111 protein-coding genes (2 of these 111 running past the window's edge) are annotated in these 113,668 nt (G+C 65.5%); 80 read left to right on the top strand and 31 right to left on the bottom strand.

Going from position 1 to position 113,668, the window contains the following annotated elements; translation table 11 throughout:
- The 5 genes from ACIP9X_RS12145 to ACIP9X_RS12165 form a co-directional block, all read left to right on the top strand.
- A protein-coding gene (locus ACIP9X_RS12145) for an NAD(P)-dependent oxidoreductase (RefSeq protein WP_400479990.1) crosses the window boundary here: on the top strand, positions 1 to 549 show its 3' portion. Its footprint begins 354 nt before the window's first position; only the last 549 of its 903 coding nucleotides appear in the window; its start codon lies off the left edge, out of view; its stop codon occupies positions 547 to 549.
- Positions 542 to 916: a hypothetical protein gene (locus ACIP9X_RS12150; RefSeq protein WP_400479991.1), complete on the top strand. Its 375-nt coding sequence runs from the start codon at positions 542 to 544 to the stop codon at positions 914 to 916. Before ACIP9X_RS12145 ends, ACIP9X_RS12150 begins: the two co-directional genes overlap by 8 nt.
- A gap of 5 nt (positions 917 to 921) precedes the next feature.
- Positions 922 to 1,800 carry an alpha/beta fold hydrolase gene (locus ACIP9X_RS12155; protein ID WP_400479992.1) on the top strand — a complete coding sequence of 293 codons (879 nt, stop codon included), beginning with the start codon at positions 922 to 924 and terminating at the stop codon, positions 1,798 to 1,800.
- 172 nt (positions 1,801 to 1,972) lie between these two features.
- Positions 1,973 to 3,352, top strand: coding sequence for an MFS transporter (locus ACIP9X_RS12160; RefSeq protein ID WP_400479993.1), 1,380 nt, complete (start codon positions 1,973 to 1,975; stop codon positions 3,350 to 3,352).
- A gap of 71 nt (positions 3,353 to 3,423) precedes the next feature.
- Positions 3,424 to 4,533 carry a zinc-binding dehydrogenase gene (locus tag ACIP9X_RS12165; RefSeq protein WP_400479994.1) on the top strand — a complete coding sequence of 370 codons (1,110 nt, stop codon included), beginning with the start codon at positions 3,424 to 3,426 and terminating at the stop codon, positions 4,531 to 4,533.
- Positions 4,534 to 5,158: 625 nt separating this feature from the next.
- Here ACIP9X_RS12165 and ACIP9X_RS12170 read toward each other — a convergent pair.
- Entirely contained in the window at positions 5,159 to 5,521 is a 363-nt protein-coding gene (locus ACIP9X_RS12170; RefSeq protein WP_400479995.1) for a UBP-type zinc finger domain-containing protein, read from the bottom strand.
- Between the two features lie 247 nt (positions 5,522 to 5,768).
- On the opposite strand from ACIP9X_RS12170, the gene ACIP9X_RS12175 reads away from it, so the two are divergent.
- The 3 genes from ACIP9X_RS12175 to ACIP9X_RS12185 all read left to right on the top strand — a co-directional run bounded on the left by ACIP9X_RS12175 (position 5,769) and on the right by ACIP9X_RS12185 (position 9,784).
- Positions 5,769 to 7,538, top strand: coding sequence for an FAD-dependent oxidoreductase (locus ACIP9X_RS12175; RefSeq protein WP_400479996.1), 1,770 nt, complete (start codon positions 5,769 to 5,771; stop codon positions 7,536 to 7,538).
- Positions 7,522 to 8,388 (top strand): hypothetical protein, encoded by an 867-nt coding sequence (locus ACIP9X_RS12180; protein ID WP_400479997.1) that lies wholly within the window; start codon positions 7,522 to 7,524, stop codon positions 8,386 to 8,388. Before ACIP9X_RS12175 ends, ACIP9X_RS12180 begins: the two co-directional genes overlap by 17 nt.
- A gap of 652 nt (positions 8,389 to 9,040) precedes the next feature.
- Entirely contained in the window at positions 9,041 to 9,784 is a 744-nt protein-coding gene (locus ACIP9X_RS12185; protein ID WP_400479998.1) for a cysteine hydrolase family protein, read from the top strand.
- 581 nt (positions 9,785 to 10,365) lie between these two features.
- Here the strand turns inward: ACIP9X_RS12185 and ACIP9X_RS12190 are convergent.
- Positions 10,366 to 10,530, bottom strand: coding sequence for a hypothetical protein (locus tag ACIP9X_RS12190; protein ID WP_400479999.1), 165 nt, complete (start codon positions 10,528 to 10,530; stop codon positions 10,366 to 10,368).
- A 1,707-nt stretch (positions 10,531 to 12,237) separates the two neighbouring features.
- Between ACIP9X_RS12190 and ACIP9X_RS12195 the strand changes: the two genes are divergently transcribed.
- The 3 genes from ACIP9X_RS12195 (at position 12,238) to ACIP9X_RS12205 (ending at position 14,500) form a co-directional block, all read left to right on the top strand.
- On the top strand, positions 12,238 to 13,050 hold the full coding sequence (locus ACIP9X_RS12195; protein ID WP_400480000.1) for an alpha/beta fold hydrolase: 813 nt from the start codon (positions 12,238 to 12,240) through the stop codon (positions 13,048 to 13,050).
- Positions 13,051 to 13,226: 176 nt separating this feature from the next.
- The gene (locus ACIP9X_RS12200; RefSeq protein WP_400480154.1) at positions 13,227 to 14,030 is read left to right on the top strand and encodes a GPP34 family phosphoprotein; all 804 of its coding nucleotides are present in this window, start codon (positions 13,227 to 13,229) and stop codon (positions 14,028 to 14,030) included.
- A gap of 44 nt (positions 14,031 to 14,074) precedes the next feature.
- Entirely contained in the window at positions 14,075 to 14,500 is a 426-nt protein-coding gene (locus ACIP9X_RS12205) for a ChaB family protein (protein WP_400480001.1), read from the top strand.
- Between the two features lie 17 nt (positions 14,501 to 14,517).
- Here ACIP9X_RS12205 and ACIP9X_RS12210 read toward each other — a convergent pair whose 3' ends face one another.
- The 3 genes from ACIP9X_RS12210 to ACIP9X_RS12220 form a co-directional block, all read right to left on the bottom strand.
- Complete coding sequence (locus ACIP9X_RS12210) at positions 14,518 to 15,042, bottom strand: DUF2087 domain-containing protein (RefSeq protein ID WP_400480002.1); 525 nt, start codon at positions 15,040 to 15,042, stop codon at positions 14,518 to 14,520.
- A gap of 389 nt (positions 15,043 to 15,431) precedes the next feature.
- Entirely contained in the window at positions 15,432 to 15,695 is a 264-nt protein-coding gene (locus ACIP9X_RS12215) for a hypothetical protein (RefSeq protein ID WP_400480003.1), read from the bottom strand.
- Between the two features lie 366 nt (positions 15,696 to 16,061).
- Positions 16,062 to 17,108: a LuxR C-terminal-related transcriptional regulator gene (locus tag ACIP9X_RS12220; protein WP_400480004.1), complete on the bottom strand. Its 1,047-nt coding sequence runs from the start codon at positions 17,106 to 17,108 to the stop codon at positions 16,062 to 16,064.
- A gap of 87 nt (positions 17,109 to 17,195) precedes the next feature.
- Between ACIP9X_RS12220 and ACIP9X_RS12225 the strand changes: the two genes are divergently transcribed.
- The 3 genes from ACIP9X_RS12225 (at position 17,196) to ACIP9X_RS12235 (ending at position 19,225) form a co-directional block, all read left to right on the top strand.
- Entirely contained in the window at positions 17,196 to 17,660 is a 465-nt protein-coding gene (locus ACIP9X_RS12225) for a cupin domain-containing protein (RefSeq protein ID WP_400480005.1), read from the top strand.
- Positions 17,657 to 18,058, top strand: a complete 402-nt coding sequence (locus tag ACIP9X_RS12230; RefSeq protein ID WP_400480006.1) for a DUF1304 domain-containing protein — start codon at positions 17,657 to 17,659, stop codon at positions 18,056 to 18,058. The genes ACIP9X_RS12225 and ACIP9X_RS12230 overlap by 4 nt, the downstream gene beginning before the upstream one ends.
- 186 nt (positions 18,059 to 18,244) lie before the next feature.
- Entirely contained in the window at positions 18,245 to 19,225 is a 981-nt protein-coding gene (locus ACIP9X_RS12235; RefSeq protein WP_400480007.1) for a dienelactone hydrolase family protein, read from the top strand.
- A gap of 43 nt (positions 19,226 to 19,268) precedes the next feature.
- On the opposite strand, the gene rlmC is transcribed toward ACIP9X_RS12235, so the two are convergent.
- Positions 19,269 to 20,393, bottom strand: a complete 1,125-nt coding sequence (gene rlmC, locus ACIP9X_RS12240) for a 23S rRNA (uracil(747)-C(5))-methyltransferase RlmC (protein WP_400480008.1) — start codon at positions 20,391 to 20,393, stop codon at positions 19,269 to 19,271.
- 54 nt (positions 20,394 to 20,447) lie between these two features.
- A complete protein-coding gene (locus tag ACIP9X_RS12245) occupies positions 20,448 to 21,359 on the bottom strand; it encodes a ribonuclease Z (RefSeq protein ID WP_400480009.1) in 912 nt (303 codons plus the stop codon).
- Between the two features lie 74 nt (positions 21,360 to 21,433).
- Here ACIP9X_RS12245 and ACIP9X_RS12250 point away from each other — a divergent pair, with 74 nt between their 5' ends.
- Positions 21,434 to 22,651, top strand: coding sequence for a pyridoxal phosphate-dependent aminotransferase (locus tag ACIP9X_RS12250; protein WP_400480010.1), 1,218 nt, complete (start codon positions 21,434 to 21,436; stop codon positions 22,649 to 22,651).
- A 55-nt stretch (positions 22,652 to 22,706) separates the two neighbouring features.
- Here ACIP9X_RS12250 and ACIP9X_RS12255 read toward each other — a convergent pair whose 3' ends face one another.
- Positions 22,707 to 22,937 carry a hypothetical protein gene (locus ACIP9X_RS12255; protein WP_400480011.1) on the bottom strand — a complete coding sequence of 77 codons (231 nt, stop codon included), beginning with the start codon at positions 22,935 to 22,937 and terminating at the stop codon, positions 22,707 to 22,709.
- 178 nt (positions 22,938 to 23,115) lie between these two features.
- Between ACIP9X_RS12255 and ACIP9X_RS12260 the strand changes: the two genes are divergently transcribed.
- The gene (locus ACIP9X_RS12260; protein WP_400480012.1) at positions 23,116 to 23,856 is read left to right on the top strand and encodes a DNA alkylation repair protein; all 741 of its coding nucleotides are present in this window, start codon (positions 23,116 to 23,118) and stop codon (positions 23,854 to 23,856) included.
- 12 nt (positions 23,857 to 23,868) lie between these two features.
- Here the strand turns inward: ACIP9X_RS12260 and ACIP9X_RS12265 are convergent, their stop codons facing one another.
- A complete protein-coding gene (locus tag ACIP9X_RS12265; RefSeq protein ID WP_400480013.1) occupies positions 23,869 to 25,245 on the bottom strand; it encodes an ammonium transporter in 1,377 nt (458 codons plus the stop codon).
- A gap of 357 nt (positions 25,246 to 25,602) precedes the next feature.
- Between ACIP9X_RS12265 and ACIP9X_RS12270 the strand changes: the two genes are divergently transcribed.
- The 3 genes from ACIP9X_RS12270 (at position 25,603) to ACIP9X_RS12280 (ending at position 26,868) form a co-directional block, all read left to right on the top strand.
- Positions 25,603 to 25,908 carry a hypothetical protein gene (locus ACIP9X_RS12270; RefSeq protein WP_400480014.1) on the top strand — a complete coding sequence of 102 codons (306 nt, stop codon included), beginning with the start codon at positions 25,603 to 25,605 and terminating at the stop codon, positions 25,906 to 25,908.
- Positions 25,909 to 25,916: 8 nt separating this feature from the next.
- Positions 25,917 to 26,363, top strand: a complete 447-nt coding sequence (locus tag ACIP9X_RS12275) for a DUF1810 domain-containing protein (protein WP_400480015.1) — start codon at positions 25,917 to 25,919, stop codon at positions 26,361 to 26,363.
- A gap of 328 nt (positions 26,364 to 26,691) precedes the next feature.
- Positions 26,692 to 26,868 (top strand): CsbD family protein, encoded by a 177-nt coding sequence (locus ACIP9X_RS12280; protein ID WP_400480016.1) that lies wholly within the window; start codon positions 26,692 to 26,694, stop codon positions 26,866 to 26,868.
- Positions 26,869 to 26,874: 6 nt separating this feature from the next.
- Here ACIP9X_RS12280 and ACIP9X_RS12285 read toward each other — a convergent pair whose 3' ends face one another.
- Positions 26,875 to 27,387 (bottom strand): metallophosphoesterase family protein, encoded by a 513-nt coding sequence (locus tag ACIP9X_RS12285; protein WP_400480017.1) that lies wholly within the window; start codon positions 27,385 to 27,387, stop codon positions 26,875 to 26,877.
- A gap of 32 nt (positions 27,388 to 27,419) precedes the next feature.
- Here ACIP9X_RS12285 and ACIP9X_RS12290 point away from each other — a divergent pair, with 32 nt between their 5' ends.
- From ACIP9X_RS12290 to ACIP9X_RS12310, 5 genes are all read left to right on the top strand, one after another.
- Positions 27,420 to 27,941, top strand: coding sequence for an NUDIX domain-containing protein (locus ACIP9X_RS12290; protein WP_400480018.1), 522 nt, complete (start codon positions 27,420 to 27,422; stop codon positions 27,939 to 27,941).
- Positions 27,938 to 28,291, top strand: a complete 354-nt coding sequence (locus ACIP9X_RS12295; RefSeq protein ID WP_400480019.1) for a TraR/DksA family transcriptional regulator — start codon at positions 27,938 to 27,940, stop codon at positions 28,289 to 28,291. Before ACIP9X_RS12290 ends, ACIP9X_RS12295 begins: the two co-directional genes overlap by 4 nt.
- A gap of 84 nt (positions 28,292 to 28,375) precedes the next feature.
- Complete coding sequence (locus ACIP9X_RS12300) at positions 28,376 to 28,564, top strand: DUF1918 domain-containing protein (RefSeq protein ID WP_400480020.1); 189 nt, start codon at positions 28,376 to 28,378, stop codon at positions 28,562 to 28,564.
- A gap of 8 nt (positions 28,565 to 28,572) precedes the next feature.
- Positions 28,573 to 29,046 carry a hypothetical protein gene (locus tag ACIP9X_RS12305; protein WP_400480021.1) on the top strand — a complete coding sequence of 158 codons (474 nt, stop codon included), beginning with the start codon at positions 28,573 to 28,575 and terminating at the stop codon, positions 29,044 to 29,046.
- An 80-nt stretch (positions 29,047 to 29,126) separates the two neighbouring features.
- Positions 29,127 to 30,752 (top strand): DUF5671 domain-containing protein, encoded by a 1,626-nt coding sequence (locus ACIP9X_RS12310; protein ID WP_400480022.1) that lies wholly within the window; start codon positions 29,127 to 29,129, stop codon positions 30,750 to 30,752.
- Here the strand turns inward: ACIP9X_RS12310 and ACIP9X_RS12315 are convergent.
- Positions 30,712 to 31,434 carry an endonuclease/exonuclease/phosphatase family protein gene (locus tag ACIP9X_RS12315; protein WP_400480023.1) on the bottom strand — a complete coding sequence of 241 codons (723 nt, stop codon included), beginning with the start codon at positions 31,432 to 31,434 and terminating at the stop codon, positions 30,712 to 30,714. The two genes, ACIP9X_RS12310 and ACIP9X_RS12315, sit on opposite strands and share 41 nt — an antisense overlap.
- Positions 31,435 to 31,746: 312 nt before the next feature.
- Here ACIP9X_RS12315 and ACIP9X_RS12320 point away from each other — a divergent pair, with 312 nt between their 5' ends.
- Positions 31,747 to 33,165: an AAA family ATPase gene (locus ACIP9X_RS12320; protein ID WP_400480024.1), complete on the top strand. Its 1,419-nt coding sequence runs from the start codon at positions 31,747 to 31,749 to the stop codon at positions 33,163 to 33,165.
- Positions 33,166 to 33,197: 32 nt separating this feature from the next.
- Positions 33,198 to 34,253 carry a DNA polymerase IV gene (locus tag ACIP9X_RS12325; protein ID WP_400480155.1) on the top strand — a complete coding sequence of 352 codons (1,056 nt, stop codon included), beginning with the start codon at positions 33,198 to 33,200 and terminating at the stop codon, positions 34,251 to 34,253.
- 33 nt (positions 34,254 to 34,286) lie between these two features.
- On the opposite strand, the gene ACIP9X_RS12330 is transcribed toward ACIP9X_RS12325, so the two are convergent.
- A complete protein-coding gene (locus ACIP9X_RS12330; protein WP_400480025.1) occupies positions 34,287 to 35,864 on the bottom strand; it encodes a flotillin family protein in 1,578 nt (525 codons plus the stop codon).
- A 370-nt stretch (positions 35,865 to 36,234) separates the two neighbouring features.
- Here ACIP9X_RS12330 and ACIP9X_RS12335 point away from each other — a divergent pair, with 370 nt between their 5' ends.
- The 5 genes from ACIP9X_RS12335 (at position 36,235) to ACIP9X_RS12355 (ending at position 39,223) form a co-directional block, all read left to right on the top strand.
- Complete coding sequence (locus ACIP9X_RS12335; protein ID WP_400480026.1) at positions 36,235 to 36,519, top strand: DUF427 domain-containing protein; 285 nt, start codon at positions 36,235 to 36,237, stop codon at positions 36,517 to 36,519.
- 71 nt (positions 36,520 to 36,590) lie between these two features.
- Positions 36,591 to 37,394: a thioesterase family protein gene (locus ACIP9X_RS12340; protein ID WP_400480027.1), complete on the top strand. Its 804-nt coding sequence runs from the start codon at positions 36,591 to 36,593 to the stop codon at positions 37,392 to 37,394.
- Positions 37,395 to 37,578: 184 nt separating this feature from the next.
- Positions 37,579 to 38,328 (top strand): biotin/lipoate A/B protein ligase family protein, encoded by a 750-nt coding sequence (locus ACIP9X_RS12345; RefSeq protein WP_400480028.1) that lies wholly within the window; start codon positions 37,579 to 37,581, stop codon positions 38,326 to 38,328.
- Positions 38,329 to 38,385: 57 nt separating this feature from the next.
- Entirely contained in the window at positions 38,386 to 38,952 is a 567-nt protein-coding gene (locus tag ACIP9X_RS12350; protein ID WP_400480029.1) for a hypothetical protein, read from the top strand.
- Positions 38,953 to 39,016: 64 nt separating this feature from the next.
- Positions 39,017 to 39,223 (top strand): hypothetical protein, encoded by a 207-nt coding sequence (locus ACIP9X_RS12355; RefSeq protein WP_400480030.1) that lies wholly within the window; start codon positions 39,017 to 39,019, stop codon positions 39,221 to 39,223.
- Positions 39,224 to 39,368: 145 nt separating this feature from the next.
- On the opposite strand, the gene ACIP9X_RS12360 is transcribed toward ACIP9X_RS12355, so the two are convergent.
- Positions 39,369 to 39,989, bottom strand: coding sequence for a LysE/ArgO family amino acid transporter (locus ACIP9X_RS12360; RefSeq protein ID WP_400480031.1), 621 nt, complete (start codon positions 39,987 to 39,989; stop codon positions 39,369 to 39,371).
- A 72-nt stretch (positions 39,990 to 40,061) separates the two neighbouring features.
- Between ACIP9X_RS12360 and ACIP9X_RS12365 the strand changes: the two genes are divergently transcribed.
- The gene (locus ACIP9X_RS12365) at positions 40,062 to 40,943 is read left to right on the top strand and encodes a LysR family transcriptional regulator ArgP (protein ID WP_400480032.1); all 882 of its coding nucleotides are present in this window, start codon (positions 40,062 to 40,064) and stop codon (positions 40,941 to 40,943) included.
- A gap of 41 nt (positions 40,944 to 40,984) precedes the next feature.
- Here the strand turns inward: ACIP9X_RS12365 and ACIP9X_RS12370 are convergent, their stop codons facing one another.
- Entirely contained in the window at positions 40,985 to 41,242 is a 258-nt protein-coding gene (locus tag ACIP9X_RS12370; RefSeq protein ID WP_400480033.1) for a mycoredoxin, read from the bottom strand.
- A 104-nt stretch (positions 41,243 to 41,346) separates the two neighbouring features.
- On the opposite strand from ACIP9X_RS12370, the gene ACIP9X_RS12375 reads away from it, so the two are divergent.
- Positions 41,347 to 42,096, top strand: coding sequence for an SOS response-associated peptidase (locus tag ACIP9X_RS12375; protein ID WP_400480034.1), 750 nt, complete (start codon positions 41,347 to 41,349; stop codon positions 42,094 to 42,096).
- Positions 42,097 to 42,130: 34 nt separating this feature from the next.
- Here the strand turns inward: ACIP9X_RS12375 and ACIP9X_RS12380 are convergent, their stop codons facing one another.
- Positions 42,131 to 42,550 carry a VOC family protein gene (locus tag ACIP9X_RS12380; protein ID WP_400480035.1) on the bottom strand — a complete coding sequence of 140 codons (420 nt, stop codon included), beginning with the start codon at positions 42,548 to 42,550 and terminating at the stop codon, positions 42,131 to 42,133.
- 14 nt (positions 42,551 to 42,564) lie between these two features.
- On the opposite strand from ACIP9X_RS12380, the gene ACIP9X_RS12385 reads away from it, so the two are divergent.
- On the top strand, positions 42,565 to 42,891 hold the full coding sequence (locus tag ACIP9X_RS12385; protein ID WP_400480036.1) for a chorismate mutase: 327 nt from the start codon (positions 42,565 to 42,567) through the stop codon (positions 42,889 to 42,891).
- 101 nt (positions 42,892 to 42,992) lie between these two features.
- Here the strand turns inward: ACIP9X_RS12385 and ACIP9X_RS12390 are convergent, their stop codons facing one another.
- Positions 42,993 to 43,379: a hypothetical protein gene (locus ACIP9X_RS12390; RefSeq protein WP_400480037.1), complete on the bottom strand. Its 387-nt coding sequence runs from the start codon at positions 43,377 to 43,379 to the stop codon at positions 42,993 to 42,995.
- Between the two features lie 143 nt (positions 43,380 to 43,522).
- Here ACIP9X_RS12390 and ACIP9X_RS12395 point away from each other — a divergent pair, with 143 nt between their 5' ends.
- From ACIP9X_RS12395 to pdxS, 6 genes are all read left to right on the top strand, one after another.
- Positions 43,523 to 43,909: a DUF6504 family protein gene (locus ACIP9X_RS12395; protein ID WP_400480038.1), complete on the top strand. Its 387-nt coding sequence runs from the start codon at positions 43,523 to 43,525 to the stop codon at positions 43,907 to 43,909.
- A complete protein-coding gene (locus ACIP9X_RS12400) occupies positions 43,906 to 47,457 on the top strand; it encodes a DNA polymerase III subunit alpha (RefSeq protein WP_400480039.1) in 3,552 nt (1,183 codons plus the stop codon). The genes ACIP9X_RS12395 and ACIP9X_RS12400 overlap by 4 nt, the downstream gene beginning before the upstream one ends.
- A 175-nt stretch (positions 47,458 to 47,632) precedes the next feature.
- Positions 47,633 to 49,597, top strand: coding sequence for a threonine--tRNA ligase (gene thrS, locus ACIP9X_RS12405; protein WP_400480156.1), 1,965 nt, complete (start codon positions 47,633 to 47,635; stop codon positions 49,595 to 49,597).
- Positions 49,598 to 49,631: 34 nt separating this feature from the next.
- Positions 49,632 to 50,219: an HIT family protein gene (locus tag ACIP9X_RS12410; RefSeq protein ID WP_400480040.1), complete on the top strand. Its 588-nt coding sequence runs from the start codon at positions 49,632 to 49,634 to the stop codon at positions 50,217 to 50,219.
- A complete protein-coding gene (gene pgsA, locus ACIP9X_RS12415; protein ID WP_400480041.1) occupies positions 50,209 to 50,829 on the top strand; it encodes a phosphatidylinositol phosphate synthase in 621 nt (206 codons plus the stop codon). Before ACIP9X_RS12410 ends, pgsA begins: the two co-directional genes overlap by 11 nt.
- Positions 50,830 to 50,991: 162 nt before the next feature.
- Positions 50,992 to 51,918, top strand: coding sequence for a pyridoxal 5'-phosphate synthase lyase subunit PdxS (gene pdxS, locus ACIP9X_RS12420; RefSeq protein WP_400480042.1), 927 nt, complete (start codon positions 50,992 to 50,994; stop codon positions 51,916 to 51,918).
- Positions 51,919 to 52,189: 271 nt separating this feature from the next.
- On the opposite strand, the gene ACIP9X_RS12425 is transcribed toward pdxS, so the two are convergent.
- Positions 52,190 to 54,202, bottom strand: a complete 2,013-nt coding sequence (locus tag ACIP9X_RS12425; protein WP_400480043.1) for a M3 family metallopeptidase — start codon at positions 54,200 to 54,202, stop codon at positions 52,190 to 52,192.
- A gap of 94 nt (positions 54,203 to 54,296) precedes the next feature.
- Positions 54,297 to 54,614, bottom strand: coding sequence for a hypothetical protein (locus ACIP9X_RS12430; protein ID WP_400480161.1), 318 nt, complete (start codon positions 54,612 to 54,614; stop codon positions 54,297 to 54,299).
- Here ACIP9X_RS12430 and ACIP9X_RS12435 point away from each other — a divergent pair.
- Entirely contained in the window at positions 54,589 to 55,620 is a 1,032-nt protein-coding gene (locus ACIP9X_RS12435) for a CapA family protein (RefSeq protein WP_400480157.1), read from the top strand. The two genes, ACIP9X_RS12430 and ACIP9X_RS12435, sit on opposite strands and share 26 nt — an antisense overlap.
- On the opposite strand, the gene ACIP9X_RS12440 is transcribed toward ACIP9X_RS12435, so the two are convergent.
- Together ACIP9X_RS12440 and ACIP9X_RS12445 are read right to left on the bottom strand one after the other, a co-directional pair.
- The gene (locus ACIP9X_RS12440; protein WP_400480044.1) at positions 55,621 to 56,361 is read right to left on the bottom strand and encodes a type 1 glutamine amidotransferase; all 741 of its coding nucleotides are present in this window, start codon (positions 56,359 to 56,361) and stop codon (positions 55,621 to 55,623) included.
- Positions 56,358 to 57,650: a MurT ligase domain-containing protein gene (locus ACIP9X_RS12445; RefSeq protein WP_400480045.1), complete on the bottom strand. Its 1,293-nt coding sequence runs from the start codon at positions 57,648 to 57,650 to the stop codon at positions 56,358 to 56,360. Before ACIP9X_RS12445 ends, ACIP9X_RS12440 begins: the two co-directional genes overlap by 4 nt.
- A gap of 90 nt (positions 57,651 to 57,740) precedes the next feature.
- Between ACIP9X_RS12445 and pdxT the strand changes: the two genes are divergently transcribed.
- From pdxT to ACIP9X_RS12490, 9 genes are all read left to right on the top strand, one after another.
- Positions 57,741 to 58,463 carry a pyridoxal 5'-phosphate synthase glutaminase subunit PdxT gene (gene pdxT / locus ACIP9X_RS12450; protein WP_400480046.1) on the top strand — a complete coding sequence of 241 codons (723 nt, stop codon included), beginning with the start codon at positions 57,741 to 57,743 and terminating at the stop codon, positions 58,461 to 58,463.
- A 4-nt stretch (positions 58,464 to 58,467) separates the two neighbouring features.
- A complete protein-coding gene (locus ACIP9X_RS12455) occupies positions 58,468 to 59,223 on the top strand; it encodes a YebC/PmpR family DNA-binding transcriptional regulator (protein WP_400480047.1) in 756 nt (251 codons plus the stop codon).
- A gap of 41 nt (positions 59,224 to 59,264) precedes the next feature.
- Positions 59,265 to 59,843 (top strand): crossover junction endodeoxyribonuclease RuvC, encoded by a 579-nt coding sequence (gene ruvC, locus ACIP9X_RS12460; protein ID WP_400480048.1) that lies wholly within the window; start codon positions 59,265 to 59,267, stop codon positions 59,841 to 59,843.
- Between the two features lie 96 nt (positions 59,844 to 59,939).
- Entirely contained in the window at positions 59,940 to 60,584 is a 645-nt protein-coding gene (ruvA, locus tag ACIP9X_RS12465; protein WP_400480049.1) for a Holliday junction branch migration protein RuvA, read from the top strand.
- Positions 60,577 to 61,665, top strand: a complete 1,089-nt coding sequence (gene ruvB, locus ACIP9X_RS12470) for a Holliday junction branch migration DNA helicase RuvB (RefSeq protein ID WP_400480050.1) — start codon at positions 60,577 to 60,579, stop codon at positions 61,663 to 61,665. The genes ruvA and ruvB overlap by 8 nt, the downstream gene beginning before the upstream one ends.
- A gap of 232 nt (positions 61,666 to 61,897) precedes the next feature.
- On the top strand, positions 61,898 to 62,281 hold the full coding sequence (gene yajC, locus ACIP9X_RS12475) for a preprotein translocase subunit YajC (RefSeq protein WP_400480158.1): 384 nt from the start codon (positions 61,898 to 61,900) through the stop codon (positions 62,279 to 62,281).
- A 109-nt stretch (positions 62,282 to 62,390) separates the two neighbouring features.
- On the top strand, positions 62,391 to 64,148 hold the full coding sequence (gene secD / locus ACIP9X_RS12480; RefSeq protein ID WP_400480051.1) for a protein translocase subunit SecD: 1,758 nt from the start codon (positions 62,391 to 62,393) through the stop codon (positions 64,146 to 64,148).
- Positions 64,148 to 65,164: a protein translocase subunit SecF gene (secF, locus tag ACIP9X_RS12485; protein WP_400480052.1), complete on the top strand. Its 1,017-nt coding sequence runs from the start codon at positions 64,148 to 64,150 to the stop codon at positions 65,162 to 65,164. Before secD ends, secF begins: the two co-directional genes overlap by 1 nt.
- 157 nt (positions 65,165 to 65,321) lie before the next feature.
- Positions 65,322 to 67,715, top strand: coding sequence for a RelA/SpoT family protein (locus ACIP9X_RS12490; protein ID WP_400480053.1), 2,394 nt, complete (start codon positions 65,322 to 65,324; stop codon positions 67,713 to 67,715).
- Positions 67,716 to 68,393: 678 nt separating this feature from the next.
- On the opposite strand, the gene ACIP9X_RS12495 is transcribed toward ACIP9X_RS12490, so the two are convergent.
- Both ACIP9X_RS12495 and ACIP9X_RS12500 read right to left on the bottom strand, forming a co-directional pair.
- Complete coding sequence (locus ACIP9X_RS12495) at positions 68,394 to 70,061, bottom strand: DUF349 domain-containing protein (RefSeq protein ID WP_400480054.1); 1,668 nt, start codon at positions 70,059 to 70,061, stop codon at positions 68,394 to 68,396.
- 70 nt (positions 70,062 to 70,131) lie between these two features.
- Complete coding sequence (locus ACIP9X_RS12500) at positions 70,132 to 70,926, bottom strand: peptidylprolyl isomerase (protein ID WP_400480055.1); 795 nt, start codon at positions 70,924 to 70,926, stop codon at positions 70,132 to 70,134.
- A gap of 259 nt (positions 70,927 to 71,185) precedes the next feature.
- Here ACIP9X_RS12500 and hisS point away from each other — a divergent pair, with 259 nt between their 5' ends.
- Complete coding sequence (hisS, locus tag ACIP9X_RS12505; protein WP_400480056.1) at positions 71,186 to 72,538, top strand: histidine--tRNA ligase; 1,353 nt, start codon at positions 71,186 to 71,188, stop codon at positions 72,536 to 72,538.
- Positions 72,539 to 72,595: 57 nt separating this feature from the next.
- Here hisS and ACIP9X_RS12510 read toward each other — a convergent pair whose 3' ends face one another.
- On the bottom strand, positions 72,596 to 73,867 hold the full coding sequence (locus ACIP9X_RS12510) for an APC family permease (protein ID WP_400480057.1): 1,272 nt from the start codon (positions 73,865 to 73,867) through the stop codon (positions 72,596 to 72,598).
- A 95-nt stretch (positions 73,868 to 73,962) separates the two neighbouring features.
- Here ACIP9X_RS12510 and aspS point away from each other — a divergent pair, with 95 nt between their 5' ends.
- Positions 73,963 to 75,750 (top strand): aspartate--tRNA ligase, encoded by a 1,788-nt coding sequence (aspS, locus tag ACIP9X_RS12515; RefSeq protein WP_400480058.1) that lies wholly within the window; start codon positions 73,963 to 73,965, stop codon positions 75,748 to 75,750.
- Positions 75,751 to 75,839: 89 nt separating this feature from the next.
- On the opposite strand, the gene ACIP9X_RS12520 is transcribed toward aspS, so the two are convergent.
- Positions 75,840 to 76,529, bottom strand: a complete 690-nt coding sequence (locus ACIP9X_RS12520) for an acVLRF1 family peptidyl-tRNA hydrolase (protein ID WP_400480059.1) — start codon at positions 76,527 to 76,529, stop codon at positions 75,840 to 75,842.
- 63 nt (positions 76,530 to 76,592) lie between these two features.
- On the opposite strand from ACIP9X_RS12520, the gene ACIP9X_RS12525 reads away from it, so the two are divergent.
- The 14 genes from ACIP9X_RS12525 to nusB all read left to right on the top strand — a co-directional run bounded on the left by ACIP9X_RS12525 (position 76,593) and on the right by nusB (position 90,291).
- A complete protein-coding gene (locus ACIP9X_RS12525; protein WP_400480060.1) occupies positions 76,593 to 78,062 on the top strand; it encodes a replication-associated recombination protein A in 1,470 nt (489 codons plus the stop codon).
- 170 nt (positions 78,063 to 78,232) lie between these two features.
- Positions 78,233 to 78,859, top strand: coding sequence for a 30S ribosomal protein S4 (rpsD, locus tag ACIP9X_RS12530; protein WP_400480061.1), 627 nt, complete (start codon positions 78,233 to 78,235; stop codon positions 78,857 to 78,859).
- 144 nt (positions 78,860 to 79,003) lie between these two features.
- Complete coding sequence (locus ACIP9X_RS12535; RefSeq protein WP_400480062.1) at positions 79,004 to 79,378, top strand: DUF948 domain-containing protein; 375 nt, start codon at positions 79,004 to 79,006, stop codon at positions 79,376 to 79,378.
- A gap of 16 nt (positions 79,379 to 79,394) precedes the next feature.
- Entirely contained in the window at positions 79,395 to 79,625 is a 231-nt protein-coding gene (locus ACIP9X_RS12540) for a DUF6167 family protein (RefSeq protein WP_400480063.1), read from the top strand.
- 122 nt (positions 79,626 to 79,747) lie between these two features.
- Positions 79,748 to 82,426, top strand: a complete 2,679-nt coding sequence (gene alaS, locus ACIP9X_RS12545) for an alanine--tRNA ligase (protein WP_400480064.1) — start codon at positions 79,748 to 79,750, stop codon at positions 82,424 to 82,426.
- A 7-nt stretch (positions 82,427 to 82,433) separates the two neighbouring features.
- Entirely contained in the window at positions 82,434 to 83,033 is a 600-nt protein-coding gene (gene ruvX / locus ACIP9X_RS12550) for a Holliday junction resolvase RuvX (RefSeq protein WP_400480065.1), read from the top strand.
- Entirely contained in the window at positions 83,030 to 84,856 is a 1,827-nt protein-coding gene (mltG, locus tag ACIP9X_RS12555; protein ID WP_400480066.1) for an endolytic transglycosylase MltG, read from the top strand. Before ruvX ends, mltG begins: the two co-directional genes overlap by 4 nt.
- Positions 84,853 to 85,713, top strand: a complete 861-nt coding sequence (locus ACIP9X_RS12560) for a shikimate dehydrogenase (RefSeq protein ID WP_400480067.1) — start codon at positions 84,853 to 84,855, stop codon at positions 85,711 to 85,713. The genes mltG and ACIP9X_RS12560 overlap by 4 nt, the downstream gene beginning before the upstream one ends.
- Positions 85,714 to 85,739: 26 nt before the next feature.
- Positions 85,740 to 86,939 (top strand): chorismate synthase, encoded by a 1,200-nt coding sequence (aroC, locus tag ACIP9X_RS12565; protein ID WP_400480068.1) that lies wholly within the window; start codon positions 85,740 to 85,742, stop codon positions 86,937 to 86,939.
- Complete coding sequence (locus tag ACIP9X_RS12570) at positions 86,939 to 87,568, top strand: shikimate kinase (RefSeq protein WP_400480069.1); 630 nt, start codon at positions 86,939 to 86,941, stop codon at positions 87,566 to 87,568. The genes aroC and ACIP9X_RS12570 overlap by 1 nt, the downstream gene beginning before the upstream one ends.
- A complete protein-coding gene (aroB, locus tag ACIP9X_RS12575) occupies positions 87,565 to 88,653 on the top strand; it encodes a 3-dehydroquinate synthase (protein ID WP_400480070.1) in 1,089 nt (362 codons plus the stop codon). Before ACIP9X_RS12570 ends, aroB begins: the two co-directional genes overlap by 4 nt.
- Complete coding sequence (locus ACIP9X_RS12580; RefSeq protein ID WP_400480071.1) at positions 88,653 to 89,159, top strand: tetratricopeptide repeat protein; 507 nt, start codon at positions 88,653 to 88,655, stop codon at positions 89,157 to 89,159. Before aroB ends, ACIP9X_RS12580 begins: the two co-directional genes overlap by 1 nt.
- Before the next feature lie 158 nt (positions 89,160 to 89,317).
- A complete protein-coding gene (gene efp / locus ACIP9X_RS12585; RefSeq protein WP_056635236.1) occupies positions 89,318 to 89,881 on the top strand; it encodes an elongation factor P in 564 nt (187 codons plus the stop codon).
- Complete coding sequence (gene nusB, locus ACIP9X_RS12590; protein WP_400480072.1) at positions 89,881 to 90,291, top strand: transcription antitermination factor NusB; 411 nt, start codon at positions 89,881 to 89,883, stop codon at positions 90,289 to 90,291. The genes efp and nusB overlap by 1 nt, the downstream gene beginning before the upstream one ends.
- 107 nt (positions 90,292 to 90,398) lie before the next feature.
- On the opposite strand, the gene ACIP9X_RS12595 is transcribed toward nusB, so the two are convergent.
- A complete protein-coding gene (locus ACIP9X_RS12595; RefSeq protein ID WP_400480073.1) occupies positions 90,399 to 91,667 on the bottom strand; it encodes a PrsW family intramembrane metalloprotease in 1,269 nt (422 codons plus the stop codon).
- 149 nt (positions 91,668 to 91,816) lie between these two features.
- Here ACIP9X_RS12595 and pyrR point away from each other — a divergent pair, with 149 nt between their 5' ends.
- The 13 genes from pyrR to ACIP9X_RS12660 all read left to right on the top strand — a co-directional run bounded on the left by pyrR (position 91,817) and on the right by ACIP9X_RS12660 (position 107,132).
- Positions 91,817 to 92,401: a bifunctional pyr operon transcriptional regulator/uracil phosphoribosyltransferase PyrR gene (pyrR, locus tag ACIP9X_RS12600; protein WP_400480074.1), complete on the top strand. Its 585-nt coding sequence runs from the start codon at positions 91,817 to 91,819 to the stop codon at positions 92,399 to 92,401.
- Positions 92,398 to 93,393, top strand: coding sequence for an aspartate carbamoyltransferase catalytic subunit (locus ACIP9X_RS12605; RefSeq protein ID WP_400480075.1), 996 nt, complete (start codon positions 92,398 to 92,400; stop codon positions 93,391 to 93,393). The genes pyrR and ACIP9X_RS12605 overlap by 4 nt, the downstream gene beginning before the upstream one ends.
- Entirely contained in the window at positions 93,393 to 94,796 is a 1,404-nt protein-coding gene (locus ACIP9X_RS12610; protein ID WP_400480076.1) for a dihydroorotase, read from the top strand. Before ACIP9X_RS12605 ends, ACIP9X_RS12610 begins: the two co-directional genes overlap by 1 nt.
- Positions 94,796 to 95,314, top strand: coding sequence for a hypothetical protein (locus ACIP9X_RS12615; protein ID WP_400480077.1), 519 nt, complete (start codon positions 94,796 to 94,798; stop codon positions 95,312 to 95,314). Before ACIP9X_RS12610 ends, ACIP9X_RS12615 begins: the two co-directional genes overlap by 1 nt.
- Positions 95,295 to 96,629 carry a glutamine-hydrolyzing carbamoyl-phosphate synthase small subunit gene (gene carA, locus ACIP9X_RS12620; protein ID WP_400480078.1) on the top strand — a complete coding sequence of 445 codons (1,335 nt, stop codon included), beginning with the start codon at positions 95,295 to 95,297 and terminating at the stop codon, positions 96,627 to 96,629. The genes ACIP9X_RS12615 and carA overlap by 20 nt, the downstream gene beginning before the upstream one ends.
- Complete coding sequence (carB, locus tag ACIP9X_RS12625) at positions 96,629 to 99,928, top strand: carbamoyl-phosphate synthase large subunit (RefSeq protein ID WP_400480079.1); 3,300 nt, start codon at positions 96,629 to 96,631, stop codon at positions 99,926 to 99,928. The genes carA and carB overlap by 1 nt, the downstream gene beginning before the upstream one ends.
- The gene (gene pyrF, locus ACIP9X_RS12630) at positions 99,921 to 100,817 is read left to right on the top strand and encodes an orotidine-5'-phosphate decarboxylase (protein ID WP_400480080.1); all 897 of its coding nucleotides are present in this window, start codon (positions 99,921 to 99,923) and stop codon (positions 100,815 to 100,817) included. The genes carB and pyrF overlap by 8 nt, the downstream gene beginning before the upstream one ends.
- A 116-nt stretch (positions 100,818 to 100,933) precedes the next feature.
- Positions 100,934 to 101,251 carry an integration host factor, actinobacterial type gene (mihF, locus tag ACIP9X_RS12635; RefSeq protein ID WP_400480081.1) on the top strand — a complete coding sequence of 106 codons (318 nt, stop codon included), beginning with the start codon at positions 100,934 to 100,936 and terminating at the stop codon, positions 101,249 to 101,251.
- 42 nt (positions 101,252 to 101,293) lie between these two features.
- A complete protein-coding gene (gmk, locus tag ACIP9X_RS12640; protein WP_400480082.1) occupies positions 101,294 to 101,866 on the top strand; it encodes a guanylate kinase in 573 nt (190 codons plus the stop codon).
- 39 nt (positions 101,867 to 101,905) lie between these two features.
- The gene (gene rpoZ / locus ACIP9X_RS12645) at positions 101,906 to 102,166 is read left to right on the top strand and encodes a DNA-directed RNA polymerase subunit omega (protein WP_400480083.1); all 261 of its coding nucleotides are present in this window, start codon (positions 101,906 to 101,908) and stop codon (positions 102,164 to 102,166) included.
- Between the two features lie 41 nt (positions 102,167 to 102,207).
- Entirely contained in the window at positions 102,208 to 103,464 is a 1,257-nt protein-coding gene (gene coaBC / locus ACIP9X_RS12650; protein ID WP_400480084.1) for a bifunctional phosphopantothenoylcysteine decarboxylase/phosphopantothenate--cysteine ligase CoaBC, read from the top strand.
- Between the two features lie 76 nt (positions 103,465 to 103,540).
- Positions 103,541 to 104,776, top strand: coding sequence for a methionine adenosyltransferase (gene metK / locus ACIP9X_RS12655; RefSeq protein WP_400480085.1), 1,236 nt, complete (start codon positions 103,541 to 103,543; stop codon positions 104,774 to 104,776).
- A 130-nt stretch (positions 104,777 to 104,906) separates the two neighbouring features.
- Positions 104,907 to 107,132 (top strand): primosomal protein N', encoded by a 2,226-nt coding sequence (locus tag ACIP9X_RS12660; protein ID WP_400480086.1) that lies wholly within the window; start codon positions 104,907 to 104,909, stop codon positions 107,130 to 107,132.
- A 36-nt stretch (positions 107,133 to 107,168) separates the two neighbouring features.
- Here the strand turns inward: ACIP9X_RS12660 and ACIP9X_RS12665 are convergent, their stop codons facing one another.
- The 6 genes from ACIP9X_RS12665 to ACIP9X_RS12690 all read right to left on the bottom strand — a co-directional run bounded on the left by ACIP9X_RS12665 (position 107,169) and on the right by ACIP9X_RS12690 (position 112,758).
- Positions 107,169 to 108,272 carry a glycosyltransferase family 4 protein gene (locus ACIP9X_RS12665; protein WP_400480087.1) on the bottom strand — a complete coding sequence of 368 codons (1,104 nt, stop codon included), beginning with the start codon at positions 108,270 to 108,272 and terminating at the stop codon, positions 107,169 to 107,171.
- Positions 108,269 to 109,198, bottom strand: a complete 930-nt coding sequence (locus ACIP9X_RS12670; RefSeq protein ID WP_400480088.1) for an alpha/beta fold hydrolase — start codon at positions 109,196 to 109,198, stop codon at positions 108,269 to 108,271. The genes ACIP9X_RS12665 and ACIP9X_RS12670 overlap by 4 nt, the downstream gene beginning before the upstream one ends.
- Before the next feature lie 12 nt (positions 109,199 to 109,210).
- Complete coding sequence (locus tag ACIP9X_RS12675) at positions 109,211 to 110,080, bottom strand: aldo/keto reductase (RefSeq protein ID WP_400480089.1); 870 nt, start codon at positions 110,078 to 110,080, stop codon at positions 109,211 to 109,213.
- A gap of 172 nt (positions 110,081 to 110,252) precedes the next feature.
- On the bottom strand, positions 110,253 to 110,732 hold the full coding sequence (locus tag ACIP9X_RS12680; protein ID WP_400480090.1) for a DUF6194 family protein: 480 nt from the start codon (positions 110,730 to 110,732) through the stop codon (positions 110,253 to 110,255).
- A 139-nt stretch (positions 110,733 to 110,871) separates the two neighbouring features.
- On the bottom strand, positions 110,872 to 111,627 hold the full coding sequence (locus tag ACIP9X_RS12685; protein WP_400480091.1) for an SDR family NAD(P)-dependent oxidoreductase: 756 nt from the start codon (positions 111,625 to 111,627) through the stop codon (positions 110,872 to 110,874).
- Positions 111,628 to 111,795: 168 nt separating this feature from the next.
- Positions 111,796 to 112,758, bottom strand: a complete 963-nt coding sequence (locus tag ACIP9X_RS12690; RefSeq protein WP_400480092.1) for a sugar-binding transcriptional regulator — start codon at positions 112,756 to 112,758, stop codon at positions 111,796 to 111,798.
- 136 nt (positions 112,759 to 112,894) lie between these two features.
- Here ACIP9X_RS12690 and ACIP9X_RS12695 point away from each other — a divergent pair, with 136 nt between their 5' ends.
- A protein-coding gene (locus tag ACIP9X_RS12695; protein WP_400480093.1) for a glycerol-3-phosphate dehydrogenase/oxidase crosses the window boundary here: on the top strand, positions 112,895 to 113,668 show its beginning. Its footprint extends 1,017 nt past the window's final position; only the first 774 of its 1,791 coding nucleotides appear in the window; its start codon is at positions 112,895 to 112,897; its stop codon lies beyond the right edge, outside the window.

Below are 113,668 nucleotides of genomic sequence, written 5' to 3' on the forward strand. Positions count from 1 at the left end.
CCCGTCTCCGGCGGCGTCCGCGGAGCACAAAACGGTCAGCTCGCCATCATGGTCGGAGGCCGCTGGCACGATCTGGACCAGGCCACCGAGCTCTTCGAAGTCCTTGGCAAATCCGTCATCCACGTCGGCCACGCCGGCTCCGGACACGCCGCCAAGGCCCTGAACAACCTGGTCTCCGCAGCCTCGGTCGCAGCCACCGTCGAAGCCCTGCGCGTCGGTGAACGCTTCGGCATCGACCCGGCCACCCTGACCCAGGTCCTGAACGCCTCCTCCGGGCGGAGCAACACCTCCGAGAACAAGGTCGCCCAGTTCATGCTTTCGGGCACATTCGGCTCTGGGTTCCCGATCGGGCTGATGACCAAGGACATCAAAATCGCCACGGCCCTCGCCGATTCCCTGGGCGTTGATGCCCGCTTCAGCCACGACTGCGAAGCCATCTGGCAGTCCGTCCTCGACGCCGGCCACGACGCCGAAGACCACACGAGGATGTATGAATACCTCGCCACCCCCACCCCTGCTTTCAACGATGAAAGGCAAATCCATGCGTGACTTCGCACAGGTGCTGCAGACCGCGACCAAGGACTTCGAGTTCAACCGCGAGATGCGCTACTACACCGGCAACCTGCACGTCGCCATCGGCGACAAGGCCTGGCTGGCCACCTACGACGACGGCAAATTCCTCTCCGTCGAACCCTCCGACACCGACCCCCAGGGCGCGGCGATCTGGATCAAGGGCACCGAGGAGCAGTGGCAGGACATGACCGCCGAGTACCCGCGGCCGTTCTTCCAGTCCCTGCAAAGCTCATCCGCCAAGCACGGCGTGCTGCTGAGCAACACCCACCAGCTCTACGCCTACCTGCCGGCCCTGAACCGGCTCATGCAAATCTTCCGCCAGCTCAACCGCGAAGGAGCGTAATAGCCATGGCAAAGTTCGAACCCATCAAAGGTGGCTACGTCTACCTCACCGTCGAAGACATCGAATACCGGGTCTACTACGAAGAAGCCGGCCAGGGCATCCCGCTGATCGTCGGGCACACCGCAGGCTCGGACGGCCGCCAGTACCGCCACCTGCTTAACGATGAAGAGGTCACCTCCCGCTACCGGGTCATCGCCTTCGACCTGCCCTTCCACGGCAAGTCACTACCCCCGCACGGGGACAAATGGTGGACCCGCGAATACAACATGACCAAATCCCGCATGATGGCCTTCCCCAACGCCCTCTCCGAAGCTCTGGAACTGGACCGCCCCGTATACATGGGCAGCTCCATGGGCGGGCACCTGGCCATCGACCTAGCCTCCAACTTCAACGACCGCTACCGCGCCACGATCTCGGTCGAAGGCGCCCTGCGCTCCGCCGCCGAATACGTGGAAGTCGGCATGGACGGCATCCGCCGTGAATTCGACAACCCCAACGTCTCACGCACCTCCACCGGTGCCGCGATGCTGCTGAACATCTCCCCGTACTCCCCAGAGGAGAACGTCCGGGAGATCCAGTGGGAGTACCAGTGCGGCGGGCCCGGAGTCTTCGCCGGAGACCTCTATTACTACTACTACGACCACAACGTCAGCCCCGAAGAAGCTGCAGCGATCGACACAAGCAAGTGCATGCTGTACTTCCTCACCGGCGAATACGACCCCAACACCTCACCGGCCGACACTAAGGAAGCCGCGAACCTGGTCAAGGGCTCAAAGTTCTGGGAAATGCCAAAGCTCGGCCACTTCCCGGTCACCGAGAACTACACCGAGTTCCGCAAGTTCCTCCTGCCGATCCTCGAAGAAATCGAAGGTAAGTCCGCCTAGGACCCACCCTCCGGCGGGCCGGCATTGACCGGCCCGCCGCACATAGCGCCCATCATCCCGGCGCAACCACCGTTTCCAGGGCCCCGCTGCCGCCAAGTCCTTAGGCAGTCACACCCAAAAACAGGTGTAATCCCCATCACATTTCATCAGTACCCATCAATGGAGCTGGATCATGTCCTCAACAAACACCACGGCTTGGCGGCCCGCTCACGTCACCAACCGGCAAATCAAATTCGCGACCGTCCTTTGCTTCCTGGCCTGGGCGTTCGCCGTCTATGACTTCATCCTCTTCGGCACGCTACTGCCCGAACTCGGCAAAGACCTCGGCCTGAACGAAGCCGAACAGGCCACCATGGTCACCTGGATGTCCGTCGGCGCCGTCGGCATGGGCCTCATCGCAGGACCCGTCGTGGACAAGTTCGGCCGTAAAGCCGGCCTCGCCTTCACCACCGCCGGAGCAGGCATCGCCTCTGCACTGACCGCCCTCGGCGGGATCGTTCCGGTCTCCGTCCTGATCGCCATCAGGTCCCTCAGCGGTTTGGGCCTGTCCGAACAGGGCGTCAACGGCGCTTACCTCAGCGAGCTCTACGGCGCCTCCGATGACCCGCGGATCAAGAAGCGCCAGGGATTCATCTACTCCCTGGTTCAGGGTGGCTGGCCGATCGGTGCCATTCTCGCCGCGGCGCTGACCGCCGTCCTGCTCCCGGTCATCGGCTGGGCCGGTTGCTTCGTCTTCGCAGCCATCCCCTCCCTAATCGTCGCCGCCCTGGCCCGCAAACTGCGTGAATCCCCTCAGTTCGAATCCATCCAGAAGATCCGCCGCCTCCAAAAGGCGGGCCACAAGGCCGACGCGGAAAACCTCTCCGCCGCACTCGGGATCGAAGAGCACGAAACCCGCAGCACCCTCGCTGACGTCTTCCGCGGCCGGAGCCTGCGCACCACCCTTGCCCTCGGATTGGGCCACATCCTGAACTACTTCCCCGTCCAGGTCTTCAGCGTGCTCGGCACCACGGTTCTGGTCAGCGTCCACAACGTGTCCTTCACCAACTCGCTGGTCATCCTCCTGATGTCCAACGTGATCGCCTACCTGGGCTACCTCACCCACGGACTCCTCGGCGACAGGTTCGGGCGTCGTAACGTCATCGCGTTCGGCTGGATCACCGGCGGCATCGTGTTCACCGCCATGATCTTTGGCCCCAGTGACTTCTGGACCGTCGTCGCTCTTTACAGCCTCGGAACGTTCTTCCTCATCGGCCCTTACTCCTGCGTGCTGTTCTTCGTCGGTGAAAGCTACGACACCCGCATCCGGGGCCGCGGAGCAACGTTCGTCGCCGCCGTCGGCCCTATCGGTGCGATCGTCTCCAGCGCCCTGGCCGCCACCCTGCTCACGGGCGGCGGCAACTGGGCCACCGCAGCGTTCCTCTTCGGAGCAATCCCCTGCGTCCTGTCCGGCCTCGCGGTCCTGTTCTCCCGTAAGCACCAGCACGTTGCGGACCCCGTACACATCCCGGCCGTCCCCGGGGCAGCCCCCGCCGACAAGACAGCCCACTAACAACCACGATCAGGCAGTTGCCGGGAGCCTACAAGCCCCCGGCAACTGCCGTCCAACGAAACGGATGCTCAATGCCTGAAATCGAGTACGGCCGCGTTGCCGTCATGACCAGCCCCCGGGAACTCGATTACGCCGAGTACCCCCTCCCCGCCCCCGAACCCGGTGCGATCCTGATGAAGGTGACCCGGGCCAACGTCTGCGGCTCCGAACTGCACATCTGGAACGGCAAACACCCCGTCAAGAGGAGTGGCGGCCTCGGCCACGAAATGGTCGGCACTGTCGCCGCCATCGGCGATGGCCGCCCCACCGACAACGCCGGCCAGCCACTCAACACAGGCGACCGCATCGTCGCCACCTACTTCCAGACCTGCGACCGCTGCGCCCGATGCCTCGGCGGACAACCCAACCTCTGCGACAACGCCTACGAATTCTTCAGCAAACAGCCAACCGAAGCACCCCACTTCCACGCCGCCTTCGGCACCCACTACTACATCCACCCCAGCCAGCACGTCTACAAAGTCCCCGACGAAATCCCCGACTCCGTCGCAGCCAGCGCCAACTGCGCCCTCTCCCAAGTAACGTTCGGCATCGACCAGATACGCCTGCAATACGGCGAAACGGTGCTCATCCAGGGAGCCGGCGGACTGGGCCTCAACGCCGTCGCAGTCGCCAAGGAACGCGGCACCACCGTCATCGTGATCGACCCCTCCAGCTCCCGACTCGAACAAGCCAGGTGCTTCGGCGCCAGCCACACCATCAACATGACAGACATCCCGGACCTGGAGGATAGGATCACCGCCATCCAGCAACTCACCGACGGCCAGGGTCCCGACGTCGCCATTGAACTGACAGGCGTTCCAAACGCCTTCGCCGAAGGGCTGCACCAGATCCGCCGCGGCGGACGCTACCTGGTCATGGGCAACCTGTCCCCCGGAAAAACGATCCCCTTCGATCCCGGCTACGTCACCCGCAAGGCCCTCACCATCAAGCACGTGGACCGCTATGAAGGCCGCTACCTACACAAGTCACTGGCCTTCCTCACCGAGCATCAGGACAAATACCCTTTCGATGCCATGGTCGACGCGACGTTCACCTTGGACGGTGTCGAAGATGCCCTCGAAAAGTCCCTGGCCCGCGAAGTCACCCGCGCTGCGATTCTCATGGGCGAGACAATTGCCTGAACACGCCACAATCCTTTGGCCCCTGCATCCTGAAAAGGAAAGCAGATGCGCACCTAAAATGTACCGGTGACCGACCAGCTGACTACATCGCCGAAGCCTACCGCCGCACCGTAGAACGTATCGCCGCCGGCGAGTTCGAGGACACCTGGGAATCGGCAACTACCTGACCTTTGAGCCTTTGCGGCGGCGGCCGACAGCCCAACAGCCGACCACCAGCAGGGCCGCTTCTACGCATGGACCTTCATGAACCTGCCTGTGAGACCCAAGCTTATTTGGCGCTTTCCGCCAAATAAGCTTGGGTCTCACATACGTTACGTACGTACTACGTCTTCTCTTGTTCCTGTGACCCTGACCTAACTGAGCAATTTGGCAGTATCTTGTGAGATGTCAACTTAGATGGCGTATGGACGAGTTAGTTGGCGTAGTGACAAGTTAGATGGCCGGTTGCCATTTGTCCGCCCCGTCATTTCGTGGGCCGATTTCGCGACCCATCGTCACAACACCGGTGAGGTGGGCACGAGAGGCCATGCCGCACCAAGCCCGCCAGTATTCAGTGCTGAGCTGTGTGTGGGCACTGATGCTCAATAAACTTCACGGATAAGTGCGGCTGGTTCTGGATCCGCGGTTACCGGTGTATGCGCTCTCGCCAGTCTGCCGGTACCTTGTCCGCCGGTGCAGGTGCCGGCTGCTCCGGTGGTCTGGACTGAGGATCCGGAAGTCGCGGGCCGCGGAAGAACTTCTTCGTGGTGTGCTCGTAGAACCAGTCTTCCCCAGGTTCAAAGGACCTCATGACGGGGTGACCGACGGTGCGCGCGTGGGCACTGGCATGCTGTGACGGTGATGAATCGCAGCATCCGATGTGGCCGCATTGGGCGCAGCGGCGAAGATGTAGCCACCATCCCGGGCCGTCACCGCTGAGGCACTCCAGACACCCTGTTCCACTGGGTGTGGCGGCCAGGCTGATTCCCGGAATAGGGCGATCCTCCATGGGGGTCCTCCATTTTCCATCGCTCCGGTTCTGCTAAGGTCTTCCCGCCTGCCCACTGTCGGGAGCTATTCTGGCAGAATCTCCGCGCCCTTGGAATGACAGAACCGAGGCGACAACCGGGTCCTGATACAACTCCGTTCCCGGTGGCGAAGGACCCTACCGGACACAGCGAGCGCCCCTTGTCCCCGATGTCCCAGCGCGAGTATCGTGAGCGCCACCGAACCATTGAACCGGAAAGACGGCGGCCATGGATCACTCGGTTCCGATCCTGCTGATTGCTACCAAGGACTCAGCCTCTCGGCGCATTCTTGAAGATGAGTTACGTCGACGCTACGGTGCCGACTACGAGGTGGTGGCCTGCGCCGACCACGCCCACGGGCGGGCGGTGCTTGAGGGACTCCGGCGCTGGAACCGCCCAGTCGCCCTCATACTCGGGTGCTACGGACCGGCTGACCGCGGTGGGCTCGATTTCCTGCGGCGTGCCTATGGCTTTCACCCGGCCGCCAAGCGTGGTGTTGTAGTGACATGGGGTGACTTCGCCAGTGCCCCCACTGTATTCCGGGCGATCGGGCAGGGATACGCCGAGTTGGTGATCATACGTCCCGAACGATCGCGCGACGAAGAATTTCATGGGGCGATTACAGACGCCCTCGACGACTGGCACCTGGCCCAGGGGCTTGGGTTCGAGGCGGTCCGGCTGATCGGGGAGATAGGCGACGAAAGGACTCATACGTTGCGCGACTCCCTGAGCCGGAACCACATCCCGGTGGGCTTCCACCCTGCCGGGTCCGAAATGGCGGAACGGACGCTGGAGAGCGTGAACCTGCGCGACCCCGTGCTGCCGGTCATGGTGCTGGAGTTCACCGCTCCACCAATTGTGCTCGAGAACCCCAGTGACGTGGAGATCGCCGAAGCGATGGGGGTGACGCGACCGCCACCGGCGGACAAGATCTTCGATGTGGTGGTCGTGGGAGCCGGTCCCTCCGGGCTCGCGACCGCCGTGTATGCCTCCTCTGAGGGCCTGTCCACCATGGTCGTGGAGGGAGAAGCTGTAGGAGGCCAAGCCGGCACCAGCTCGTTGATCCGCAACTACCCTGGCTTCTCCCGGGGTGTGAGCGGCGCCCATCTGGCCTACCGCTCATTTCACCAGGCCTGGACTTTGGGCACGGACTTCCTGTTCCTGCGGAGGGTGGAGGGGCTCGGCGTGGACGGAGCAGTGTACGCTGTGTCGATTTCCGATGGCACTGTCGTACGGTGCCGTACAGTCGTGGTGGCCACCGGCGTGGACTACCGTCGCCTCGGCATACCTCAGCTGGAGGACCTGGTCGGCAGGGGCGTCTTCTACGGGGCCACAGTCTCCGAGGCGCCGTCAATGACCGGAAAGCACGTCTGTGTCGTGGGTGGCGGCAACTCGGCCGGACAGGCGGTTCTGCACCTTGCGAAGTACGCGAAGAAGGTGACGCTGCTGGTGCGCGGACCCACTCTGTCAGTCAGTATGTCGGAGTACCTCATCTCGCAACTGGAGGCCACCAGGAACATTGCGGTCCGCTATAGCACCATGATCGTGGGGGCCCGCGACCAGGACGGATTCCTTGCCGCCGTCACGGTGGCCGCATCCGGTGCCGCCGACGCAACCCCGAGCGAGGAGATCGAAGCGGGCGGCTTGTTCGTGCTGATCGGTTCGGTGCCGCGGACGTCCTGGCTGCCCGAAACCGTAGAGCGTGACCCAGCCGGCTTTCTGCGCACGGGCGCCGGCCGGGATGTCAGTGACTCAGGGTCCGTCAGGCCGGACAGGTCGCCATTGGCGCTGGAAACCAGCATGCCCGGCATTTTCGCGATCGGCGACGTGCGGGCCGGTTCGATCAAAAGAGTGGCTACCGCAGTCGGGGACGGCGCCACCGTGGTCTCGATGCTTCACACCTACCTGGCCGAGAACCCGCTGCGTGCCTCGCCCCCTGTCCCTGGTGGGGCGGCCGCACCCGAGGAGCTGCCCGGTGATGATGTCCGCTTCAACTGAGGTCCCACCGTTGATTCCGCCGATGCGATGGCTGCTCTACGTCGCTGCATTCCTCGTGTTTCTTGCCGGGCTCGTGCTGTTCGTGTTTCCGCTCCGGACTGATGAATTCTTCGCGTGGACAGTCAATCCGCCAATGACCGCGGTCTTCCTCGGGGCGGCATACTGGTCGAGCGCCGGCCTGGAGGTGACGGGCGCCCGCTCAGCGAGTTGGGATTCAGCGAGGCTGGCAGTCTGGCCCGTGTTCGTCTTCACGACATTAACCTTCGGAGTCACCCTGCTTCATCTCGATCGCTTCCACCTGTCGCAAAGCACTGCCCCCACCGCCCAAATAGCCACCTGGGCGTGGCTGGCAATCTACGCCCTGGTGCCCGTGGCAATGCTCGTCATCAGCTGGATGCAGATCCGGTCCCGACGTCCTGCCTCAAAGTCCGTAACCGCGGGACGGCCAGTGCTACCCCCTGCGCTCCGGTTGCTCCTGGCGGTAATCGCTGGAGTACTGCTGTTATATGGCGTGGCGCTCCTGGCAGTACCCGTTCTTGCCGCAGCGTGGTGGCCGTGGCCACTGTCCGAGCTCACAGCGAGGGCGGTCGGGGCGTGGCTGGTCGGTCTGGGGTGGGCGGCCGCGCAGGGCCAGTTGAGTCGCGACCTCCGCACTGTGCGCCCCGTGGCCCTAACTTCCGTTGTCTTCGTCATTCTGCAGACGTTTGCCCTGCTGCGGTATGGCGACGCCCTCACATGGCCGAGCGCACCGGCGATCGGCTTCGTAACCGTACTACTCGCCGTTGGAGTGGCCGGCGGATGGGCACTCCAACTATCCCGTTCGCCGGTAGCCCGGGCCGGAATCACGTGAGCGGCCTTCGCGCATAGGCTTTATCCTCCGGACTGGTCGGGCCCCGACCACCCAAGACTGGCACCGAAGAACTGCTGCGCCTGCTCAACTCGGCCTTCAGCGGATCAACTCCTGTCACCTAACATTGATCCGAGACGCGAGCCCCTAGCCATTTCCTTCATCCAGGCTGTTGTGCGCAGTTGTTTCGGCAGGGGGAAGGGAGGGGGCCCTCCGGCACATCGCGAAACCCGTGTTGGTACCGGATGTACTTCCGGAAATGTTCAATTAGCTCCGTCAGCGAGTTCTGCTGCTGTAGGACAAGGAACGCCGAAAACTCACTGTTCATGCCGATGAGCAATTGCTCAGTTAGGACGGCATCTCACATTCTTCTTCTTGTATAAGGACGACGACCCACTTGGTCCTTCGGACAACCTAATTGAAGATCCTTGGACAAGATGCTTGGTCCTTTGGTGTTTCGGAGCTACTTGAGATATTTCGGAGCAAGTTGGACTAGTTCTGGATAAGGGGACTGCCTGGCCTGCGGCACCATGGATGGGTTTGGTCGGCCTGTTGCCTCACTAGGAATGCGAGTCCTAACATGCTGACATAGCGCGAACGTCTTCCCGCTCTCGCGGCGGACGCTTTGAGGCGTCCTCGTCCCAGGAGGGAGCACATGGCACGGCAGGACAAGGTGACGGTCGGGGCCCGGCCCGGGCCCTTCGGTCTCGATCTCACCCACGCGGCGGTAATCGTCGTCGACATGCAGAACGACTTCGGATCCCCGGGTGGCATGTTCGAACGGGCCGGCATCGACATCGCCCCGATCCGAGCGGCCGTCGGGCCAACCGTTCGCGTCGTGGACGCGGCGCGCGAGGCGGGGATCCCTATCGTTTATCTGAAGATGGGGTTCCGGCCCGATCTTTCCGACCTCGGGCCAGATCATGCGGCCAACCGCCAACGTCACCAGTTCATGGGCGTGGGTGAACCGGTCGTGGCGCCGGACGGCACCCCCAGTCGCGTGCTTGTCCGCGACACCTGGAACACCGACATCGTCGATGAGTTGGCGCCGGCACCGGGGGACCACATCATTTACAAGCACCGCTTCAGCGGCTTCTTCCAGACCGACCTGGAGGGGCTGCTGCGGAGTCAGGCGGTCCGGGACATCATCTTTACGGGCTGCACGACGAGCATCTGTGTCGAGTCGACGCTCAGAGACGCGATGTTCCGGGACTTCCGCTGCCTTCTGCTGGAAGACTGCACTGGGGAGCCCATCGGTGCTGCGGCTGATCGGACAAATCACGAGGCATCGTTGCTCTCTATCGAGACACTCTTCGGATGGGTGGCCACCTCGACCGCGCTGCTCCACGAGCTCACGGCGGCCGCACCGGCAGATCTTCGTCACAGCGCCACCGTCTGAGTCTCGGCCCTGGGTAACCACCGTGTCAGACCTCGTCGGGCTCGCTCGGCGGCCATGCTTCCATGAGTGCGGTTCAGGCAGCGTTGGCCGACCAACGTCGAGAAAAGGCCAACTAGGTACGAACAATGCCCTCTTCGGGTGATCGAACATTCCAAGTGAAAGGTGGGGTCAACTACGCTGGATAATCCAACTAGAGTTGGATCTCACAATTGGTCCTTCGGACAACCTAATTGATCCGTGGATAAAATGCTTGGTCCTTTGGTGTGAGTGGCGACTTAGATGGCACCAACTGACAAGTTTGTCGGTGCCGTCTATGAGATATCGACCTATTTGGAAGAAGCGCACCGTCTAGTTGGAAGTGAGTGCCCCCGGTTTGTTGACTCCTAATTCCCTGAGTCAACAAAAGCCGGGGCAGTCCCTTCCACCCAATCGGGTGCCCTACGAGATGGCTCGATCGGCCTAAGCGGAACATCCTTACGGGACGGTGAGCTTGGTAGTCCGGTGATTACTCCGGTCCACTGTAGTGGCGTGGCAACGACAGTATGGGGGTGCTTGTAGATGTCACAGTTCACGTTGCGCGGCTACCGTCGATGGTGGGTCACCGCGGCAATACTCTTTGTTGTCGTGTTCATGCCGACGATCTTCCATTTCCGTTTCAGGTCGGCGGGTCGCTTCTCCGGCATGGGCACCGGCTTGAGACCGCCGACGTCGGTGAAGGTGCTGATGGGGCCGGTGGGCTCGTCCACGCCGACGTACAGGTTCTGGAACCTGATGGTGCCGTGCTGTATGTGCGCGTAGCCCGGTTTCCACCTGCCCTGCAGCGAACCGGGGTGCGCGTCCGGGCGCCGGATCGCGCATCGATGAGCCCGCGTCCGAGGTCGTAGGATAACCGGGACCTTCTCTCCTGTCCGGACAACCAGGCGAAAATCAGGGTTCCGGACAGCGTAAGGGCAGCGCCAGCAATGACTGAGGACCGGAAGCCGTCTTCATTTCCGATGGGTGTCACAGGCAGGAGCACGAAGTTGCCGCTCAGCCAGGCCAGTCCGTCGTAGATCTTCTCCCGCCGGCTGCGCGGGGCCGGCCGTAGCGTTTCGGCTGCCATGGGTGCTTCCTGCTCGTGATCCGGTCGCGCGTTGTGTGTCCGCCGGGTCCGGAGTGCTTCAGGGGGAATGCATTCCCGGACCCGGCGTTCTGAAGCGGCGGGTTCGCGGCTCCGTCAGCTTCAGGGACACAAGAAGTTTCGGCTTCAGGCATTGGAAAACGCGTGTGCCACCTGAGAGTCCGCGACCGTTTTCACCCCTCTTTTGCGGGGTGAGGAGTGCGGGAACAAGGTCCTTCCAAGCTGTACGCCGAGGTGCTTTCTGAAGCGGTTGGCAACGTAGACCCCCCTTGGCCTGTTCCCATCCCTGGCGATGTCTTACGCTCGGCCTATGGCAGAGTCCGAGGGGATCAAGAGACTTCAGCCCCGGATGACCCGCGGCAGATCGGCCATATGCATGCGGCTATGCTCTCCTGTTTCGCTTCGGGAGTCTCCGTCCCACAGAGTTGGCCAGGCCGCACCGCTGAAGACGTCGTGTCGGCGAACTCAGGGACGACGGGGCCCGGTGCGGAGCGGTGGTGATGCACCTTACCGGTAACGTGTACCCCGCCCACTGCCCCTGTCCACGGCGTATCGCCCGGGCCGGGCAGCACCAGATGAGCGAAAAGGTACCCCTGCTGAACGGCAATAACCTGCGAAGTGGCCCCGTCGCAATCCAGCGCCAGCTCCATCGGCCGGAAGGGGGCGCCGGGATGCTCCTGTCCAACGGCGACCTTCGCACCGGAAGCACCAACGCAGGCTGCAGTGACGGTGTACAGCCCGGTTGCCGGCACCTTCGCTGTCGCGCCAAAGCCCCTGAGGGGTCCATCGAGTGGCCCCACTTCGAATAGGAGGATTGGCTCCGCCGACGCCCTAAGGAGCCGGTTCAGCTCAGCGTAGTTCTTGGCCTCCTGCTCCAGAATCTGCAGATCACTGTATGGCTCTGGGGACCCTGAATCGATCGAGGGGTCAGCGGTGGGCGCGTGTACGGGGTTGGGTGTTGGTGTGTGCACGGGCTCGGGGTAGTCATAGACGCATCCCGCAGTTCCGCTGAGCGGGATCAGCAGGCACAGGGCGAACCCGATCCGGTGCCGCCTGTTCTTCATTCCCACATATCCATGGTGGGCAAGCCAGCAGTTCGAAACAACCACCGTGCCGATCAACGTGCATCATCTGGAAGACACGCCACACTGTACCCGCAACGCAGTCGGTGCCCAGGAGGACGATAGAGTCACGTCGGAGAGTACACCGGGCTTCATTCCTGGGTGGAAGATCGGAGCCTGCAGAATCTGCGACATAGCCCGGCAGTTGATGTGATCCTGCGTCGTACCGTCTAATCTCAGTCCTACCTGAGAGGCTGTCGGAAGGCTGGGTAATGGGCGAACATGTGCGGGCCGGGACGCTGCACGTATGGACGGAACAAGTCGGGGAAGGACCGGATGTTCTGTTACTCGGAGGGCTCGGCGACACTGTCGAGTCGTGGCAGTTTCAGCTGGACGGGCTTGCTGACCGGTTCCGCCTGACAGCCTTCGACAACCGGGGCGCCGGCCGGACCGCCAGGCCCGAGGGCGCCGTGTCTGTGGAGATGCTGGCCGACGATGCAGCCGCGGTCCTCCACGCTTATGACATACCGTCAGCCCATGTGGCCGGCTTCTCCGGTGGAAGCGTCATCGCCCAGGAGATGGCCCTGCGCCACCCGGATCTGGTCCGCAGCCTGGTCCTGCAGGGAACGTGGACGGAAATGGACAACTATCTGCGGACCTGGGCGCGCTTCATGAAGTGGCTAGTCGAGGTTGCACCCAGCGAACGGGCGTTCCACGAGGGCCATTTCCTGTTCACCTACACGCCCCGGTCCTACAACGACGGGACGGTCGACAGAATTATCGACGGCGTGCTGGCCCTGCCCCACAAGCAGAGCACCGAAGACATCCATGCCTTCATCGATGCCTTCATTGACCACAAAACGACAGACCGACTCCCCAATCTCCGGGTACCCGCACTCGTGCTGGCAGGCAGCAACGACCTGATCAGCCGCCCCAATCTCTGCCGCGCGGTGGCCGAAAAGATTCCAGGAGCACTGTTCGAGGTGTTTGAAGGGGAGGCACACCAGCCTTTCCAAGAAGTTCCTGACCGCTGGAATGACCGCGTCAGTGCCTTCTGGAGGAGTGTCCAGCAGGGCGCCGCGTGATCGGGTCGTCGTGCATGAGGACGAGCATTCAGCTGGCCGAAATGGCCTGCTGGTGGGGTCCGGTCATGGGCATCACCGCCTTCGCGCCGGCCGTCGGAACCCGCACCGCTGACGTCATCGGGGGCGCGCTTGTAATCCCCATTGTGGTGGCTGGCCAACTGCGCCACGATGTTCGTATGCGCGCTGAAGCAACGAAGGCGGAACTGAACCTTCCTCAGGCTTTCCTCCTTCTGGCAACGAACGATCAAGATGGCACACCCGAACTGCCGATGTACGTACTCAGGACCACCCTGGCAGGGGCGATACTGGCGGAGCTGGACCTGATTGGTGCAATCGAGCTGCAGGGGAAGCACGTGAGGGCTACCGGCACCGCCCCGAAGACAGAGTTACAGCACGAGCTGGATCTCATCCGTGGCAAATCACGGCCTCACACTCCCAAGCGTTGGGCCTCCATGCTGGAGGGCCGCGCCGAAATGCGGCGTGTCTACGAGGGGATGGCTTCGCGGGGGCTGGTGGAACACGCCGGCGAGAAGCACCTGGGTCTGTTCCGGACCGTGCGCTATCCGGAGAGGGACCACGCCCCGGAGGCGGAGCTCCTCAAGAAGATCGAGGTAGCACTCAGCGGTGGGACCTCTGACGTCGGGACGGGTGACTCCAAGGCGTCGGATACCGGGGTGGCTGATGCTACGGCCCGTGATGCCGTGGCGCAGGGTACCGCGGACCCTGATGCCATGGCGCAGGATGCCGGGGCCCCTGATGCCACGTCGCCTGCTCCCGCTAAGCCTGATTCCAAGGCACCCGACACCAGGACCATGGCGCTGATCGCGCTGCTTCAGGCGGCCGGGTTGCTCGGCAAGCTTTTCCCGGCAGCAGATAAAAGCTGGGCGGATGAGCTGGCGAAGGACTATTGGCCCGCCCGCGCGGTTGAGGACGAACTTCTCATGATCAGACTGGCGCAGGCGGAAGCCCCAACTTTGTGATCCTGCTGGACTGATCAACCTGCTGATGAAGGAGTGTGGGTGGGATGCCCAAAACAGGCAAGAACGACCACGCCCGTAAGGAAGAGCTTCCCTCGACCCTGCAGCGGTCCGAGCAGAAGGCCCAGGATACTTTCGCTAAGACCTACGACTCAGCCCTTGAGTCGTATGACAACGATGAGAGCCGTGCCGCCCGTGCTGCCTACGCATCCCTAAAGCACAGCTACGAGAAGGTGGGCGACCACTGGGAGCCAAAGGAGAAGCGTGGCCCCTCGGACGAGCGCGCGGAGGAGGGGCTGAAATCATCTGCGCCAACTGCCGGAGGCGTGGACGCGAACGCTTCCAAGGAGCACCTTTACAAGCGCGCCAAGGAACTGAACATTGACGGCCGTTCCAAGATGGACAAGGAAGAACTTGTCCAGGCGCTGCAGAAGGCAAACGATGCCGCAACTCGGAAGGCGCGTGGGGACTGACCAGGGGTATGGGCCCCCTAGCCCTTCGTTGGCCGGGAGTAAGAGGATCCGGACGGCGTCCTCTCCAACACACCGAAATCGATCATGTAGCGGCGCAGCAACACGACGTCGTCGGTGTAGCTGAGCAGCCGTTCATTGACCTGCCGTTCGGTGAGATCTTCGCCCGGCCTGACCGCCTCGTTGGCGATCCAGGTCAGGAGCTCCCGCCGCTCCGCCTGATTGGCCGGGTACCGGTCGATCCTGCCCAGGCGCATGAAGCGGGCAACTCCGGTTTGCGCCTGGCGTTTCGGTTGTTGGGTGATGAGACCGCGGAAGATCACCTCCGACGCCTCCAGTTCATTGTCAGGAGTCCGTTCGACGAGGCCCGTCTCAAGGAGGACGGCTATGGCCCGGTCCCGCCGCCGAGCACCCAGGTCAGCAGCGACATGGGCGAGTTCGGTTCCGAGCACTATCTGCGCATAGGCGGTCCGTGCGTCATTGTTGGCGAGTGCTGCCATCACCCGCCGCCAGTGCGGCCCGCTCTGCCTGGTTCCTCTGGTCACAGCGCTTCCCCTTGCTCTGGCGACGCCGGATGGGTTCCGGTCAGCCATTGGCCGATGCAACACGAAGAATCGTAGCCCCGGGCAGGGGGCACCGAAAAGGGAAGGCGCCCTTCATGGGGCAACTGGCGCCGAGCTGACATTCTGATGTGAAATGGTCTTTGGGATAACATCCTTGAGCGGGCCTGAAACGGCGGAGAACAACCTGGGCTATTGCGCTGGCCGTGTTGGGCGCATGTCTTCCCGGAGGCATCCCGATGGTTCCGGCGGGAAGTCATACCAATGGTCCAGGTGGCCCGCTCGGTCAACTAAAGGTTCGTGCAGCATCGTCGTCCACGGCCATAGGCAGCACTGGCCCTGACCAAGGGGGCGGGTGCCCCGGCGCTGGTGCCTTAGATGAATGCATATACGGGAAAGAACTTGGGAATCAGCGCCGGTTCCGTTGTTTCGGTCCACGTATCTTGCGCGTTCTGGCCGTCCTTCGCATCCGGGTTCTCCGCGGGCAAGTACGGCCCGGAATTTTGTCCGGGGTCCGTGAAGCCGGCGCTCCGGACGCCGCCTTCAGCATTCCGGATACCGCCCGCAGCGCTGCGGTCAGCATCTTCCGGGCCAGGCCCTGCCGTGACGGTCTCCGCGATAATGGTGCTGTGCGGCATTAACTGGCCCCCTAGCCTTCAGTCGGAAACTTCGACGGTTCCAGTCACAGACTAACTCCTACTGGACGGTAAGTTGACGATTTCCTCAATTCGACAAATCATTGAGTCTTCGAGGACCGTTCTCTGGCTCGGGGGGAGCGGGATCGGTTCATGAAGGGTCTCCGGACGTCCGCGTCCGCATTGGGGGGAGGGACCGTTTTCGGGCTGTGGGGAACAACGCTTCCCGGCCCGCTGACCGGCCCCTTGAGAAGCGCCCCGGCAGCCGCCAGGGCAAAAAGGAAGCAGCTCAAGCCGCCGGGCTGCCTCCCTTTTTCGTGCCACCACCCGGTGCTTTCCAGCACGCGCGGCTTCGACCACGCGAAGCAATCACGGCGAATCAAAACTCGGCTGCAGCCGCGCAACCAGCTCTCCACGGCTTCGCACGCCCGTCTTGGCAAACACGGATTTCAGATGGTCCTGCACAGTGTTCGCAGTCACGAACAGGTGGCTGGCGATGTCCGCCGTCGGGTAGCCGGCAATCACCTGGCGGCAGACCTCCTTTTCGCGGGGCGAGAGGTCGTACGCGGCGAACAGCATGCCCACGAGTTGCTCCCCGGGCACAGGCTCGATCGAAACAGCCACCTCGCCGTCGTCATCCCCGCCCACGAGCGGGCTGGCCTGCAGTAGGACCCACTGCCCCCGGGCGTCGCGTATCCGTGCCCGGAAACCGCCGGAGGCTGCGCCTCGCGCTCCTCCGGACATGATGCGCATGACCACCGTGAACCGGTACGGTGCGATCTCGTCGAGCCGTTCCCGCCACCGCTGGGCTTCCGGGGTGGCCGAACGCAAGTTTCCTTGGGAATCCAGGACTACGATCGAAGGACGAATGGCCTGGGTGCGGCCGGAAATCTCCGAACGCACCGCTAAGCGCGTTGCTGCGGCCAGGGCCGGGGCCACCGCGGTGAAGAATTCCACTTCACGGTCCGTGAAGTCCTTGCCGGCGCGGACCAGGCCTGCAGCACCCCAGCACACACCGTTGGAAGTAAAGAGGACGCGCAGTTCCTGTTGCACGCCGAGTGGCCGCCACACGTTCCTGAATCTGGCGCTCCGGTCATGGTCTTGCAGCGGCAGGTCGGACAGCCGGCTGTATGCCTCCCTGCGCCTGGCCATCGAGGCGAAGGTATGCGGCTCCTGCGGCGAGTACTCCGCCTCAGCCAAGAGCGGCTCATACTCGTGCGGTATGCGGGGCTCGCCGCTGGTCATGGTGCTGATCACGAGGGTTTCCGGATCGATCGCGGCCCAGCACGTCAGCTCGGACTTTACGTCGTGGCCCATCAGCTCGATGGCCGCGGCGTGCAAGTCACTGACCCCCAGGCCGGAAGCAGCCAAAGCTGCGATGTCCCGGCGGGCCCGATAGGCACGTTCCTCCCACACGGCCTCAGTATGGCACTGATGTGGCTTCGAATCATTCCCTGAATTCTGGGATTTCCCGCCCGCGAAGCGGCTCCTAACGTTGGTGGCATGAGCCACCTACTCCAGTATCTGCAACCCGGCGACGGCGTTGAGCTGCGTGCTCCCGACGCCACCCTGACCGTCAAAGTGGACAGCGAACACACCGACGGTTCCTATGAGCTCTTCGAGGTCGACGCGCCCCGCGAGGCCGCAGCGCCGCTGCACCGCACCGGATGGGCGAAGACCTACTACGTGCTGCAGGGCAGGATCATCGTCCAGATCGACGACGAGGGCTTTGACCTGGGGCCCGGCTCGGCAGTCGCCATCCCTCCCGGGGCCCTGCACACCTTCACCGTGCTCACGCCCGCGGCAAAGTTCCTGGTGTTCAGTCTGACCGGCGCCATGGGGCACTTTCACGCGGACCTGGACGCCTCCGTTCTGCCCGGGCGGCCCTTCGAGGAAACGATGCAGGACATCCAAAAGGTCCTCAGCCGCCATGACGTATCCATGGACGTCGGAAAGGTTCCGCAGTGACACCGCTGGTGTGGGTCTTCGCGCTGCTCGCGGCAGGTCTGCACATCCTGGTTTTCGTTTGGGAAGCGTTGGCTTTCCAGCGCCCGGCTGTCCACCAGCGCATCTTTTTCACGCCGACGGCGGATGTCCCCGCCGTCCGGCTCTGGGCCTTCGGTGTGGGCTTCTACAACCTGTTCCTGGCGTGCGGCACCATTGCCGGGGTAGTCGCGTGGAGCGGAGGAAATGAGACAGTCGGGCGTGCCCTGGTGATCTATACCTGCCTGTTCATGGCTCTCTCGGGTCTCGTCCTCTTCATCGCGGACCGTATGGAACTGGGCCGGGCACGCGGCAAAGGCATCGGCGGCGCGCTCGCCCAGGGCGTTCCGCCCCTCATCGCCCTCCTCGCGGCTGCGCTGTGAGCTGGCACCCGCACAACAGAGCAGCACCGAGCAACTGAGCAGCGCCGCACAACAGAACGGACCGAGCAACTGAACGGGTATGTGAACCGCGCACCTGAACTGTGCGTCTTAGTCCGTAAGCGCCGCACCCCTTGCCCGCCCCAGAACTTCGGGAGAGGAGATCGGCAAGACTGAAGGAGGGCTCTCATGACTCAGCTCGGCAAATTTGAGAAGTACCTGATCGAGGAATTTTTCGACGATTACCGGGCCGGTGCCATGAGCCGCCGCACCTTCACCCGGCGTGTGGCATTCATCACCGGAAGCATGGGCGCGGCCGCCGCGGCTATGCTGCTGGTCGGCTGCTCCCCGAACGAAGTACCGCGCAGCACGGACCCCATGCCCACGCCCAATCCAACGTCAGCACCAGGAACAGGAACAGGTACCGCCACTGCAGGCGCAGTTCCCGGGGCCAAGAGCCCCCTCTCCGTTGCGGAGGGAGCAGCAGGAATGACGACGGCGACAATCCAGTTCCCCTCCGAAGGATCCGATATCAGTGGTTACCTCGCGCGCCCTGATGGAAACAGCCCCGTACCTGCCGTCCTGGTCTGCCACGAAAACCGAGGACTGACCCCGCATATCCAGGACGTGGCCCGCCGCTTCGCGAAGGAAGGGTACGCAGCCCTGGCTCTGGACCTGCTCAGCCGGGAGGGCGGTACGGCAAACCTCGACCGGGACGCCATCCCCGGGGCGCTGACCAAGGCTGGAGCCCAGCGCCATGTCGCCGATTTCAAGGCAGCCTTCGCGTACCTCAACTCCCAGGACTACGTGGACGCAGGACGGATTGCGATGACAGGCTACTGCTTCGGCGGCGGCATCACCTGGCAGGCGGCGACGGAGCTGACCGGGTTGAAGGCGACCTCAGCGTTCTACGGACCCGCGCCGGACCTGGAGAAAGTGCCGACCATTAAGCCTGCGGTGTTCGGCGTCTACGCCGAACAGGACGACCGCATTACCGGCCCGATGCCGGAGTTCCGCGATGCCCTGGCCGCTACCGAGGTGCGCCACGAGCTCAAGGTGTACCCCGGCGTCGACCATGCTTTCCACAACGACACCGGCGAGCGCTACAACGAAACGCAGGCAACAGCCGCATGGAACGACACGCTGGCCTGGTTCAAGCAGTACGTCTAAGGCGCGTCACGCAGCAGGCGCTCCACCCGGCAGAATCTGCCCGTTAGGACCGCTCGAGCTGCACCATGACTTCGTAGTGGGACGTCTGCGGGAACATGTCCAGCAGGCGTACGCGCCGTGCCGTGAAGGACGGCATCGCGGCGAGGTCGCGCGCCAGCGACTTGGCGTTGCAGCTCGAATAGATGACATGCTGCACGTCCGAGGACTCCAGCCAGGCGCAAAGCTCCCTGCCGATGCCGCGCCGCGGAGGATTGACGATCACGAGCTCCGGCGTCCGGTCTGCTGACAGGGCGAAGGCGGTGGCGTCATCGGCCTGGAAGCCCACGCGCTGCAGTCCGGCGTCCCGGCTGCTCAGCTGCGCACTGACGATGGCTTCGCGGCTGGTTTCGATGCCGAGCACCTCGCGCGAGGGATCGGCGCAGTGCAGGGCAAAGCCGCCGACGCCGCAGTACAGGTCCCAGACCGAAGCCGGCCCCACCTCGTTCACCCATGCCCGGCCCTGCCGGTACAGGGCGGCGGCCATCTCGGTATTGGTCTGGAAAAAGCTTTGCGGCCTCAGGTGCAGGTCCAGGTCGTTGATGCGCATGCGCAGGGTGGACTGCTCTGTCAGCAGAATCTCCCGCTCGCCTTCCAGCACCGCCTTGTGCTCCGGGTGCACATTGACGGACACCACCTTCAGCTGGGGCAGCGCGTCCAGCAGGGACGGGAGGTGCCGGCGGATGCGGCCGGCCAGATTTTCCGACCGCAGCACGAAGCGGAGCATCAGCTCACCATCCGGAGATTCGGTGATGATCAGATGTTTCAGTTCACCGCTGCGCCGCGGCACGTCGTAGGGCGTCAGCCTGGCCTCGGTGATGAAGGCGGCGAACACGGGCAGGCAGGCCCGCAGGCCCGGCGAGCAGACGCCGCATTCGCGCAGGTCCACGCCGCGGCCCTCCGCATCGAGTATCCCGAGGGTGGGATTCCGGACCGATCCTCCGACAACCATTTTGGCCTTGTTGCGGAATCCTGATTCGCGGCTTTCCACCGGCGGAAGCCACTGCAGCGACGTGTGGTCTGCCAGGAGCGTCCGGCAGTGCAGCTCTTTGGCCGCCACCTGTTCGGCGTACGGCTGGCCCATATGTTTGCAGGAGAGGCACCGGGCGGCATCAAAGTAGGAACATTGCATGTCCGTCCAATTCTACTTTTCCCGGGGACTGCTCTGTACGACGGCGGCAGGGACCTAAGTGCCCGGCTTTCGCGGGGAGGCCGGCAACCGACGTCTGGGGACCCTGATTCTGTCAAAATCGTTGGCCGCAATGACCGTGGCACCGCCGGCACGGGCGGCAGCCTGCTCGGCGAGCGGCCCGACGTCGCCATAGCGCGACGAGAAGTGGGTGAGAACCAGGGTGCCCGCCCGTCCGGCGGCAGCGATGTCGCCGGCCTGCCCGGCGGTGAGGTGTGCATATTGCCGCGCCAGCCCGTCGTCGTCGTCGCTAAAGGTGGACTCGGTCACCAGCAGATCCGCGCCGGCGGCGAGGGCATCGGCGCCCTCGCACGGTGCGGTGTCCATGATGAAGGCGAAGCTTTGTCCTGGCCGTTCTACGCTGACGTCCTGCAGGCGCACACCCCGCAGGCTTCCCGCGCGCTGCAGCCGCCCGACGTCGGGGCCGGTGATGCCCGCCGCTGCAAGCTCCCTGGGCAGCATGGTGCGGCCGTCCGGTTCGGTGAGCCGGTATCCGAACGTTTCTATGCGGTGGCGCAGGGGCCTGACTTCCAGCCCCGGTGCAACCTGCCCGGCTCCGCCGTGTGGCTGCAGGTGCAGGTCCAGGCCGGGGGAGGCGACCGAAACGAGTGCACGGACAACGTCCTCGCCGGAGGCGGGGTAGTGGAGGTAAACCGGGTGCGCCGCCCTGTCCAGCACCATGCGGGACAGCACGCCGGGCAGGCCGAAGCAGTGGTCGCCGTGGACGTGCGTGAGGCAGATCCGGGTGATCTGGGAAGCGGAAACCCCTGCATGGATCATTTGGCGCTGCGTCCCCTCCCCGGGGTCGAAAAGCAGCCCCTCGCCGTCCCAGCGCAGCAGGTACCCGTTGTGGTTGCGGTTCCGCGTTGGCACCTGGGAGGCGGTTCCGAGCACGACCAGTTCACGCATGGAGCGAGTTTCTCACTTCGCCACCGGCCGGGGCCATGCCGGGCATCTTCCGGCGGCGTGTGTAAAGATCAACCATGCGTCCGATGCAGCTCTCCAGCAAACTCAACAACGTCCGCTACGAACTACGGGGGCCCCTGCTTCAAACGGCGAAGCGGATGGAGGCGGAGGGACACCGGATCCTCAAGATGAATCTGGGGGACACGGCGCTGTTCGGGCTGGAGGCGCCCGAATCTGTGGTCGTTGACATGATCCATCACCTGCGGGGCGCCCAGGGCTACAGCGACTCCAAGGGCATCTTTTCGGCGCGGACGGCAATCTCGCAGTACTACCAGACCAAGGGCCTGATGCAGATAGGTGTCGAGGATATCTTCATCGGCAACGGCGTCAGCGAGCTCATTTCCATGAGTTTGCAGGCCTTCATGGAAAACGGCGACGAGATCCTCATCCCTGCTCCGGACTACCCGCTGTGGACGGCTGCTGTCGCACTGACCGGCGGTAAACCCGTGCACTACCTGTGCGACGAGAGCGAGAACTGGTGGCCTGACATGGCCGACGTCGAAGCGAAGATCACGCCCCGCACCAAAGGGATCGTGATCATCAACCCCAACAACCCCACCGGTGCGGTCTACCCCCGGCAGATTCTTGAGCAGTTCGCCGCGCTCGCCCGAAAGCACAACCTCGTTCTCTTCTCGGACGAGATCTACGAGAAGATCACCTACGAGGACGCCGAACACATCCACACCGCCTCGGTGGCGGACGATGTCTGCTGCCTGACGTTCAGCGGGCTCTCCAAGGCCTACCGCATGCCGGGCTACCGCGCCGGTTGGGTGGCCATTACCGGCCCGCATGTGGCGACGCTGGCCTACCGCGAGGGGCTCGAACTGCTGGCTTCCCTGCGCCTGTGCCCGAACGTCCCCGCCCAGCATGCAATCCAGACCTGTCTCGGCGGTTACCAGAGCATCGAGGCACTGATACGGCCCGGGGGCAGGCTTCGCGAACAGCGGGACCGGGCCCTCAAGCTCCTGACAGCAATTCCCGGCATAACGTGCGTTCCGGCTGCCGGCGCCATGTATCTGTTTCCCCGCCTCGATCCTGACGTGTATCCGGTCAAGAACGATGAGCAGCTCGTGCTGGAGCTGCTGAAGGACCAAAAGATCCTGGTCTCGCACGGCACGGCATTCAATTGGCCCGAGACGGACCACTTCCGCTTCGTCATCCTGCCCTCCGTCGAGGACATCGAGGAAGCCGTGCGCAGGATCTCGGCATTTCTGTCCGCCTACCGGAACAGCTAGGACCCCGGAACAGCTAGGACCCCAGAACAGCTGATACCGGGGGAGCGTTTGGGCGTCAGCCGACGGGATGGCCGTGGATGCAGGTGGTTTCATCCGGCAGGATCTCGTGCCCCTGAATGCATGTCACCGAGGGCGCCTGCGGCGTATCGTGCGCCAGGTAGAACAGGCTGCTCCGGCCGCGGCTGAACTGGCCGTCCTCCCGCTGCAACCAGGTAAACGGTTTTCGCAGGTGCCCGGGCGTATCTGAGCGCTCATGGTGGAAATGGATAAACGGAATCTTGACCATGGCGACCTCGACCTTTCATTTTTCGGTCGCTGCTGATGTGCAGTGGAAGGCACCCGGTAAACGGGCAGGTGCATTGAGTATAGGCTCCGCCGGCGGTGCTGGGGACTGCCAGTTGCAGCCGCACGGGCAGGCAGCGGCGCGATTAGACGGACCGGTTGTCGGTGTAAAGAATAAAGGGGTGAGTGAGGCCGGTGAGTTCATCGACGCTGCCCTGCAGCGGGAAGGGGCCTGGTATCGGGCCGACGAAATGCGCCTGCGGCACGCCGGCAGCCTTGAGATGGGCGAAACCGCAGCTGCTCATTCATGGAAGGGCCAACTTCAGTACTACGGCTCGTCGGTCGGCGCGGTAAGGGGAACAGTACGCGACGCCCTGCGCCGCCATCCGGGACTGACGCACGATGAGGTCACGGCGCTCAGCTCCGAGCTGTGGGACGTGCCGGTGTTCGAACGCCGGCTCGCCGCCGTGGTTCTCCTGCAGTCCAGGGTGGCAGTCCTGCGGAACTCTGACCTGACCCGCATAGAGGGCTTTGTCCGGACGGCCCGGTTACGCGACCTGGTGGATCCGCTCGCCGTCGACGTCGTCGGTCCCCTAATGGAGGGGCTCGACCAGCAAAGCCGGGCACGTGCTGACGCCGTGCTGGACCGCTGGGTGCGGGAACCGGACGTGTGGTTGCAACGTGCCGCCCTCCTGGCCCCGCTGCGGGCCTTCCGCCGGGGCGACGGCGACTGGGACCGGTTCTTAGCCCACGCAAGGATCGCTCTTGCGGAGCCTGCCGGCCCGGAACCCGACAGAACAGGACCCGACGGCGGGGCAGCCCGGGAGGCTGTGGCGCTCGTCCTGGACGCCGTGGCTACGAGCCGGCCGGAACTGCGGCTACCGCCAGACGTTGCAGGCCTGGGAAGGCTTTGCCAGGACTAATTCTGTGAGGGACTAGGCGCCGACCTTCTCGAGCTCGTCCTCGACGGCGGGCTCTGCCTTGACGGTGGGGCGTGCCTCTGGCCCGGGGGCTGCCTTTGCAGGGGCTGCCGCGGGAATCTGCTGCCGGAGAGGGTTGAACTGGCTGGGGCCGAGGGCGCCGAACTCGTAGGCGGTTTCGGCGTGCTCCGTGAGGTCGATGCCCCTGACCTCGTCCTCATGGCTGACGCGGAAGCCGATGGTCTTGTCGATTGCGATGCCGATGACGGCCGTCATGAGGACGGAAAGCCCCAGCGTGATGAGAACGCCAACCGTCTGGGCGATGAGCTGCTGGAAGCCGCCGCCGTAGAAGAGGCCTCCGCCCGCGCCGTCGACCGGCAGGGCAATGAAGCCCAGGGCCAGCGTGCCAACGAGCCCGGCACCCAGATGGACGCCGACAACGTCCAGCGAGTCGTCGAAACCGAACTTGTACTTCAGCTCCACGAACAGAGCGCAGGCGAATCCGGTGACCAGGCCGAGGGCCACGGCGGCGAGCGGACTGATGTTTGCGCAGGAGGGAGTGATGGCCACAAGGCCGGCAACGGCGCCGGACGCTGCGCCCAGGGACGTCGGGTGGCCGTGGCGGTGCTTCTCGGTGATGAGCCAGCTGAGCACTGCAGCGGCAGGGGCAACAAGTGTGTTGATCCAGATCAGCCCTGCCTGCTCAGCCGTGGTGGCGGCGCCGGCGTTAAAACCGAACCAGCCGAACCAGAGCAGGCCGGCGCCCAGCATGATGATCGGCACGTTGTGCGGGCGGTGCCCCGGGTCCTTGGCGAATCCATGGCGCTTGCCGACGATCAGGGCCAGGACCAGGGCGGCACTGCCGGAGCTGATTTCAACGACCATACCGCCGGCGAAGTCGATGACCTGCCCGAAGGCTGCGGTGACTGCTCCGTCCTGGCCCATGAGGCCTCCGCCCCACACCATGAAGGCGAGGGGGCAGTACACTGCGGTGATCCACAGCGGGACGAAAGCAACCCAGGCGGTGAACTTGGCCCGGTCCGCGATGGCGCCGCTGATCAGGGCAACGGTCAGCATGGCGAAGGTGCCGCTGAAACCGGCCTTGATGAGTTCGGTTCCTCCCACGTTGGACAGTCCGAAGTTGGCGAAGGGATTTCCGACGATTCCCATGACGCCCTCGCCGCCGCTCATGGAGTATCCCCAGAGCACCCAGACAACGCCGACGATGCCCGCCGAGACGAAACTCATCATGATCATGTTCAGCGCTGCCTTTGCGCGCGTCATGCCACCGTAAAAAAGGCCCAAGGCCGGGGTCATGAGCAGAACGAGTGCCCCCGACACCATTACCCAGACGTCTGCCGCAGTGAGTTCCACCAGCGTGTCCCTTCGCATCAAGTTTGCCTGCGGGCTCCTTTAGTGCCCGGCGCTTCCCCCTCATCGATACTGGTGGAGGTTTGTTTCGGGTCATGGCGGGTGAAGTTACGTCAAAGTTTCGGAAACGGCCTCTGCGTAAAGCCGGCGTGACCTTCGTGTTTCGGGCACGTTAACGGCGGCGCCCACCCGCTTTTCCTGCTGCGGCCGTCATCCCCGTCCCGTCAGGGAAAACCGCGCATTGATCCGTCGGAGAAGTGAGGACGGCTCCAGGAAGCTCATTGCGGTGCCGTGAACGGATCCTCACGGAAAGAAAGGGTGCCTGAACGTGCAGCCCGGGGGATTGACCGCCGCCATACGCCGCGGCCACGATGGGGTATGACAGATTCCGCAGTTACCGGCGAAGAGTATTTTGACGACGAGCACCAGGCGGGCACCGGTGGCGACCCGGGAAGAGCGCCCGACGGCGGCACTGGCCGGGGCGCGCAGGCTGCCGAGGGTTCGGGGGCGGAGAGCGTGGAGGACATTGCGGAAGAGGTCCGCGATGACATCCGGCTGGGCCACGTCGTGGACGACGACGTCAGCCACGTCCTCGAGGAACGCCTGGAAGGTGCCGGCATCGACATGCGCCCAGAGGACGTAGACGAGCTGGCTGAAGAGATCGAGCGGGACGCGTCAACGTAGGAGCTGCAGTGGAGGACCCTCACGACCTGGAGCGCTTCGTCGCAGCCCAGGATAATGGCGGCATTTACGACCAGGCGCTCGCCGAGCTGCAGAACGGCAGCAAGCGAAGCCACTGGATGTGGTTCATCTTTCCCCAGCTCACAGGACTGGGGCAAAGCGCCACCTCCAAGAGGTACGCAATCCGGTCCCTGGATGAGGCAACAGCGTACCTGCAGCACCCGGTGCTCGGCCCGCGGCTGATCGAATGCGCGGACACCGTCGGCACGCTCAACGACGTGACGGCGGAAGAGATCTTCGGTAGCGTCGATGCCCGAAAGCTGCATTCCTCCATGACCCTGTTCCTGCGTGCAGCGCCAGGGGAAACGGCGTTCAAGCAGGTGCTCAGCCGCTTCTTTGATGGAGAACCGGACCCGGCAACGGACGAACTGCTCAGGGCGCAGCGGCTTCACAGCTGACCTGCCGTTCACCGGAAGGTATCGCCGGGCCCGGTGCTTCGCTGGGGAAAGCGCCGGGCCCGGCAGTCCTTTATCAACGGGTCGCGGCTCCCTTGTTCTTAAGGACATGTCTACTCTCCCGGCTGAGTCTTGGGAAAAGCCCGGGCAACAGACCCGAACTGGTGGTTGCCCTGATCCCCCTGAACAGGGGGTGGTCCCAAGGTTTTCCGGGATTGCGAAGGTTTAGCAGGGAAGTCGGTGTCCTTCATTTCCAATGTCCGGCGGTCCTACACTGGAAGCACGAGCCAGCCCGCACCCAGCGGGATGCGCGGGACGGAAGGACAGAGTCATGGGTCTGGACGACAAGATCGATAACGCAGCTGAAAAACTTGGCGGCAAGGCCAAGGAAGGCGCTGGCAGGGCCAGTGACGACCCGGCCCTGGAAAGCGAAGGCAAGACCGACCAGGCCAAGGCCGACCTCAAGCAGGCCGGCGAAAAAGTCAAGGATGCATTCAAGCGCGACTGACCCGGCTTAGCGGGAAGCCCTCCCAACCTCCATGAGCTTCACGTCAAGCAAGCGCCCGCCGTCGACCGTCGCAGTCATGTAGGTGCATACAGGCTGCCGGCGGCGGTCCGTCGGCGAGCCGGGGTTCAGCAACCGCAGCCCGCCTGCGGACGTCGTATCCCAGGGAATGTGGGAGTGGCCGAAAACCAGCACATCTGTGTCCGGGAAGAGCGCCTCACAGCGCTCTTCCCGTCCTTTTGCGGCGCCTGTTTCATGGATCATGCTGAAGCGAACCCCATCCAGCGAGACGCTGGCGGTTTCCGGCAGCCGCTGGCGCAGGTCGTCGCCGTCGTTGTTGCCGTAGACTCCGATCAGGCGCCGGCAGCGCCGCTCGAACTCATCCAACAGCCCGGCCGAGACCCAGTCACCTGCATGGAACACCACATCTGCCTCGTCGACGGCGGCCCACACGTGGTCAGGCAGCGCGCGTGCGCGCTTGGGAACATGGGTGTCGGAAACAAGAAGCAACCGCAGGCTCATCAAAGCATCTTCGCATGGGGCAGACTGGGACGATGGAAAACATCGTGCCTGCCCAGCCCGGGGATCCCCGTCGTCCACTCGGCCCGCGAGACCCGGGCGACGCTTGGGTGGAGGGGGAGCGCGGGCGGTTCTGGGGCCGCTTCGGCTCCGCGGGCCTCCTTGCCCATGACTGGGAGAAGGGGGTCCTGCTGCAGCACCGCGCCGTCTGGAGCGATCACGGAGGAACCTGGGGACTGCCGGGCGGAGCGCTTCACCAGGGGGAGGACGCCGTGACCGGAGCTCTCCGCGAGGCTTTCGAGGAAGCGGCCGTTCCGGAACAAAACGTCAAGGTTCTGTTCACCTCGGTTTTCGACGTCGGCTACTGGTCCTACACGACGGTTGCGGCCCGCGTGACCGAACCCTTCGATCCGGAAATTGCGGATCCCGAAAGTATTGAACTGAAGTGGATTCCGTTTGAGGACGTCGAGGACCTCAACCTCCATCCTGCCTTCGCCGCGTCCTGGCCGGCGCTCAGCGCAAAGCTGCTCGACCATGAACGGGTGGGGCCTTCGTGACGGACTTTGAGCGGTTCCGGGTCCTCCTGGAGGAGGAACGCGCCCGGAAAATCGCCCTCCTTCCCGCGCTCCGGGCGGACATCGTCTCGGCCAACGCTGCCCGGCAAAACTCCAACGTGGACGATGAACACGATCCCGAAGGCGCCACCATCGCCTTCGAACTCTCGCAGGCATCGGCCCTGATGGACCAGAGCAGCTCGGGCCTTGCCCAGATTGAAGCAGCGCTGGACCGGATCGCAGCGGGTGCGTACGGCTCGTGTGCCATCTGCGGGGAGCGGATTGCGGAGGGACGGCTTGAAGCCAGGCCCTGGACGCCGTTCTGCATCCTGCATGCGAGAGGTAAGGCCTGAGGGGACCGAGGCCAATTCTCGGGGCCGGCTGCCTGTTCCGCAGAAGGGTCGGAAACCGTACCCTAGGGCTGGGAGGTGATTGCCATGGAGGCAGCCCAGGGAGACCGCATCATTATCCGGGGCCGTACCGTAGAGTCCTCGGACCGGCACGGCGAAATCCTGGAAGTCCGCGGCCCGAACGGAACCCCGCCGTACCACGTCCGGTTTGACGACGGCCACGAGACCATCCTGTATCCCGGCGGTGATTTCACCGTCGAGCGCCACACAACATAACTCCTCCGGTGCGCAAACCTGCGGGACAACCTGACCGGGTCCTGCTCGTCATCCTGTCCATCATCGGTGTCCTCGTGGTGGCGTCGTTGGCCGCAATATTCGTCCGCGGCCAGCCGGAGCCATTGAGTGAGGACACCCCCGCGGGCGTTGTGCAGCGCTACACCGCCGCCGTCCTTGACGGGGACGAATCCACGGCGGAAGGCTACCTTGCGGGACAGCGGGGACGGCCCGGTCTGCCTTGCGGTCCGGCGGACCGTCCTCCGGCGGAAGGCCTGCGGGTCACGCTCGTGTCGACGACGGAACGTGCCGATTCTGCCGACGTCCGCGTGGCTATTGCCATGTCGGATGGAGCCGGTCCTTTCGGGAGCCCGGTATACGAAACCGAGGACGTGTTTGACCTCATCAAGGTCGGCGATAAGTGGCTCGTGCAGACGGCTCCGTGGCAGCTCACCATCTGCCCGGCAGCAGGCGTAAAACCGTGAGCCGCGGTGATGGGCCACTGAGCACTGTTAGGCCGGAGGCGGCCCTGCCGCCGCACCCTGCGTTGACTACGGTACGCCGATTGATATTGTTTCTGCTCCTCTTTGCCCTTGTCCTGATTGGCGCGTCCGGACTGAGCGGCCTGTTGGGCAGGCTGTTTTCCAGCGGAAGTACGCTCGCCGAGCGCGACGTCGGCGGTCTGGCCAGATGGCTCGCCTTCGCCCTGGTCGGCGGCACGCTGGCGGCCATTCTGTGGTGGGCAGTGTGGCGCCGGCTGCGCGAGAGCGGGGAGCGGGATTCGCTTGCCTGGGCCCTCTATATCGCAGGCGTCTATGCGGTGGCCCTAACAACGTTCGTTACCGCACTCCTGGGACTGCTGTCGTCGGTGATACGCGGGAATTCACAATGGCAGGCAGCGACGGCCATGGGGCTGGTTTGGGCACTGGTCTGGGCTTGGCACCGGCGGGCCTGGCTTCATCCGGCCAAAGGACCCGTCCGCCTCGCCGGAGTGCCCACCGTGTTCGGTTGGGTGTTCGGGCTGCTGGTCGGCACAGGCGGCGCGCTCGCAGCGTTGGGAAACCTGTTCGACGTCGTTCTTCAGGGATTCACCGGTGCACAGTCCGTGGGGGAGCCGTGGTGGGTGCCAGTCGTGCAGCCTTTGGTCTGGGCAGCCGGTGGCGCCACGGTCTGGTGGTGGCACTGGGTCCCCGGTGGCGGACTCCACCTCAAAACGGGACTGGCCGACGTGGCCGTGGCGGTCGCCGGCATCCTGGCTGGCTGCATTCTTGCCCTGGCCGGCACAGCGGCAACGCTGTTCGTGCTGCTCCGGTTGGCCTTCGACCGGCCAGACACGGCCGCGCAGCTCCTTGATCCCCTGGGTCCGGCCCTCGCGGCAGCAGCGGTCGGATCGGTGCTCTGGCGCTACCACGCTGCGGTCGCAGGGCACCGCTCGGGCGCCCTGCGCCAGGCATCACGACTGCTGCCGGCCGGTGCCTCGCTGGTGGCTGCGGCCTCCGGCGTTGGCGTCGTGGTCAGTGCAGCGCTCGGGCTGGCCGAAACCACTCTCGCTGGAACTGGCACAAGGACGCTGTTGCTGGGCGGCCTCAGCGCTCTTGCTGTCGGCGGCCCGGTCTGGTGGCAGGTGTGGGGTCCTCTGCATCAGCGGGACGTGGCGCCACAACGGGGACAGCGTATTTACCTGGCGGTGGTGTTCGGAATCAGTGCAGTTGTGGCGCTCATTGCACTGCTGGCAATTGGTTACCAAGTGTTCGAGCACCTTCTCAACGACACAGGCAGGGGAAGCCTGTTGGGGCGTGTGCGCGCGCCGTTCGGCTGGCTTGTTGCCACAGGACTTGTGGCGGCATATCACTACAGCGTGTGGAGGCGGGAACAGGCGGCCGAGGCGGAGTCCGTTCCGCCGCGGGGGGACCGTGTTCCTTTGGGCCGAATTGGGCACGTCGTTCTGGTGACGGGCTCTGATCCCGGTCCGTTGTGCCGCGCAATCAGCGGCGCCAGCGGCGCTGCCGTCACGGTGTGGGAGAGGACCGACGCCGGTGCTGCCGCGGAAGCCGCCAAAGAACCGGAACCCAACGAGCTGGCGCGTGCCATGCACGGACTAACTTGCGAGCGCGTGCTCGTTATCGTCGGCTGGGACGGCCGGTTTGAGATTATCCCCCTGACGCCGCCTCATGCGACGGGCTTCCCTTGATCGGTGAGCGGTCCTGACCGTATTCGGCAGTGACCAGGATCGGGAGGTGATCAGACTTGCCGCGGGGCAGCGTCTCGACGCTTTCGATGTCCAGCCCCAGGGACGTGGCGAAATCGAAGTGCCCTTTGAAGACCTTGTATCGCGTGTACGTTCTGCGGTCGCTGAGCGAGAGGGCGTAACCGGAATCCCGCATGTGAGCGTGCAGGCTCTTGGTGAAGAACGGGTAATTGAAGTCGCCCACCATCAGGGTCATGAGCCCGCTGCCCATGCTCAGCAGCTCCGCGTGCGCGGCATGGATCTGCTTGCGCCGAAGGGAATTGGAGGCGGTCAGCGGTGCGGCATGAAATGAACCAATGACCAGCTCGTGGTCGGTTTCGTTATCCACCACGCGGGTGCCGATGAGGCGCTCGTGGGCTGGTGCCATGACGCGGTCGTGCATGGATTTTTTCAGCGCAAAGGTCTTCGTTTCCAGCGCGGTGAACCGCTCGGTGCGGTAATAGATCGCAAGGCCGAGCCGATTGCCCTTGGTGACGTCGGCCAGGTGCAGGGGCCCGAGGGTCTCCGGGAGATCTGCGGAATCGCATTCCTGGAGGCACAGTGCATCAATTCCGAAATTGCGGGCCAGGTTGACCAGCTCCCCGCTCGCTTTGTGCTTGCGGAGGTTGTAGCTAATTACTCGCATCAGTGGAACACCTCTTCCGAGGGCTGCTAGAAGGACCAGTCTCCGAGTCTATCCAGAACATCATATGGAGGTTGGCACATTAAGCGCGCCTCCGGCGCGGCATGGGAACCGTGCCCGAGGCGGACCGGATCAGTGACTTACCTCGACCGGGGCCTGGGTCTCAACGCCACACAGCAGGCGAACTTCGACGCCAGGTAGGCATAGCGGTCGGGTGGTCAGAACGACTCCGCCCCCGAAGAAGCCTGACTGACTGTACAGACTCCAGGGAACCGAGGCGGCCGCTTCTGCCGCCGGCGCTGGTAGGGTCTGCGCATGGATGAAAACCTGGGGAAGTTCATCGACGATTTTGCCCAACTCGTGCAGCTTGCGCAGTCCGGCCAGCACCGGATGCAGGCAGGAACGCAGCTACTGACCACGCTCACCGAACATCTTGGACTGCCCGCGGAAACACTGTCCGTTGTGGTGGAGGAGATACCCCCGCACAGGTTCGTCGATGCTGACATCCTGATGGCCGAACTTGCGGCCGAGAGCGGTGACTTCCGGCTGGTCGGCATCGGGGGCGGGGACCAGCGCCATCACCAGTCGCTGAGTGACATGCTGCAACAGTCCCAGTTCTTCCCGCAGTTCCCTCTGTCACAGCCCGATTACAGGAACCTCGCCATCGGGCCCGATGAGCAGCGCCAGGCAGTCGCCATGGGCCTGTGGCTGATCGAACACGGAGGACGTCCGCTGGCGGTGTGGCAGCGGGACGCGAACCCGCGGTTTGGACGGCCGTCAGCTTCCCTCGAGGTCCTGGCCGCTGACACCGGCAGCGCGGCGGAATTCCTCTCCGAGTTCCGGCTGCGAATGCAGCACCGAAGCGTCCTGAAGGGCCAGATAATTTCACTCGTCATGGGCGAATACGGGTCGAGCGCTGCGGGCGTCACCTTCCATGCCAGGCCTGCCTTGACGGCGTCAGAGGTCATTCTGCCCGAAGGGTTACTGCAGAAGGTGTCAGGTCATGCGCTCGGCATCGCCGAACACCGGGCGTCGCTCAGTGAATACGGGCAGCACCTCAAACGGGGCATCCTTCTCTACGGCAAGCCGGGAACGGGCAAAACCCATACTGTGCGCTATCTGCTGAGCCAGAGTTCAGGAACCACCGCCATCCTCCTGTCAGGTGGGTCGCTGGCCAGAATCTCAGAGGCCGCTATCATGGCCCGCGCGCTGCAGCCCTCCATCGTCGTTCTTGAAGACTGCGACCTGATTGCCGAGGACCGGAGCTTCGGGCACGGACCGCAGCCGTTGCTGTTCGAAGTCCTGGACGCCATGGACGGCCTGGACAAGGATGCAGACGTGGCCTTCGTCCTCACCACCAACCGCGTGGACATGCTGGAGCGTGCCCTGGCGCAGCGTCCAGGCCGGGTAGATCTGGCCGCGGAGATCCCGCTGCCGGCATTGGAAGAGCGCAGCAACCTCCTGAAACTCTACGCCCGCGGGATTCCCTTTAGCCCTGAGGCCGTTCAGGATGCGGCATCCCGCACCGAGGGGACCACCGCCTCCTTCGCCCGTGAAGTCGTCCGGCGGGCCGTTGTCGCTGCTGCCGTGGAAGGGGTTCCCGTTGACGACAGACACCTCGGCACCGCTGTCGACGGGCTGATGGCCGACGGCGAGGCGCTTACACAGAGCCTCCTGGGCAGCGGCGCCGGCGCCGCCTTCGGTGGAGATCCGATGCTTGCCAGGGATGTTTAGGGCAGACTGGTGACGTGAGCGGAATCCGGTGGGTGCTGCACGTCGATCTCGACCAGTTCATCGCGGCGGTCGAAGTGCTCCGGCGGCCGGAGCTTGCGGGCAAGCCGATCATTGTCGGCGGTCGGGGTGACCCCACGGAACGGGCCGTGGTGTCGACCGCATCCTACGAAGCCAGGGTGTTCGGCGTTGGTTCCGGAATGCCCCTACGGGTCGCGGCCCGGAAAGTGCCCGACGCTGTGATCCTGCCCGTCGATCAGGAGGCCTACCTCGCTGCGTCTGAAACGGTGATGGCTACCCTGCGCGAGCAGTCCGGTGCCACCGTGCAGGTGCTGGGCTGGGATGAAGCCTTTGTGGGCACTGAAACAGAGAATCCGGAGGCCTACGCCCGGCAGGTGCAGGCCGCCGTCCTGGAGCGAACGCAGCTGCATTGCAGCGTGGGCATCGGCGACACCCTGGTCCGGGCCAAGGTCGCCACCGGCTTCGGCAAGCCGGCCGGCGTCTTCCGACTCACGGCCGGGAACTGGCTCGAGGTCATGGGCAGTCGACCCACCAAGGACCTGTGGGGCGTCGGAACAAAAGTGTCGGGCCGGCTGGCCAAGCTCGGCATCAACACAGTCGCTGAGCTCGCCGCGTGCGACCCGCAAGACCTGGTTCCGGAGTTCGGCCCCCGGATGGGTCCTTGGTACGCGGAGCTCGGTCGCGGGGACGGCGCCAGCGTTGTGGACGACACCCCGTGGGTTGCCCGCGGGCACAGCCGGGAGACCACCTTCCAGCACGACCTGACCGAGCCTGCCCAGGTGGACGACGCCGTGAGGGGGCTGACAGCTCGTGTCCTTGAGGATGTTGTGGCTGAAGGACGGCCCGTGGTTGGGCTGACCCTCAAGGTTCGGTACGCGCCGTTCTTCACCAAGACCCACGCGAGGAAGATTCCCGAGACATTCGACCGGAACGAAATCCTCGCGCGGGCTTTGGACCTCGCGGCCGGAATCGAAGCGGGCCGTCCGATCCGGCTCCTGGGCCTGCGGGCCGAAATGGCGATGCCCGACGACGCCCGAAAGGGACATACGCCCACACGCGGCGGTTGGTGACGCCGTCGGGCACCAGGCCGCTTCGAATTAGCTCTACTCGGTGGACCCATCCTTTAATGCGGCATTAACGACAGCGGTCCGGGCTGGTTCTTTGACCGCGCCATCGCCGGTGCCCGGGGTCTCTGCAACGGGGGTTGATTTGCCGAAGCCCTTGAGCATCTCGATTACGTCGAACCCCGTGGTGTCCTTGAGCATCTGCGCGGTCTGTTGCACGCCCGAGGAAACATTCCTGCTCACTTGGCCTGCACCATCGTTGGAAATGACCGTCATGTTGCTGATCGCGCTCATCGGCGCGGCGATTTCTCTGGCAACGGAAGGCAGAACCTCCAAGAGCTTATTCAGGATTGCTGCCTCGTTGAACTCACTGTACGCCTTGGCCTGAGCTTCGATGGCTCCTGCTTCGGCCGTACCGCGAAGACCAATGACGTCAGCTTCCGCTATGCCCTTGGACTTCGTGACCTCAGCCTCGGCCAGACCACGGATCTTATTGATCTCGGTCTCGGCGTTGCCCTTGGCGGTGTTCGCTGCTGCCACTGCCTTCGCTTCGACCTCGTTACCGGCGGCCCTGAGCTTGCGGGTTTCGAGTTCAGCGGCAGCTTCGACCTTCGTGGCTTCCGAGATGCGGGTACGGCGTGCCAGGTCAGCGGCTGCTTCGGTTTCGACCTTGTACTTGGCAGCGTCCGCGGGCTTGCGGACCTCGATGTCAAGTTCTTTTTCGCGAAGCTCTGCTTGACGTGCAACAACCTGCTGGTTCTTGAGGATAATCAATTGCTGCTGGTCGGCCTGGGCTAGAGGGCCGGCCGCGTCGGCTTCTGCCTGACGTGCATCCGTTTCCTGCTTCAGTTCAGCACGGCGGAGAGCTAGTTTCTGCTCAGCTTCTGCCGTCTTCTGATCCGCGAGTGCCTTGGCTTCCGCAGCTTCCCGCTGAGAGTTCGCTTCCGCAATACTTGCGTTCCGTGCCACGAGGGCAGCCTCGGGGCGACCAAGATTTTTCAAGTAACCGCCTGCGTCGTCAACAGACTTGATCTGGAAGGTATCGATTACCAGTCCCTGGTTGGTCATCGAGTGCTCGGCTTCTTCCTTGACGGATGCTGCGAACTGCGCGCGGTCCTTGATGATCGCGTCAACGCTTAAGGTACCGACGATAGAACGCAAGGAGCCCGAGAGCGTCTCCTGGGTGTAGTGATCAATGGCGTCCTGCTGGTCAAGGAATCGCTGGGCTGCCTTGCGCACAGAGATCTTGTCACCACCGACCTTTACTTGTGCTACTCCAGTCAGCTTGAGCTGGATGCCGTTATTGGAGATGGCTTCGATGGTGACTTCAACTTGACGCGAAGACAGCGAAATGTGGCTGACGCGCTCCGTGATCGGGTTTACGAACGCACGGTTGTTGATAATGACGCGAGACTGATCATCGGATGTTTCATCCGTCGTGTTCGGGTCGCTCTTGCCGGTAATGAGCATTGCCTCGTTCGGTTTAGCGAACCGGATGCTTGAGGTGTAGAAGATGAATCCCGCGATGACTAGGAGGGCAAGTGCGCCCCCGCCGATCAACATTAATGTCATTGTTCCCCCTTGATGTGTCAGATCGCCGTGGTCATCGCCGATCATTGAAACCCCGGCGGCCTGCAAGGAGGTGGCATCGTGTCAGAAAATGCCAGCTTCGCAGTCGCGCCTGGTGTCTGCCACCAAACCTTAAGTCCAGTGGAGACATAGGAATCTTCTCCCGTGCACGGAATTATGACTAGCTTTCTGGCAACGGCCCGGTGGGAGGGGAACATCCGGGGTCAATTAAGGTTCGGTAAGTGAATTCACTTTTACGGTCGTGAGAGAACAAGTGAAGGCGCCAAAACCGCCGTGGCGAATTGTTGCTAACTCGTGCCGTGCAGAGCACGCCCGGGCGTAAAAGGATGCTGCTACGTTCGGATAAGAGCAGTTGCGACGTTGGTTAGAAACGGCCGAGCCCTGAGGAGCATGCACCGTGGTCAGAGCAGTCTGGAACGGCGCCGTCATCGCGGAAAGCGATGCCACGGTGAAGGTTGAGGGAAACCATTATTTTCCGAGGTCCTCGGTGAACGCGGAGTATCTGGAGGAGAGTGCGCACCACACCTTCTGCGGCTGGAAGGGGGAGGCGAGCTATTACACGCTTGTCGTGAACGGCCAGCGGAACCGGGACGCCGCGTGGTACTACGCCGAGCCCAAGCCCCGCGCGGAACAGATCCGGCATCGCGTTGCCTTTTGGCAGGGGGTGGCTATCGAGGAGTGAGGCCGCTCCCGATCGCAGTTCAGAGGGCGATAGGGTGATCTCAGCTTGTTACTGCGTCGAAGGGGTCAACGTTGACTGCTGCTCTGCCGGAACTCGCGGAAGGCGATTTCTATTACCAGGACCTGGGCCGGGGCCGCTTCCGCTCCACCATCCACGCCCAGGGGGCTTGGAACGAGCACGAACAGCACATGGCGCCGGCCTCCGGGCTGCTCGCAGACCGGCTGGAACGGCACGAGCCGCGCAGCGACATGCGGATGGCGCGCCTCAGCTACGAAATCCTGGGTCTGATTCCCGGCGGCGAATTCGAGGTCAGGACCACCACACTCCGGCCGGGCCGGACCATTGAGCTCCTGCAGGCGGAGCTGATGGCGGCGGGACGGGCCATCATCCGCGCGACGGCCTGGCGGATGATCACAAGCGACACTTCCGGCGTCGCCGCCGTCGAGGATGTCCCCATCCCCTCGCCGCACGACTGCAAGCCGTACGACGGCGCCAGCGTTTGGCCCGGCGGATACATCCGTTCGCTGGAAATGCGTGTTGCGGAAGGGCACAGGCCCGGGGCCGGGAAGGTCTGGCTGCGGACAGACCATCCGCTCACTGATGCCAAGGACAGCACGGACATGGCACGTCTGGTTGGACTCGTGGACACGGCGAACGGCATCGCAACGCGGGTGCCGCCGGGCAAAGGCAGCTACGCTTTCCCCAACCTGGACCTGCAGATCCACATGCACCGCCGGCCGGAGGGCGAATGGCTCGGGCTGGACAACGCAGTGTCGTTCGGCGCGGACGGAATCGGGCTCACCTCGACGGTGCTGCATGACGTTGCCGGGCCGTTCGGTCGCGCGGAACAGATACTGACACTGCGCAAGAGCTGATCCCGCCCGCGGGAGCATCCGGACCGCCGCTGTCTGAAGCAGCCGGCGTCCGTAGCCGGCCGATGCAAAGGGGCGGGACAGCGACGGCGTACCCTAGATGGGGCCGTGGGACTTCAGAGCGGCAGATTCGGCCATTGGCCTGCCACGACCGGCAACGGACCATGATTTTGAGGGAGCTAGCGACATGCAGCAGGCCGCGACCGGAGCACGGACCTTGACGGTTGTCCGCCAGCACAATTCCCTCGGAGCGGCCCGCGACCTGGATTTCGGGATTGAGCTGCTGGGACTGGTAAAGACCGGGCAGGTCGGACCGACGCTGAGGCTGTACCGCCCGGCGCCGACGGTCGCCTTCGGCCAGCGCGACGCACACCTCCCCGGGTTCGAAACAGCGGCGCAGGCATGCAGGGAACTGGGCTTCGAGCCGCTCATCCGCAAGGCGGGCGGACGCGCCGCCGCCTATCACGAGGGGACGCTGATTGTGGACCACGTGGAGCCCCACACAGACGCCATCGCGGGCGCCAAAGGCCGGTTTGCGTTCTTCGGGGAGATGATGGCGGAGGCGCTGCGGAGCACCGGCGTTCCGGCCGCCGTCGGCGAGATTCCGGGGGAGTACTGCCCGGGCGAGTTCAGCGTCCACGGGATCCACCCGCAGGACCCCGTGCACCGCGTCAAGCTGGTAGGAACAGCGCAGCGCGTCGTATCCGGCGGCTGGCTGTTCAGTTCGGTCATCGTGGTGGAGAACTCGGCGCCCATCCGCAATGTCCTGACAGCCAGTTATGCTGCGCTCGGGCTTGACTGGGATCCTGCCACAGCGGGGGCAGTGAATGACCTCGTGCCGCAGGTGGACGTGCAGGCCGTCGAGGACGCTGTGATCAAGACGTACGGAACCTATGCGTCGCTGACAGACGCGGACTTCAGCAGCCTGCGCCAGTAACTGCCGAGGGTCCGGCCTGACCGGAAGAAAGCACTGCAACGACAAAGTGGGGAACCAGTGGACTTATTAGCCGGCGTCAGCGGTGACGGACTCCGACTCCTTCCCTGGGTTGCGGCCATCGGCTTCGCGCTGGTGACCGCTGTTCTGCGTCCACGCAGAATTCATCTGGTTGCTCTGGGCACCGTTCTGCTCTTCGCCGCCCTCAGCGCAGGCGCCGGGGTCTACGTCCTGAATCACGTTGGTGATGCCCGGTGGTCCGCCGGGGAAGAATCGCGGCTGAGCGCGCCGTCGTTCTCGGGGACACCGCTGGTGGGCCAGTTCCTGGGCCCCCTCGACTCGGTCCTGAACCAAGTGGTCGGGGGAGTGAACGAGTTTTTGGCGCTCCAGCAGGCCCTTCCGGTGGCGCTGGACTTCTTTGCCGCGGCCGGCTGGGCCCTCCTGGTGTCGTTTCCGCTGGCCATCGTCGCCGTTGCCGTCAGTTATGCCGAGACCAGGCGCCGGCGGGCCGAATTCGAAGACTACCGGGCCGCCGTCGACCTGCTCAAAGGTGAGGTGGAGACGCTCAAGCGGCAGATCACGTCGGGTAATTCCGTCGACACCGCACCCCGCACAGAGGACGATTAAAGGACGGCTGACGATTAAGTCAGCGGATGATTAATAGGGGACAGCCGCACTAGGGAGGTCAGTGATGTGCTACTCGTCGCAGAAGGATTTCGGCTGGGACACCACAAAGGATACCGAGCGGAAGCCTGAAGCCCGCCGGGAGCCAGTGCCCCCTCAGCACGCGGAACCGCGGACCGAGTCGGACGAGTCACGGCTGTGGACCTTCCTGGCCCGCCGGAGGGAGTACCAGGCGCGGAAGCCGATGGGTGACCGTATCGACGAAAAAGTCTAGGCACCGCTGGAAGGCGCCGCCGATGCGGTGCCTTGAGCGTCCGCAGGCAGATCCAGATTCGCGCTCAGGGCGCGATTCCGCCCACGTCCTATTCCCCTCGCGTCCTATTCCCCTCACGTCCTATTCCGCTCACGTCCGATTCCTTTCAGGGAACCAACAGGAAAGCGGCCAGCACTGCCATCAGGACGGCGATGGCGCCGTCGAGAATGCGCCAGGCCCCGGGCCTGGCGAAGACCGGGGCGAGGAACCGTGCGCCGAACCCGAGCACGCTGAACCAGGCCGTGCTGCCGGCGATCGCGCCCCAGGCGAACGGCCACCGGCCCTCCTCGCCGTGGTCGGCAGCGAGCGATCCCAGCAGCACCACGGTGTCCAGATAGACGTGCGGGTTCAGCCAAGTCAGTGCGACGGCGGTTCCCACCGCAGCTGCCAGGGTGCCGGATGCGGACGCGCCCGTGGCCGTCAGGGAGCCGGGCCGCAAAGCCCGGCGGGCGGCTAAAAGCGCGTATGCGAGCAGAAAGGCGGCGCCGGCCCAGCGCACAACAGTCAGTGCCAGCGGCACTGACTCGATGAGCGCGCCGACTCCGGCCACACCCGCCGCGATCAGGAGCGCGTCGCTGGCGATGCACACCGCCACGATGGGAAGCATGTGTTCGCGCCGCAGCCCCTGGCGCAGGACGAAGGCGTTTTGTGCGCCGATGGCGATGATAAGAGAGAGGCCTGCGCCAAAGCCGGTGACCAGGGCGCCAATTGTTCCTGTGATTTCCACCCGACCGACTGTAGGCGGAGGACAACTGTCAGTACAGCTAAACTTTCTTACCTAGAGTAAGGAAAACTAACGATGGATGCCACAACTGAGCAGCTGAGAACGCTGGCGGCAGTGCTGGACCACGGGACTTTCGACCGGGCAGCGGCAGCACTGCACGTCACCTCTTCCGCCATCAGCCAGAGGATCAAGGCGCTGGAGCAGCAGACCGGGCGAGTGCTGCTGATCCGCAGCAAGCCTGTCAGGCCCACGACGTCCGGTAGCGTCATTGTGCGTCTGGCCCGCCAGGTGGCGCTCCTCGAGAGCGAGGCGATGGATGAACTGGGGCTGGAAGGGGCAGGCGCCCGTCCGCGCATACCGCTCGTCATCAACGCGGACTCCCTCGCCACGTGGGTGCTGCCGGCCTTGGCGGGAGTGGAGCGCGCGAGCTTCGAGATCACCGTCGATGATCAGGACCACTCCATTGAGCGCCTCAGGGAAGGCACGGCAATGGCGGCCATCACTTCGGATCCTGAGCCGGTGCAGGGCTGCACGGTCCGGCCGCTGGGCATCATGCGCTACCGCGCCGTGGCCAGCCTCGCCTTCGTGGAACAGTGGCTGCCGGCAGGGTTTAGCGATGAGGTGTTGTCTGAGGCTCCGGTGGTCGTCTTCGACCGGAAGGATGCGCTCCAGGACCGCTACCTTGAGGGCCGGCTGGAGCCAGGGGCGAAGTACCCGCCGCGGCACTTCGTTCCCGCGTCCTCGGATTTCATGCGGGCGATCGAACTCGGCCTGGGCTGGGGCATGCTGCCCGACCTTCAGTCCCGGCCGCTTCTCGACGCAGGCACCCTCACCGTCCTCGACAACAAAGGGCATGTGGACGTTCCGCTGTACTGGCAGCAGTGGTCCATTGAATCAGCGACGCTTAAACGTGTAGCCGCCGCCTTGGGGAAGGCGGCGGCTACAAGTCTGCGCTGACTGCCGCGGCCGAGGGCGGCGGCGGCAGGCTGAAAGCGCGCCTAAGCGGCGAGGCGGTTCTTGACCTCGGCTGCCGACGGGTTCGTGGCGGCCGTTCCGTCCGGGAAGAGGACGGTGGGAACGGTGCGGTTGCCGCCGTTGATCTGCTCGACGAGCTCGGCGGTGCCCTCTACCTCTTCGATGTTGATTTCGGTGTAGCCGATTCCCTGGGCATCCAGCTGCTTCTTGAGTCGGTTGCAGTAGCCGCACCAGGTGGTGGAAAACATGGTGATGGCGCCGTCTTCGGGGGTGAAGTCCACGTGAGCTCCTCAGGAGTAGGTTCGTACCGGTCGGTTTCGTTCCAGTCAACGGTAACCCGTGTGCCGGTATTCCCCAGCCTGTGTTGCGGTGGCATGCTGGTGCCATGTGTGGACGTTACGTGATGGCCAGGGCTGTCGGGGATCTGCTGGCGGAATTCGACGCTGAACTTGAGAACGACGTCGAGATACCGCCTTCGTGGAACATCGCTCCGACTGATGATGCCCCCATTGTTTTGGAACGGCTGATCGACGACGCCCCGGTCCGGCAGCTGCACGTTGCCCGCTGGGGCCTGGTGCCATCGTGGGCGAAAGACATCCGCGGCGGGGCGAAGATGATCAACGCCCGCAGCGAGACGGTGCTGGAGAAGCCCGCTTTCCGAAAGGCCGTGCAGTCGCGCCGCTGCGCCGTTCCTGCCGACGGCTATTACGAGTGGAAGCAGGGTGAAGGGCGCAGCAAGCAGCCATACTACGTCCACCCCAGGGACGAGTCCGCCATGGCCTTCGCGGGACTCTATGAGTGGTGGAAGGACCCGTCCGTGCCACCAGGGGAACCCGGCCAGTGGGTGCTCTCAATGTCCATCATGACGGCGGACTCGCCGCCGGCAGGTGCCGAAGGCACGATCTTCGCCGAGCTCACGGCGCTGCACGACCGGGTGCCGCTGCCCATGGGCCGGGAGACCATGGCCGCCTGGCTGGACCCGCAGGTGGATGATGCTGCCGGGCTGGTGGACTTCGTGCGGTCGGGCGTGAAGGAGGTCGCCGCGGGCTGGCGGGTGGATTCGGTTGGCCAGGCGGTTGGGAACGTACGCAACAATTCGCCGGAGCTCGTCGAGCCGGTCGCGGCGCTCTTCTAGCGCGGCGCCCCCAGCGCCCCCGGCGCCGTCCGCATCAGACGGTGACCCGTCCGTCGTCGTCCACTGCCCAGGTGGGGTTGAAGGCAATCTCCCACCGGAAGCCGTCCGGATCGGCGAAGTAGCCGGTGTAGCCGCCCCAGGGCTGTGTCTTCGGAGGGGATACGACGGCGGCACCTGCGGCCTCCGCTTCTGCCATCACCTTGTCGACTTCGGCGGCGCTTCCCACGTTATGGCTGAGCGTGATGCAGGGGACTGGGCCGGGAGCTTCAACGCCCGCTTCGGACTGCATCTGGCCGGCGTCCCAGAGCGAGAGTATAAGTCCGTGGTTGGCCTGGATGAACACCACCTCGGGGAATTCCCGGTGGACGGGCCAGCCGAGGCCCTCAACATAGAAGCTGCGGGAGGCGGCCACGCTGCGCACTCCCAAAGAAATAAAATCGACTCGGGGCTGCATGGTTCGATACTGTCATGGACATGCCCACAAATCACGGAGACGATAAAAGCGCCCAGGCTGACAGGGAACAGCTCGCCGCTGTACGGATCGCCGTGGACGAGGTGGATGACCAGATCGTCACCCTGATTGCGCGGCGCGAACGCCTGATCAGGATTGCGGGGACGCTGAAGGGCGATGACGCTGAAGTGCGGGCTCCGGGGCGGGTGGAACGCGTGATTGAACATGTCCGTTCCGCGGCCGAGAAAAAGGAAATCGACCCGGACATAGTCGAAAGCACTTACCGGGCCATGATCTCGAAGTTCATCGAACTTGAGATGAAAATCCACAACGAGAACAGCTGAGCGGGCACGCGCCCGTTTTACAACGGCCTATCCTGGCCGTCCGTGCAGTCTGAGCTGCAAGCGCGCTGCGCTCGCAGGCGGTCTCGCCGGTGGCAAGAGGGCTAAAGCGATTCCTCTACCGGCACCCCAGACTGGAATTCCCGGCCGTCAGCCTCGCTGAAGGCTGACATCAGGTGTCCCTTCTCAAGGCCGAGCACCGTGCTCATGGGGAACTTGCCCGTGATGGTGTTGCCGGAATGCTCAACGCTTTCGACGTCGAAGTTTTCCTCCGTGCCGTCATGGCTGAACGCGTACATCGACACGGCTTCGCCGTTCATGAACTCTATTCCAAGCCTCCGTTGGTGCGAGTAGTCCGGAGTTGCAGCGACGAGCCCCACGACGAAGGCGCCCGATCCTGGAATATTGCCGTCAATATCGAATTTGGCCACCAGGTTGGTGTCTTTGGCGGCGATGCTTACGTGCTTCAGGAGTGCGTCATTGGAACTCATGGCTCCATCCTGCCCTCTGCGCCGCCGTCCGTCCACACCTCACCTAGGTTTTGTCGGGGACCCGGCGTAGACTGTTCTTATTCGAATACATATTCGAACGCTCCCACATCTACAGCAGGTTGATTTCGGTTCCGGAGGCACGAGTGGGCATGTTCAGTGAGTCCGTGGACGTTGTCTGCGGACCCGATGGCCTGCCTGCCGAGCTGCATTGGGGAGGCCGGAAATATTCGGTCTGCGCTGAACCGGTGCATTGGTTTGAACGCCGCCAGTGGTGGGCCGAGGAACAACGCGCTCCGTTGGGCGGCGGCCAGGGACTTGTGGACCACGAGATCTGGCGCGTCCAGGTTGTTCCTGCTGAGTCCGGCCCTGACAGGAAGGCTCCTGACGCGGGTGCCCCTGACGGGAGTGCCCCCGACGGGAAAACACCTGCTGCTTCTGACCACCTGACCCTTGACTTAGTCCGGCACACCGGCAGCGGACGCTGGCGGCTGCTCCGGATCCACGACGCCCTCCGGCCCAAGACAGCATGAGCTTTACACATCTCCACGTTTCCACCGCCTTCAGCGCCCACTACGGGGTCTCTTGGCCGGATGAGCTCGCCCAGTCGGCGGCTGCCGCCGGGGCCACCGCCCTTGCCTGCACCGACAGGGACGGGCTGTACGGAACGGTAAAGCACCTCAAGGCCTGCATGGCAGCAGGTCTTGACCCTGTCATCGGAGTGGACCTCGCCATTTTCGACGACGGCGCAGACCTGCGCAGCCAGCCCGGCGGCCGCGTCGTGGTGCTGGCCCATGGGAACACCAACGGCGCCGGATACAGGGCGCTCTGCCGGCTGATTTCAGATGCCCACGCCCGGACCACCGGGAAGGCTGGGGGAGCAGTGCCTGTTGCCGTGACCCGGGCCGAACTGGCATCAAGGGTCCTTGATCCCGAAACCCTCAGACCGGTCCTCACCGTGCTCGTAGGTCCTGATTCCGACGTCGGGCGTGCCATGGGAGGGCGCCGTTACCTCCGGCCCCGCACCCTGTTCAAGGGCTGGCTTGATGCCCTGCCGGCCGGAAGCATCGTTGCCGAAGTCGTCTCCCACCTCAGCCCCCCGGGACAGGCGCTCAGCACAGCGCACGCCGTCCGCATGCTCAAACTTGCCCAGGAGTTCAGCATCCCTGCCGTCCTGACCAACGCCGTCAGATACTGCGCCGAGGACGGAGCAGCTACTGCCGACGTTCTGGACTCAGCACGCACCCTCAAATCGTTGCCCGAACTTTCCTCAGCTCCGTTGCTCCAGCCCACCGGGCAGGGCTGGTTGAAATCGCCCGCGCAGATGCTGCAGCTGGCCAAGGAAATCATTTCAGCCGCCGGATACGGTGCAGCCGACCTCCAGGTGCTGCTTGCGCAAACGGAGGCGCTCGCGGACCGCTGCAGGATGGATCCCAGCACCGATATGGGATGGAAGCAGCCGGTGGTTCCGGAAGCATCGGTGATTGGCATCGAAGGAGATCCGCTGGCGGAGCTGGTGCAGCGGTGCGAGGCCGGCGTGGGGCGCCGGTTCCCCGGGATCTCCGGCCAGGCGGAGGCTGACATGCGCGCCCGGCTTGAGCACGAACTGAAAATCATCTCCAACCTTGGCTTCGCCTCCTACTTCCTGACCGTGGCTGAAGTGTCGCGGATGATCCTGGACATGGGGGTCAGGGCCGCCGCCAGGGGATCCGGGGCTTCAAGCCTTGTCAATTACCTGATCGATGTCAGCCAGGTAAATCCGCTGCAGCATGACCTGATCTTTGAGCGGTTCCTGTCACGGGACAGGTCCACGCTGCCGGATATCGACATCGACGTCGAAAGCGCGGAGCGGCACAACGTCTACCGCAGAATCTTCGACCGTTTTGGCTCCCAGCGGGTGACGCTCATGAGCATGCAGAACGGGTACCGTGCACGCGGTGCCGTCCGCGACGCCGGAATGGCGCTGGGCATGGACGAAAACGATGTTGGTGAGATCGCCAAGCAGCTGTGGCGGTTCTCGGCCCGCAAGTTCCGGGAAGCGCTTGAGGAAAAGCCTGAGCTTCGTGAATTTGCGGACCGGGTGGAGCAGCGGGACTTTTCCGGCAACCAGCAGCTGGATCTGCTCGTTGACCTCACCGAGCGCCTGGACCGGCTTCCCCGCCACATATCCATGCACCCTTGCGGGGTGATCCTGGGTGATGCCACGCTCCTGGACAGGACACCCGTCCAGCCCAGCGGGCTGGGACTGCCCATGAGCCAGTTCGACAAGCACGACATGGATCCCATGGGCATGCTCAAACTGGATGTGCTGGGAGTCCGGATGCAAAGCGCCATGGCATTTGCGGTGCGGGAAATCATCCGCATCCACCCGTCCAAAGCCGAGGTGGTGTCGGCGGGCGCACATCCGACCCGGCCGGACGGCACGGGCCCTGACTACATCAGCGAGGACGGCTTCATCGACCTCAACGCGGTGCCGCTGGATGACGAGCCAACCTATGAACTGATCCGGAGCACCCACACCTTGGGCTGCTTCCAGATCGAATCGCCGGGCCAGCGGGAGCTCGTGGGCAAATTGGCGCCCCGGGAATTCAATGACCTCATCATCGATATTTCCCTGTTCCGGCCGGGCCCCATGAAATCGGACATGGTGCGGCCGTTCCTGGAGCACCGGCATGGATTCGCGCCGGAGGTCTATCCCCATCCGGACCTGAAGCCCGTGCTGCAGGAAACCCACGGGGTGACCGTGTTCCACGAACAGATCCTGAGGACCTTCGACGTGATGACGGGCTGCGGGTTGGCGAAGGCCGACGAGTTCCGCAGGGCGTTGAGCAACGAGGTCATGGAATCCCAGGTGGAGGAGTTCTTCCGCCGCGAGGCAAAAGCCAAGGGGTATTCTCCTGACGTCGTCGACAAGGTCTGGGGGACACTGAAATCGTTCGCCAGCTTTGGCTTCTGCAAGGCCCACGGCGCGGCCTTTGCCGTACCCACCTACCAGTCGGCCTGGCTGAAAACACATCATCCCGAGGCGTTCCTTGCCGGGTTGTGGGAGCACGATCCTGGTATGTATCCCAAACGCCTCCTTGTCGCCGAGGCCCGCCGGCTCGGCATCCCCATTCTTCCGCTGGATATCAACCGCAGCGGGGATGAGTACCGGGTGGAACGAGTCGGTGAGGGCCCGGAGCGCGGGAAACTGGGTATCAGGCTGAGCCTGAAAGGCATCTACGGGCTTTCAGGGGCGGAGCTAAAAAGGCTAGTGGCAGGGCAGCCGTATGACTCCCTGGCTGATCTCAGGGCACGGGCACGGCTGACGAAACCGAGCATCAGGAGACTCGCTCAACTGGGCGCCTTCGATTCCCTCCACCGGGAGTCGGGCGGTACTGCCAACAGGGCCGACCTTGTCCAGCACCTTCAGAACCTGCAGACCGGCCAGCCCAAAAAGGGAACAGAGGTCATTGAGGGCCAGCTGGCCCTGCCTCTGGGGGATGTCGAGCTAAGGAACGTCAAGGCTGAACTCCCGCCGCCAACACTGGTCGAGAATGTCAGGGCTGAACTGGACCTCATGGCCGTGGACGTCAGCGAGCACCTGATGTCCAGCCACCGCCCCCTGCTGGACAGGCTCGGCGTCACCACCGCGGACAAACTCCTGGGTTTGAGGAACGGCACCGAGGTTCTGGTGGCCGGAGTCCGCGTCGCCACCCAGACGCCGCCCATGCGCGGGGGCAGAAGGGTGGTGTTCATCAGCATTGATGACGGCACCGGATGCGTGGATGCTGTGTTCTTCCATGAGGCGCAGGAGTTGGCAGGACCCCTGCTGTTCGGAACCCGGCTCCTCCTCATCCGCGGAACCACCAGGAGAACCGGTCCGCGTGGCATCAGCCTCAGCGCCAGCATGGCCTGGGACCTCAGCAGGGTTGAAACCCTGCCCTTCCCGGAAGGCACAGTCACTTCCCGGAATGATCCTGGTGGCGGGCCGGACAATGGAAGGCCGCTTCCGGGCACCGTCATTCCGGAGGAGTTCCGGAGCCCCGGGCCGCTGAGCGGAATCGGCCGGAACCTTGCCATCACCGGGCTCGGCGGATGACCTTTCCCTGCCCGTCCCTGCCGTGTCCCGCTTTGGCTGGCCTCAGCCCTTACGGATACGATTGACGAGGCTGGCTGTGGTCCCCGTACGCCACAAGCTACGAAGCCTTAACTTTGAATAGGAGACACCCGTGTCAGATGCCCAGCAGATCACCCTCATCGTCGATGGCGAAGAGATGAAGGTGACTACCGGGACCACCGGCGCGGAGCTCTTCTTCGACCGCCGCGAAGTGGTTGTTGCCCGCGTCGACGGAGTACTCAAGGACCTGGACCAGCCGCTTCCCGAAGGTGCTGAAGTCGAGGGCGTCACCATCGACTCCCCGGACGGCCTCAACGTACTGCGCCACTCCACAGCCCACGTGATGGCCCAGGCCGTGCAGCAGCTGCGCCCTGACGCCAAGCTCGGCATCGGTCCCTACATTACGGACGGCTTTTACTTCGACTTCGACGTCGCGGAACCCTTCACACCCGAAGACCTCCGGCAGCTGGAAAAGATGATGCTCAAAATCGTCAACCAGAACCAGAAGTTCGTGCGGCGCGTCGTGTCCGAGGACGAGGCCCGCGAAGCCATGAAGAACGAGCCCTACAAGCTGGAACTGCTGGGCAAGAAAAACGAGGCCGCAGAAGCGGGAGAGGGCGTCAACGTCGAGGTCGGCGCAGGGGACATCACCATCTACGACAACGTCGACCGCAAGAGCGGCGACAACGTCTGGTGCGACCTGTGCCGGGGACCGCACCTGCCCAACACCAAGCTCATCTCCAACGCCTTCGCCCTGACCCGCTCCTCCGCCGCCTACTGGCTGGGCAACCAGAACAACCAGCAGCTGCAGCGCATCTACGGCACGGCCTGGCCCACCAAGGACGCGCTGAAGGCATACCAGGAGCGCATCGCCGAGGCCGAGCGCCGCGACCACCGCAAGCTCGGCGCCGAGCTGGACCTGTTCTCCTTTCCGGATGAGCTGGGCTCCGGCCTGCCGGTGTTCCACCCCAAGGGCGGCATCATCCGCAAGGCCATGGAGGACTACTCGCGCCAGCGCCACGTGGACGCCGGTTACGAGTTCGTCTACACGCCCCACATCACCAAGGGCCACCTCTACGAAGTCTCCGGCCACCTTGACTGGTACAGGGAAGGCATGTTCCCCGCGATGCACATCGACGCGGAACTCAACGACGACGGAACCGTGCGCAAGCCCGGCCAGGACTACTACCTGAAGCCGATGAACTGCCCCATGCACAACCTCATCTTCCGCTCCCGCGGACGCTCCTACCGGGAGCTGCCGCTGCGGCTGTTCGAATTCGGGTCGGTCTACCGCTACGAGAAGTCCGGCGTGGTGCACGGCCTGACCCGCGTCCGCGGCATGACACAGGACGACGCCCACATCTACTGCACCCGCGAGCAGATGAAGGACGAGCTCACCACCACGCTGAACTTCGTCCTGGGCCTGCTCAAGGACTACGGCCTGGATGATTTCTACCTGGAGCTGTCCACCAAGAACGAGGACAAGTTCGTCGGTGACGACACCACCTGGGAGGAAGCCACCCGCACGCTGGCCGAGGTAGCTGAAGCCTCCGGGCTTGAGCTGGTACCGGATCCCGGGGGAGCCGCGTTCTACGGCCCGAAGATCTCGGTCCAGGCCAAGGACGCGCTGGGACGCACCTGGCAGATGTCCACCATCCAGCTGGACTTCAACCTGCCCGAACGCTTCGAGCTGGAGTACCAGGCTGCAGACGGCACCCGCCAGCGCCCTGTCATGATCCACCGTGCCCTGTTCGGCTCAGTGGAGCGCTTCATGGGCGTGCTCACCGAGCACTATGCCGGCGCCTTCCCGGCCTGGCTCGCCCCGGTCCAGGTGGTCGGGATTCCCGTAGCGGAAACCTTCAACGACTACATGTTCAACGTCGTGGACCAGCTCAAGGCTGCCGGCATCCGCGCCGAGGTAGACATCTCCTCGGACCGTTTCCCGAAGAAGATCCGCACGGCCAGCAAGGACAAGATCCCCTTCGTCCTGATCGCCGGCGGCGAGGACGCCGAAGCCGGTGCGGTGTCGTTCCGTTTCCGCGACGGCAGCCAGGACAACGGCGTGCCGGTGGCCGAGGCGGTCCAGCGGATCGTGGACGCCGTCCGCAACCGGACCAGCTAGCCACACGGACGAGAGGAACGGACGAGAGGGACACGTGCAGGAGAATACGGGCGAAGGCTATCCGGGCGACGCCGAGGTGACGGACGATTTCGGCCTCGCCGGCGTACCGGATGCTTTCCAGCGACTGTGGACTCCGCACCGCATGGCGTACATCAAGGGCGGGCAGCACCAGTTCAAGAACCAGGATGACTGCCCCTTCTGTGTTGCTCCCAGCCGCACAGATGAGGAATCCCTGATCGTGTACCGCGGCCGTACCAGCTACGTTGTGCTGAACCTCTTTCCCTACAACCCCGGCCACCTGCTGGTGTGCCCCTACCGGCACATACCGGACTACACGGACCTCACCGTGGAGGAGACCTCCGAATTTGCCGACCTCACGCAGACCGCCATGCGCGTGCTGCGGAAGGTCGCGAATCCCGGCGGGTTCAACCTGGGCATGAACCAGGGAGTCGTTGGCGGGGCCGGGATCGCGGGCCACCTGCACCAGCACGTCGTTCCGCGCTGGGGCGGGGACGGGAACTTCTTCCCGATCATCGCCCAGACCAAGGCGATCACCCAGACCCTTGACGAGGTGCGCCAGCAGGTTGCCGACGCCTGGCCGGGGGAGACGCATGCTGAATAGGCATGCCCGCGGGTTCTTCACCGCGCTCTTCTCTCCGCTGGCCCGCTGGCTGCTCAAGATCGGTGTTTCGCCCGACGCCATCACGATAGTCGGCACCGCCGGCGTGGTGGTCGGTGCCCTCGTGTTCTACCCGATGGGCCACCTCCTGTGGGGAACCCTTTTTATTACGGCCTTCATCTTCTCCGACGTCATCGACGGCATCATGGCGCGGATGCAGGACCGGGGCGGCTCGTGGGGCAACTTCCTGGACTCAACCCTGGACAGGCTGGCCGACGGCGCACTGTTCGCCGGCCTTGCCATCTGGTTCTTCACCGGAGGCGCCGATACGGCGATAGCCGTGGCCGCCGTCGTCTGCCTTGTCCTGGGAATGGTGGTGTCCTACGTCAGGGCCAAGGCCGAGTCCCTCGGGTTCCAGGCAAACGTGGGCATCGCCGAGCGTGCTGAACGGCTGGTGTCGGTGCTTGTTGTCACCGGCCTGACCGGACTCGGGCTGCCGCCCATCGTGCTGCTGGTGACGCTCGTCGTGCTGGCCGGCGCCAGCCTCATCACTGTGGTCCAGCGCGTGCTGGCCGTCCGCCGCCAGGCATGCCAGGGCACCCCGCAGTCCTGATGAAATCCTGATTAAGCCCGGCCGCCGTGGTGGGACTACTATTAGAAATACCTGGTCAATGGATCCGGTAATCCGGTGTGTGCGAATTGCGGCATTCGCGTGCCGCCCGCGCCGGGCCGCGAGAGCGGATCCAGCAACATCTATCTACCCATAGGGGTTTTTGTGTCTACACCTGATGTAAGCAGCGAAGCCGGCTCGTCCGCCAACAGCGTGACGGGCAGCAGCCGTGTCAAGCGGGGCATGGCTGAGATGCTCAAGGGCGGCGTCATCATGGACGTCGTCAATGTCGAACAGGCCCGCATCGCCGAAGACGCCGGTGCCGTTGCCGTTATGGCGCTCGAACGCGTCCCGGCCGACATCCGCGCCCAGGGCGGCGTGTCCCGCATGTCCGATCCGGACATGATCGACAAGATCATTGAGGCCGTTTCCGTCCCGGTCATGGCCAAGGCCCGCATCGGCCACTTCGTCGAGGCCCAGGTCCTGCAGTCCCTGGGCGTGGACTACATTGACGAGTCCGAGGTCCTGACCCCGGCCGACTATGCCAACCACATCGACAAGTGGGAATTCACCGTTCCCTTCGTCTGCGGTGCCACCAACCTCGGTGAGGCCCTGCGCCGCATCAACGAAGGGGCGGCCATGATCCGTTCCAAGGGCGAGGCCGGCACCGGCGACGTTTCCAACGCCACCACGCACATGCGCCAGATCCGCGCCGAACTGCGCCGCCTGACCTCCCTGCCGGAGGACGAGCTGTACGTCGCGGCCAAGGAACTGCAGGCACCGTACGAACTGGTCAAGGAAGTCGCCGCCACCGGCAAGCTCCCCGTGGTGCTGTTCACCGCCGGCGGCATCGCCACCCCGGCCGACGCCGCCATGATGATGCAGCTCGGCGCCGACGGCGTCTTCGTCGGCTCCGGCATCTTCAAGTCCGGCAACCCGGCCCAGCGCGCCGCCGCCGTCGTGAAGGCCACCACCTTCTTCGATGACCCGGACGTCATCGCCAAGGCCTCCCGCGGCCTGGGCGAAGCCATGGTCGGCATCAACGTCGACGAGATCCCGCAGCCGCACCGCCTCGCCGAGCGCGGCTGGTAACACCCGTTCAACTGCCTCTCCCCAAACTCGGCGCCGAGGCGCCCTGTTTGCGGAGCCTCTGCAGTTTCTCTTACTAAGCCGAGAGACTGCGGAATAGGCGCCAGAGCCTTAACCACGACGGCGGGTGGTCACCTTCTCGAAGGTGGCCACCCGCCGTCGTGCGTTTAACCCAACTAGGTAGCAGCACAGGCCGTTCCCAGCGCTGGGAACGGCCTGTGCTGCTACCCAGTTGGGGAGTGGGGGCGCATGCCGTGGCGGCTACCTGGCGGAGTTACTGCAGGCCGCGCCGTTTGAGCAGCGGCTCGAGGGCGGCGTCACGGCCGCGGAAGGTGCGGAACGACTCCAGCGGATCCCGGCTGTTCCCGCGGGACAGAAGTTCCGCGCGGAAGTAGTCGCCGTTGGCCCGGTTCAGCCCGCCGTTGTCGATGAACCAGTCCACGGTCTCGGCGTCCAGGACCTCACTCCAGATGTAGGAATAATAACCGGCCGCGTAGTAGTCGCCGGCGAAGATGTGCTGGAAGTAGCCGGTGCGGTACCGCGGCGGGATGAGGGTGTGCGCAACTCCCGCCGCGGCGAGGGCCTTCGCCTCGAATTCGAGCGCATCCTCGGGAACGCTGTCAGCGTCCAGCACATGCCACGCCAGGTCCAGCAGCGCCGCACCAAGGTATTCGGTGGTGCCGAAGCCCTCGCCCCAGAGCCGTGACTCGTTCAGCCGGTCAACGACGTCCTGGGGGAGCGGCTCGCCGGTGCTGTGGTGGCGGGCGTAGTTCGCCAGCACCTCGGGCCACATGATCCACATTTCGTTGACCTGGGACGGGTACTCCACGAAGTCGCGGGGCACACTGGTTCCCGAAAACCGCGGATAGGTGACCTTCGAGAACAGCCCGTGCAGGGCGTGTCCGAACTCGTGGAAAACGGTGCGGACCTCGTCCAGGGTCAGCAGGGTGGGTTCACCCGCGGGCGGCTTGGAGATGTTGAGGTTGTTGATCACCACGGGCCGGTCGCCCAGGAGGTCCGACTGCTCCACCAGCGAATTCATCCACGCGCCGCCCCGCTTGGACTCGCGCGTGTAGTAGTCGCCCAGGAAGAGGCCCAGTGCGGTGCCGTCCTCGTTGCGCACCTCCCAAACGCGGACATCGGGGTGGTAGCCGGAGAGGTCCGGACGTTCGTGGAAGGTCACGCCGTACAGGGACGTGGCTGCGAAAAACACGCCGTCCGCCAGAACACGGTCCAGCTCGAAGTAGGGCCGGATGGCCTGCTCGTCCACGTCGTACCGTTCGCGGCGAACCTTTGCCGAGTAGTAGGCCCAGTCCCAGGCCTCCAGCCTGTGGCCGGCGGTCTGAGCCAGGGCCGCGGCTTCGGCGTCTGCGTTGCGGACGGCCGGGGGCGCGAGGCGGCTGAGCATGGACCGGACTTCCTCGAAGTCGGGCGCGGTCTGCCTGTCGACGACGAGTTCGGCGTAGTTGCCGTATCCAAGCAGGACGGCCTTCTCGGCACGCAGCCGGGCCATGGACCTCACGAGGTCCAGTACGTCAAGGCTGCCTCCGCTGCTGCCCCTGGCGATCGACGCCTCGTACAGGCGCCGGCGGACGTCACGGTTCTCCAGCGACGCCAAAGCCGGCTGGTTGCTCGGCTGGATCAGGGTCAGCAGGTACTTGCCCTCGTGCCCGGCCACGCGGGCGGCCTCGGCGGCGCTGGCGATCTCATCGGCCGGCAGCCCTGCCAGGTCCGCGGCATCGTCGAGCAGCAGGGCAGCCTTTTTCATGGCCTCCTTGACGCGCTGGCCGAACTCCGTGCCCAGCCGTGACAGCTCCGCGTTCAGCTCCTTCAGCTGCGCCTGGCCCTCGTCATCGAGCTGGATTCCGGACTGGCGGAATTCCTTGAGGTATTCCTCGACCAGCCGGGCCGATTCCGCATTAAGGCCTGCTGTATCGATGGCAGCGAACCGCTCGTACAGCTCCCGGTTGAGGTAGACGGCGTCCTGATGGGCGGAGAACCGCGGGGACAGCTCAGTCTCCAGTTCCTGGATTGCGTCCGAGGCATCGGCCGAGACCAGCGTAAAGAAGGAGGCTGCGGCGCGCTGCAGCAGGCGCCCGGAACGCTCCATCGCCAGGGCCGTGTTCTCAAAGCCGGGCGTCTCGGGGTTCTCCACAATGGCGCGGATTTCGTCGAGGTGTTCTGCGAGGCCCGCGTCCACTGCCTCGGCATAATGGGTGTCCTCGATGGCTGCAAAGGGAGGCAGCCCGAACGGCAGGCTGCTTGGGGTCAGCAGGGGGTTAGTCATGACGCAACACTTTCATGCAGGGAGGGTGTTCACAATGACGTCCGCAGCGTTTTTAGGTGTCGTGCCACCGTAGGATTGCGGTTATGGGGAACACTCACAGTTTTTTCACATGGACGGCCCGGAGCGTTGCGTCGGCGGCACTGGCTGCCTCGCTGGCTTCGTGCGGCGTCATTGCGGGCCAGGACGGCGGCGGGGAAGCGCCAAGTGGCGCTGCGCAGGGGACGCCCGCCACGACGGCCCCTTCGTCCAGCGCTTCGGGGTCACCTGATGGGTCGGGTTCGCCGGACGCCGGAGCATCCGGCGGCCCGACAGCCAGCCAGACAGCGGCGCCCGGCGAGACACCCACGGCCGGTGCGACGCCCGGCGTCGGACCCGAATGCAAAGGCGTGCGTTGTGCCTCCGTGGTGGTCACCGGCGACATGCTGGTCCACACGCAGCTGTGGGAGCAGGCACGCCAGGACGCCCTGGCGGCCGGTATAAAGGGACTCGACTTTGTCCCGCTGCTGGAGGGCCAGAGGCGCTACATTGGGCAAAGCGACCTCGCCATCTGCCACCAGGAGACCCCTGTGGCAGCACCGGCCGGACCGTTCTCGGCGTACCCGTCGTTCAACGTGCCCCCGCAGATCATTGCCGCAGCCAAGGCTGTCGGATACCAGGCGTGCACCACGGCGAGCAACCACACCATCGACCAGGGCACCGCGGGACTGGTCCGGACGCTGGACGCACTCGATGCTTCCGGCCTGCAGCACACCGGCTCGTACCGCACGAAGGCAGAAGCGGACGGCATTCTCATCCTGCCGACGCAGGCGGCCAATATCGCCGTCATTCAAGGCACGTACGGCCTGAACGGCCAGATTCCGGAGCAGGACTGGCAGGTGGACATGCTGGATGCACCGACCATGATTGCCAAGGCGAAAAAGGCACGGCAGCTTGGTGCAGATATCGTGCTCGGGGTCATGCACGCCGGAGACGAATACGCCAGTGTTCCCAACGCCCAGCAGCAGGAGGTGGCGCACGCCCTGGTGGACAGCGGGCAGTTCACCATGATCTACGGGCACCACACCCATTCGGTGCTGCCGATTGAAAAGTACAAGGGAACGTGGATCGTATACGGGCTCGGCAACGGCGTGACAGAGCTCTCGCCCACCTACGCCGTCAACAACGAGGGGCTGCTGGTGAGGGCCCAGTTTAGCCAGGACGCCGCCGGCACGTGGACCGCTGCCGATCTCGGCTGGGCACCCTCGGTCATCGTCAACTCGCCGTACCGCTGGTGTTCGGTGGCCTCGGATGCGCCCCAGGGCGTCTGCGCCAGCCCGGCGGCCGACGCGGAGACGCGTCAGCGGACCAAGACTGTGGTGGAATCCATGGGTGCCGCGAAGGCCGGTGCCCACGAACTCCTGATCAGCAAGGAGAAGTAGCTAGCGCGGCCGGCGGGCCGCGTGTTCCCGGGCGAGCACCGCGAAGCGGTCATCCGGTTCCCCCGGCGTGAAGGATCCGTATTTCCGTTCGACCGCGGTCCGGATCAGATAGTCGGCGACGGCAGGGTTCTTCGGGAGCAGGGAACCGTGCAGGTAGCTCGCCACGATGTTGCGGTAGCGGGCCCCCTCATGGCCGTCCTTGCTGTTGTTGCCGGTCCCTTTTTCGACCGCGCCCAGAGGCTTCACGCCGGGCCCGAGGGTGGTCTGGCCGCTGTGGTTCTCGTAGCCAAGGACCTCGCCGAACTCGGGGGTGGTCACCTTCACGTTGCCGATCAGGCGTTCGTCCGTTCCGTGGGTCTCCACGTCCAGTATTCCGATGCCCGGAATGACTGCGCCCGAGCGTGTCTTGAAGAAATGCCCGAACAGCTGGTAGAGGCCGCAGATCACCAGCATGGGCGCTCCGTCTTCGGCCAGCCCACGCAGGGTGTCCGCCCGCATCTGCAGGTCGTCCTGGATCACCAGCTGGCCGCTGTCCTGCCCGCCGCCGGCAACGATCACATCCACCTCGTCGGGGAAATCGTCACCCGGGTTGTACTCGAGGAGTTCGGGCGTGTAACCATGCCACTTCAGCCGTTGCTGCAGCACCAGGGCGTTGCCCCAGTCGCCGTAGATGTTCATGTCGCGCGGATAGAGCTGCAGGACGCGGACGGTTCCCTTGCTGCCTGATGTTCCCGGGGTCACGAGACCACCTCCACTGTGGTGATTTTGGACAGCTCGCGGCGGATGGCGAGCATGGCTGTGTAGGTGCAGAACACGCGCTTCGGCTTGTCCTTCGCGCCGGCGATGAAGGCGGCCAGAGCAGGGGCGATCTCCGTGTCGACGGAGCGGACGGCCACTTCGTCGTACTGCAGGCGCAGGGCCATGTCATAGGCGCGGGAGCCGCTGACCTGGTCAACGCCGTCGGCCCGCAGGGATTCGAAGTCGACGTCCCACAGCCAGGACATGTCCCGCCCGTCCGCGTAGTTGTCGTTGATCGCGATCATGGTGGCGTATCCGCCCGAGGGAAAGGATTTAAGGCCCAGCCGGAACCCGCTGGGGTTCTTCACGAGCACCAGGTCCAGGGGCAGCCCGTCCACCACCAGGCTCTCGCCGCGGCCGAACGCCGGCGCCACCTGCGACAGCGCGGTCAGCAGGGCCGTGTGGTCCGCCGTGGCAGCGCCGCTGCCGCAGATGCTGCGGGCGAGCACCAGGGCCGCTGCGGCGTTGAAGATGTTGTAGACGCCGCGGAGTTTCATCTCGGTGGTGACCATGGCGCCGTCGTACTCGAAGTCGGCGTCGTCCGCGCCCACGCGGCGAAGCACGACGTCGGCAGCCGGCTTCCGGGGGACGGTCGCCGGCGGCGGGCTGCCGGGTCCGGCGCGCAGCTCGTCGTCGTTGGGAAAAGTGCCCAGCAGGGAATCGTCCAGGCCGAAGTACCGGACCTCCGGCCCGTGCAGGGTCTCGGCGATCCGTGCCACCCGGGGGTCTTCGCGGTTCAGGACCACCGTTCCCGTGGTCTTGGACGCGATGTGCTGGAGCAGTTGCGCCGTCTTATCGATTTCCCCGAAGCGGTCCAGCTGGTCACGGAGCACGTTCAGCAGCAGGCTGTAGCGCGGGGGAACGCGGTTGACGAAGTGCACCGCGTGGGCTTCGTCGAGCTCCAGCACGGCAATGTCGGCGTCCAGGCGTCCGCGCATGTCCACCTCGCCCAGCAAGGCGGCCGCCACGCCCCGGGTGAAGTTGCTGCCCGTACGGTTCGTGAAAACCTTCAGTCCCTGGCTTTCCAGGAGCTCCACCACCATCTTCGTTGTGGTGGTTTTTCCGTTGGTTCCGCTGACTACCGCCACCCCATGGGGGAGTGTGGACAGGGTCCTTTGCATGAAGCCCGGATCGATTTTTTCGACCACAAGGCCGGGAAAAGCGGAGCCTCCGCCCCTGAGCCGGGTTACCCGGCGGACGAGCTTGCCGAGCGGAACGCTAAAGGAAAACATGCTTTGAATATATCCCAGTTGAGGCATGCGACGGGGCGGCCGGCGGGCTGCGGGCAAGGGCACCGGCCGTCTTGACACTATGATATTTGGATGACCAATCCCCTTTCCGCCGCGGCCCCGCGCGCTCGTACAGGTATCGGTTCGGGACTCCGGATCGGTGTCCTGGCGCTTCAGGGCGACTTCCGCGAGCACCTTCATGCGGTCGAAGCAGCCGGTGCCACCGCCGTCGGGGTCCGCCGCCCGGCCGAGCTGGACGGCCTTGACGGCCTCATTATTCCCGGCGGGGAATCGACGGCCATCGACAAGCTGGCCCGCGCGTTCGAGCTGGCAGACCCGTTGCGCAAGCACATCGCCGAGGGCCTACCGGTTTACGGGTCCTGTGCCGGCATGATTCTGCTGGCGCACGACATAGCTGATCCCGCCACAGACATGGCCGGCAATCCCCAGCAGACTTTCGGCGGACTGGACATCACGGTGCGGCGCAACGCTTTCGGGCGCCAGCGGGAGTCGTTCGAGACGGACCTGGACTTCAAGGGACTGGACTTCAGTGCCACGGAGGAAGGCGTAGCTCCCGTGCATGCAGTCTTCATCCGCGGCCCGTGGGTGGAGCGGGTGGGCGACGGCGTCGAAGTGCTCGCCCAGGTGGAGCCGGCGGACCCGGCCCACGCTTCCCACGCTGCCGATCTGCAGGGGACAGCTAGAATTGTTGCAGTGCGTTCCGGCCGGCTGCTGGCCACCTCCTTCCACCCGGAAGTGACGGGGGAGAAACGCGTGCATGAACTTTTTATCCGCATGATCAGAGGAGAAGCGTAGAAGCATGTCAGGCCACTCCAAATGGGCAACGACCAAGCACAAGAAGGCCATCATTGATAGCCGCCGGGCGAAGTCGTTTGCCAAGCTGATCAAGAACATCGAAGTCGCGGCCCGCATGGGCGGACCGGACCTCGCCGGCAACCCGGGGCTTGAACTGGCCGTTACCAAGGCCAAGAAGACCTCCGTGCCCAACGACAACATCGACCGCGCCATCAAGCGCGGCGCCGGACTCACCGGTGAAGTCGTGGACTACACCGAGATCATGTACGAATGCCGCGGCCCGCAGGGATCCGCCCTGCTGATCGAATGCCTCACCGACAACAAGAACCGCGCGGCTTCCGAGGTCCGGCTCGCCATCTCCCGCAACGGCGGCACCATCGCTGATCCCGGTTCCGTCAGCTACCTCTTCACCCGCAAGGGCGTTGTCACCCTGCCCAAGAACGGCCTGAGCGAGGATGACGTCCTGATGGCCGTGCTGGACGCCGGCGCCGAGGAGGTCAAGGACAACGGCGACAACTTCGAAATCCACTCGGACCCGAAGGACCTGCAGGCCATCCGGGACGCCCTCAAGGAAGCCGGGATCGAGTACGACACCGACGAAGCCGAGTTCGTGCCGTCCATGGAGGTTCCCCTGGATGTGGACGCGGCCAAGAAGTTCATGAAGCTCGTTGACGCCCTGGAAGACCTGGACGACGTGCAGAACGTCTACAGCAACGCAGACCTCAGTGACGAAGTGCAGGCCGCACTGGACGCCGAGTGACGGGTGGTCCTCCCTGCCGCGGCACACGCGCTGACTGAGCTGTGACGCTGCGCGTTCTGGGCGTCGACCCAGGCCTGACCCGCTGCGGCATCGGCGTGGTCGACGTGGAAAAGAACCGCCGCGCCAGCATGGTGGCTGTGGGTGTGGTCGGCACGTCCCCCGAGGAGACGCTGGACCAGCGCCTGCTCGTCATTGCCCTGGCCATTGACGACTGGCTCGACAGGTACGAGCCGCACGTCCTGGCCGTGGAGCGGGTCTTTTCCCAGCTCAACGTCAGCACCGTGATGGGCGTCGCCCAGGCGTCCGGCGTGGTGATTGCGGCAGCAGCCCGGCGCGGAATCCCGGTGGCACTCCACACGCCGTCGGAAGTCAAAGCGGCCGTCACGGGAAGCGGCAACTCCAACAAGGACGCCGTCACCAAGCTCGTCACCAAGATCCTCCGGCTCGACGCCCCGCCCCGGCCGGCTGACGCCGCCGACGCCCTTGCCCTTGCCATCACCCACGCGTGGCGGGCCGGCAGCGGCGCTGCCGTCGCCACCACCGGACCGGGCAGCCAGGCGCTGACTCCTGCCCAGCGCGCCTGGGCGGATGCAGAAGCGAAGGCGCGCCGCGCACGGTGATTGTCCGCAGCCCTTGCTAGGGTATTCGTAGATATGTTCGGATAACCGGTCGGAGACATCACATTGTCCGGCCGGCAGTAGTTCAGGAGCCCGGCCTTGATAAGTTTTCTCCGCGGAACCGTAGCGCACGTTGGCCTGTCCACCGCGGTGATCGACCTTAACGGTGCCGGCATGAGTGTCTACGCCACGCCGCAGACCCTGAGCAAACTCCGCACCGGCGAGGAAGGGAAGCTCTACACCTCGCTGATCGTCCGGGAGGACTCGCTCACCCTTTTCGGGTTCGCCAGTGATGACGAGCGTGAGGTCTTCGACATTTTGCTGAGCGTGAGCGGAGTTGGCCCGCGGCTGGCTCTGGCAGTCCTCGCGGTCCATGAGCCGGAGGCCATCCGCGTCGCGGCCCATAACGGGGACAGTAAAACCTTCACCAAAGTTCCCGGCATCGGACCCAAAGTGGCCGGCCGCATCGTGCTCGAACTCGCCGGAAAGCTGGTGCCGCACGGCACCGCACCGAGTGCCGCACCCGCCCCGTCAGGGGAAGCAGTCTGGAAGCCGCAGGTTGTAGCCGCCATGACGAGCCTCGGATGGTCCGAGAAGGACGCCACCGGCAGCATCGACAAGGCGCTGGCCGACGCGCCGGACTTGGCGGAGCAGGGAAACGTCGCCGAGATTCTTCGCACCACCCTGCGCTGGCTCGGCCAGGACGGCGCCCGGGCCGGCAACAGGGTAGGCAGCCGTGGCTGAGCCTTCCCTCGTCGCCGGGGGAGAGGAGCCGGAAGAGCGCACGATCGAAGCCGCCCTGCGTCCCAAGAACCTGCACGACTTTGTGGGCCAGCACCGGGTCCGCAAACAGCTGTCCCTCGTGCTGCAGGCTTCCAGGATGCGCGGCCGCACGGCCGACCACGTGCTGTTTTCGGGTCCGCCGGGCCTGGGCAAGACCACTCTGGCCATGATCGTGGCCGCAGAGATGAACGCGCCGCTGCGGATCAGCAGCGGCCCGGCCATCCAGCATGCCGGCGATCTCGCCGCCATCCTTTCCTCCCTCTCCGAGGGCGAGGTTCTGTTCCTGGACGAAATACACCGGATGTCCCGCCCTGCTGAGGAAATGCTCTACATGGCGATGGAGGACTTCCGGGTGGACATCGTGGTCGGGAAGGGCGCCGGCGCCACGGCCATTCCGTTGGAACTGCCGGCCTTCACGCTGGTGGGTGCCACCACCCGTGCGGGACTGCTGCCCGGCCCCCTGCGCGACAGGTTCGGATTTACCGGGCACCTTGAGTTCTATTCCGTCGAGGAACTCGAGCTGGTCCTGCGCAGGTCCGCGGGCCTGCTGGACCTGAAGGTGAATTCTGCCGGCTTCAGCGAAATCGCGGGCAGGTCCCGCGGCACCCCCCGTATCGCCAACCGCCTCCTCCGGCGTGTGAGGGACTGGGCTCTGGTGCACGGGATCGAGCAGATAGATGCCAGGTCAGCGTCGGCCGCCCTGGACATGTACGAGGTGGACAAGCGCGGCCTGGACCGCCTCGACCGTTCCGTGCTGGAGGCACTCATCACCAAGTTCGGCGGCGGACCTGTGGGACTGTCCACCCTGGCCATCGCCGTGGGCGAGGAACCCGAAACAGTCGAGACGGTTGCCGAGCCGTACCTGGTCCGCGAGGGGCTCCTGGGCAGGACGCCGCGGGGCCGCATCGCCATGGCCCCGGCCTGGACCCACCTGGGCCTTGCCGTTCCCGACGGCGTGTTCGGACAGGACACGCTGGACCTGTTCGGGCCGGATACAGAAGATGAAGAATCCGCTACAGACTGGATTTCCAACACCCAATAACAGCGTCCGTCCAGCTTTTCCCTCTAGACTGGAATGACGCTCGGCACATCCGTGCCTTCGTTTCTGCGGCCGGCCCCCAACGGGCCGCCGCTCCCGGCCATGAGTGTGGGCCGGCAGCGGGACGAAACGGACGCTGCCGTCAACCAGCTATGCAAGTACAGAACGGAACTTTCCTGTGTTCGGAAATATCACTGCCCAGGCCCAGCCTCAGGCCGGCGGCGGGATCGACATCATGTCCATCCTGCTGTTCGTCATGCTCGGCATCTTCATCTTCATGATGTTCCGCCGGAACAAGAAGACCCAGCAGCAGCAGGCTGCCCTCCAGTCGCAGTTCGCTCCGGGCGTCGAGGTCATGACGAGCTTCGGCCTGTTCGGCCGCATCGTTTCGATCGATGAAGAAGAGAACAAGGTGGTGCTGGAACTGTCTCCCGGCAACCTTGCCAGCGTTCACCGCCAGGCCGTGACCAAGATCGTGGAGCCCGCGGCAGGCACCACTCCCGTTCCGGATGACGCTTCGTCCCTCACTGTCGACCGGGACGAAAGCACTCCGGCCGCGACTGAAACTCCGGATGAAACCTTGAAGCGCTTCAACGACGAAGGCAAAAAGGACATCTGATCCGCAGGCGCGTCCGCGCCGCGCAGCACTCTCTTCGGCAGCGGCCCGCCGTCGGGACGGGCGTCCAGCCCGCACCGGCGGCTCCTCCGTATAAATAGAAAGATCGACAATGGCACGAACTGGCCACAAGAAATCAGCCATCCGGGTGTTGGTTTGGCTTGGCGTAATTCTGGCTGTCATGACCGCCGTCCTCGCAGGCGGCACCATGGCCGGGCAGGCCAGCTGGACTCCCAAGCTTGCCCTGGACCTTGAAGGCGGCACCCAGATGATCCTGGCGCCCAAGGTGGAGGGCGGCTCCGACATCAACGAGGAACAGCTCAACCAGGCTGTCGCGATCATCCGCCAGCGCGTCGACGGCTCTGGCGTTGCCGAAGCTGAAATCAGCACCCAGTCGGGCCGGAACGTCGTGGTGAGCCTCCCGGGCACGCCGTCGTCCGAGACCCGCGCACTGATCCAGGCATCAGCCGACATGAACTTCCGCCCGGTCCTGCTCAACGGCCCCGGCACGCCCGTTCCTGCGGAGGAGCGCACGCCTGCCGCGCAGCTCCCCAAGCCCACGGCCAAGCCGGAGAACGGCAGTGATTCGAACTGGATCACCGCGGACATCTACAAGCAGTTCGAGGCGCTGGACTGCGCCAATCCTGCAACGGACAAGCAGGAGCGCTCGGATCCGGCCAAGCCGCTGGTCACGTGCGAGCCGGCCACGGACGAGCAGCCGGCCATCAAATACATCCTGGGCCCGGTTGAGGTCAAGGGTGTCGAGATCCAGGGCTCCACGTTCCAGCTCCAGCAGGGTGTCCAGGGTGCCGTCACCAACGAGTGGGCCGTCAACATTCAGTTCAACGCCGAGGGCACCGCGAAATTCAAGACGGTCACCGAGCGGCTGCACCAGTTCTACCTGGCGGCCGGCGGCGAAACGGGAACCGACCCGAAGTCGCAGTTTGCCATCGTCCTGGACGACCAGGTCATCTCCGCTCCGCGGGCCCAGGCTGTCATTACCGACGGCCGTCCGCAGATCACCGGCGGATTCACCGAGCAGTCGGCGAAGACACTCTCCGACCAGCTGCGCTTCGGCGCGTTGCCCATCAGCTTCGACATCCAGAGCGAGCAGCAGATCTCGGCGACCCTCGGTGGTGAGCAGCTGCGGATGGGTCTGCTGGCAGGCCTGATCGGGCTGCTGCTGGTGGTTGTCTACTCCCTGTTCCAATACCGGGTCCTGGGCCTTGTCACCATCGCCTCGCTGGTGGTGGCCGGCATCCTCACCTATCTGGCGATCGCGATCCTCGGTTGGACGGAAAACTACCGTCTGTCCCTGGCAGGCGTTGCCGGCATCATCGTCGCCATCGGTCAGACCGCCGACTCCTTCATCGTCTACTTCGAGCGCATCCGTGACGAACTCCGTGAAGGCCGCGGCCTCGTGTCTGCCGTGGAGAACGGCTGGAAGCGCGCCAAGCGGACTGTGCTGGCCTCCAAGGCGGTCAACCTCCTCGCAGCACTCGTGCTGTACTTCGTCGCCGTCGGCAACGTGCGCGGCTTCGCGTTCACGCTCGGCCTGACCGCCATCGCCGACCTGATCGTGGTGTTCATGTTCACGCACCCGACGCTGCAGATGCTGGCCCGCACCCGGTTCTTCGGCGAAGGCCACCGGTTCTCCGGCCTGGACCCCGAACGCCTCGGCGCCGTGCCGCTGTACAGGGGCGCCGGCAGGATCCGGACCCCGGAGGAGAAGCCGGTGGCCGTGCGCGCCAAGAACACCGGAGCCTCCGCTGAGGCGGAACGCCGGATGACGATTGCAGAACGACGCCTCGCGGAAAAGCAGCAGCAGCTTGCGGGTTCCTCCAAGGGCGCCAACAAGGAGACCAAGTAATGGCTAAGAGTTTTGCGACCTTCGGCAATGAGCTGTACACCGGAAAGCGCTCCTATGACTTTGTCGGTAAGAAGAAGCTCTGGTTCCTGATCGCCCTCGCGGGCGTTGCCCTGTCGATCCTCATCCCGGTGGCCAAGGGCGGATTCAACCTGGGCATCGAGTTCCGGGGCGGCTCGGAATTCACCGTCTCCAACGTCAAGACCACCGACGCTGCGCTCGGTGAAAAGGCCGTAGAGGATGTCGTTCCGGGCAGCGTGCCGCGCGTAGCCAACGTCGCCGGCACCACCATGCGGATCCAGACGGACAAGCTCTCCGATGACGAGACCCTCAAAATCAAGGAGGGCCTGACCACGGCCTACGGAGTCACCGACAACGAGGTGACCTCCACGTTCGTCGGTCCCACCTGGGGCGCAGACGTGACCAAGCAGGCGCTGCTGGGCCTGGTCGTCTTCGTGGCACTGGCCACCGTGCTCATGGCGCTGTACTTCAGGACCTGGAAGATGTCCCTGTCCGCGATCGCGGGCATGGCGGTAACCATGTTCATCACAGCCGGCGTCTATGCGCTGAGTGACTTTGAAGTGACGCCGTCGGCCATCATCGGCTTCCTTACCGTGCTCAGCTACTCCCTGTACGACACCGTGGTGGTGTTCGACAAGATCCGTGAGAACACGGCCGACATCGACTCCTCCACCCGCCGGACATTCGGCGAGGAAGTCAACCTGGCCGTGAACCAGACCCTGGTGCGGTCGATCAACACGATGATGGTGGCGATCCTCCCCGTGGCGGCGATTCTCTTCATCGGTGCAGGACTCCTCGGAGCAGGAACTCTTCGGGATCTCTCGCTCGCCCTGTTCGTGGGGATCCTGATCGGCACCGCAGCCACCATCTTCATTGCTGCGCCGATGTATGCATGGCTGCGGCAGAACGAACCCGAGCTGGTCAAGCAGGCCAAGCGCGTGCAGCACCGGCGGGCCGAAGCCCGCGCCAAAGCCCCCGCCGAACCGGCACAGGCTTAGCAGCAGTGACAAGGACCGGATGCCGTTGCCGCGGCATCCGGTCTTTTGCGTCGCTTTCCAGCGCGACTGGCAAAGTCTCAGTTGCGACCTCGGTTATCGAGCACGCCTGCGGCGGGAATAGACTGGAATAATTAAACGGGTCGTGAGGGGTGCTTCATTGGAAGAACGTTCGACGTCGGCGCCAGAGGCAGCCGGGGATAACGGTCCGGGCCAGGGCCCGCAGACTGGTCTGGTGGCTGCCGGACGTCCCGGCCCGGGTGTGCCGGTGGACAACTCCGGCGTGCGCCCCACGTTTCCGGGGCGCCGCGAACGCACGCGGTCCCGGCTTGCGAGGCTGACCGGGCGCAGCACAGCCACCTACTCGCCGATCCTGGAGCCCCTGCTCCGCACTGTCCGGGCGAACAACCCCAAAGAGGACTTCGACCTCATCCAACGCGCGTTCGTTGTCGCCGAGCAGAGCCACCGGGGACAGAAGCGCAAAAGCGGTGACCCGTACATCACCCACCCCGTGGCCGTCGCCACGATCCTTGCCGAACTCGGCCTCAGCGGAACCACGCTTGCAGCGGCGCTGCTGCACGATACGGTCGAAGACACGCCGTACACCCTTGCTGACCTGAAGGCCGACTTCGGTCCCGAAGTGGCCATGCTCGTGGACGGCGTCACGAAGCTGGACAAGGTCAGTTTCGGCGAGGCCGCGCAGTCCGAGACGGTGCGCAAGATGGTCGTGGCCATGGCCAAGGACATCCGCGTGCTGATGATCAAACTCGCGGACAGGCTGCACAACGCCCGGACATGGCGCTTCGTCTCCGCGGAGTCCTCAGCCCGCAAGGCACGCGAAACGCTGGAGATTTTCGCGCCGCTGGCCCACCGGCTCGGCATGAACACCATCAAGTGGGAACTCGAGGACCTTTCCTTCGCCGCGCTGTATCCGAAGGTGTACGAGGAGATCGTCCGGATGGTGGGCGACAGGACACCGGAGCGCGAGAAGAGCCTCAGCGTCATCCGGAACCAGATCGCCGAGGATCTGCGCGTGGCTAAAATCAAAGCCACCATCACGGGCCGCCCGAAGCACTATTACTCGATTTACCAAAAGATGATCGTCCGGGACAAGGACTTCGACGACATCAACGACCTGATGGGCGTGCGCGTGCTGGTGGACTCCGTCCGCGACTGTTACGCCGCACTCGGTACCCTGCATTCGCGCTGGAACCCCCTGCCCGGGCGGTTCAAGGACTACATCGCGATGCCCAAGTTCAATATGTACCAGTCCCTGCACACCACCGTGATCGGTCCCGGCGGCAAGCCTGTTGAGATCCAGATCCGCACGCACGAGATGCATCGCCGTGCGGAGTACGGCGTGGCCGCGCACTGGAAGTACAAGGACCAGCCGAACCGCACCGCAACCGGGCCCGGCAGCCCCCGCGACGGGGACATGGGATGGCTGCGTTCGCTCGTGGACTGGCAGCAGGAGACTTCCGATCCCGGCGAGTTCCTGGACTCCCTGCGCTTTGAGATCAACGCGCGGGAAGTCTTCGTCTTCACGCCCAAGGGTGAGGTCATGGCCCTCCCCGCCGGCTCGACGCCGGTGGACTTCGCCTACGCCGTGCACACTGAAGTGGGCCACCGCACCATCGGCGCCCGGGTCAACGGGAAGCTGGTGCCCCTTAACAGCGAACTCAACCACGGCGACTGGGTGGAGATCTTCACCTCCAAGGCTGAAGGTGCCGGACCCAGCCAGGACTGGCAGCACTTCGTCAAGAGCGCCCGTGCCCGCAACAAGATCCGCCAGTGGTTCAGCAAAGAGCGCCGTGAAGAGGCGATTGACCGCGGCAAGGAGCTGCTGACCCGCGCCATGCGGAAGCAGAACCTGCCGCTGCAGCGCCTCATGACCCACGACGCCCTCGCCGCCGTGGCAGAGGAATTCAAGTACGTCGACATCTCCGGTTTGTACGCAGGTGTGGGCGACGGACACACTTCGGCGCAGCACGTCATGGAGAAGCTCGTCGATCTGCTCGGCGGGAACGAAACCCCGGATGACGACCTCACCGAGGTGAGCATCCCCACCCAGGTCACCAAGGCACGGTTCTCCGACTCCGGTGTGGTGGTCCGCGGTGTGGGCGACGTGTGGGTCAAGCTGGCCCGCTGCTGCACCCCGGTGCCGCCCGACCCCATCCTGGGCTTCGTCACACGGGGCTCGGGCGTCTCCGTGCACCGCACCGACTGCACCAACGTCGCGGGCCTGAAGGACCAGCCGGACAGGATCGTCGACGTGGACTGGGCTCCCACACAGTCCAGCGTGTTCCTCGTTGAGATTCAGGTGGAGGCCCTGGACAGGAAGTCCCTGCTCTCGGACGTCACACGCGTGCTGTCCGAGAACCACGTGAACATCCTGGCCGCAAGCGTCCACACATCAACCGACCGTGTGGCCATCTCCAAGTTCGCCTTCGAAATGGGCGACCCCAAGTACCTCAGCCACGTTCTCAGTGCTGTCCGCAGGATTGACGGCGTGTTTGATGTGTACCGCACCACCGGGAACAGCCGGCGCAGCTAGGGCCAGTTTCTCCAGGGCTGCTTTCTTATGCGGCAGCCTGGGGGAGGCCTCCACCGCGAGGGTCAGCAACCGCACGCGCACGTCGAGTTCGGGCCGTTCGAGGAGCCGCCGCAGGGCGGGAACTGCCCGTTCAGCCTCCACGTGCAGGGCGATGTCCAGCGCGGTGCGCAAGGGGCTGGACACCATCAGGCCGCCCAGGCTGACAACGTCAAAGGGGCCGAGCCGGACCTCGTGGAGCGTGCAGCCCCTGGTGGAGCGCAGGCTGGAGACCCGGCGCTTGGCGTCCACCAGCAGGGCCAGCCGGTCCGGTTCCCGGGCGCAGCCGTAGATCCAGGCCGCAGTCATCCTTCCGGCCACCACCCGCCGCCGGATCCCCGGCGGTACGGCGCAGGCGGCCGCGCGGGCGCGCAGCTGCGGCGAGGCAGGAACTCCGGGCGCTGTGTAGCCGTGCTGGTAGAGCTGCGTCAGCACGCCGTCGGCAGCCATGGACTGGAGCTCGGGCCAGGAGAACAGCGGCCCCGGCGCGTAAAGATCCAGAAGTTGCGTGGGGGAGTCGGGGCTGCGCATGCCGGACGCTTTCATCCAGCCATCGTGCCGGAACCGCCCTGAACAGGAACAGGCCCCGGCCCGGCTATGTGGATAACCGGAACGGGGCCTGCAACGGTGAAAGCAGGGATCCTAGGAGAGCTCGCTGGCAGACCGCTGGATCTGGTCCAGCCACGCCTGGCGGGCGTCAAGGGCCTCCTGGGCGGCCTTGATTTTGCGCTGGTCTCCGGCCTTCTCCGCCTTCGCCAGGTCTTCCTTCAGGCCGGCTATGGCCGACTCGAGCTGGCTCAGGGCGCTGTTGGTGCGTGCCTTGGTCTCCGGGTTGGAACGCTGCCAGTTTTCCTCTTCGGCCTGGCGGACGGCGTCCTCGATCCTGCGCAGTCCGGCCTCGACGCGTCCCATGTCCGCGCGGGGCACCTTTCCGGCGTCCTCCCAGCGGTCGCGGACGGACTGGAGCGCCTTCTTCGCGGCGCCGAGGTCCCTGACCGGAAGGATGGCGTTGGCCTCCTCGAGGAGGGCTTCCTTCACCCTGAGGTTGGCCGCGTACTCCTGGTCAATCTCATCGTTTGCAGCCTGGCGGTTGGTGAAGAAGATGTCCTGGGCGGCGCGGAACCTGGCCCACAACGCGTCGTCGTCCTTGCGGCTGGCGCGGGGTGAGGCCTTCCACTCGTCCATGAGGCGGCGGTACTCGCCGGCCGCGAAGCCCCAGTCCGTCGACGAGGACAGGGCCTCGGCCTCGGCGATGAGCTTCTCCTTGGCGGCCTTGGCTGCCGAGTTGTTGCTGTCCAGTTGGGAGAAGTAGGCGCGGCGATGCCGGTCAAAGACGGTGCGCGCGGCGCGGAACCGCTTCCACAGCGCGTCTTCGTTGCTGCGCCCGAGGCGGACGCCGCTCTTCTGGGCCGCCTTCCAGCTCTCGAAAAGCTCGTTCATCCTGGCGCTGGAGGTCTTCCACTGGATCTGCGCCGGATCCGTTCCGGAAATGGTCTCAGCCTCGGACACGATGGCCTCGCGGGCAGCGAGTTCGGTTGCGCGCACGGCGTCGTGCTGTGCCTTTTCGGCCTTTTCCAGCTCGGTGATCTGGGTGGACAGCGTGTCCAGGCGGCCTTCGGCGGAACGGATATCTCCCACCATGTTCCGTTCAGCGAGCTGTTCACGCAGGTGGGTGACAGTCTTCTGCATGTCGGTCGTGGGCGCCTTGGATGCCACGCGCTGCTCGAGCAGCACGATCTGGGCCACGACGTCGTCGTACTTCCGGGCGAAGTAGGCCAGCGCTTCGTCGTCGCTCACGCCTGGGTACTGGCCGACGGGGTGCTCCTCGCCGTCGATCGTCAGAAAGACGTGACCGTCGCCTTCGACACGGCCCCACTTCGCAGCTTCCGCGAGCGACGTGGCAGACGCTGCGGGTGCAGGCGCTGCAGGTGCAGCGGGGCCCGCCTTGGGGCGTGCCGCGAAGGCAGCGGGCGACGGCGCAGGGCGGGGTGCCGGCGTCGGGCGCGGAGCGGGTGCCGGGCTGGCGGCGGGAACCTCAGCGTCGGGAGCCTCGGCAGCGCCGGTGTCGGCGGCGGGAGCCTCAGCGTCGGGGGCGTCCTGCCCAGCGGCGTCATGCTGCGGCGCGCCCTGCTCAGCTGCGCCGGCCTCCGGCGCGCTGTCCGCGGGAGCGTTTTCCTCCGGCGTGTTCTCCGGCTGCGTTTCTTCTGCCTGGGTACCTTCAGCGGCTGCCTCCTCGGGTTCGGCCGGAGGAGCCGGAACCTCAATCAGGTCTGCTGCTGCTGTTTCGTCGGATTTCTGACTGTCTGTCACCGCTAAAAGTCTTTCGCTTGGAGGAAGATACTCTCGTAATCCGTACCTATCCACGGGGGACAGGTGCTTCTTACTTCAGAGAAAACGAGTCTATCGTGACTGGTTCCACAGGCGCGCCGTCTGTGGCGTTTTCGCCCTTCTTAAGACCTGCGGCCGCAATCTTTGTGACTACGTCCAGTCCGGAGGTCACCTTGCCCACTATTGTGTAGCCGCCCGCGGCGTCAGGCGGAATGACCGTGTCCTTGTACACAATGAAGAACTGCGTGCCGTTGCCGTAGGCGTTTCCGCCCGTGCGGGCCACCGCAATGGTGCCGGCCGGGTATTTGTCGTCGGCCGGTGCGTTTTCCAGCGGGCCCCAGGTGTAGGAGGGGTCTCCCTGGCCGTCACCCGTCTTGGAACCGCACTGCAGCACGCCGAAGTTCTCCCCGGTGGTGAGCCGGTGGCAGCTGACCCCCTTGTAGTAGCCCTGGTCCGCGAGGGATTTGAAGACGGCAGCGGCCTGGGGCGCATTGTTGCCGTCCAGCTGCACTCCAACCGCGCCCCGGTTGAGCCTGAGCTCGCCGGTGAAAACCTTTCCGGCGGCGGTTTCAGGCTTTGGGATGTTGGGGGCGTTGGTGGGCGACGGCGATGGGGACGGAGATTCCAGCCCTGCCTGCGCCGCGGCGAACTCCTCTTCGGTCGGGTTTCCGGAAAAAACCGAGAGTTGGAGGACGACGGCGAGTATCACTGCCGCTGCGCCGGCGCCGCCCGCAATGAGGTTGTCCCGCTTCCGCCGTTTCTCCTGGTCCCGCCGAAGCGCGCGCTTGGCTTCCATCTGCTGAATGCGCCGCTTTGCTTCACGCATTTCACGTGGACTGGCCGCCACAGGCTCCTCCTCGATAATCGGGCTGCCCCCAGGGTCACCCGCTGAAGGCATCCCCGGCTGCAGCTGCACGGCGGCAGCGCCCTCAACCCCGCCGCGTGCATTAGAGATGCCCGCGCCGAAAGCATAAACTGACTGCCGCACCTAGTTTATGCAGAACAGCCTGGACTCCCGCGCCTGCTGCCGCCTTTGCCCCCATGGCGGTTCAAATGTTTCAGCGCAGCGGACTCCGGCCGTCGGTTACCTGAGGAGAAACTCCACCATGGCACGCACAGCCTCCCTGTCCGGATTCCCCGAGTGGCTTCCCGAGGAGCGGCTGGTGGAGCAGCATGTGCTGGACACCCTGCGCCGCACCTTTGAGTTGCACGGGTTCTCTTCGATCGAGACCCGCGCCGTGGAGACCGTGGGCCAGCTGCTGCGCAAGGGGGAGATCGACAAAGAGGTCTACGGCCTCAGCCGCCTGCAGGACGATGAAGGCGACGAATCGAAGGGCAAGCACGATCCGCACGCCCTGGCACTGCACTTTGACCTGACGGTTCCGTTCGCCCGCTACGTCGTGGAGAACGCCGGTTACCTGGCGTTCCCGTTCCGGCGCTACCAGATACAGAAGGTGTGGCGCGGTGAGCGTCCGCAGGAGGGCCGCGCCCGCGAGTTCACCCAGGCCGACATCGACGTGGTGGGCGACGGCGACCTGCCGTTCCGCTACGACGTCGAAATCGCGCTGGTCATCGCCGAGGCGCTGGGCGCCCTTCCCATTCCGGACTTCCGCCTGCGCATCAACAACCGCAAGCTTGCCGAGGGGTTCTACCGCGGCATCGGCCTGGACGACACCGCCGGAGTGCTGCGCAGCATCGACAAGCTGGAAAAGATCGGCCCGGACAAGGTCGCCGAACTGCTCAGGACCGAACTGGGCGCCACCGAGGACCAGGCGCAGGCAGCCCTGAAACTGGCGGGCATCCGCACCGAAGACACGTCCTTCGTGGGTCAGGTCCGGTCCCTCGGCGTGAACAACGAGCTCCTCGAGGAGGGCCTGAACGAACTGGAGCAGGTCATTGAGGCCGCCGTGAAGCACGCTCCCGGAAAGGTGGTGGCGGACCTGAGCATCGCCCGCGGCCTGGACTACTACACGGGCACGGTCGTGGAAACGGTGCTCGTGGGGCACGAACAGCTCGGCTCCATCTGCTCCGGCGGCCGGTACGACGCATTGGCGAGCAAGGGCAACCGGAAGTTTCCCGGCGTCGGCCTTTCTATCGGCGTCACCCGGCTGGTCTCCCGCATCCTGAGCCAGGACCTCGCGAAGGCCTCCCGCTCAGTGCCCACCGCCGTGCTGGTCGCGCTGAACAACGATGACAGCTGGGGGGAGGCCCAGGACGTGGCCACCCAGCTGCGCAGCCGGGGGATCGCCACCGAGGTCGCCGCGAAGGCCGAGAAGTTCGGAAAGCAGATCAAGTTCGCCGACCGCCGCGGCATTCCCTTCGTCTGGTTTACCGACGACGACGGCAAGCACCAGGTCAAGGACATCCGCTCCGGCGTGCAGACCGACGCCGACCCCGCGAGCTGGACGCCGTCGGATGAGGACCTGTACGTCCAGGTCACCGGGGCTGCTTCGGAGTAGGCGGCGACAGTCGGTTCCGCTCGGCCGCCGGGCCCAAGCGCTTAAGTACTCAAGCGCTCATGCGCTTCGGCCCCGGCGGCCGTGGAGCCGCAGCACCACCGCCCGTCCCGCCACGCCCGCCGCCAGCACGGCCGCCATGGTGAGGACCGATGCCTGCGGCAGCGTGAAGGCCAGGACAAGGCAACCTGCGAGCCCCAGCGCGTTGAGCCACTTCGGCGCGTGCCAGGGACGTTCCGTCAGGGTGTAGGCCGCCGCGTTCGCCACGGCGTAGTACATGAGGACGCCGAAGCTGGAAAAGCCCACCACCGTGAGGACCTTGCTGGTCAGCAACAGCACAATCACGACGGCGGCCACCGCCAGTTCGGCCACGAACGGAACGGTGTGGCGTCCCCCGATGCGGGCGAGGGGGGCCGGCAGGTCACGCTCCCTGGCCATCGCCATCGTGGTGCGTCCCACCCCGGTGATGAGTGCCAGCAGTGCCCCGAGGGAGGCCGCAGCCGCTCCTGCCTGCACGAAGGGTGCGCCGGCGGCGAGCTGGGAGTGCTTCACGGCGTCCAGCAGCGGGGCCGGGGACGCGGCGAGCTGCGCCAGGGGTAGATGTCCCAGCAGCAGCAATGCCAGTACCAGGTAGATGGTGAAGGCTCCTGCCAGGGCACCGAGGATGGCCCGCGGAATGACCTTCGCAGGATCCCTGACCTCTTCCCCAAGGGTGGCAATCCGGGCATATCCGGCGAAGGCGAAAAAGACGAGGCCGGCCGCGGGAAGGACGCCCGCCGCACCGCCGGGCCCGGCGCCGGACACGGCAGAGGCTGCGGCTCTCTCCGGGTGGGGTCCCATGACGCTGGCTACGGCAACAAAGACGAGGGTGGCCAGGACGATGCCCAGCAGGATGCGCGTCAGGAAGGCGGTCCGCGTGATGCCGAAGAGATTGACCCCGGTCAGGACGGCGACAGCCGCGATTGCGACAGGCGTGGCGTAGCCCGGGGCAACGTACTGTCCGAAGGTGAATGCCATGGCTGCGCACGATGCGGTTTTGCCGGTCACGAACCCCCAGCCGGCGAGGAACCCCGGCCACTCGCCCAGCTGCTTGCGCCCGTAAATGTAGGTGCCGCCGCTGTGCGGGTACTTCGCCGCCAGCTGGGCGGACGCCACGGCGTTGCAGTACGCGACGGCTCCTGCGATGACGATGGAAACGGCAAGGAGCATCCCGGCCAGTTCGGCAGCCGGTGCGAACACCACAAAGACGCCGGCGCCGAGCATGGATCCCAGTCCGATGGATGTTGCATCGAACACACCCAGCCTGCGCTGCAGCTGCTGATGCTTGGTCATGGCGGGGCAGGGGCCTTTCCAGCGGGTAAACTCGGACGGGATCGTTTCCGCAACGATCCTAACGAAACTTCTGTCTTCCTTCTGAAAGGAATGCTGTGCTGCGCACACATGACCTCGGATCCCTTCGCTCCGAGCACATTGGACAAACCGTAACCCTGGCCGGCTGGGTAGGCCGCCGTCGTGACCACGGTGGTGTCGCATTCGTCGATCTGCGTGACGCTTCCGGCGTTGCCCAAGTCGTGGTCCGGGAGGAAGAGGTCTTCCACGGCCTGCGCAACGAATACGTGCTGCAGGTGACCGGCACGGTGTCCAAGCGCCCGGAGGGCAACGAAAACCCGGCTCTTGCCACGGGCGAGGTCGAGGTCATGGCCGACAAGGTGGTGATCCTCAACACCGCGGAGGCGCTGCCCTTCCAGGTCGACGAGCACGTGGAAGTGGGCGAGGAGGCCCGCCTCAAGCACCGCTACCTTGACCTGCGCCGCCCCGGCCCCAGCCGCAACCTCCGCCTCCGTTCTGAGGCCAACCGCGTTGCCCGCGAACTCCTGCACAAGGAGGGCTTCGTGGAGATCGAAACGCCCACGCTCACGCGTTCGACGCCGGAAGGCGCCCGTGACTTCCTGGTTCCCGCCCGCCTGGCGCCGGGTTCCTGGTACGCGCTGCCGCAGTCGCCGCAGCTTTTCAAGCAGCTGCTCCAGGTGGGCGGCTTCGAGAAGTACTACCAGATTGCCCGCTGCTACCGCGACGAGGACTTCCGCGCGGACCGGCAGCCCGAATTCACCCAGCTGGACATCGAGGCGAGCTTCGTTGACCAGGACGACATCATCGCGCTCGGCGAAAACATCGTGAAGGCCCTGTGGCAGCTGATCGACGTCGACATCCCGACGCCCATCCAGCGGATCACCTACGCCGACGCCATGGCCCGCTACGGTTCCGACAAGCCGGACCTTCGTTTCGGCCAGGAGCTGACCGAGCTGACCGGGTTCTTCAAGGACACCAACTTCGGCGTCTTTAAGGCGCCCTACGTCGGGGCAGTTGTCATGCCCGGCGGAGCATCCCAGGCACGGCGCGCCCTGGACGCCTGGCAGGAATGGGCGAAGCAGCGCGGCGCCAAGGGCCTGGCCTACGTCCTCTACAAGGAGGACGGCGAGCTCGCTGGTCCGGTAGCCAAGAACCTCACCGAGACCGAACGCGCCGGCCTGGCCGACGCCGTCGGCGCCAAGCCGGGCGACTGCATCTTCTTCGCCGCCGGTGAGAAGACCCCGTCACGCGCCCTGCTCGGTGCGGCACGTGTGGAAATCGGCCACCGCACCGGCCTGATCGACCCCAATGCGTGGGCGTTCTGCTGGGTGGTCGACGCCCCGATGTTCGAGCCGGCCGCCGCCGCTGTGGCTTCCGGTGACGTGGCAGTGGGCGGCGGCCAATGGACGGCCGTGCACCACGCCTTTACCTCGCCCAAGCCGGAGTTCCTGGAGACCTTCGACACGGACCCGGAATCGGCGCTGTCCTACGCGTACGACATCGTCTGCAACGGCAACGAAATCGGCGGCGGCTCCATCCGTATCCACGAGCGCGACGTCCAGGAGCGTGTCTTTGAGCTCATGGGCCTGGACAAGGCAGACGCCCAGACCAAGTTCGGCTTCCTGCTCGAAGGCTTCAAGTACGGCGCCCCGCCGCACGGCGGCATCGCCTTCGGCTGGGACCGCGTTGTTGCACTGATGGCAGGCGTTGACTCCATCCGCGACGTCATCGCGTTCCCGAAGTCCGGCGGAGGCCACGACCCCCTCACCGACGCCCCCGCTCCCATCACACCGCAGCAGCGCAAGGAAGCGGGCGTCGACTTCAAGCCCGAGGCCAAGAAGCCCGAAGGCAAGAAGCCCGAGTAGCCGCACCCGCCGCTTCAACGGTTCCCTGCACACTCGACGCTCCGCCCCTGTGCGCCGTCGAACGCGCAGGCAACCGTCGAAACGGCGCGCTAACCCGGCGGATCCGTTACGGTGATCCGCACCGAGCACGCGTCCGCTGCAGCCTTCTTCAGGACGGCCGCGCGCGGATCGGGGACATCGAGGTACGCCAGGCGCGGCAGCCGGGCATACGGCTTGAGGGCCGGCTGTTCGAGGACCAGGTCCGCCAGCGCGCGGTCCCCGCCCGGCACCACGTACTCGAAGACCTCTCCGCTGAGGACACGCCCGGCCTGTTCCGCCACTGCCTCGACCATAGCGTCGGCCTGGTTGGAACGGCGCCGGGCAAACCTTTGTTGCGACTGGCCGCCGGCGGCGGTCCGGGACTGTACGTACTTGGAGCCCGTTTTGGATGCAAGGATGAGTCCCTCGCTGGCAACGGCCACACCGTACCCTCCGCGGCGCACCAGGACCAGGCCGATCCTGCGCGGCTGGGAGGCGAGCGAAGCAAGCCGCTCCACGAGGCCGGGCCCGCGCCCCGGTCTGCCGTCCGCCGGCCAGGGTGCCTGCAGCAGGGCGCTGGCGCCGTCGGCGGCGAGCAGCCGCACGCCGTCGTCGTGGTCTTCGACGTCCAGCCCACCGTGACTCGACCGGAACCGCTCCACCCAGCCGGCCAGCCGGTCACCGGATACAAACGCGGTCCGCGAGGACGGGGCCGGGCGACCGCCCGGCGCATCCCCGCCCGCTGTAACACTGTGTGGCATCGCCGATTCCCTTGCTTCCCGTGACCGGACTTGCCCCTACCAATCTATGAGTAGCCTATCTATGTGGATGATCTCTTTGGCCCGGGGCAGGGCAATGACGACGACGGCGACGCGCCTGACGCTGCCGACGGCACTGCCGGCAAGGCTGCCGCCGGCGGCCGCGCCTCCGGCGCCTCGCGAAACGCCGTGCCCCGCAGCCCCCTTGCCGTCCGCATGCGGCCCCGGACACTTGACGATGTAGTGGGCCAGCAGCACCTGCTGGGCCAGGGCTCGCCGCTGCGCCAGCTGGCGGCCGGGGCAGATGCAGGCGGCCCGGCCGGCCCCAGCTCGGTCATCCTCTGGGGTCCGCCCGGCACCGGCAAGACCACACTGGCGCATGTCATCGCCCGAGGACCGGGAAGGAAGTTCGTGGAGCTCTCGGCGATCACCGCCGGAGTCAAGGACGTGCGCAAGGTCATGGACGACGCGCTGACCGCACGCGACCTCTACAAAACCACCACTGTGCTGTTCCTGGATGAAATCCACCGCTTTAACAAGGCGCAGCAGGACGCCCTGCTGCCCGGCGTCGAGAACCGCTGGGTGGTGCTCGTGGCAGCAACCACGGAAAACCCTTCCTTCTCCGTGGTCTCCCCGCTGCTGTCCCGTTCCCTGCTGCTCACGCTGAAACCGCTGACCGACGCCGACATCGAGGGCCTGCTGGTGCGGGCCGTGGAGGACTCCCGGGGGCTGCGCGGCGAAGTCCGGCTCAGCCCGGAGGCGCTGGCGCACCTTGTCCGGCTCTCGGGCGGGGACGCCCGGCGGGCGCTGACCGCGCTCGAAGCGGCGGCCGGCGTCGCGTTCGGGGACGCGGACGACGTCGGCAGTTCCGACCCTGCCGACGGCAGCACCGGTGAACCGGTCACCGTGGAACTGCGGCACACCGAGCGTGCGCTCGACGTGGCGGCCGTCCGGTACGACCGCGCGGGGGACCAGCACTACGACGTCGCCAGTGCCTTCATTAAATCCATCAGGGGCTCGGACGTGGACGCGGCACTGCATTACCTGGCCAGGATGCTCGAAGCGGGGGAGGACCCGCGGTTCGTAGCCCGCCGCATCGTGATTTCCGCCGCGGAGGACGTCGGCATGGCCGATCCCACCGCGCTGCAGACGGCCGTCGCGGCGGCGCAGGCGGTCCAGCTCATCGGCATGCCGGAAGGGCGGATCATCCTCGCCGAGGCCGTGGTCCACCTCGCCACCGCGCCCAAGTCCAACGCCGCCTACATGGGCATCAACAAAGCCATCGCCGACGTCCGGGCGGGGCTGGGCAAAGGGATCCCGCCCCATCTGCGGGACTCGCACTACCCGGGGTCGAAGCAGCTGGGCCACGGGCTTGGCTACAAGTACGCCCACGATGCCCCGCACTCGGTGGCGTCCCAGCAGTACCCTCCGGACGACCTCGTGGGCCGGGACTACTACGAGCCCACGGCCAACGGGGCGGAGCGTGACATCTCGGTGCGGCTGGAGCGGCTGAGGAAGATCATCCGGGGCAAGTGAGCATCATGGTAGGATGGATGTTTGTCTGGCAAGGCACGGACGCACACCCCCCGAACTTCTGTTTGATGGAGCTGTGCCCTGCGCCCAGTAGCAAAAGGCAGCGGTTGGCCGATGCTCTCCATCGTGGAGGCCAGTAACACTGACACACCGCAGATATTGGAAGGACACAAGTGGCTAACAACACTCGTGCTCGCCGTCAGGCCCGCCTCTCGCGGTCCCTCGGCATCGCTCTGACCCCCAAGGCCGCCAAGTACATGGAGCGCCGCCCGTACGGCCCCGGTGAGCATGGCCGTGCCCGCAAGAAGCAGGACTCCGACTACGCCGTACGTCTGCGCGAAAAGCAGCGTCTGCGCGCCCAGTACGGCATCCGCGAAGCCCAGATGACCCGTGCCTTCGAAGAAGCACGCCGCACCAAGGGCCTGACCGGTGAAAACCTCATCGAACTGCTCGAAATGCGCCTCGACGCCCTCGTGCTGCGTGCCGGCTTCGCCCGCACCATCGCACAGGCCCGCCAGCTGGTTGTGCACCGCCACATCCTGGTTGACGGCATCCGCGTTGACCGTCCGTCCTTCCGCGTCGGCGAAGGCCAGCTGGTCCACGTCCACAGCCGCAGCGAAACCATGCCTCCTTTCCAGGTTGCAGCAGCCGGCGCCCACCGCGACGTCCTGCCCACCGTTCCGGCTTACCTGGACGTCAAGCTTGACGCCCTGCAGGCACGCCTGGTCCGCCGCCCGAAGCGCTCCGAGGTTCCCGTGACCTGCGAAGAGCAGCTCGTCGTCGAATTCTACGCACGCTAATTCTCGGCAGCGTATCCAAGGAAGCCCGTGGCAAGCGCCGCGGGCTTCTTTGTATGTAAGGTACTTGGGGGACATCCGCGGTTACAGCATGCTGCTGCCGTGCACAGGGTCCCGATCCACGGAGTTTCAAGGAGATGAACGTCTATGTCTGGTGGCGATATTGCCGGCCTGATCGCGGCCGGGGTATTTGCGCTCCTGGTCCTGTTGCTTGCTGTCCCCATCCTCAAGCTGGGGCGGGTGTTCGATGAGGTGCGGACCTCCATCCGGTCCATCAGCGACGGCGCAACGCCCCTCATGGACGAAGTCACGGCGACCGTCTCCACCACCAACCAGCAGTTGAAGAAGGTCGACGGCATCGCCTCCAACGTGTCGGACGCCTCGGCCAACATCTCCGCGCTGTCCTCACTGATGGCCGCCACCGTCGGCTCGCCGCTGATCAAGGTCGCCGCCTTCAGCTACGGCGTGCGCTCCGCCCTGGCCGCCCGCAAGAAGCCCGCCACCGGCCGTCGCAGCCGCTAAGTCCCGGAGAACGAAAATGAAGAGACTCGTCTGGATGGGCATCGGCGTCGCAATCGGTGTCATCGCGTTCCGCAAGGTCACCGAGGCGCAGGCCAGCCTCGGGCCCGAAGGCCTCAACCGTGCCGTGGGCAGGCTGGCCGACGGTGTTTACGATTTTGCCGACGCCGTCCGCTCCGGCATGCGTGAGCGGGAAACGGACCTGCGCACGGCGCTCGGCGTCGAGTCCCAGGACGTTGCCCGCCGCTAGCCGCGGTGAAATACGCGAGAATTAAACGGGCGGTCCTGTTCAACATCGTTGACCCGGAACCGCAATGAACCAAAACCTCACGCGCCAGAATGCGTGAACCACGAAGGGTATGTAATCAGCTCATGAAGTCGCAGGAGATCACAAAGCGCTGGGTGGACTTTTTTGTCAGCAAAGGCCACACCGCGGTTCCCTCCGCGTCGCTGGTCTCCAGCGACCCCTCCCTGCTGTTCACGGTTGCGGGCATGGTCCCGTTCATCCCTTACCTGACGGCCCGTGAAGAAGCGCCCTACTCCCGTGCCACCAGCGTGCAGAAGTGCATCCGCACCGGGGACATCGAGGAAGTGGGCAAGACCGCCCGCCACGGCACCTTCTTCCAGATGTGCGGCAACTTCTCCTTCGGCGACTACTTCAAGGAAGACGCCATCAAGTTCGCGTGGGAGTTGCTCACCACCGGCGTGGACGACGGCGGGTACGGCCTTCCGCCGGAACGCCTGTGGGTAACCGTCTACGAAGAGGACGACGAAGCCGAGGAACTCTGGCTCAAGAACACCGGCGTGCCCGCCGAGCGCATCCAGCGCATGGGCAAGGCTGACAACTACTGGTCCACCGGCCAGCCGGGCCCGGCCGGCCCCTGCTCGGAGATCTACTACGACCGCGGCCCGGCGTACGGCGTCGAAGGCGGACCCATTGCCGACGAGAACCGCTACGTCGAGATCTGGAACCTCGTGTTCATGCAGTACCAGATCGACAACGTCCGGTCGAAGGTCGAGTTCGACATCACGGGTGAACTGCCTAAGAAGAACATCGACACCGGCCTGGGCATGGAGCGCCTCGCCATGATCCTGCAGGACGTCGAAAACATGTACGAGACCGACCAGGTCCGTCCGGTCATCGACATGGCTGCCAAGCTCTCGGGCAAGGAATATACTTCCGCCGAGACGGAGGATGACCCCCACCACACCGACGACGTCCGCATGCGGGTGGTCGGCGACCACATCCGCTCGGCCCTGATGCTCATCGCCGACGGCGTGACGCCCTCCAACGAAGGCCGCGGCTACGTCCTGCGCCGCCTGATCCGCCGCGCCGTCCGCTCCATGCGCCTCCTCGGCGTCGACAACGCGTGCCTGCCGCACCTGCTGCCCGCCTCCCGTGACGCCATGAAGGGCGTCTACCCCGTGGTGGAGACGGACTTCGACCGCATCAGCCGCATCGCCTACGCGGAAGAGAAGGCCTTCCTGCGCACCATCGCCTCCGGCACCGCCCGGCTGGAAGACGCCGTGAAGGAATCCAAGGCAGCCGGCCGCCCGCTCTCCGGTGCCGACGCCTTCACGCTGCACGACACCTACGGGTTCCCGATCGACCTCACGCTTGAAATGGCCGAAGAAGCCGGACTCAACGTGGACGAGCCCGAGTTCCGCAAGCTCATGCTGGAACAGCGCCAGCGCGCCCAGGCCGACGCCAAGGGCAAGAAGGGCGCCCACGCCGACCTCAGCGCCTTCCAGGAACTGCTGGCCGAGGGCGAGACCGTCTTTACCGGCTACACCGACCTCGAGGGCGAATCGCGGGTCCGCGGAATCCTCAGCGCCGGCCGGAAAGTGACCCAGGCCGCCACAGGCGACGAGATCGAACTTGTCCTCGCCGAGACGCCGTTCTACGCCGAAGCCGGCGGCCAGGCTGCGGATACGGGACTCATCACCGGCGACGGGTTCGTCGTCGAGGTCCTCGATGTCCAGCGTCCGGTGAAGGGGCTGAGCGTCCACAAGGCCATCGTCCGAGAAGGTGAAATCGCCTCCGACGCGCTGGTCCGGGCGGCAGTTGACCGCGAACGGCGCCACGCCGCCGAGCAGGCCCACACCGGCACCCACATTGTCCACGCGGCCCTGCACCAGATCCTGGGACCGCAGGCGGTCCAGCGCGGCTCCTTCAACAAGGCCGGCTACCTGCGCTTCGACTTCGCCTGGGGCGAGGGGCTGAGCACCGCCACGCGCTCGGAAATCGAGGAGGTGTCAAACCTCGCCATCCGGAACAACTTCCACGTGGACACCAAGGTCATGCCCCTCGCCGAAGCGAAGGCCCTCGGGGCGATGGCGCTGTTCGGCGAGAACTACGGCAGCGAAGTGCGGGTCGTGGAGATCGACGGCGCCTGGTCACGCGAGCTGTGCGGTGGCACGCACGTGCCCAACACCTCGCTCATCGGCAGTTTGTCGCTGCTCGGTGAGCAGTCGGTCGGCTCCGGAAACCGCCGTGTAGAGGCTTTCGTGGGCATGGACGCCTTCCGGCACCTGGCCGCCGAGCGCGCCCTCGTCACCGAACTGACCGAAATGCTGAAGGTGCCCTCGGGCCAGCTCGCCGACCGCATTGCGGCCACCCTGACGAAGCTCAAGACGGCCGAAAAGGAACTCGAGCGGCTCCGCAAGGAACAGCTCGCAGCAGCTGCCGCCCAGCTCGTCGGAACCGCCAAGGACGCGGCCGGAGTGCGTGTCATTGCTCACGACGCCGGACAGGTCGGCGGCGCGGACGATCTCCGGGGCCTTGCCCTGGACCTGCGGAACCGCCTCGGCTCCGAAGCCGCCACGGTGGCCGTGGCCGGTGTCAGCAACGACCGTCCGGTCATCCTCATCGCCACCAACGAGGCGGCCCGCGAAGCCGGGGTCAAGGCCGGGGCGCTCGTACGACTCGCCGCCGGCATCCTCGGCGGCGGCGGAGGCGGCAAGGACGACGTCGCCCAGGGCGGCGGCACCGACGCCTCCAAGGTCGGGGCCGCGCTGGCGGCGGTCGTCGATGCCGTGACCGGGCGCTAACGGATCCGTGTCCTCAACTGCTGAGTCGCCCGTCTACCCCCAGGGAATTAAACTGGGGGTGGACGTGGGGACCGTCCGTGTAGGCGTGGCCATTTGCGACAGGGACGCCATCCTGGCTACCCCGCTGAAAACGCTGGACCGCAACCCGAAGAAGAATTCCGACGTGCGGGCCCTTGCTGTCCTTGCCGTGAACAGGGGAGCAGTGCAGATTTTCGTGGGTCTTCCGCGGACCATGAAAGGCGAGGAACACGCCTCCGCGCGCATGGCTACGGATTACGCTCAGCTGCTGGCGGACGAGCTCAACCGGGCCGGTGCGGACGTTCCGGTGCACCTCGTGGACGAGCGGCTGAGCACCGTCACCGCGCACCGACACCTGCACGAAGCTGGCATGAGCAGCAAAAATCACCGTAAAGTGGTGGATCAGGTTGCTGCTGCGGGAATTCTGCAGCACGCCATCGATATGCAAAAAGCCAGGGGAACGGATGTGGGAAGCCGCGTACGCGCGCTTGCCCAGCCGGGGCTGACCGGAGACGCCGCAGCGGATAACGGCGGGCAGGACGTCCCGGGGAAAGACATGCAATCTTCAGAAGATGGAAGGCTACAGTGAGCCCGGTCAACAATGACGACTCCTCCGGCAGGAACTTCAGGGGCGCCGGACGGGCGCTGACGCGCAAGGAAATCCGTGCGCGGGAGAAGTCCCTCACGGAGGATTCCGGGAACCTCGTGCCCGAACAGGCCTACGAGTCCGGGAACGATACCCCGGACATTCCGGAGCGGCGACCTGCCACGCAGGTGGCTGCCGGGCAGGCGCAGACAGCTTCGCAGGCACCCGCAGTTTCGCAGGCACCCGCAACCACGCAGGTGCCGGCAGTTTCGCAGGCACCATCCCAGGCGCCGTATGAGCCCGCTGTCCCCTCGCCGGATGCCGTGGCGCCCACCACCGGCGTTCCGCTGGTTCCAACCGCGCCCCCCCACGTTCAGGCGCCTGCCGCCGGTCACGGCGATGGACACACTGCCCGCACCTCCCACGGCCACGGGGACCACGCCTCCGGCGCCCCCGTTGGCGCGCCCGCCGACGACGTGCACACCAGCCGCGCCCACCACGCTGCCCACGCCGAGGGCAGGCACGAGGAGCACGCATTCTCCTCCGCCGAATCCCACCACTTTGCGGAGCCCGGCCACGACGCAGCGCATGCGGACCACGGCTACGCGGGCTACCACGACGGGGAGCACGACGGCGACCAGCACCACCACGACCTGCACCATCACGACGGGCACACGGCGACATACGAGGACCACGAGCACTACGACCACGAGTCCGTGGGCCAGCAGTTGCTCGGCGCCCCCGAGAGCGTGAAACCCCGTCCCTCCAAGAAAGTCCGCCGCAGGCGCCGGCTTGTAGCTCTGCTGCTGACGCTCGCCCTCTTCGTCACCGCCACGGTGGTCGGGGCACAGCTCCTCAAGCCGCTGCTGGGCGATCCCAGGCCCAGCGACTACCCGGGACCGGGCACGGGACAGGTCACCGTGGCAGTCCAGCCCGGAGAAGGGCCCATGTCCGTGGCCGCCAAGCTCGAGGACGCCAAGGTGGTGGCCAACGCCGACACGTTCGTGTCAGCCCTTGCCGCTTCGGGCGGCACCCTGGCTCCCGGCGAATACGACTTCAAACAGGAAATGAAGAATTCCGACGCCGTCGCCGTCCTGCTCGGTGAAGGGCAGGCGAAGGTCATGTACTTCGCCCTGAGTGCAGGCCTGCGCATCAATGAATCACTGGAAGCAATGTCCGAAGGTTCCGGGATTCCCGTGTCGCAGTTCAAGGCCCTTAGCGACTCTCCCGAGCAGTTTGGCCTGCCGGCCAAGGCCAAGAACCTCGAGGGTTACCTCGCCCCGGGTGAGCACCGGTTCCCGCTTGGCACCACGCCCAAGGAGATCCTGACGCAGCTGGTGAAGATCACCAAGGACGAGCTGACCGCCCAGGGTGTCACGGACCCGGCCAAGCAGTACGACGTCGTGACGGTGGCCAGCATCGTCCAGGCCGAAGGCGGCCAGGCAGAGTACAAGGACGTTGCCGGCGCCATCTACAACAGGCTCAAGCCGAACAACACCGAGACGGCCGGGCTCATCCAGTCCGACGCCACCGTCACCTACGGCCTGGGCAGGAAAAGCTTCCACATCACCGAAGAGGAAAAGGCGGACAAGTCCAACCCGTACAACACGTACGCCATCCAGGGGCTGCCCGTTGGTCCTATCGGCTCGCCGGGTAAGACGGCCATCGATGCGGCGGCGCAGCCGAACAAGAACGAGTACATGTACTGGGTGACCATCAACCTGGATAGCAAGGAGACAAAGTTCTCCAAAACACTGGCGGAGCACCAGCGGTACGTTGATCAGTACAACGCGTGGTGTGAGGCCAACCCCGGCCGTTGCGTATGAACCGCCGCGCGGCCGTCCTCGGTCATCCGATCAGCCACTCGAAGTCCCCGGCCCTGCACCTTGCCGCCTATGCCCGCCTGGGGGAGGACATCGGCTACAGTGCCATTGATGTCACCGAGGAGGGCCTGCCCGCCTTCATGGCGACGGCGCGCGGCCAGGAGGGCTGGCGCGGGCTCTCCGTCACCATGCCGCTCAAGACGGCCATGGTTCGCGAAGTCGACGAGGTCCGCGGCGTGGGACGCGTGCTCGGCGTCATCAACACGGTGGTGTTTGAGGGCGAAGGAGAGTCCGCCCGGCGGATCGGCTACAACACGGACGTCACCGGCATCGTTAATGCCCTGCGCAACGCCGGCGCCGTTCAGGCTCCGGCCGCCGTGGTGCTGGGCGGCGGCGGGACAGCAGCGGCCGCTGTAGCTGCCCTGCAGGAACTCGGCGCGCAATCCGTCGACGTCTTCGTGCGGAACACGGGCCGCGCCGCGGAAGCGCGTGCGGCAGCACGCGGCCTGGCCATGGACATCGCCGTGCACCCCATGAGGGGCGCGGTTGACGCAATGGCTGCTGCCGACGTCGTAATTTCCACCCTGCCGCCGCGGGCAGCCGACGGCATGGCAGCGGATCTTGAGCAGCTGGGCGGGGCAACAGACGGGATCCTGCTCGACGTCGCCTACGATCCCTGGCCCAGCAGAATCGCGGCTGCATGGCAGCAGGGGGGCGGAACTGTGGTGCCCGGACTTGAGATGCTGCTCTACCAGGCGGTCGAACAGGTCCGGTACTTCACAGGCCGCGAAGACGCCGCCAGCGCCGACGTCATAGATGTGATGTGTATCGCAGTCGGGGCACCCCGGCGGGTACTCTGACCGCCCTACATGGCAGGATGGATTGTATGTTGCGTTGGTTGACTGCCGGTGAGTCCCATGGCCCGGCTCTGGTCGGAATTATCGAAGGCGTCCCCGCCGGTGTTGAACTCACCAGCGGGCAGATCGCTGATGCCCTGGCACGCCGCCGTCTTGGCTACGGCCGCGGTGCCCGGATGAAGTTCGAGCAGGATGCTGTCACCATTCTCGGCGGAGTCCGCCACGGACTGACCCAGGGCGGACCTGTCGCCATCCAGGTGGGGAACACCGAATGGCCCAAATGGGAGCAGATCATGTCTGCCGACCCCGTTGATCCCGAGTCGCTGGCCGACCAGGCACGGAACGCCCCGCTGACCCGTCCGCGGCCCGGCCACGCAGACTTCACCGGAATGCAGAAATACGGCTTCGACGAGGCCCGGCCCGTGCTGGAGCGTGCCAGCGCCCGCGAAACCGCCACGCGCGTTGCCATGGGCACCGTCGCTGCACAGTTCCTGAGGCACCTGGGCATCGAACTCGTGAGCCACACCGTATCGATCGCGAGCGTCGCGGTGCCTGAGGGAAGGCCCCGCCCGCTTCCGGCCAACGTGATAGCGCTCGACGCCGATCCGCTGCGCTGCTTCGACCGCGAAACGTCCGACGCGATGGTTGCCGAGGTGGACGCTGCCCACAAGGAAGGCGAAACGCTGGGCGGGGTAGTGGAGGTGCTGGCTTACGGGCTGCCGCCGGGCCTGGGCAGCTACGTCCACTGGGACCGCCGCCTCGATTCCCGCCTCGCCGCCGCCCTCATGGGCATCCAGGCCATCAAGGGCGTGGAAGTCGGAGACGGGTTCCTCACCGCCGCCAGGCGAGGTTCGGCCGCCCACGACGAAATCGTCAAGGACGCCGACGGCAGGATTGTCCGCACCACCAACCGTGCCGGCGGCGTCGAAGGCGGCATGAGCATCGGCGACGTCCTGCGCGTCAGAGCTGCGATGAAGCCAATCGCCACCGTCCCGCGCGCCCTGAAGACCATCGACATCAGCACCGGTGAGGCCGCCAAGGCCCACCACCAGCGCTCCGACGTCTGTGCCGTCCCGGCGGCGGGTGTTGTCGCCGAGGCCATGGTTGCCCTGGTCCTCGCCGAGGCTGTCACCGAGAAGTTCGGCGGTGACTCGGTGGAGGAGACTGCCCGCAACATCAGGGGCTACCTGGAGAACATCCCGGCGTCGCTGGACTCGATCGGACTCTAGTGCCCTCCAGCAATACACCCCGCACCCCGGGGCATCGTCCCATCGTGCTCATCGGCCCCATGGCAGTCGGGAAGTCCGCCCTCGGCCACCAGCTGGCACAGCAGCTTGGCGCACCGTTCGTGGACACCGACTCCGTCATCGTCGAGAACCACGGCTCCATCGCGGACATCTTCGCGGGGCGCGGTGAACACGCCTTCCGGGAGATTGAGGCACGGACGGTGGCCCGGGTGGTCGAAGCCGCCGCCGGCACCGACACCGTCATTTCACTCGGCGGCGGATCCGTCCTGGACTCCGGCACCCAGCAGCTCCTGCAGCGCTGCACCGTGGTGTACCTCGAATGCGACGCCGATACGGTCGCGGCCCGGATCGCAAGGAACTCGGGCCGTCCGCTGCTCGCCGGTGACGGCATCAGCCGGTGGAAGGACCTGTTTGCCACGAGGAAACCCGTTTACGAACGCCTCGCCGACATTGTCCTTGACGTGCGGCGGGGATCGGTGGCGGAACTGGGCCGCCGGCTCGAGGCGGCGCTGCAGGAGTATGCGGAAGCAGACCAAACACGCGCGGCACACAACGCCGCGGACGCAGCGGCCGGGGACAACACGGCCGCGAAACAGGAAGTTGAAAAGTGAGCGAATCAACTGTCATTAAGGTCACGGGGGAATTGGCCGCCAACAACTACGACGTCGTAGTTGGCCGCGGACTGCTCGGTGCCCTGCCCGAACAGCTGGGCGAGCGTGTCCGTCGAGTGCTTGTGATCCACCCGCGCGCGCTCCGCCTCACGGGCGACACGGTCCGGGATGAGCTGACTGCCGCCGGTTTCACCGCCCTGACTGCGGAAATCCCCGACGCTGAAGAAGGCAAGCACATCCAGGTGGCCGCCTTCTGCTGGCAGGTGCTCGGGCAGAACGACTTCACCCGGTCGGATGCCGTGGTGTCCGTGGGCGGAGGGGCCGTCACTGACCTCGCAGGCTTCGTGGCTGCCACCTGGCTCCGCGGCGTCAAGGTCATCCACATGCCCACCAGCCTGCTGGGCATGGTGGACGCATCCGTCGGCGGCAAGACCGGCATCAACACGGCTGAAGGCAAGAACCTCGTGGGCTCTTTCCACCCGCCCGCCGCCGTGCTGGCTGACCTCGACACGCTGGACACCCTGCCCCGGAACGAGCTTGTCTCCGGCATGGCCGAGGTCATCAAGTGCGGCTTCATTGCCGATCCCGCCATCCTGGACCTCGTGGAGAAGGACCCGGAAGCTGTCACCGACCCGCAGTCGGCCGTGCTCCGCGAACTCATCGAGCGCTCCATCGCCGTGAAAGCCCGCGTCGTCTCTGAAGACCTGAAGGAATCCGGCCTGCGCGAGATCCTGAACTACGGACACACCCTGGGCCATGCGATCGAACTCGTCGAGCGTTACTCCTGGCGCCACGGCGCGGCAGTATCGGTCGGCATGATGTTTGCCGCCGAGCTGGCCCGCAGTGTCGGCCGGCTGGGGGACGCCGACGCCGACCGCCATCGCACCATCCTGGAATCGCTTGGACTGCCTGTCACCTACCGCAAGGACCGCTGGCAGGGCCTGCTGGACGGCATGCGCCGCGACAAGAAGTCACGCGGCGACTTGCTCCGCTTCGTGGTCCTCGACGGCGTCGGCAAACCCGGGATCCTGGACGTGCCCGACACCTCCCTGCTCTTTGCTGCCTACCAGGAGATCGCCTCCTGATGAGCGACGTTATTGAATGGCCTGACGGAGGCTTCCCCGGAATCCGGATCAACCCGGAATTCCTGCTGCCCGAAATCACCAGCCCCGAAGCCTGCGCCGCTGCCCTTGAGGCTTCGACCGATCCGGCAGACCGCGTGTTCGTGCTGCTGGTCGAGGGCCACGCGTCCGACGCCGCCGAGCTGCTGGCCGAGGCCCGGTACAGGGACCCGGAGTCCTTCCGGCTCCGTGCCTTCGAATCCGAAGTGCTGCGTGTTTCCCACCGCTACGACGAGGCTGTCGAGCTCTTCAAGCAGCTGCTCGCGGAGGTAGCGGGGACGTCCAACGAGGCGCTCGTCTACCAGTACCTGGGCAGGACGCACTTCGCTGCCGGCCATATCGGAGCTGCTGTGGAATCGTTCACCCGGGCGCTGGACCTCAGGGTCGAACAGTCGGCGGACGCTGCACTGATCCATTCCTCCACCGTGGCGCTGCAGCGCGCACGGGACGTGCTTGAACTGGCCTCCTGAGTATCTGCGCCGGGCTGCGGCGACGGGGCGGGCCATGATCTTCCGCTAGAATGGTTCTTGGATTTTTGATAAACACACGCTGGCGGGCTATTCGGCATGCCGGTTTGGCATACACGGCTGGCAGCTAGAGGCAGTCAGATAGAAACCAGAGGAAACCAGTGGCAACCACAAACGACATCAAGAACGGTACCGTCCTGAAGCTCGAGGGCCAGCTCTGGAACATCATCGAGTTCCAGCACGTCAAGCCTGGCAAGGGCGGCGCGTTTGTTCGCACCAAGATGCGCAACGTCATGTCCGGCAAGGTGGTCGATAAGACCTTCAACGCCGGCCTCAAGATCGAGACCGCCACCGTGGACCGCCGCGATTACCAGTACCTGTACCAGGACGGCGCAGACTTCGTGTTCATGGACACCCAGGACTACGACCAGATCACGGTCTCCGGCGCCACGGTGGGCGACGCCACCAACTTCATGCTCGAAAACCAGATGGTCAACATCGCCATCCACGAAGGCACCCCGCTCTACATCGAACTGCCGCCGAGCGTCGTCCTCGAAATCACCTACACCGAGCCTGGCCTGCAGGGCGACCGCTCCTCGGCGGGAACCAAGCCGGCCACCCTCGAGACCGGCTACGAGATCCAGGTGCCGCTGTTCGTCGAGAACAACACCAAGGTCAAGGTCGACACCCGCGACGGCAGCTACCTGGGCAGGGTCAGCGAGTAGTGAGCGCCCGCGGTAAAGCCCGTAACAGGGCCCTGGACGTCCTCTTCGAAGCTGAGCAGCGCTCAGTTTCCCCGTTCGACGTGCTGCGTGCACGGCGTGAGAAGACCGACCAGATCGTCAACCCTTACACGGTGGAAATCATCGAAGGCGTCGTGTCGCTGCAGCCGGCCATTGACGAATTCCTCGAAACATACTCGCAGGGCTGGACCCTGGAGCGCATGCCGTCCGTGGACCGCATCATCCTGCGAATCGGCACCTGGGAGCTGCTCTACAACGACGACGTCCCCGACGGCGTCGCCGTCAGCGAGGCTGTCGCGCTGGCGAAGACGCTCTCAACGGATGAATCGCCGTCGTTCATCAACGGACTCCTCGGCCGCCTCCAGCAGCTGAAACCTTCACTGCTGGCCTGACGCCACATCGAAAAGCCCCGGCCATTGGCCGGGGCTTTTCGCTGCTCTGTACCGGCGTCAGTACCGGGCTGCTGTGAGTGGCGGCCCTGCCCTTTCGTTGGCCTCGCCTAATGCCCGACGGCGGCGCGCAGCGCCATCAGGTGGTGCAGCTGCTGCAGCTCTTCCTGCTGGTGGGACTGCACGTCCCTGCCGCTGAGGATCCGCTGGCGGGTGAAGGCCAGCTGCGTGGCCGCTTTCACGAAGGCCTTCATCTGCGGCGCCCGGTTATAGGCGGCCGCCCACCGCACCGCCTGCCGCCGGCCGCCCGCGGTCGCGAGCATCCCGACTTCCGCCGGGGTGAACCAGCCCGCCGCGGAGTACTCCAGCAGCCGCTGCCGGGTCAGCCGTGTCTCGGCCACGCGCAGCGCAATGATGCAGCCCACGGCCAGCAGGAAGATGGGGACCTGCACCAGCACATACTGGGCCAGGAAGTCCTGGCCCATGCTGTTCCAGCGGTTGTGCAGGATCATGGCGGGAATGAGTCCGACGACGAACCCGGCCACCGAGAGGCCGGAGTGCCAGCGGCGCGCGGCGAAGCCCATGATCAGACCGGTGGTGCCGGTGAAGATCGCGTGCGCGAAGGGCGACATGACGCCGCGCAGGAAGAAGATCTGCGCAAGGTCGCTGCCGGGAGTGCTGGACTCGGCGATGGCGCGGCCGAAGTACAGGATGTTCTCCGTGAAGGCGAAGCCGCCGGCGATCGTGAAGGCGAACACCACGCCGTCCACGGGGCCGTCAAAATGCCTGCGGGCCATGAGCAGCAACAGGAGCAGGCCCAGGGACTTGGCGAACTCCTCCACCACGGGGGCCTGGACAGTGGTCATGAAGTCCCGGAAGGACTCCTCGCTGGCAGTGGGGGCTGCAAGGGCGAAAACCGGCTGGATCAGCAGGGTGACGGCGATGGATACAGCCGCGCCCCATGTGAAGGCGAACACCAGCAGCCGCTTGGGCTCGGGCTCCCAGCGGTCAATGATGCGGACCGAAAAGAGCACGGCCCCCAGCGGAATCAGCGAAGCAACGAAGCCCACGGCAAAACCGGTGACGCCGGTGTTCGCCAGCAGGAAGGGGACCACCAGGAACAGGCTGACGAAGGCGAGGATGGCCCCGACCACCACCAGGGACAGCACGCCGGACGACGGGCGGGCAGCCACCGTTGTTGCCGACGGCGGTATGACCTGGGAGACCGCCCCGCCGTGGTGTCCGGGTGCCGGCCGGTAGTTCTGCTGCTGGACGTGGCCCATCCAGCTCGGGTTCGTCTGCTCATGGAACTGCCACTGCGGGTCACCGGGGCGGTTGCCGGACGGTCCGGGCGCTGGCTGCTGCGGGTTCATCGACATAGACATGAGCCTATCCGCTGGCGGGCGCCGGAGTGTGACCGATAACGCCTCTGTTCAGGCGAGGCGGCCAAGGCCCGTGTGGTAATTTTGGAGGGCAAATGTTCCTTTTTTAATTCCGTCCCGTGAGGCGGGGAAAGGGGAGACGAGCGATGACACCTGTCACGCAGGCACCGGTTCCGGCCAGGGTTGTACTCAACCAGGCGGACATTGACCGTGCACTCACTCGTATCGCCCACGAGATCCTCGAGGCCAACAAAGGCTCCCAGGACCTGGTGCTGCTGGGAATTCCGCGCCGCGGTTTTCCGCTGGCAGTCCGGCTCGCCCAGAAGATCGCCGCCGCGGACAGCGCGGTTGACGCCTCCGCGATTGTCGGCCAGCTGGACGTCACCATGTTCCGTGACGACCTCTCGCACCAGCCAACCAGGCCGCCCCACCGCACCCAGCTGCCCCTGACCGGCATCGACAACAAGGTGGTTGTCCTGATCGACGACGTCCTGTACTCCGGCCGCACCATCCGAGCCGCATTGGATGCCCTCGTGGATCTTGGCCGTCCCCGCATCGTGCGCCTCGCCGTGCTGGTTGACCGCGGGCACCGCGAGCTTCCCATCCGTGCAGACCACGTCGGCAAGAACCTCCCCACCTCCTCCTCCGAAAAAGTCAGGGTCCGCCTCGAGGAAACCGACGTCATTGACGGCCAGCCCGTTAATGAAGTGGTTATCGAGGCCGGCGCATGAAGCACCTGCTTTCCACTGAAGACCTGAGCCTGACCAACGCCGTCCGCATCCTCGACACCGCCGAGGAAATGTCGGCAGTGGGCGACCGCGAGGTCAAGAAACTTCCGGCGCTGCGGGGCCGCACGGTGGTGAACCTTTTCTTCGAGGATTCCACGCGCACCCGTATCTCGTTCGAGGCGGCCGCAAAGCGCCTGTCCGCCGACGTCATCAACTTCGCGGCGAAGGGATCATCGGTGTCCAAGGGGGAGTCCCTCAAAGACACCGCCCAGACGCTGTCCGCGATGGGTGCTGACGCCGTCGTCATCCGCCACTGGGCCTCGGGTGCGCCGCACCGGCTCGCCGCCACGGACTGGATTGACGCCGCCGTCATCAACGCCGGCGACGGCACGCACGAGCACCCCACCCAGGCCCTGCTGGACGCCTTCACCATGCGCCGGCACTGGACGAAGCTCTCGGGCCTGCCGTCCGCAGGCGCGGACCTCAAGGGCATGCGGGTGGCTATCGCCGGCGACGTCCTGCACTCCCGCGTTGCCCGCTCAAACGTCTGGCTGCTGCGCACGCTCGGGGCCGACGTCACGCTCGTCGCGCCGCCCACCCTGCTGCCCATCGGCGTCGAAAAGTGGCCCTGCAAGGTCAGCTACAACATGGACGAAACCCTCGAGCACGGCGTTGACGCCGTCATGATGCTCCGCGTCCAGGGCGAACGGATGAACGCGTCGTTTTTCCCGTCCACCCGCGAGTACTCGCGCCGCTGGGGTTTCGATGACACCCGGCTCCGGGCGCTGGACAGCCTCGGGCTCAAAGACACCATCATCATGCACCCCGGGCCCATGAACCGCGGCCTGGAAATTTCCGCCGCCGCGGCGGACTCACCCCGTTCCACCGTGCTCGCACAGGTCCGGAACGGTGTGTCCATCCGCATGGCGGCCCTGTACCTGCTGCTCTCCGGGGACACCCGCGAACCAGCTGCCACCCTGAAGGAGAGCAAGTAATGGCTGAGCAAAAGGCCGGCAACGGCACAAACGGCACCGGCACAAACGGCAACGGCGCCTACCTCATCCGCGGTGCCGCCATCCTCGGCGGGGACGCCGCGGATCTCCTCATCCGCGACGGCATCATCGCCGCACGCGGCAGCGACCTGTCAGAGACAGACACGGCTGACGGCGCCACCATCATCGACGCCGACGGCCTGATCGCGCTGCCGGGCATGGTGGACGTGCACACGCACCTCCGCGAACCCGGCCGCGAAGACGCCGAGACGGTCGAGACCGGAACCCGGGCAGCAGCGCTGGGCGGCTTCACCGCCGTCCACGCCATGGCCAACAGCACCCCCGTTGCCGACACCGCCGGCGTGGTGGAGCAGGTGTACAGCCTGGGCCGCTCCGCCGGCTGGGTGGACGTCCGCCCGGTGGGAGCGGTCACGGTCGGCCTCGCGGGGGAGCAGCTCGCCGAACTCGGCGCCATGGCGGATTCCCGTGCCCGGGTCCGCATGTTCTCCGACGACGGCATCTGCGTCCATGACCCCGTCCTGATGCGCCGGGCGCTTGAGTACGTCAAGGCGTTCGACGGCGTCATCGCCCAGCACGCGCAGGAACCCCGCCTCACCGCCGGTGCCCAGATGAACGAAGGCGAAGTCTCCGCCGTCCTGGGCCTGACCGGCTGGCCGGCAGTCGCCGAGGAAAGCATCATCGCCCGCGACGTGCTGCTCGCCCAGCACGTCGGCTCACGGCTGCACGTCTGCCACGTCTCCACCGCCGGGTCCGTGGAGATCATCCGCTGGGCCAAGAGCCGGGGGATCAACGTCACCGCCGAAGTGACGCCGCACCACCTGCTGCTCACCGACGAACTGGTCCGCAGCTACGACCCCGTGTACAAGGTCAACCCGCCGCTGCGCACCGACGCGGACGTCCGCGCCCTCCGCGAGGCACTCGCAGACGGCACCATCGACGTCGTCGGCACCGACCACGCCCCGCACCCCAGCGAGCACAAGGAGTGCGAGTGGGCCCAGGCCGCCATGGGCATGACGGGGCTGGAAACCGCACTGTCCGTGGTGCAGCACGCCATGATCGAGACCGGCCTCATGACTTGGGCCGATTTCGCCCGTGCCACGTCGACGGCGCCAGCCGCCATCGGCCGCCTGGCCGACCAGGGCCGCCCGCTCGAGGAAGGCGAACCCGCTAACCTCATCCTGGTGGACCCGGCGGCGCGCTGGACGGTGGACCCCTCGGCGATGGCAACCATGGGACGCAACTCGCCGTTCCGCGGCATGGAACTTCCGGGCAAGGTGCGGGCGACCTTCTTCAAGGGGCACCCCACCGTTCTGGACGGCAGCCTCAACACCCCGTACCGCTACCCGTCCGATGCCGCAGCAGCCGGTGCGGCGGCCACGATCTGATGGACAAGGTTCTTCCCGGACTCGCTATGCTGGCCATTGTCGCCGTCGTCTTTGTCCTCCTTGGCCTTGGCTGGCGAAACCGGCTGCGGCGGCAGGCGGACATCGCCGCGCTGCCTGAGATACCCGCCGGACTGGGCGGGCCGCTGCTGACGACCGAAGGCCAGTATGTCGCGACAACCACGGCGGGGGACTGGCTGGACAGGATCGCGGTGCACGGCCTCGGGATCCGCACCAACGCCGAACTCACCGTCCATCCGGAGGGCGTCCTGCTGGACCGCTCCGGCGCCGGGCCGCTGTTCATCCCGGCAGCCTCGCTGGCCGGCGTCCGCCAGGACAGCGGCATGGCAGGCAAGTTCGTCGAGAAGGACGGGCTGCTGGTCCTGAGCTGGACCCTCGGCACGCACCAGCTCGACACCGGGTTCCGCACCCGCCGGGCGGCCGACAAACCGGCCCTCCACCAAAAACTTCAGGAATTAATCTCCGCAGGCCCGCAAGCAGATGCCCATAGTGGAAAGTAAGACAGTGACGGAAACCGAAGTGACAGTAAACACAGCGACGGCGCCCAAGACGGCACCTTCCACCCCCGCGGCCCTCGTGCTCGAAGACGGCCGCATCTTCCGCGGCCGCAGCTACGGCGCCCGGGGCACTGCCCTCGGCGAGGCGGTCTTCGCGACCGGCATGACCGGCTACCAGGAAACCATCACCGATCCTTCCTACGCCCGGCAGCTGGTGGTCCAGACGGCGCCGCACATCGGCAACACCGGTGTGAACAGCGAGGACGCCGAGTCCCGCCGCATCTGGGTGGCAGGCTACATCGTCCGCGACGCCGCCCGCCGCCCCTCCAACTGGCGCTCGGAGCGCTCCCTGGACGAGGAGCTCGAGGAACAGGGGATCGTGGGCATCCAGGGCGTGGACACCCGCGCCATCACCCGCCACCTGCGCGAGCACAAGACCATGCGCGCCGGCATCTTCTCCGGCGAAGCCGCAGAGGCCACGGAGAAGGAACTGCTCGAAGCCGTCCTCGCCAGCGCCCCCATGGAAGGCGCCCGGCTGGCCGAGGAAGTCAGCATCGACGAGGCCTACGTCGTGGAGCCCAAGGACCACGGCTGGGACGGCGAGCCCCGGTTCAGCATTGCCGCCGTCGACCTCGGCATCAAGGCCATGACGCCGGTCCGCTTCGCCGAGCGCGGCGTCCGCGTCCACGTGCTGCCCGCAACCGCCACCATGGAGGACGTCAAGGCACTCAACCCTGATGGCTTCTTCATGTCCAACGGCCCGGGCGACCCCGCCACCGCCGACAACCAGGTGAAGCTGCTGCGCTCCGTGCTGGACGAAAAGCTGCCCTACTTCGGCATCTGCTTCGGCAACCAGATCCTGGGCCGCGCCCTGGGCTTCGGCACGTACAAGCTCAAGTACGGCCACCGCGGCATCAACCAGCCCGTCATGGACCGCCGCACCGGCAAGGTGGAAATCACCTCGCAGAACCACGGCTTCGCCGTGGACGCCCCCCTCGACGGACCCACCACGGCACCCGAAGAGCGCTTCGGCCGGGTTGAGGTGAGCCACATCAGCCTGAACGACGACGTCGTCGAAGGACTCGCCTGCCTGGACATCCCGGCGTTTTCGGTCCAGTACCACCCGGAAGCGGCCGCCGGCCCGCACGACGCCGCGTACCTGTTCGACCGTTTCATCGAGCTGATGGAAGACACGAATCAAATCACCGACGGCCGCACCGCCAACCTGTCCAAGGAACCCGTGGACTCCGTGCACAATCCGATCGACCGCGCCGCTGCGCCGCAGAATACTGACAACAAGACTGAGGACAAGAAGTAATGCCTAAGAGAACTGACCTTAAGAGCGTCCTGGTCATCGGTTCCGGCCCGATCGTGATCGGCCAGGCGGCCGAATTCGACTACTCCGGCACCCAGGCGCTCCGCGTCCTCAAGGAGGAAGGCCTGCGGGTCATCCTCGTCAACTCCAACCCGGCCACCATCATGACGGACCCCGAGTTCGCGGATGCCACGTACATCGAGCCGATCACGCCGGAGGTGGTCGAAAAGATCATCGCCAAGGAGCGCCCCGATGCCGTGCTGCCGACCCTCGGCGGCCAGACGGCACTGAACACCGCCATCGCGCTGGACAAGAACGGCGTGCTGGAGAAGTACAACGTGGAACTGATCGGCGCGAACATCGCCGCGATCGAACTCGGCGAGGACCGCGAGAAGTTCAAGGGCGTCGTGGAACGCTGCGGCGCTGAATCGGCCCGCAGCCACATCATCCACACCATGGACGAGGCCCTGAAGGCAGCCGACGACCTCGGCTACCCCATGGTCGTCCGCCCGTCCTTCACCATGGGCGGCCTGGGCTCCGGCCTGGCCTACAACGAGGAAGACCTCATCCGCATCGTCGGCCAGGGCCTGCAGTACAGCCCCACCAGCGAGGTGCTGCTCGAAGAGAGCATCCTCGGCTGGAAGGAATACGAGCTCGAGATGATGCGCGACAAGAACGACAACGTCGTGGTGGTCTGCTCCATCGAGAACTTCGACCCCGTCGGCGTGCACACCGGCGACTCGATCACGGTGGCACCGGCGCTCACCCTCACGGACCGTGAGTACCAGAAGCTGCGTGACGTCTCGATCGCCGTGATCCGCGAAGTCGGCGTGGACACCGGCGGCTGCAACATCCAGTTCGCCATCGATCCCAAGACCGGGCGCGTGGTGGTCATCGAAATGAACCCGCGCGTTTCGCGCTCCTCGGCCCTGGCCTCCAAGGCCACCGGGTTCGCCATCGCGAAGATCGCCACCAAGCTCTCGCTCGGCTACACCCTGGATGAGATCCCCAACGACATCACCCAGAAGACCCCCGCGTCCTTCGAGCCGACGCTGGACTACGTCGTGGTCAAGGTTCCGCGCTTCGCGTTCGAGAAGTTCCCCGCGGCCGACCCCACGCTGACCACCACCATGAAGTCCGTGGGCGAGGCCATGGCCATGGGCCGCAACTTCACCGAGGCCCTGCAGAAAGCCCTCCGGTCGCTGGAACAGAAGGGCTCGCAGCTGGACTTCAGCCCCGTCCCGGAATGGGAAGTTCCGGAGCTGGTTGAGCAGGCGAAGCGTCCCACCACCGAACGCCTGCACCAGGTGCAGCGTGCGCTGCTCGGTGGCGCCACCGTTGAGGACCTCTACGAAGCCACCGGAATCGACCCCTGGTTCCTGGACCAGCTCCAGCTGCTCAACGAGATTTCCGGCGAGATCCGGCAGTCCGGCGCGCTGACCCAGGACATGCTGCAGCGCGCCAAGCGCCACGGCTTCTCCGATGAGCAGATCGGTGGACTGACGCACAACTCCGAAGCTGTGGTCCGCGGAGTCCGGCAGGCGCTCGGGATCCGTCCGGTCTACAAGACAGTCGACACCTGCGCCGCGGAATTCGCCGCCTACACGCCCTACCACTACTCGTCCTACGACGAGGAGGACGAGGTGGCGCTGCACTCCAAGCCGTCGATCCTGATCCTTGGCTCCGGCCCCAACCGCATCGGCCAGGGCATCGAGTTCGACTACTCCTGCGTCCACGCCTCCATGGCGCTGCGCAAGGCCGGCTACGAGACCGTCATGGTCAACTGCAACCCGGAAACCGTCTCCACCGACTACGACGTCTCCACCCGCCTGTACTTCGAGCCGCTGACCCTGGAGGACGTCCTCGAGGTCATCGCCGCGGAGGAGCGCACCGGCGGCGTCATGGGCGTGTTCGTCCAGCTCGGCGGCCAGACCCCGCTGAAGCTGGCCCAACAGCTCGCCGACGCCGGTGTGCCCATCCTCGGCACCTCCCCGGAAGCGATCGACCTCGCCGAGCACCGCGGCGCCTTTGCCCGGGTATTGGACGAAGCAGGGCTGGTTTCCCCGAAGAACGGCACGGCCGTGTCCTTCGAGGACGCCAAGAAGATCGCGGATGAAATCGGCTACCCGGTGCTGGTCCGCCCGTCCTACGTCCTCGGCGGCCGCGGCATGGAAATCGTCTACGACGAGGCCAACCTGTCCCGCTACATCGCCAACGCCACCGAGATCACGCCCGACCACCCCGTGCTGATCGACCGGTTCCTCGAGGACGCGGTCGAGATCGACGTCGACGCCCTGTTCGACGGCAAGGACCTGTACCTCGGCGGCATCATGGAGCACATCGAGGAAGCGGGCATCCACTCCGGTGACTCCGCCTGTGTGCTACCCCCGATCACCCTGGGCAGCAACGTCCTGGAGCGCGTCCGCACCGCCACCCGCGCCATCGCCGAAGGCGTCGGCGTCCGCGGCCTGATCAACATCCAGTTCGCCCTGGCCTCGGATGTGCTGTACGTGCTCGAAGCCAACCCCCGCGCCTCCCGCACCGTGCCGTTCGTCTCCAAGGCGACCGGGGTGCAGATGGCAAAGGCTGCCGCCCTGATCGGCACCGGCATCACCATCCACCAGCTCCGCAGCGCCTACAAGATACTTCCGGAATCCGGCGACGGCTCCACCCTGCCGCTGGATGCGCCGGTCTCCGTCAAGGAGGCGGTCCTGCCGTTCAGCCGCTTCCGCACCCCGGAGGGCAAGGTCGTGGACTCCCTCCTCGGCCCGGAAATGCGCTCCACCGGTGAGGTCATGGGCATCGACAAGCACTTCGACACCGCCTTCGCCAAGAGCCAGGCCGCCGCCAACAACGCCCTGCCCACCGAGGGCAAGATCTTCGTCTCCGTCGCCAACCGCGACAAGCGTTCGGTGATCATGGGCGTCAAGCGCCTGTCCGACCTCGGCTTCGAGATCGTGTCCACGGGCGGCACCGCCGATGTGCTGCGCCGCAACGGAATCCAGGCGACGCCGGTACGCAAGGTGGCCGAGGGCAGCAGCGCCGAAGGGGAAGGCACCATCGCCGACCTCGTCATCGCCGGCGAGATCGACATGGTGTTCAACACCCCATCCGGCGGCGAAGCCCGCAGCGACGGCTACGAACTCCGCGCCGCCGCCACGTCCATCGGCATTCCCTGCATCACCACGGTGGCCGAGTTCAACGCCGCCGTCCAGGCCATCGAGGCGCTGCGCACCTACGCGTGGTCCGTCACGAGCCTGCAGGAGCACGCCGCCAACCTCAAGGCATCCTGGCATGCCTGAGGCTGGCGGCACCGCTGACGCCTCCGCAGCAGCCCATTCCGGCCGGGAATCCCTCGGCACAGAGTCTTTTGGTTCAAAGCTGGAACGGGCCATGGCTGAGCGCGGTCCGCTGTGCGTCGGCATCGACCCGCACCCTGCGCTGCTCGCGGCCTGGGGACTGAACGACGACGCCGCCGGCGTGGAGCGCTTTTCGCTCACCGTCCTGGAGGCCGTCGGTTCCCTCGCTGCCGCGGTCAAGCCGCAGGTGGCGCTGTATGAGCGCCACGGCTCGGCAGGCATGGCGGCCCTGGAACGTACCTTGGCCGCCGCGGCCGAGGCCGGAGTGCTGAGCATCGCCGATGCCAAGCGCGGCGACATTGGCTCCACCATGGCCGCCTACGCCGACGCATGGCTGCGCGACGGCTCGTCCCTGGCCGCCGACTCGGTAACGCTGAGTCCGTACCTCGGTTTCGAGTCACTCCGCCCGGCCCTGGACCTTGCGGCGGAATACGGCCGCGGCGTGTTCGTGCTGGCCCTGACGTCCAATCCCGAGGGCGCGTCCGTCCAGCACACGGGCGGCAGCGACTCCGTTGCCCGCAAGATCGTCCAGGCCGCGGCCGGAGAAAATGCCCGGTACCCGGGGAATCTTGGATCCGTGGGGCTCGTGGTGGGCGCCACGGTGGGAACTGCCCTGGCAGACCTTGACTTGGACCTGGGAAGTGTCCGCGGACCCATCCTGGCCCCGGGCCTCGGCGCCCAGGGAGCTACCCCCGCTGACCTGCGCAGGACCTTCGGTGCCGCCTATCCCCAGGTGCTGGGGACGTCCAGCAGGGACATCCTTAAGGCAGGTCCCGGCGTGCGTGACCTGGCCGCTGCTGCCGCGCGCACGCTGGACGGGCTCCGCTCCTAACGGGCACTGATTCTGCATTGATTTCTGCCGCCGCCGAGGAGTAGGTTCAGGACAAGTCCTCGGCTGCTCCAAAGACCTCCGGCCGTGGATCCGTTGGCTACCTCCGGGGGATCACCGTGACCTTGCGACCCTTGTCAGCCCAGGAACGCGCTGACGCGCTGAAGAAGGCCGCCGCAGCGAGGGCATCAAGGGCCACGGCCAAGGAGCGGCTCAAATCCGGTGACCTGACCGTCGCGGAAGTGCTGGACTCGGGCGGCACGGAAGATGCCATTGCGCGCATGCGCGTCTCCGAGCTGCTCGAGGCCCTGCCGGGCATCGGCAAGGTCCGGGCGGCCGCCATCATGGAGGCCGTGGGCATCGCTGCTTCGCGGAGGGTGCGGGGACTGGGCGTGCACCAGCGCCGGGCGCTGGTAGATTTTATGAACGAGAAATGATTCATCCGAACAGAGTCATCTGAAGACTGCCTAAAGGAATACGTGAGCAAGAAACCCGGACTGACAGTCCTCGCTGGTCCTACGGCTGTTGGCAAAGGCACCGTGTCCACCTATATCCGTGACAACTACCCGGAAGTCTGGCTGTCGGTTTCGGCCACCACCCGCGCTCCGCGGCCAGGTGAGGTCGATGGCGTGCACTACTTCTTCAAGTCCAAGGAAGAGTTCGAGTCCCTTGTGGCAGCCGGCGAACTCCTGGAGTGGGCCGTGGTGCACGGACAGAATACTTACGGGACACTGAAAAGCACGGTGAAGCAGGCCATCGCTGACGGCCGCTCGGTGCTCCTGGAGATCGACCTGCAAGGTGCACGCCAGGTCAAGGCCGCGGTTCCCGACGCCCAGTTTGTCTTCCTCGCCCCGCCGAGCTGGGACGAAATGGTCCGCCGCCTGGTGGGCCGCGGCACCGAAACTCCCGAGGAACAGCAGCGGCGGCTGGAAACCGCTAAACTGGAACTTGCTGCTGAACCGGAGTTCGATCACACCGTCATTAATGACGACGTTCGCCGGGCGGCGGACGAGCTTGTTTCACTCATGGGGCTGACCCCGCACCCGCGCTAACCGCACAAGGCATCAGCCCGTTAGAAATTTGGAGAATTCGTGTCCACGAACCTTGAAGGCATCATCAACCCGCCGATCGACTCGCTGCTCCAGGCAGCCGACTCCAAGTACGGCCTGGTGATCTTCGGTGCCAAGCGAGCACGTCAGATCAACGCTTACTACGCCCAGCTGCACGAGGGCCTGTTCGAGTACGTCGGCCCGCTGGTCGACACCAAGCTGAACGAGAAGTCGCTGTCCATCGCCCTGCGCGAGATCAACGAAGGCAAGCTCGTTTCCACGCCCATTGAGGCGTCCGAGTAACGTCCGAAGAGTAGAACTGACTGCCTGCTGACGGAGATCACGTGCGCATAGTCCTCGGAGTCGGGGGAGGGATAGCCGCCTACAAGGTGGCGTCGCTCCTCCGGCTTTTCACTGAAGCCGGCCATAACGTCACCGTCATCCCCACAGAGGCCGCCACCCGGTTCGTCGGAGTGGCAACCTGGGAGGCCCTCTCGGGGAATCCTGTCAGCAACAGCGTCTTCGACGACGTCCACCTGGTAAACCATGTCCGGCTGGGGCATGAGGCTGATTTGATCGTCGTCGCTCCGGCCACGGCCGACCTTTTGGCGCGAGCCGCAACAGGACAGGCCAGCGACCTCCTCACCAACACGCTCCTGATGGCCGGCGGTCCTGTTCTCTTCGCCCCCGCCATGCACACTGAGATGTGGCAGCATGCTGCCACCCAGGCAAACGTGGAGACGCTCCGCAGCAGAGGGGTCACGGTCCTGGAGCCGGCGAGCGGCAGGCTGACCGGCTCTGATTCCGGCCCCGGCCGGCTGCCCGAGCCGGAGGCGATCTTCGAAGCCGCCCTGGCCCTCGTCCAGGGCCTGCACGACGCCGTGCCCGGGTCACCCGAGCCGGCTGTTCTACCCCTCGCCGGCCGCACCGTGACCGTCAGCGCAGGCGGCACCCGGGAACCCCTGGACCCCGTACGGTTCCTGGGCAACCGGTCCTCCGGAAAGCAGGGTGTGGCGCTGGCGGCCGCCGCGCGCGACGCCGGGGCGCACGTGCGCCTGGTCGCCGCCCACATGGAAGTGCCCCCGCCTGCCGGCGTCGAAGTGCTGCAGATCGAAACGGCCTTGCAGCTCCGGGAAGCAATGCTGGGAGCGGCAGCCGGTTCCGACGTCGTCATCATGGCCGCCGCCGTGGCGGATTTCCGCCCCTCAGACATTTCCGGCACCAAGATCAAAAAGCGGGACGGCCACGCCGACCCGGTCATCACCCTGGTCCGGAACCCCGACATCCTCCAGGAGCTCGTCCAGGTCCGCGACGCCCGCGGAACCAGCCAGCTCGTGGTTGGCTTTGCCGCCGAAACGGGGGACGCCCACGGCGACGTCCTCGAGTACGCCGAGGCCAAACTTAAGCGCAAGGGCTGCGACCTGCTGGTGGTCAACCACGTGGGATCGGACAAGGTGTTCGGCCAGGACCACAATTCAGTGGTCATCCTGTCCCGCGCAGGCTCGGATCCACAGTCGGCCTCCGGCACCAAGCAGGACGTCGCCGCCGTCGTCATTGACCGGATCAGCGCCGAGCTAAGCAGGGTTTTTCCGCGAATCTGACCGGCGTAAGCAAGGTCTCCTTAGCATGGGGACACACGCTGCCGCCCGTCTGTTTGCCAACCAGTAAGGTAGTTGAGTGACTTTACCGCTGCACATCCCTGAATCCCACGGGTCCGCACCCTCCTCGCTCCGGCTCTTCACCTCCGAGTCGGTCACTGAAGGCCACCCGGACAAGATCTGTGACCAGATCAGCGATGCCATCCTTGACGCCCTGCTGGACAAGGACCCGGAATCGCGCGTCGCCGTGGAAACCATGGCCACCACCGGCCTGGTCCACGTTGCCGGCGAGGTGACCACGGACGCCTATGTTGAGATTCCGCAGATCGTGCGCGAGACAATCCTGGGCATCGGCTACGACTCGTCCGCCAACGGCTTCGACGGCGCCCGCTGCGGCGTGTCCGTGTCCATCGGCCAGCAGTCCAACGACATCGCCGGCGGAGTCTTCAATTCGCTGGAAGCACGCGAAGGACGCCAGGAGGACGACTACGACCTCCAGGGCGCCGGCGACCAGGGCCTCATGTTCGGCTACGCCAGCGACGAGACGCCGTCCTACATGCCGACTCCCATCTGGATCGCGCACCGGCTGTCCGAGCGCCTCACCGAGGTCCGCAAGAGCGGCGAGCTCTCCTACCTCCGGCCCGACGGCAAGACCCAGGCGACCATCGGGTACGACCGCGACCGTCCCGTTTCGGTCGAGACCATCGTCATCTCCAGCCAGCACGCCGAAGGCTTCAGCCTGGACCAGCTCCGCGCCGACCTCGCCGCGTACGTGATTGACCCCGTGCTGGCTGCTGCGGACCTCGACATTTCCCGCACCTCCAACATCCTCAACCCCGCCGGTGCCTTTGTCATCGGCGGTCCCGTGGGGGACGCCGGCCTAACCGGCCGCAAGATCATCGTGGACACCTACGGCGGCATGGCCCGCCACGGCGGTGGAGCCTTCTCCGGAAAGGACCCGTCCAAGGTGGACCGCTCGGCTGCCTATGCCATGCGCTGGGTGGCGAAGAACGTGGTGGCCGCAGGCCTGGCCAAACGGGCAGAGATTCAGATCGCCTACGCAATCGGCCAGGCCCGCCCCGTGGGAACCTACGTGGAGACCTTCGGCACCGAGACCGTGGACCCGGCCAGGATCAGCGCCGCAATCGCGGAGATCTTCGACCTTCGCCCGCGTGCCATCATCGACGCGCTGGACCTCAAGCGTCCCATCTACGCCAAGACGGCAGCACACGGCCACTTCGGCCGCGACGATCCGGACTTCACCTGGGAGCGCCTGGACCGCGTGGATGACCTCAAGGCTTACTTCAACGCCTGAGCCGCCAGCCCGAAACCACCAGCTGCCGTCCGGGACAGGAATGTCTGACCCGGATGGTTGGATGAAGGTTAATCGGGACGGAGGTGGACGGTTTGGCTCTTAATGCAGGCAGGCAATTCCAGGGCAGGCAATGACGAACGAGCCGCACCAGCTTTCCCTGTTGCAGGGTTTTCCTGCCAGCCCTCCTAAGACGTCGCCGGGGCCGCCCCTGGCAGCCGATCTGCCGGTGGCGCGCGTCCTGCTCGAATCGCCGCTGCCGCACCTGGACCGGCCCTTTGACTACAGTGTTCCCGCGGACCTGGCGGAGGCCGCCGCGCCGGGAGTGCGGGTCAGGGTCCGGTTCAGCGGGCAGGAACTCAACGGCTACATTCTGGAGCGCGCCGCTGAGTCGGACGCTGGTCACACGCTGGTGCCCCTGCACAAGGTGGTCTCGCCCGTGGCTGTCCTCACCCCGGAGCTCAAAGAGCTGGCCGGCCGGGTTGCGGCCCGCTATGCGGGCACCCTCAGTGACGTGCTGCGTGTGGCGATCCCTCCGCGCGTGGTCAAGGTGGAGAAGGAATTGGCTGCCGCGGATGCCGACGGGAAAGCTCCTGGCGAGGAGCGGCCGGAGCCAGTACCCGGCCCGGCACATGCTCCCGGCCATGCCCCCGTCGAGAACTCGGACGGCGGCCCTGCCCGGACGGAGTACCTGGCGTGGTCGCAGTACCGGAACGGCAATGCGTTCCTCCGCCATCTCAGCGCCGGCGGCTCGCCGCGCGCCGTGCTGAGCGCCTTGCAGGGGTTCGGCCCCGGAGGCTGGCCGAGGCTCATCGCCGGGGCGGTGGCGGCAGTCCGGCAGTCCGGACGGGGCGCAGTGGTGGTGCTCCCTGACTACCGGGACCTGGACCGGGTGCAGGCCGCCCTGGAGGAACTGCTCCCCGCCGGCGATGTGGCCCGCCTAACGGCCGACGACGGCCAGTCGCCCCGGTACCGCAGCTACCTGCGGGTCCTCAACGGCACGGCAGGCGTTGCCGTCGGTACGCGGTCTGCGGCTTACGCACCTGTACGGGACCTCGGCCTCGTCGTGTGCTGGGACGACGGCGATGATCTCCACACTGAGCAGCGCTCTCCCTACGCGCACGCCCGGGAGGTGCTGCTGCTGCGCGCAGAGCAGGAAGGTGCCGCCTGCCTGCTCGCCGGGCATGCCCGCAGTACCGAGGCCCAGCGCCTCGTGGACGTTGGCTGGGCCATGCCGGTCGAAGCTGAACGGCCAGTGGTCCGCAGCACCGTGCCGCGTGTCCTCAATACAGCTGACAGCTTTGAACAGGAACGTGACCCCCTGGCCCGCATCGCACGGCTGCCGGGTGCGGCATGGCGTGCAGCCAAGGAAGGTCTGGAGCGCGGCCCTGTCCTGGTCCAGGTGGCCCGGTCCGGCTACGCCCCGTCCCTGATCTGCGACACCTGCCGCGAGCCGGCCCGCTGCCAGGCGTGCCAAGGGCCCCTGGCGATTGCCGGTGCCTCCGGCAATTCGGCCGTCCCGCAGTGCCGGTGGTGCTCAGCCCCGGCACCTGCCTGGCGCTGCAGCCACTGCAACAACACCCGCTTGCGCCGTGGCGCCACCGGCGTTCTCCGCACAGCCGAGGAGCTGGGAAGGGCCTTCCCGGGCAAGCCCGTGGTCACTTCCTCGGGCGACCACGTCAAGGCGACAGTGCCGGACACCGGTTCGCTTGTGGTGGCCACCGTCGGCGCCGAGCCGGTGGCCGCCGGCGGATACGCCGCGGCACTGCTCCTCGACGGCGACTCCCTCCTGCGGCGCGAAAACCTCCGGGCGGGAGAAGATGCCGTGCGGCGCTGGTTCAACGCCGCGTCCTTGGTGCGCCCTGCTGCAAAGGGCGGGATAGTCGTCATCACGGCCGACGATACCGCTGCTGTAGGGGCGCTGCTGAGGTGGGACCCCGCGGGCTACGCGCACCGCGAGCTTGGGCTCCGCACGGAGCTGCAGCTGCCACCGGCGGTGAGGGTAGCCTCCGTGACCGGCGGCAGCACCGCCGTCGGGCATTTCACCTCGGAGGTCACCCGGCGGCTCACTGCAGAGGGAGTGGAGCTGCGGGTTGCGGGTCCTGCGCCGCTGCTGCCGGGACAACTTCCTCCCGCAGGGAAGACCACCACAGGAAAGACCACGGGAAAGACGGCAGTGAACGCGTCGGGGCAGGCAACGGCAACTGCCGGCGGCGGGGACGTCCGCACCCTGCTCTTCATTCCGTACAGCCAGGCCGGCACGGTGACGCAGGTCCTGCGGGCGGTGAAGGCAGCCAGCGCAGCGAAGCGCACGGAGGATCCTGTGCAGCTGCGGCTGGACGGCGTGGACGTCCTTTAGTAGGTCCGCTGTGCCGGTGTGTTCCTGGTCTGCGTCCTAGTGCGGCCGGCTTTTGCACGTCCGGTTATTGCCCCGAAGGGCCATGACTTCCGCGGCCACCTCCACCAGCTGCCGCGCTGAGTCGTCCCAGCTGAACTCCTGCGCGCGCCGTACAGACCGGCGCGACACGTCCTGCCATCGCGCGTCGTCGTCCAGGCTGTGCGCCGCGGCAGCGAAGGCGGCGGGCGAATCCGGATCGACGTAGGTGGCGGCATCGGCGCCGACTTCGCGGAATATCGGGGTGTCGCTGGCGATGACCGGCGTTCCCAGCGCCATGGCCTCCACCAGGGGAAGGCCGTAGCCTTCTGCCTTCGACAGGCTGACGAGCGCAGTGGTGCGCTTGAGCAGATCGGTGTACTCGTCGTCGGTCACGCCGTTGTGGAACACGATGTTGGCGCCGGCGGGCATCAGGGCCTCCAGTTCGGCGCGCCGCTGCGGCGTGATCCGGCTCAGCAGGTGCAGTGTATAGCCGGGCAGCTCAGCCATCCCGGCCAGCATGGTTTCAACGTTCTTGTAGGGCATGAAGGAGCCCATGTAGAGCAGCGTCTTATCCCTGCCTGCCCCAGGGTCACGCGGACGCTGGGCCGGCTGCGGTGCGTTGCTGATGATCCTCACGGGACGGGCGGTCAGCCGGTACTTCGCCATGAGCGCCTCGGTGGTGCGGCTGATGGTGGCCACGACGTCCGCCCGGTTGAGCAGGAGCCGCTGCGGCCAGAAAGCCTTGTGATAGAGGCGCCACAGGACGCGGACGGGAGCCGGCAGGAAGCCGGGAGGGGCAGGGTGTTCGTAGTAGATCAGGTCGTGCAGTGTCAGCACGAGCCCATACTTCCGCCCCCACGTGCCCATGGTCTGCATGGGGCACACCACCACGTCGGCGCCAAGCCGGTTGACCTTGCCCGCCACGAATAGTTCGCTGGGGGAGAGGGGGCTGTTGATGAGCGTGTAGGGCACGTCCGGCAGCAGGGACAGCTGGCGCGGGTCGCTGATCAGCATGGACACGTCGGCGATCCTGGAGGTGGCTGCGATCAGGCTGGCGCCGTAGCGGCTGATGCCATCGTGGTGGTCGGTCCGGGTGAAGCGGGCGTCGATGACTATTTTCACGCGGCGTGGTCCTTTAGGAAGCTCCGGATGAAGTTGGCGGCGGGCTCCGGCGTTTCGTAGTGGATGAGATGCCCGACGCCGGGAATCACTTCCAGCCTGCCGTCCGGAAGAGCGCCGGCGAGTGTGTGCTGGTCCCGGAGCAGGGCGATCTCGTCCTTTTCGCCTGCCACCAGCAGTACGGGCAGCCTGAGCTTGTGCGCCACCTCCGTGACGTTGCTGCCCACGGAGGCCGTGAAGGATTCCAGCAGGCTCTCGCGGTTGGCGAACGCGCTGAAGTAGGCATGGTGCTGGCCATGGATGAACCGCAGGAGGTCCGGGTCCTTGGTCTTGGCCATGGCGGCGCTCATCACGCGGACAATGAGCCCGCTGCGCAGCAGGCGCAGGCCCAGTGCGCGGGGCAGGCGCGCGGAGAGCCAATAGTACAGCACGGCCAGCCGGGTCATCAGGCCCTTGGGACCCTCCAGCGCGGGTGCCGCAATGGGGTTGATGAGGATGAGCGGACGGACAGTCTTCGGGTGGTCGGCCACAAAGTGGGCCGCGACGATGGACCCGAACGAGTGTCCCAGCAGGACGGTGTCCGGGCCGAGGCGGAGGGCCTCCAGAAAGTCCTTGATGAACTGGCCGTATCGGCGGACGCTGTGCTCGCCGTCGACGAAGGCCCCGGAGCTGCCGAAGCCGGGAAGGTCGGGCATGATGAGGCGCATGTCCGGCAGCTGGTCGGCCACCCTGAGCAGTCCGTGGTGGTCCCCGCGGAAGCCGTGGATGACCAGGATGGTGCGCGTGTCGGGGGTCGCGTGCACCGGCTCGTAGACCCAGTAGGCCACGGGCGTGCCGCCGAGGTCGACGGACAAGGCCCGGGTGCGGGCTGCAAGGTCGTTGCTGATTAGGGCCGGTGCCGCGGAGGGCCGGGAGCCTGTTGTTTTCATCAGGGGGCGGTCCTAGTTGACGTTGTCGGGGTGGGAACCGGTGCGGTGGCCGCGGTCCAGCCTGGCGATGTCCGCCATGTCAAGGGCTGAGAGCTCGAACCGGAAAATGTCCGCGTTTTCCTTGATGCGGTCCCACGAGCTTGCTTTGGGAATGGCGATGTTCCCCAGCTGCAGGTGCCACCGGAGGATGACCTGGGCCGCCGTCACCTGATGCTCGGCGGCGAGCGCCAGGATGTCGGGGTCCTTCAGGATCTGGCCGCGGCCCAGCGGACTCCACGCTTCCGTGCGGATGCCCAGCTCGCGGTGCTTTTCCCGCAGCTCGTCCTGCTGCAGCCAGGGGTGAAGCTCGATCTGGTTGACGGCGGGTACCACTTCGGCGGTCTCCAGCAGCCGGTCCAGGTGCTCGGGCTGGAAGTTCGATACCCCGATAGCGCGCACTTTGCCCTCATGGTAAAGCGTTTCCAGTGCGCGGTAGGTTTCCTGGAACAGTCCGCGCCGGGGGCACGGCCAGTGGATCAGGTACATGTCCACGTACTCCAGCCCAAGATTGATCATGGAGTTGTCGAAGGCCCGCAGCGTGGCGTCGTAGCCATGGTCCTCGTTCCACACCTTTGTGGTGATGAACAGGTCCTCACGCGCTGTGGGCCGCACGGATTCCCCGGACCCGCCATGAATGCCCTCAACGCCGTACAGGGACACGATGCCGCGCGCCACTCCCGACTCGTTGCCGTACATCGCCGCAGTATCGAAGTGCCGGTAACCGGCTTCCAGGGCCATGATCACCAGGTTGGCCGCGTCCTCCGGCGGCACCTTGTAGAGCCCGAATCCCAACTGGTCGATCAGCACGCCGTTGTTCAGGCTGAGGCGGGGTGAGGTAGTCATGCCTATGACTCTACCGATATGGCTGCGCATGATCGCAGAGGAGAGCCCGTCTCAGGCCCGCGCGTTTAAGGTACTTGCGATGGTCGCTGCTGGCGCCGTGGCCCGGGTCGCTGCCGGGAAGCCGTCGACGTCGGCAGGCATCCTGTCAGTTATTCACAGCCTCCTCACCTCGTCAGCCCTCACCCGCCGCGGAGCGACGCTGGTAGCGGCCAAGGGCAAGGTGGTGGGCTTTCCCCAGCAGATCCCGGACCACCGACTCGGTGCGGAGCCCGGGGTTGACTACGGAGAGCCATCCCAGGCTGCCGTAGACAGGATGCGGGATTATGACGTCCGTCGTGCTGGGATCAATGGCATGGCTGGCGGGTTTTAGTTTCCGTGGCTCCTGCCCGGTCCACTTGACGAATTCGCCCGCTCCTGCGGCGAAGTTAACACGGAAGGCCCCTGGACGGTCGAGGTGCGAGTCCTGGTCTTCGGGATAGTCCTTGGTCACGATAGTTGCAAACGGCTGAGACTTCGGCACCACTCCATCGGGTGCGTAGTAGAAGAACGAGTCACCCCAGCTGATCTCCGGTGATCCGTCGCCAGGTTGCGGCTTGAGTGTAAGCACGCCTCCGAGGCCTTCGATGTACGCGGTGATCTCACCGATGCTCATGCGCAGTTCCTTTCCGCAGACTTAGCGAGGCCAGGGGGTGTGTTGGACAGTCTTCACCGTCCCAAGTTCGCGGTCAATCGTCGGGAATGGTCAATGGCCTTGTTTTCCGCCCGCCTATTCTTGCCCCAGTTCACGCCGGTTAGGTGCGCTGCGCGCGTAGGCGCAGTGCTTGCATGCCGCCGTCGACGGCTATGGACGTTCCCGTTGTGGATCCGGAGAGGGGACTTACTAGGTAGGCAACGGCGCCCGCCACCTCGTCCGCGGAAACCAGCCGGCCATGAGGCTGGCGGGCTTCAAGCGCGTCGCGTTCCGCTGCAGGGTCCGGGGCCGCCTCCAACAGGCGTGAGACCCACGGAGTGTCAGTCGTCCCTGGATTGACGCAGTTCACCCTGATGCCTTCACGGAGGTGGTCGGCCGCCATGGCCTGGGTCAGCGACAGCACGGCACCCTTGGTGGCTGAGTATAAAGCCCGTTGCGGGAGACCGGCCGTAGCGGCAACCGAGCACACGTTCACAATGGCGGCCGACGGCGATTCCCGCAGTGCCGGAAGCGCCGCCCGGGTAACGCGCACTATGCCCACGACGTTGACGTCCCACACCCGGTGCCATTCGTCGTCGCCATTGTCCGCCACGGTGCCCTGAGCGCCGATGCCCGCGTTATTCACCACTATGTCCAGCCGGCCGAACTGCTCCAGGACGGAGCCGACTGCGGCACGGACGGAGCCGTCATTGCTCACGTCGCAAACCGCAGGGAAGGCGCCCCGCGTTGATCTCGTCGGATGACGGTCCAACACCGCGACGCCGGCGCCCAAGGCCTGGAGCCTGCCGACGATCGCATCTCCAATGCCGGATGACCCGCCGGTCACGATGGCCACCAGGCCCTGCAACTCGCTCATGCGCCGGCCCTCTCCCGGTCGGGGTTCCTTCAGGATCAATCTAGCTCCTGACCCGACGTGTTCGGCACCGGATAACGCAGGGCTTTCTGGTTTCCACATCACCCACGGCTGCAGGACCGCCTCGACAAGCCCAGAAGAGCCCGTGACAGCCGCCTAAAACGTTTTCGTTCAGTTCCCGGCATCGAAACCAACCAGCCGCCTGGCTGACGCTTCGTCCAGGATCAGGTCCGTGGCAAGCCCGGCTGCCAGGGCGCCGCGGAGACCGTTGATCTTTGACGCGCCGGACACCACGCAGATCCTCCGCCGGACCTGGCGCAACTGGTCCAGGGAGGGGCCGGTGGAGCGTTCGTTCAGGGTGATGCCGTCCGAGGACCCGTCGGCGCGGAAGAACACGGTGGCCACGTCGCCCACCACGTCGGAGCTCGCCAGCACGTTCAGGTCGGCTTCATCGAGGTAGCCGCCGGCGTACACGTGGCTGGGATAGTCCGCGTCCACAGAGCCGACGCCAAAGATCGCGATGCTCATCCGGGCCTGCAGGTCCAGGATGCGCTGCACGCTTCGCTCATTCCACATGGCCGTTTTCGTGGCGGCATGATCGAAGAAGGCCGGCACGGGGAACTGCTCCACCCTCGCCCCGTAGGCGCTGCCGAAGCGGCGCATGATGTCGCTGGCGTACGTGATGCCGGTGGTCTGCATGTTGCCGGCCCCGTTCAGCTGCACCACCACGGTGTCATGCGTGATCTTCCGGGTCAGGTGCCGGCTGACGGCACTCAGTGTGGAACCCCAGGCCACGCCGATGATCGCGTTGGAGTCGACGAGCGGGCCGATGGTGCGGGCAGCCTGCATGGCCACCCGGTCCAGTGTTTCCGCTTCATTCAAGGTGTCGAGCACCGGCACCACGTGCACATCCACCCTGTATTGGGTCCGAATCAGGCGTTCAAGCTCAGGGCCGGTGTCCAGCGGGCTGCGGATCTGAATCTGCACGAGACCTGTCTCGCGGGCAGTCGCAAGCAGCCGCGAAACCGTGGAACGGGACGTCCGCAGCTCCCTCGCGATGGCGTCCATCGTGAGGTCCTGCATGTAATAAAGCTGGGCGGCGCGAAGAGCTTCGGAATGGCGAGGGCGCGGCACGGCGGCTCCGTTCTGCACGTTTGTGCATAGTGCTTGACGACATTTTCCATTGCTTCGAAGAATAGTGGATACAAGGCGGCGCGCTCCACGGCGGGCCGCTTATGACAGCCCAAGGACCAAACCCAAAGGAGCAGTTTTGGGACTCAAGGATTCATCCGGCCATCCGTTCATCGCCGACGCAGCGGGCACAGCGGCCCGCGCTTCGGTAGCCAGCCTCCGGCAGCGGCCCACAGCCCGGGTTCTGATTGTGGGGGGCGGTATTAACGGCGTCGGAACCTTCCGGGACCTGGCACTGCAGGGAGTGGACGTGGCACTCGTGGAGCGCGGCGACTACTGCCAGGGCGCCAGCGGTGCCTCCTCGCACATGATCCACGGCGGCATCCGCTACCTCGAAAACGGCGAGTTCCGGCTCGTCCGGGAATCCGTGGTGGAACGCAACCGCCTCCTGCGGATCGCGCCCCACTACGTCAAGCCGCTGCAGACCACTATCCCCATCTTCAGCACCTTCTCTGGCGTCCTCTCGGCGCCCTTGCGTTTCCTGACGCACAAGCAGCAGGGCAAGCCGAAGGAGCGCGGCGCGTTCCTCATCAAGCTCGGGCTCAGCCTTTACGACTCCTTCTCCCGTGACGGCGGCAGCGTCCCCCGCCACCAGTTCCGGGGACGGGGGAAGGCACTGGCCGAACTCCCCATGCTGCACCCCGGCGTCAAGTACACCGCCACCTACTTCGATGCCTCCGTCCACAATCCCGAGCGCCTCACGCTGGATGTACTCCAGGACGGCGAGAAGGCAGGGGCTGCAAATCCCGCCAGCAGCGCCCGCGCCAGCAACTACCTCTCGCTGGTCTCGGTCAAGGCCCAATCTGCCGGGTCCAGCACCGTGGAGCTGCGTGATGAACTGACCGGCCAGGTC

The organism is Arthrobacter sp. NPDC093125, from assembly GCF_044754225.1.
Lineage (GTDB): Bacteria > Actinomycetota > Actinomycetes > Actinomycetales > Micrococcaceae > Arthrobacter.

What these genes read in the sequence shown, in the direction of transcription:
- ACIP9X_RS12150 (WP_400479991.1), top strand. Translation starts at nt 542, where the DNA reads ATGCGTGACTTCGCACAGGTGCTGCAGACCGCGACCAAGGACTTCGAG.
- ACIP9X_RS12155 (WP_400479992.1), top strand. Translation starts at nt 922, where the DNA reads ATGGCAAAGTTCGAACCCATCAAAGGTGGCTACGTCTACCTCACCGTC.
- ACIP9X_RS12160 (WP_400479993.1), top strand. Translation starts at nt 1,973, where the DNA reads ATGTCCTCAACAAACACCACGGCTTGGCGGCCCGCTCACGTCACCAAC.
- ACIP9X_RS12165 (WP_400479994.1), top strand. Translation starts at nt 3,424, where the DNA reads ATGCCTGAAATCGAGTACGGCCGCGTTGCCGTCATGACCAGCCCCCGG.
- ACIP9X_RS12170 (WP_400479995.1), bottom strand. Translation starts at nt 5,521, where the DNA reads ATGGAGGATCGCCCTATTCCGGGAATCAGCCTGGCCGCCACACCCAGT.
- ACIP9X_RS12175 (WP_400479996.1), top strand. Translation starts at nt 5,769, where the DNA reads ATGGATCACTCGGTTCCGATCCTGCTGATTGCTACCAAGGACTCAGCC.
- ACIP9X_RS12180 (WP_400479997.1), top strand. Translation starts at nt 7,522, where the DNA reads ATGTCCGCTTCAACTGAGGTCCCACCGTTGATTCCGCCGATGCGATGG.
- ACIP9X_RS12185 (WP_400479998.1), top strand. Translation starts at nt 9,041, where the DNA reads ATGGCACGGCAGGACAAGGTGACGGTCGGGGCCCGGCCCGGGCCCTTC.
- ACIP9X_RS12195 (WP_400480000.1), top strand. Translation starts at nt 12,238, where the DNA reads ATGGGCGAACATGTGCGGGCCGGGACGCTGCACGTATGGACGGAACAA.
- ACIP9X_RS12200 (WP_400480154.1), top strand. Translation starts at nt 13,227, where the DNA reads ATGCGCGCTGAAGCAACGAAGGCGGAACTGAACCTTCCTCAGGCTTTC.
- ACIP9X_RS12205 (WP_400480001.1), top strand. Translation starts at nt 14,075, where the DNA reads ATGCCCAAAACAGGCAAGAACGACCACGCCCGTAAGGAAGAGCTTCCC.
- ACIP9X_RS12215 (WP_400480003.1), bottom strand. Translation starts at nt 15,695, where the DNA reads ATGCCGCACAGCACCATTATCGCGGAGACCGTCACGGCAGGGCCTGGC.
- ACIP9X_RS12225 (WP_400480005.1), top strand. Translation starts at nt 17,196, where the DNA reads ATGAGCCACCTACTCCAGTATCTGCAACCCGGCGACGGCGTTGAGCTG.
- ACIP9X_RS12235 (WP_400480007.1), top strand. Translation starts at nt 18,245, where the DNA reads ATGACTCAGCTCGGCAAATTTGAGAAGTACCTGATCGAGGAATTTTTC.
- rlmC (WP_400480008.1), bottom strand. Translation starts at nt 20,393, where the DNA reads ATGCAATGTTCCTACTTTGATGCCGCCCGGTGCCTCTCCTGCAAACAT.
- ACIP9X_RS12245 (WP_400480009.1), bottom strand. Translation starts at nt 21,359, where the DNA reads ATGCGTGAACTGGTCGTGCTCGGAACCGCCTCCCAGGTGCCAACGCGG.
- ACIP9X_RS12250 (WP_400480010.1), top strand. Translation starts at nt 21,434, where the DNA reads ATGCGTCCGATGCAGCTCTCCAGCAAACTCAACAACGTCCGCTACGAA.
- ACIP9X_RS12255 (WP_400480011.1), bottom strand. Translation starts at nt 22,937, where the DNA reads ATGGTCAAGATTCCGTTTATCCATTTCCACCATGAGCGCTCAGATACG.
- ACIP9X_RS12265 (WP_400480013.1), bottom strand. Translation starts at nt 25,245, where the DNA reads ATGCGAAGGGACACGCTGGTGGAACTCACTGCGGCAGACGTCTGGGTA.
- ACIP9X_RS12270 (WP_400480014.1), top strand. Translation starts at nt 25,603, where the DNA reads ATGACAGATTCCGCAGTTACCGGCGAAGAGTATTTTGACGACGAGCAC.
- ACIP9X_RS12280 (WP_400480016.1), top strand. Translation starts at nt 26,692, where the DNA reads ATGGGTCTGGACGACAAGATCGATAACGCAGCTGAAAAACTTGGCGGC.
- ACIP9X_RS12285 (WP_400480017.1), bottom strand. Translation starts at nt 27,387, where the DNA reads ATGAGCCTGCGGTTGCTTCTTGTTTCCGACACCCATGTTCCCAAGCGC.
- ACIP9X_RS12290 (WP_400480018.1), top strand. Translation starts at nt 27,420, where the DNA reads ATGGAAAACATCGTGCCTGCCCAGCCCGGGGATCCCCGTCGTCCACTC.
- ACIP9X_RS12300 (WP_400480020.1), top strand. Translation starts at nt 28,376, where the DNA reads ATGGAGGCAGCCCAGGGAGACCGCATCATTATCCGGGGCCGTACCGTA.
- ACIP9X_RS12315 (WP_400480023.1), bottom strand. Translation starts at nt 31,434, where the DNA reads ATGCGAGTAATTAGCTACAACCTCCGCAAGCACAAAGCGAGCGGGGAG.
- ACIP9X_RS12320 (WP_400480024.1), top strand. Translation starts at nt 31,747, where the DNA reads ATGGATGAAAACCTGGGGAAGTTCATCGACGATTTTGCCCAACTCGTG.
- ACIP9X_RS12330 (WP_400480025.1), bottom strand. Translation starts at nt 35,864, where the DNA reads ATGATCGGCGATGACCACGGCGATCTGACACATCAAGGGGGAACAATG.
- ACIP9X_RS12345 (WP_400480028.1), top strand. Translation starts at nt 37,579, where the DNA reads ATGCAGCAGGCCGCGACCGGAGCACGGACCTTGACGGTTGTCCGCCAG.
- ACIP9X_RS12355 (WP_400480030.1), top strand. Translation starts at nt 39,017, where the DNA reads ATGTGCTACTCGTCGCAGAAGGATTTCGGCTGGGACACCACAAAGGAT.
- ACIP9X_RS12365 (WP_400480032.1), top strand. Translation starts at nt 40,062, where the DNA reads ATGGATGCCACAACTGAGCAGCTGAGAACGCTGGCGGCAGTGCTGGAC.
- ACIP9X_RS12375 (WP_400480034.1), top strand. Translation starts at nt 41,347, where the DNA reads ATGTGTGGACGTTACGTGATGGCCAGGGCTGTCGGGGATCTGCTGGCG.
- ACIP9X_RS12380 (WP_400480035.1), bottom strand. Translation starts at nt 42,550, where the DNA reads ATGCAGCCCCGAGTCGATTTTATTTCTTTGGGAGTGCGCAGCGTGGCC.
- ACIP9X_RS12385 (WP_400480036.1), top strand. Translation starts at nt 42,565, where the DNA reads ATGGACATGCCCACAAATCACGGAGACGATAAAAGCGCCCAGGCTGAC.
- ACIP9X_RS12390 (WP_400480037.1), bottom strand. Translation starts at nt 43,379, where the DNA reads ATGAGTTCCAATGACGCACTCCTGAAGCACGTAAGCATCGCCGCCAAA.
- ACIP9X_RS12400 (WP_400480039.1), top strand. Translation starts at nt 43,906, where the DNA reads ATGAGCTTTACACATCTCCACGTTTCCACCGCCTTCAGCGCCCACTAC.
- thrS (WP_400480156.1), top strand. Translation starts at nt 47,633, where the DNA reads ATGAAGGTGACTACCGGGACCACCGGCGCGGAGCTCTTCTTCGACCGC.
- pgsA (WP_400480041.1), top strand. Translation starts at nt 50,209, where the DNA reads ATGCTGAATAGGCATGCCCGCGGGTTCTTCACCGCGCTCTTCTCTCCG.
- ACIP9X_RS12425 (WP_400480043.1), bottom strand. Translation starts at nt 54,202, where the DNA reads ATGACTAACCCCCTGCTGACCCCAAGCAGCCTGCCGTTCGGGCTGCCT.
- ACIP9X_RS12445 (WP_400480045.1), bottom strand. Translation starts at nt 57,650, where the DNA reads ATGTTTTCCTTTAGCGTTCCGCTCGGCAAGCTCGTCCGCCGGGTAACC.
- pdxT (WP_400480046.1), top strand. Translation starts at nt 57,741, where the DNA reads ATGACCAATCCCCTTTCCGCCGCGGCCCCGCGCGCTCGTACAGGTATC.
- ACIP9X_RS12455 (WP_400480047.1), top strand. Translation starts at nt 58,468, where the DNA reads ATGTCAGGCCACTCCAAATGGGCAACGACCAAGCACAAGAAGGCCATC.
- yajC (WP_400480158.1), top strand. Translation starts at nt 61,898, where the DNA reads ATGTCCATCCTGCTGTTCGTCATGCTCGGCATCTTCATCTTCATGATG.
- secD (WP_400480051.1), top strand. Translation starts at nt 62,391, where the DNA reads ATGGCACGAACTGGCCACAAGAAATCAGCCATCCGGGTGTTGGTTTGG.
- secF (WP_400480052.1), top strand. Translation starts at nt 64,148, where the DNA reads ATGGCTAAGAGTTTTGCGACCTTCGGCAATGAGCTGTACACCGGAAAG.
- hisS (WP_400480056.1), top strand. Translation starts at nt 71,186, where the DNA reads ATGGCACGCACAGCCTCCCTGTCCGGATTCCCCGAGTGGCTTCCCGAG.
- ACIP9X_RS12510 (WP_400480057.1), bottom strand. Translation starts at nt 73,867, where the DNA reads ATGACCAAGCATCAGCAGCTGCAGCGCAGGCTGGGTGTGTTCGATGCA.
- ACIP9X_RS12520 (WP_400480059.1), bottom strand. Translation starts at nt 76,529, where the DNA reads ATGCCACACAGTGTTACAGCGGGCGGGGATGCGCCGGGCGGTCGCCCG.
- ACIP9X_RS12535 (WP_400480062.1), top strand. Translation starts at nt 79,004, where the DNA reads ATGTCTGGTGGCGATATTGCCGGCCTGATCGCGGCCGGGGTATTTGCG.
- ACIP9X_RS12540 (WP_400480063.1), top strand. Translation starts at nt 79,395, where the DNA reads ATGAAGAGACTCGTCTGGATGGGCATCGGCGTCGCAATCGGTGTCATC.
- alaS (WP_400480064.1), top strand. Translation starts at nt 79,748, where the DNA reads ATGAAGTCGCAGGAGATCACAAAGCGCTGGGTGGACTTTTTTGTCAGC.
- ACIP9X_RS12560 (WP_400480067.1), top strand. Translation starts at nt 84,853, where the DNA reads ATGAACCGCCGCGCGGCCGTCCTCGGTCATCCGATCAGCCACTCGAAG.
- aroC (WP_400480068.1), top strand. Translation starts at nt 85,740, where the DNA reads ATGTTGCGTTGGTTGACTGCCGGTGAGTCCCATGGCCCGGCTCTGGTC.
- ACIP9X_RS12580 (WP_400480071.1), top strand. Translation starts at nt 88,653, where the DNA reads ATGAGCGACGTTATTGAATGGCCTGACGGAGGCTTCCCCGGAATCCGG.
- ACIP9X_RS12595 (WP_400480073.1), bottom strand. Translation starts at nt 91,667, where the DNA reads ATGTCGATGAACCCGCAGCAGCCAGCGCCCGGACCGTCCGGCAACCGC.
- pyrR (WP_400480074.1), top strand. Translation starts at nt 91,817, where the DNA reads ATGACACCTGTCACGCAGGCACCGGTTCCGGCCAGGGTTGTACTCAAC.
- ACIP9X_RS12605 (WP_400480075.1), top strand. Translation starts at nt 92,398, where the DNA reads ATGAAGCACCTGCTTTCCACTGAAGACCTGAGCCTGACCAACGCCGTC.
- ACIP9X_RS12610 (WP_400480076.1), top strand. Translation starts at nt 93,393, where the DNA reads ATGGCTGAGCAAAAGGCCGGCAACGGCACAAACGGCACCGGCACAAAC.
- ACIP9X_RS12615 (WP_400480077.1), top strand. Translation starts at nt 94,796, where the DNA reads ATGGACAAGGTTCTTCCCGGACTCGCTATGCTGGCCATTGTCGCCGTC.
- carA (WP_400480078.1), top strand. Translation starts at nt 95,295, where the DNA reads ATGCCCATAGTGGAAAGTAAGACAGTGACGGAAACCGAAGTGACAGTA.
- carB (WP_400480079.1), top strand. Translation starts at nt 96,629, where the DNA reads ATGCCTAAGAGAACTGACCTTAAGAGCGTCCTGGTCATCGGTTCCGGC.
- pyrF (WP_400480080.1), top strand. Translation starts at nt 99,921, where the DNA reads ATGCCTGAGGCTGGCGGCACCGCTGACGCCTCCGCAGCAGCCCATTCC.
- ACIP9X_RS12660 (WP_400480086.1), top strand. Translation starts at nt 104,907, where the DNA reads ATGACGAACGAGCCGCACCAGCTTTCCCTGTTGCAGGGTTTTCCTGCC.
- ACIP9X_RS12670 (WP_400480088.1), bottom strand. Translation starts at nt 109,198, where the DNA reads ATGAAAACAACAGGCTCCCGGCCCTCCGCGGCACCGGCCCTAATCAGC.
- ACIP9X_RS12675 (WP_400480089.1), bottom strand. Translation starts at nt 110,080, where the DNA reads ATGACTACCTCACCCCGCCTCAGCCTGAACAACGGCGTGCTGATCGAC.
- ACIP9X_RS12680 (WP_400480090.1), bottom strand. Translation starts at nt 110,732, where the DNA reads ATGAGCATCGGTGAGATCACCGCGTACATCGAAGGCCTCGGAGGCGTG.
- ACIP9X_RS12685 (WP_400480091.1), bottom strand. Translation starts at nt 111,627, where the DNA reads ATGAGCGAGTTGCAGGGCCTGGTGGCCATCGTGACCGGCGGGTCATCC.